The organism is uncultured Parabacteroides sp. (assembly GCF_947855115.1).
Classification (GTDB): Bacteria; Bacteroidota; Bacteroidia; order Bacteroidales; family Tannerellaceae; genus Parabacteroides.
In genome coordinates, this window is record NZ_CANTZW010000012.1 from 1 (window position 1) to 115,343 (window position 115,343).

Here is a 115,343-nt window from a genome sequence, read left to right on the forward strand (position 1 = left end):
ACTACGTAAAGAACATGGTAACTGGTGCTGCTCAGATGGACGGTGCTATCATCGTAGTTGCTGCTACTGATGGTCCTATGCCTCAAACTCGCGAGCACATCCTTTTGGCTCGTCAGGTAAACGTTCCGAAGTTGGTTGTTTTCATGAACAAGTGCGACATGGTAGACGACGAGGAAATGTTGGAGTTGGTTGAGATGGAAATGAGAGAGTTGCTTTCATTCTATGGCTTCGATGGCGACAATACTCCTATCATCCGCGGTTCTGCCCTTGGTGCTTTGAACGGTGACGCTAAATGGGAAGAGAAAGTAATGGAGCTTATGGAAGCTTGCGATACTTGGATTCCTCTGCCTCCGCGTGAAATTGACAAGCCGTTCTTGATGCCTATCGAGGATGTATTCTCTATCACAGGTCGTGGTACTGTTGCTACAGGTCGTATCGAGACTGGTATCGTTAAGGTTGGTGATGAGGTTCAGATCATCGGTCTTGGCGCTGCAGGTAAGAAGTCTGTTGTTACAGGTGTTGAGATGTTCCGTAAGTTATTGGATCAAGGTGAGGCTGGTGACAACGTAGGTTTGTTGCTTCGCGGTATCGATAAGAACGAGATCAAGCGTGGTATGGTAATCTGCCACCCGGGTCAGGTTAAAGAGCACTCTAAGTTCAAGGCTGAGGTTTATATCTTGAAGAAAGAGGAAGGTGGTCGTCACACTCCGTTCCACAACAAATATCGTCCTCAGTTCTACATCCGTACATTGGATGTGACTGGCGAGATCACTTTGCCGGAAGGAACTGAGATGGTAATGCCGGGCGATAACGTAACGATCGACGTAGAGTTGATCTACCCGGTAGCATGCAACGTAGGTCTTCGTTTCGCTATCCGCGAGGGTGGACGTACGGTAGGTGCAGGCCAGATCACGGAATTAGAGAACTAATTCAAACATTAGATAATGTTATAGCCAGTCTTTTCAAGGGCTGGCTATTTCTACGGAAGTAGCTCAGTCGGTAGAGCACTGGTCTCCAAAACCAGGTGTCGGGAGTTCGAGCCTCTCCTTCCGTGCTAAAATCTATAGATTCGATGAAAAAGATAATTACTTATATTAAGGAATCTTATAACGAACTTGTTTATAAAGTTTCTTGGCCTACGAGAGCAGAGCTTTCCAATAGTGCGGTTGTTGTTATGTTTGCTTCCCTTATCATCGCCGCATTGATCTTTGTTGTTGACGGGGCCTTCGAGGCTGTTATGCGTTTCTTCTACAACCAAATTTTCTAATCAGTTTAAGGTATGTCTGATGTCCAAAAGAAGTTTTATGTTCTGCGTGCCATTAGTGGCAAGGAGAACAAGGTAAGGGAATATCTAGAGGCTGAGCTGAAGAATACGGATCTGGGAGAATATGTATCTCAAGTCTTGATTCCGACCGAGAAAACCTTTACGGTACGAAACGGTAAGAAGGTCATGAAAGAAAGGGCTTATTTGCCGGGTTATGTATTGGTCGAGGCTGCTTTGGTCGGTGAGGTTGCTCATCGGTTACGAAACATTCCTAACGTGATTGGTTTCTTGGGCGGTTCTGATACCCCCGTGCCATTGCGTCCTGCGGAAGTGAATCGTATCTTAGGTACGGTAGACGAGTTGCAGGAACAACAAGAGGATCTGGATATCCAGTTCTATGTTGGAGAGAGTGTGAAGATCACTTTTGGACCGTTCAGCGGTTTCACGGGTATAATCGAGGAGGTCAACGCCGAGAAAAAGAAACTTAAGGTGATGGTTAAGGTCTTCGGACGCAAGACACCCCTTGAGTTGAGTTATATGCAAGTTGAGAAAGAATAGTGCTCTGGTTACGAAAAGCGCTACCTTTCTGTTATTGATGTTATATATATCTAAAAAATTTTAGAAACAATGGCTAAAGAAGTTGCTGGACAAATCAAATTGCAGATTAAAGGAGGAGCAGCAAACCCTTCTCCCCCAGTAGGACCTGCTTTAGGTTCTAAGGGTATTAATATTATGGAGTTTTGCAAGCAATTTAATGCCAAGACCCAAGACAAGGCTGGTAAGATATTACCTGTTGTAATTACTTACTATGTCGATAAGTCTTTCGACTTTGTCGTTAAAACTCCTCCTGTGGCAATCCAGTTGTTGGAAGCTACCAAGAAGAAGAGCGGTTCCGCTCAACCTAACCGTGTCAAGATCGCTGAGATCACATGGGATCAGGTGAAGGCTATCGCTGAAGACAAGTTAGTCGATCTAAACTGCTTTACTGTCGAGTCTGCCATGAGAATGGTTGCCGGGACAGCCAGAAGTATGGGTATCACTGTTAAAGGGACATTCCCGGATAATAATTAATAAACTTCAATTGAGATGAGTAAACTTACAAAAAATCAAAAGTTGGCTTTGGGCAAGATTGAAGCTGGGAAAGCATATACATTGAAAGAAGCTTCAGCTTTAGTGAAGGAAATCACTACGACTAAGTTTGACGCTTCCGTGGATGTTGATGTCCGTTTAGGTGTTGACCCCCGTAAGGCCAATCAAATGGTGAGAGGCGTGGTTTCATTGCCTCATGGAACTGGTAAGCAGGTTAGGGTTCTCGCATTATGTACCCCGGACAAGGAAGCTGAAGCTACTGCCGCTGGTGCTGACTATGTTGGATTGGATGAGTATATCGATAAGATTAAAGGTGGGTGGACCGATATTGACGTTATCATCACTATGCCTTCTATCATGGGTAAGATCGGTGCTCTGGGTCGTGTATTAGGTCCGCGTGGCTTGATGCCTAACCCTAAGAGCGGTACGGTTACCAATGAGATCGGCAAAGCGGTGAAAGAGGTTAAGCAAGGTAAGATCGACTTTAAGGTGGATAAGAGCGGTATCGTTCACACATCTGTTGGTAAGGTGTCATTCACACCGGAGCAGATTCGTGACAACGCCAAGGAATTCATCTCAACTTTGATCAAGTTGAAACCTACTGCGGCTAAAGGTGCGTATATAAAGAGTATTTATCTTTCTAGTACTATGAGTGCGGGTATTAAAATTGACCCCAAATCAGTTGAGGAAAACTAAAAAACAATTGAACAATGAGAAAGGAAGATAAAGGAACTGTTATAGCTCAATTAACTGAGACATTAAAGGAATACCCTAACTTCTATTTGACGGATATCGAGGCGTTGAACGCTGAGAAAACCAGCAAATTGAGAAGGGAATGTTTCAAGCGTGAGGTTAAGTTAGTCGTTGTAAAGAATAACTTGCTTAAGAAAGCGTTGGAGAACATTGAAGGCGACTTCTCTGATCTTAACGTGGCATTGAAGGGCAATACGGCTGTGATGTTCTCACAGGTCGCTAATGCTCCCGCTCGACTGATCAAGGATTTTACTAAGGACGCGAAAAAAGATGTAGTCGCTAAACCGGCTTTGAAGGCTGCTTACGTACAGGAAAGCTTCTATGTGGGCGCTGAGAATCTTGAGGCATTGGTAAACATCAAGAGCAAGAACGAGCTTATCGCAGACGTTATCGCTTTGTTGGAGTCTCCGGCGAAGAATGTTATCTCTGCACTTCAGTCATCAGGACAAACTATCCATGGTCTGTTGAAGACTTTGGAAGAAAGATAATTTATTATTAAAACATTTACACAGATAAATAATCATTTAAATCATACAAAAATGGCAGATTTGAAAGCTTTTGCAGAACAATTAGTAAACTTGACCGTTAAAGAAGTTAGCGAATTGGCTACTATCCTTAAAGAAGAGTACGGTATCGAACCTGCTGCTGCAGCTGTTGCTGTTGCTGGTCCTGCTGCTGGTGGTGCTGCTGCCGCTGCAGAAGAGAAGACTTCTTTCGATGTTGTATTGAAAGCAGCTGGTGCTAATAAGTTAGCTATCGTTAAGTTAGTTAAAGAATTAACTGGTCTTGGCTTGAAAGAGGCTAAGGATATGGTAGATAGCGCTCCTAGCGCGATCAAGGAAGGTATCGCTAAAGCTGATGCTGAAGCATTGAAGAAACAGTTGGAAGAGGCTGGAGCTGAAGTTGAGCTTAAATAGTATTTATAACCTGGTTTCCAGGTGATTTGGTTAAGAGTCTCCGGCTGCGAAGACTCTTAACCTTTTTGTGTCTATAATTTCAATAAGTTCAATAAATTCCTTACTAGATGTCTTCAACAGCTGAAAACCAAAGAGTTAATTTTGCTTCGATAAAGAATCAGTTCCCGTATCCGGACTTTCTCGAAGTTCAATTGAAGTCGTTCCAAGACTTTCTTCAACTTGACACTCCTCCTGAAAAGAGAAAGAAGGAGGGATTGTATAAGGTATTTGCCGAGAATTTCCCGATTGCGGATACCCGTAACAATTTTGTGTTGGAGTTCTTAGATTACTATATAGATCCGCCTCGTTATACTATTGATGAGTGTATCGCCCGTGGGTTGACTTATAGCGTGCCTTTAAAAGCGAAGTTAAAACTGTACTGTACGGATCCGGATCATGAGGACTTCGATACGGTGATCCAGGATGTATACTTGGGCCCGATCCCTTACATGACGGAGAGGGGTACATTCGTGATCAATGGTGCCGAGCGTGTTGTCGTGTCTCAGTTGCACCGTTCTCCGGGCGTATTCTTCGGGCAAAGCACACATGCGAACGGGACGAAGTTGTACTCGGCGCGTATTATCCCGTTCAAGGGCTCGTGGATTGAGTTCGCTACGGACATCAACAACGTGATGTACGCTTACATCGACCGTAAAAAGAAATTGCCTGTAACTACTCTTTTGAGAGCTATTGGTTTTGAAAGCGATAGGGATATTCTTGAGATCTTCAACCTTGCGGAAGAGGTGAAGGTAACGAAAGCGAACCTGAAGAAGTTTATCGGACGTAAGCTGGCCGCTCGTGTTTTGAAGACTTGGGTGGAGGATTTCGTGGATGAGGATACCGGTGAGGTGGTTTCTATTGAACGTAACGATGTGATTATCGACCGTGAGTCTGTGTTGGATAGCGATAATATCGAGGCTATCTTGGATTCAGGCACGCAGAATATCTTGTTGCATCGTGAAGACCAGAATCTGTCCGACTATGCTATCATATATAATACGCTCCAAAAAGACCCGAGTAACTCCGAGAAGGAGGCCGTGTTGTATATCTACAGGCAGTTGAGAAATGCGGAACCGGCTGACGAGGCTAGTGCACGCGAGGTTATCACAAACCTGTTCTTCTCTGAGAAACGTTACGATCTGGGTGAGGTAGGACGTTACAGAATCAACAAGAAGTTGGGCCTTACTACAAGCGCTGATGTTAAGGTCTTGACTAAAGAAGATATTATCGAGATCATCAAGTACCTGATCGAGTTGATCAACTCGAAGGCTATCGTGGATGATATCGACCATTTGAGCAACCGTCGCGTACGTACGGTTGGCGAGCAATTGTATAACCAATTCGGTATCGGTCTGGCTCGTATGTCACGTACGGTTCGTGAGCGTATGAACGTTCGCGATAATGAGGTGTTTACTCCGATCGATTTGATCAACGCGAAGACGATTTCTTCCGTGGTCAACTCTTTCTTCGGAACGAATGCCTTGTCTCAGTTCATGGACCAGACGAACCCGTTGGCGGAGATCACGCATAAGCGTCGTTTATCGGCCTTGGGACCGGGTGGTTTGTCTAGAGAGCGTGCCGGATTCGAGGTTCGTGACGTTCACTATACGCACTATGGCCGTCTTTGTCCGATTGAGACCCCGGAAGGTCCGAACATCGGTTTGATCTCTTCTTTGTGTGTATACGCTAAGATTAATGATCTTGGTTTCATATCGACCCCGTATCGTAAGGTGGTGGATGGCAAGGTAGACTTCTCGGATGAAGGCTTGCAATACTATACGGCGGAAGAAGAGGAAGAGCTGACTATCGCTCAGGGTAACGCTCCGTTGGACGAGAACGGTAAGTTTATCCGCGATAAGGTAAAGGCTCGTTTCGAGGCTGATTTCCCGGTTGTTCCTCCTTCTGAGGTAGACTTGATGGACGTGGCTCCGCAGCAGATCGCCTCAATCGCGGCTTCTTTGATCCCGTTCTTGGAACACGATGACGCTAACCGTGCCTTGATGGGATCTAACATGATGCGCCAGGCAGTGCCTTTGTTGCGTACGGACGCCCCGATCGTGGGTACAGGTATCGAGGCGCAGGTTGCCCGGGATTCCCGTACTCAGATTATCGCCGAGCGTGAGGGCGAGGTGGTGTTTGTTGACGCTACTTGTATCAAGATTAAATATGACCGCACGGAAGACGAGGAATTCGTTAGTTTCGAGGATGCGGTTAAGACATATAATATCCCGAAATGGCGTAAGACCAACCAGAGCACGACGGTCGACTTGAAGCCGATTTGTCATCGCGGGCAGCGTGTGAAGGCCGGCGATATCCTTACAGAGGGTTACTCGACCCAGAAAGGCGAGCTTGCCTTGGGACGTAACGTGAAGGTGGCTTACATGCCTTGGAAGGGTTACAACTATGAGGATGCTATCGTGCTGAACGAGCGTATGGTTCGCGAGGACTTCTTTACGTCTGTTCACGTAGATGAGTATATCCTTGAGGTACGCGAGACGAAGCGTGGTATGGAGGAGTTGACTTCCGATATCCCTAACGTCAGCGAAGAGGCTACCAAGGATTTGGATGAGAGAGGTATCGTTCGTGTTGGTGCTCGCATTGAGCCGGGTGATATCTTGATCGGTAAGATCACTCCGAAAGGTGAGTCTGATCCGTCTCCGGAGGAAAAGCTGTTGCGTGCTATCTTCGGTGATAAGGCCGGTGATGTGAAGGATGCTTCCTTGAAGGCTACTCCGTCTTTGCGCGGCGTGGTTATCGAGACCGCTTTGTTCTCGAAGGCTGTCAAGAAACGTAAATCCAGATTGACTGATAAGGCGATTTTGCCGAAGTTGGACGAGGAGTACGAAGAAAAGATGGCTAACTTGAAGACTCTCTTGGTTGATAAGTTGTTAGTGCTTACCAACGGCAAGGTTTCTCAAGGTGTTAAAGATTATATGAATGCGGAGATTATCGCTAAGGGTGCTAAGTTTACCCGTAAATCTCTGGAAGAATTGGATTATAACTCCATTCAAGTAAGTAAGTGGACGGCAGACGCTCAGAAGAATGAGTTGATCAAGCAGGTTATCTTGAATTACTTGAAGAAGTACAAGGAGCTTGACGCTGAGTTGAGACGTAAGAAATTCGACTTGACGATCGGTGATGAGCTGCCGACAGGTATCGTACAGATGGCTAAGGTTTATATCGCCAAGAAACGTAAGATTCAGGTAGGTGATAAGATGGCCGGTCGCCACGGTAACAAGGGTATCGTATCAAAGATTGTTCGCCAGGAGGATATGCCGTTCTTGGAAGACGGTACTCCGGTGGATATTTGCTTGAACCCGCTGGGTGTACCTTCTCGTATGAACTTGGGACAGATCTTCGAGGCCGTGCTGGGATGGGCCGGACGTGAGTTGGATGTTAAGTTCGCTACCCCGATCTTCGATGGCGCGACTTTGGATGATTTGAACGAATGGACAGACAAGGCGGGTATTCCTCGTTACGGTAAGTCTTATTTGTATGACGGTGGTACCGGTGAGCGTTTCGACCAACCTGCTACGGTGGGTGTGACTTACTTCTTGAAGTTGGGTCACATGGTTGACGATAAGATGCACGCCCGTTCAATCGGTCCGTACTCTTTGATCACGCAACAGCCGTTAGGTGGTAAGGCACAGTTCGGTGGTCAGCGTTTCGGAGAGATGGAGGTTTGGGCACTGGAAGCCTTCGGTGCCGCTCATGTTCTTCAGGAAATTCTTACGATTAAGTCTGACGATGTCGTAGGACGTTCCAAGGCTTATGAGGCGATCGTGAAGGGTGATCCGATGCCACAGCCGGGTATCCCTGAATCTCTGAATGTATTATTACACGAGTTGAGAGGACTTGGTTTGAGTTTCACTCTGGATTAATTCAATAACAATAAAGAAGTAGGTGGGCTACGGCCCGTCTACTTTATCTATTGATAACTCTTTATAAATAAATAATATGGCCTTTAGAAAAGAAAACAAGATAAAGAGTAACTTTTCAAAAATAACCATCGGTCTGGCATCCCCTGAGGAGATCCTGGAGAACTCCAGCGGTGAGGTTTTGAAACCGGAAACAATTAACTATCGTACGTATAAGCCTGAGCGCGACGGTTTGTTCTGTGAGCGTATCTTTGGTCCGATCAAGGACTATGAGTGCCATTGCGGTAAATACAAACGTATTCGTTATAAAGGTATTGTCTGCGATCGTTGCGGAGTGGAAGTTACGGAAAAGAAAGTTCGTCGTGAACGTATGGGACATATCCATTTGGTGGTTCCTGTCGCTCATATTTGGTATTTCCGTTCTTTGCCTAATAAAATCGGTTACTTGTTGGGGCTTCCTACCAAGAAACTGGATTCCATCATCTATTACGAGCGCTACGTCGTGATCCAGCCGGGTTGCGTAGACACGGTCGGTGAGTTAGACCTATTATCAGAGGAAGAATATCTGGATATTTTGGATAGCCTTCCAAGAGAAAATCAATTGCTGGAGGATACGGATCCGAATAAGTTCATCGCTAAGATCGGCGCTGAGGCTGTTTATGATCTGTTGGCTCGTCTGGACTTGGATTCTCTTTCTTATGAGTTGCGTCACCGCGCGAGCACGGACAGCTCTCAGCAGAGAAAGAACGAGGCTTTGAAACGCCTTCAGGTAGTTGAGTCTTTCCGTGCGTCCAGAGGTCGTAACAAACCGGAATGGATGATCATGAAGGTGATCCCGGTGATCCCGCCCGAATTGCGTCCGTTGGTTCCGCTGGATGGTGGTCGTTTCGCTACTTCAGACTTGAATGATTTGTATCGTCGTGTTATTATCCGTAATAACCGTTTGAAACGATTGATCGATATTAAGGCTCCGGAAGTGATCTTGCGTAATGAGAAACGTATGCTTCAGGAGGCTGTGGACTCCTTGTTTGATAACTCTCGTAAATCGAGCGCTGTTAAGACAGACGCGAACCGTCCGTTGAAATCCTTGTCCGACAGTTTGAAGGGTAAACAAGGTCGTTTCCGTCAGAACTTGTTGGGTAAGCGTGTAGACTACTCCGCTCGTTCGGTTATTGTCGTAGGTCCGGAGTTGAAGATGCACGAGTGCGGTTTGCCGAAGAATATGGCTGCCGAGCTTTATAAGCCTTTCGTTATCCGTAAATTGATCGAGCGCGGTATCGTGAAGACGGTAAAATCAGCGAAGAAGATCGTTGACCGCAAGGAACCGGTTGTTTGGGATATCCTAGAGTACGTAATGAAAGGTCACCCGGTATTGTTGAACCGTGCCCCGACATTGCACCGTTTGGGTATCCAAGCGTTCCAGCCGAAATTGATCGAGGGTAAAGCTATCCAGTTGCACCCGTTGGCATGTACGGCATTCAACGCCGACTTCGACGGTGACCAGATGGCCGTTCACTTGCCGTTGGGTAATGAGGCTGTTTTGGAAGCTCAAATGTTGATGTTGGCTTCACACAATATCTTGAACCCCGCGAATGGTGCTCCTATTACCGTACCTTCTCAGGATATGGTGCTTGGTTTGTATTATATTACCAAGTTGCGTAAGGGCACGCAGGGCGAAGGCTTGACTTTCTACGGCCCGGAAGAGGCTACGATCGCTTACAATGAGAAGAAGTTGGATATCCATGCTCCGATCCATGTTTACGTGGAGGATTTGGATGAGAACGGCAACTTGGTGAAGACGATGGTTGAGACTTCCGTAGGACGTTTGATGGTAAACGAGTTCGTTCCGAAAGAGATTGGTTATGTAAACGAGGTGTTGGGCAAGAAGTCTCTTCGCGACATCATCGGTCGGGTAATCAAGGCTTGTGGCGTGGCTCGTACCGCTCAGTTCTTGGATGATATCAAGAACTTGGGTTACTATATGGCATTTAAGGGTGGTCTGTCTTTCAACTTGGCCGATGTGCTTATCCCCGCTGAAAAAGACGCGTTGGTTCAGAAGGGATATGAGGAGGTTGAGCAGATCATGGCTAACTATAACATGGGTTTCATTACCAACAACGAGCGTTATAACCAGATCATCGATACTTGGACACACGTTAATAGTAACTTGTCTAATATCTTGATCAAGCAATTGACGGCGGATAACGATGGATTCAACTCAATCTATATGATGATGGATTCCGGTGCCCGTGGTTCTAAGGAGCAGATTCGTCAGTTGTCCGGTATGCGTGGTTTGATGGCGAAACCGCAGAAGAGTGGTGCTGAAGGTGGTCAGATTATCGAGAACCCGATCCTTTCTAACTTTAAGGAAGGTTTGTCTGTGTTGGAGTACTTCATCTCTACTCACGGTGCTCGTAAAGGTTTGGCCGATACCGCTTTGAAGACTGCCGACGCAGGTTACTTGACTCGTCGTTTGGTTGACGTCTCTCACGACGTGATCGTAAACGAGGAAGACTGTGGTACATTGCGTGGTCTGGTTTGTACGGAATTGAAGAATAACGAGGAGGTGATCGCTTCCTTGTATGAGAGAATCTTAGGTCGTGTGTCTGTTCACGATGTGATCCATCCGATTACGGGCGAGGTTATCGTTCGTTCGGGCGAGGAAATCCGTGAGGACGCGGCTAAGGCAATCCAAGACTCTCCGATTGAGAGCGTCGAGATTCGTTCCGTATTGACTTGTGAGTCTAAGAAGGGTGTCTGCGCTAAGTGCTACGGACGTAACTTGGCTACGAACCGCATGGTTCAGAAGGGTGAGGTTGTCGGTGTAATCGCCGCTCAGTCTATCGGTGAGCCGGGTACACAGTTGACGTTGCGTACGTTCCACGTCGGTGGTATCGCTTCCAACATCGCTACGGAGAATAGCATTACATCTAAATATGATGGTATCTTAGAGATCGATGAGCTTCGTGCTGTCGAGGCGGTAGACGAGGTGAGCGGAAAGAAACATTTTGTGGTTGTAAGCCGTTTGGCAGAAATGCGTATTGTTGATCCGAACACGAAGATCGTATTGCTGACTCATAATATACCTTACGGTTCGAAGTTGTTCTTCAACAACGGAGACTCGATTAAGAAAGGTGACGTAATCATCGAGTGGGACCCGTTCAATGCCGTAATCGTATCGGAGGTTTCCGGTAAGATCGAGTTCGAGAGCTTGGTAGAGAACGTGACTTACAAGGTTGAGAGTGATGAGACTACCGGTTTGAAGGAGAAGATCATCATCGAGTCTAAAGATAAGACGAAGGCTCCGGCCGCTCATATCGTAGACGAGAATGGTAATTACCTGAAGAACTACTCTTTGCCGTTGGGCGCTCACGTAGTGAAAGACAATGGTGACGTAGTGAAAGCCGGTGAGGTTTTGGTTAAGATCCCTCGTGCCGTGGGTAAGGCCGGTGATATCACCGGTGGTCTTCCTCGTGTGACCGAGTTGTTCGAGGCTCGTAACCCGTCTAACCCAGCTGTTGTATCCGAGATCGACGGTGAGGTAGGATTCGGTAAGATCAAACGCGGTAACCGCGAGATCACCGTAACGTCTAAGTTGGGTGAGGTTAAGAAATATATGGTTCCTCTGTCCAAGCAATTATTGGTTCAAGAGAACGACTATATCCGTGCGGGTATGCCGCTGTCAGACGGAGCTACCACTCCTTCGGATATCTTGGCGATCAAAGGTCCGACGGCTGTACAGGAATATATCGTGAATGAGGTTCAGGATGTATACCGCCTGCAGGGTGTGAAGATCAACGATAAGCACTTCGAGGTTATCGTTCGTCAGATGATGCGTAAGGTAGAGGTGGTTGATCCGGGAGATACTCGCTTCTTGGAGCAGCAGGTTGTTGATAAGTTGGAGGTAATGGACGAGAATGATCGTATCTGGGGCAAGAAAGTTGTTACCGATCCGGGAGACTCTCAGACATTGCAGGCCGGACAAATCGTGACCGCACGTAAGTTGAGAGACGAGAATAGTATGTTGAAACGCCGCGACCTTAAGCTGGTCGAGGTACGCGACGCTATTCCGGCTACAGCGAACCAGATCCTTCAAGGTATCACGCGTGCCGCTTTGCAGACCAACAGCTTTATGTCTGCCGCATCTTTCCAGGAGACGACAAAAGTATTGAACGAGGCTGCTATCAACGGAAAGGTAGACCGTTTGGAGGGTTTGAAAGAGAACGTTATCTGTGGTCATTTGATCCCGGCCGGTACCGGTCAGCGTGAGTTCGATAAACTGATCGTAGGCGCCAAGGATGAGTTCGACCGTATCTTCGCGAATCGCAAGAACGTGGTTGATTTCAACGCCATGGATAAGGATGATGAAGAATAGGAACGTTTAATAAACTATAAAGAAAGGCCGGCAGAGTAATCTGCCGGCTTTTTTTGTTCTCCCTTATTTGCTTAATAAATGGATAAACTTTATTTTTGTGAGAAATCAAAGACCATAGATAAATACTAGGACATATAAAAACATATAATAATCAATATCATGAAAAGAATTTTGCTTTGCTTAATGGTGGCTTTATTTGCCACTGGTTGCTTATTCGCTAAAAACAACGATGGGGAAATGAATGTAATGTCTTACAATATTCGTTACGATAATTCAGAGGATCAGGATAATCAATGGAAATACAGAAGAGATTTCGCCGCGGATTTAGTGAAATTCCATGAGGTAGATGTATTCGGGGCACAAGAGGTCTTGAATAATCAGCTAAATGATTTGCTAGAGCGTTTGCCGGAATACGCATATGTAGGCGTTGGTCGTGAAGATGGCAAGACAAAAGGGGAATACGCTCCGATTTTCTATCGCAAGGATCGTTTCTCCATAGAGAAGAGCGGTAACTTCTGGTTGGCCGAGGATCTGAATGCCGTAGGAAAGAAGGGGTGGGATGCCGCATGCGAGCGTGTAGCTACATGGGCGATCCTGAAAGATAAGAATACGGGAAAGAAGTTTTTCTTCCTGAATACACATTTGGATCATATGGGAAAAGTGGCTCGTCATGAAGGAGCTTCTTTGGTGCTGGAGCAAGCGAAGAAACTATCCGGGAATTTACCTATAATAGTGACCGGCGATTTCAATGCCATCCCTTCGGATGAGCCGATACAAGTATTGACAAATCCGGGTGATCCTCGTCATCTGACCCATTCCCGTACGATCGCGGGGTTTACTTACGGCCCGGAATGGACTTTCCATGATTTCGGAAAGATCCCTTACGACAAGCGCGAGTGGATTGATTATATCTTTGTGAAAGGGAATATCAAGGTATTGTGCCATGGAGTATTGACAGAGACGCTGAATAACCTGTTCCCGTCCGATCATTGTCCGATAATCAGTACGTTGGTACTCGAATAAAAATGCTTGCATATATGGGGAAGGTAGACGTATTGAAGGAAACGACCCCGCTTTCATCTGAGGATTGCTTCTTGGTCATGCAGCGCCCGAAGTCGGGGTTTAATTTTCCGTTACATGTACACATGGAGTTCGAGTTGAATTATCTGGAGAACGCCTCTGGCGCTATCCGGATAGTAGGTGATTCGATTGAGGAAATTGATGATCTGGATTTGGTATTGATAGCGGGCGGGACGAAACATGCTTACTCTAACCATAAATGTTCGTGTAATGGAATTTTTGAGATAACGATACAATTCCATAAATCATTATTTGATAGCTTGATCAATAGAAAACATTTCAAGACCATGAAAGATATGTTTGATAATGCGTCCAGTGGTCTTGTTTTCAGCCGTGAGATGATTCTCGGCATTCAGGATAAGTTGAAAATGTTATCGAACGATAACAAGCCGGATTCTTTCAAGAATCTGTTGCGTTTGATCGAGATTCTAAAGATTCTGTCCTTGGATAAATCTGCCCGTCGGTTGAATGCGGTGAATACGGTGAAGAATTATAAAAATAACGATGCGGATCGTTTGGATAGTATCATGTTATATTTACATGAAAATTATCAAAAACGTATCACCTTGTCGGAGGTAGCCAAGTTAACGAATATGAGCGATGCCTCATTGATGCGTTTCTTAAAGAAATGGACGGGGAAGACATTCGTCGATAACTTGAACGAGATACGGGTAGCCGAGGCGGTATGTCGCCTGACAGATACAAGCGACAGTATCTCTGAGATATGTTATCGGTGTGGTTTTAATAATCTGTCAAATTTCAACCGGGTATTCAAACGGCGCAGGGGAAGCACCCCTACAGAGTATAGGGAGAAATATTCCCGTTCGAGGTTTATAATTTGATGCATGACTTTGAATATGTTTGTATTGATTTGCGTCAAGTGTTGATGATATAGTATTATTTATTGCACAAATAGTATTTGGTGGTCTTTACTAAAGCCTGTATTTTTGTAAAGTTCAAGTGAAAGAGATTAGCACTTAAACGAAAACAGGCCTTAGCTAAAACGCCAAAACCGATTATATCAAACACAAAAGGTATTTTTACATTGGTCTAAAGAATTGAGAATTAAAAACACAACTGGAAAACGACTGCCTGAGAAGGTAGTCGTTTTTGCATTTATAGTTTCGAACCCCTTTTGTAACCCGGAATAATTATGTATATTTGTCTTCGTAAATATTTAATCACCATAAATTAAAGAAAGATAGTATGGAAAACAACAAACCGGCCAATAACGAGATTCAGATCGAGTTATCTGAAGAGATGGCACAAGGAACTTACGCCAATTTGGCTATTATATCTCATTCAAGCTCTGAATTTATCTTGGATTTTATCCGGGTGGTTCCGGGAGCTCCTAAGGCACAAGTAAAAAGCCGTGTAATCTTGACTCCGGATAACGCTCAACGTTTATTATTTGCGTTGCAAGATAACATCAAGAAATTTGGAGAACAACTTCAAGCAGGGAATAATAATAACAAGACTGCCAACTTCGAGGATTTCGCAGGTCCGAAAGGAGAAGCTTAATAAAATTTGTCTTTAGTTGAAGAAGAGTACTTTTCTACAGGGTAGAGGGGTACTCTTTTTTATTGGAGTGACCCGTTGTATGGAGAAAAAGCTTGATACCTATTCTTATGCTTACGATGGGCATTCTTTGGTGCTGAAAATGCCTATTATAAACACCTAAGAATCCCATTATAAACACCAAAGAATGCCCATCGTAAAAAGTATCCTATCTTGATCCTAAAGATCAGACAGCCCCAGCAATATTTTCTTCAATACGGTTTGCGCGGAGATCTCGCGGTTTGCGGCCTCAGGGATTACGATGCTTTGCGGGCTCTCTATCACATCGTCGGTAACGATCATGTTACGGCGAACCGGTAAGCAATGCATGAAATAAGCGTTATTCGTAAGCGCCATTTTCTCTGCGTCCACGGTCCAGCTACGATCCATATTGATCACTTGTCCGTAGTCCGGGTCTCTGTAAGCAGACCAATTCTTGGCGTAGATGAAATCTGCCCCTTCAAAAGCCTTTTTCTGGTCGTATTCCACTTTGGCGTTGCCAACGAATCTGGGGTCCAGCTCATAACCTTCCGGATGGGTAATGACAAACTCATAATCCGTGGCGTTCATCCACTCGGCAAAACTATTCGGAACAGCTTGCGGCAATGATTTGGGGTGAGGAGCCCACGTCATGACTACTTTCGGACGAGCTGTTTTCTTATATTCCTCAATCGTGATCAAATCGGCGAAACTTTGCAACGGATGGCGTGTTGCCGCTTCCATGCTAAATACCGGACGACCGGAATACTTGATAAACTGGCTCAATATCTTCTCATTATAATCATCCTCCTTATTCTCAAACCGGGCAAAAGAACGGACACCGATCACATCGCAATAACATCCCATCACGGGAACAGCTTCCAGCAAATGCTCCGGCTTATCACCGTCCATGATAACACCTCGCTCGGTCTCCAGTTTCCATGCGCCTTGGTTGACATCGAGAACAATCGTGTTCATTCCTAAGTTCATGGCTGCCTTTTGGGTACTTAAGCGGGTACGCAGGCTTGAGTTGAAAAATATCATCAACAACGTCTTGTTTTTTCCCAGTTCACTAAACTGGAAGCGGTCTTTCTTGATCTCGAAAGCTTCATTAAGCGCTTGTTGCAAGTCACCTAAATCCTGTACGCAAGTGAAATGTCTCATATTTGTTACAATAATATTTTGTTAAAGGCAAAGATAACGACTACTTGCCAATTATCCTTTAGAAGAGGCCTTGTAATTAGATAAGTTTATGTCCTTGTCTGCCCGTTACCATTCACAATGTACTTATAGGTTGTCAGCTCGGGAAGTGCCATCGGCCCGCGGGCATGTAGTTTTTGGGTACTGATACCGATTTCCGCGCCAAATCCGAATTGGGCCCCGTCCGTAAAGGCGGTAGACACATTGGCGTACACGCAAGCGGCATCTACCAATTGCTGGAAACGCCGGATGGATTCCGGGTCTTCGCTGATTATGCACTCGCTGTGTTTCGAGCTGTAGCGGGCGATATGTGCCAAAGCCTCGTCGAAGGAGGATACGGTACGGATACTCATCTTGTAATCGAGGAACTCTATGCCGAAACTACCCTCATCCGCATGTTGCAAAAGCTTCTCCGGATAATGCCCCGATAAGGCGGCATAAGCCGGTTCATCCGCGTAGATGATTACGTTACTATCGGGAAGTTTTCCGCAGATATATGGAAGATCGGACAAATGTTCTTGATGGATGATTAAGCAATCCAAGGCATTACATACACTCACTCTCCGTGTTTTCGCGTTGTTTACGATCTCACGTCCTTTATCTTTGTCTCCGGAGCTATCGAAATAAGTGTGGCAGATACCTGCGCCGGTCTCGATCACCGGAACTTTAGCATGTTCGCGAACGAAGTGAATCAAGGAACCGCTTCCGCGAGGTATGATCAAGTCTACCAAGCCAACCGCTTCCAGCAACTCTGCCGTAGCCTCCCGATCCGGGGGAAGTAAGGTACATACCGCCGGATTAATGCCATGACGCTCCAATGCAGAATGAATGATGTGTACCAAGGCCCGGTTGGAGAAGTCTGCATCCGATCCACCCTTTAGTACGCAAACATTTCCGCTTCGGAAACATAAGGAAAAAACATCGAAGGTAACGTTCGGGCGGGCCTCGTAGATCACGCCGATCGTTCCGAAAGGCACGGTTACTTTTCGGATAACCATCCCGTTCGGACGGGTTGTCTCGCTTAATACTTTATTTAACGGAGATGGTAATGTAGAGACATTCTCCATATCGTCAGCGATGCCTTGCAGCCGCTCCTCGGTCAATTTCAACCGGTCGTATTTCGGGTTGGCCGGGTCCATACGCTCCAGGTCTTGGCGATTGGCGGCGAGAACCTTCTCCGTATGAGTCCGTAGAGCTTGCGCCGTCTCTTTTAATATCTCGGTAATTGCCTGGTCCGGTAACGTTATCAAATGCTTAGCCGCATCCGATGCCTGTCGCAGAATTCCTTTTACATTCATAATTTGTTAATCCAGATATAGATAATCATAATGTATAAGCGGTTTTAGATCTCGTTGCCCCATTAGCTTACGTGCCTCTTCGCTACTATAAGCGGTACAGCCCACACCGATTTGCACGCCTTTCTCATTCATTATCTTTACGATATCGTCTTTTTCGAAATCACCCTCAATACGAGTCACTCCAACCAATAGTACACTGGTCGCTTTCGGGGCGGTCAACGCATCCTCGGCTCCTTTATTGATATGTATTTCCCCTTTGGCGAACCCCTCGGAATGAGCGATCCATTTCTTTACGCTACTGACGGGTTTCGCTGCCGGGATGAAACGGGTACAAACCGTATCGCTATCCTTCGCCAATAACATCGGAAGGATATTCTCCTTTTTCCCGTTGGCGATGATAACCGCTATGCCTTCGTCCGCCACTTTTTGGGCGATGTGGCATTTTGTCAGCATACCTCCTCTGCCGAAGGAAGATTTACTGGTCTGTACATATTCCGACAAGTCCGTTTTCCCGCATTCTATCTCCCGGATCACGGAACTGTCCGGGTCTGACGGATTCCCGTTGTATATACCATCTATATTGCTGAGGATAACCAAGGCATCCATTCCCATCATCGTGGCGATCAAGCCAGACAGCTCATCGTTGTCCGTGAACATCAGCTCGGTTACGGATATCGTATCATTCTCGTTCACGATCGGGATGACCTTATTTTCCAGCATCACCTCCATGCAATGCTTCTGGTTCAAGTAATGTGTACGGCTCCCGAAATTCTCTTTCGTGGTAAGCACCTGTCCGCAAGTCATACCATGCTCCCTGAACAACTCGTAATACCGGTTGATCAGCTTGGCCTGCCCTACCGCCGAATAAAGTTGCCGGGCCGATACGGAATCCAGCTTTTTGCCGGCTTTTATCTCGCTTCGTCCGGAAGCCACGGCTCCGGAGGAGATCAAGACGATTTCCATGCCTTGCCGGTGTAAATCCGCTACCTGGTCTACCAACGCGGACATGCGAGTGATATCTAACGTCCCATCCTTCCGGGTAAGGACATTACTGCCTATTTTTACTGCGATGCGTTTCAATGGTTTATGATTTGTGGATTACGATTTACTGACTATGGCAAACCGTAATCCATAATTCTCTCATTTATTATCTTTATCCCGTATCTCTACCCGCCGTATCTTTCCGCTAATAGTTTTCGGCAATTCATCCACAAACTCAACGACACGAGGATACTTGTAAGGAGCGGTCACACGTTTCACGTGGTTTTGCAATTCCTTGATCAAGGCATCGCCCGCTTTATCCTTATAATCTTTCGCCAGTACGATCGTGGCCTTTACTACCTGCCCGCGTATCTCGTCGGGAACACCCGTGATGGCACATTCCACTACTGCCGGGTGAGTCATCAAGGCGCTTTCCACCTCGAACGGCCCGATACGATAGCCGGAGCTTTTGATCACGTCGTCCGCACGGCCTACGAACCACAAATAGCCATCCTCGTCGCGCCAGGCCACGTCTCCCGTGTAATACAGGCCATCGTGCCAAGCTTCCCGGGTACGTTCCGCGTCTCGGTAATATTCCTTGAATAACCCGATTGGCTTGCCGTTTGTTGTATGGATCACGATTTGTCCTTGTTCGCCATCTTCTGCCCGGGTTCCGTCCGGACGTAATAAATCCACGTCATACTGTGGGTTGGGAACGCCCATAGAGCCCGGTTTCGGTTCCATCCACGGGAATGTGGCTACTGTCAGCGTAGTCTCTGTCTGGCCGAAGCCTTCCATCAACTTGATACCGGTCAGTTTATAGAACGTGTCGAATACGGCAGGGTTTAGGGCTTCTCCGGCGATCGTGCAATATTGTAAGGAAGACAGGTCGTATTTAGTCATATCTTCCCGGATCAGGAAGCGGAAGATCGTAGGAGGAGCGCAAAGCGAGGTGATCCGGTAATCCTGTATCATCTGCAACATATCCGCAGGCGTGAATTTCTCGTGGTCGTATACGAATATGGTCGCTCCGGCGATCCATTGTCCATATAGTTTGCCCCAAACCGCTTTGCCCCAGCCCGTATCGGCGATTGTCAGGTGGAGGCTGTCCTTATGCAAGTTGTGCCAGAAACTGCCGGTCACGATATGTCCCAGCGGGTACGTGAAGTCGTGAGCTACCATTTTCGGGTTTCCGGTCGTACCGGAGGTGAAATACATCAAAGAGATATCGTCGTTGCTATTCGGGTGAGACGGACGGACGAAAGGAGCGGCGTTCTGGATGCCTTGTTGGAAATCTTCGAAACCTTCCGGTATTTCCGGCCCTACGGATACGACGCTTTTCACGGTCGGCGAATCCGGCAAAGCTTCTATGATATGTCTCGTGATCACTTCCTCTCCAGCGCAAACGATCATCTTGATATCGGCGGCGTTCGCCCGGTAAACGATGTCTTTCTTGGTCAGCAGGTGCGTAGCCGGTATCACGACGGCTCCCAATTTATGTAACGCGATGATAGAGAACCAGAACTCATAGCGGCGTTTCAGTATCAGCATCACCATATCGCCATGGCCGATTCCCAAGGATTGGAAATAAGAGGCGGTCTGGTCTGTATACCGTTTTAAGTCGGCAAACGTAAAATCGATATGTTTTCCATGATCGTTTGTCCAACACAACGCTTTCTTGTCCGGTTCTTCCTCTGCCCAAGCGTCTACCACGTCATATCCGAAGTTAAAGTTCTCCGGTACCTTGATCTTGAAGTTTTTTATGAAATCCTCTTGCGACTCGAACGTCGTTTTATCTATAAATCTTTCTAACATGCTGCTGATCGTTTATAAGATGACGGCCAGGAAATTGACCTTTTCCCCGTCTAGCGCTTTCATGCCATGAGGGAGTTCTGAGTTAAAGTAAATACTGTCTCCGGTTTCCAAGATAAGATCCTTACCGTTGATCTGTAATAACAGACGTCCGTTCAGTACCATGTTGTATTCTTGCCCCGGATGGGAGTTGAGGTACATCGGCTCATCTTCCGGTTTGGGATGTACGGTCACCAAGAAGGGGTCTGCTTTGCGTCCGGCGAAACCGGCGGCCAATGATTGGTACTTATAAGCTTTCGTGCGCTCTACGGCTACACCTTTTCCCTTGCGGGTAATAAAGTAAGTACTCATCTTAGGCTCATCGCCAAACATTAACGTGGTTAATTCTACTCCATAGGCTTGCGAGATCTGGTGCAATACGCTGACGGAGATGTCTACCGTGCCGCTTTCCAGCAGCAAGTATTGCTCGGTCGTGAGGTTGCAGACCTTTGCCATTTCTTCCGGCGCGATCTCCAACGCGTCTCGTAGTCCGGCCAGTCGTGCCGCGATTTGTTGTATCTGTTCGTTCATTTTGCTGAAGTTATTGTATTATGTCGCTCCAAAGATAGAAATAAAAAGCAAAAAGAAGGTGAATACCCTTGTTTTCTTTTCTAATTAATAGGTGTGCTTCGAGAGGGGTGGAGGTATTAATGATCTGCGTTACATTTAAATGAGGAGGGGATGGTGGTTTGTCGTGCCTGTACGGTCGATTATCATTTTGTCATTTTGTAAACTAAAGTGCCGGGGAGCAGGGTATTTCGGCCCGATGTACGTCTTGCTTCTGAAAACGAGGATAAATATTGGCAACTTGTTGTTCCTTTGTCTATTAGCGGAAAAGGGGTGTTTGTTCTAGCTGAATTAATTCATTTTAGTTCCTATTTATAGGGTTTAAACCTTGTTTTTATCCGGATCGGAGAGCGTTTACATACGGTTGCGTCGCCCGATGGGACCGGATGTATCGCCTTACGCCTCCTATTGTATTGGTAAATGCGACCGTACGTGTTGCTTCATGTTATTGGTTGCATGATAAAACAGGAGGTTTTAGGAGGAAATCGACTGTAGAATGCGTTTTTTGCCTATTTATTATATCTGGTTAGGTTTCTTTGGAAAAGAGACGTGTTAGCTTTATGACCTTGGTTTAAACAAATGGATAGGATAGTGGGGGGTGGACTTACTTTATGTGCGATTTGTAGGGAGGTGGAGTGGTGCGTTTTCCATTGGATAATTGTATTTGGGAATTACTATTTGGAGGGGATGAGACGGGGCACGCCCCGTCTCTACAAGATGATGTTTACGATTGTAGTTCCAATGGAAATTCCGATTGTAGTTCCAATGGAGATTCCAATCGTATGTTCCGAAGTAAATTCTGGTTGTAGTTTCAATGGAGATTTCAATTGTAAGTTCCGAAGTAAATTCCGTTTGTAGTTCCCAAAGGAGATTCCGATCGTATGTTCCGAAGTAAATTCCGGTTGTAGTTTCCCACGAAGATTCCAATCGTATGTTCCGTAAGTAAATTCCGGTTGTAGTTCCCAAGGAGATTCCAATCGTAAGTTCCGAAGAAAATTCCGGTTGTAGTTCCCAAAGGAAGTTCCAATCGTATGTTCCGAAGAAAATTCCGGTTGTAGTTTCCCACGGAGATTCCAATTGTAAGTTCCGAAGAAAATTCCGGTTGTAGTTTCCCACGGAGATTCCAATCGTATGTTCCGTAAGGAAATTCCGGCTGTAGTTCCCACGGAGATTCCAATCGTAAGTTCCGAAGAAAATTCCGGTTGTAGTTCCCAAAGGAGATTCCAATTGTAAGTTCCAAAGAAAATTCCGATTGTAGTTCCCACGGAGATTCCAATCGTAAGTTCCGAAGAAAATTCCGTTTGTAGTTCCCAAAGGAAGTTCCAACCGTAAGTTCCGAAGAAAATTCCGTTTGTAGTTCCCACGGAGATTCCAATCGTATGTTCCGAAGGAATTTCTGGTTGTAGTTCCCAAGGGAATTCTGATTGTAGGATACAGGGGGAATTTCGATTGGTATTGGTGTTTATTCGGCGTTTTTCTTTAGCCATTCCAATCGGCGTTGATCCGGGAGATGTTTTACTTTGAAATGCTCGAATGTCACGTTGAATCCTTTCCCGTCGGGACAAGCGGCCATAAGCCCGACTTGCACGGGGATATTGTCTTGTAGCCAGGCATTACGCATAAGGGTATATTCTTTATCGTCGAATGAGTAGAAGATCTCCACGGCGTCCAATCTCCTGACCGCTTTTATCCATACATAGGGGATCGCTTTGTCTAAGGTGATAACGCTCCAGTCCGACGTTTTATGCGTAACGACTGCGCTCAGATTGTATTTACCATCCACGAACTCGATACCGGCTTTTATGTAATTCTCATGATTGATGCGGAGCATCAGGCCGGCTTGGTCGAAACGTTGCTTGTAATCGCCGGTGATCTTGACTTTCACCTCGAATTCTCCCCCGTAAGTGGCATAATAAAAAGGAGCGTCGTCTACCGTAAACCCATAGTGGGAAATTCTCCAGTAATCGCTTTGGGGAGTGACCTGCATAGAGAGTGACTTGCCTTTAATCTCCCACTGTTCCGGCTCGTTGAACCATTGCATCTTTTCCAATGATTGCGCCCCGCAAAATTGCAAAGAGGCGACAATAACAAAACTCAGTAATACTAATTTTCTCATTTTACTTTCTATATTTGATTCATTTGATTCATTTGATTCATTTGATTCATTTGATTCATTTGATTCATTCTTTTTCCGTAAAGTATGATGTATTTAACCTTACCTCCGCAAAGGTAAGGTCTTATTATAGATCGCGCAATGATTCTGAGATTTTATCCGGGAGAGAAAAGCGGAGTCTGCCTATTCGTATTTGATAACCTCGACCGGACAGCTTTCGGCAGCCTCTTTGATACCCGCTTCGAAGTCATCGAAATTAATACCTTCATTTACACGTGAACGATCTGTAACCGTGAATACTTCCGGGCAAATACCCTCGCAGGTGCCGCAGGCGATGCAGTCCTCTTCGATCCAAACTCTTTTAATTGCCATAATTTTATTTCTTTAAGATGATTAATTCGGTAAATGTAACAAGTAACCTTCGCGGATTGTTTTCGGTGGAGTCCTTTTAGATCATTGTTTCGACCGTAAAAAGAGCTTGCCTTTGGTTGATATATATTAACGTTTATACGCCTCTGTATTAAAATAATTTCGCTATGTTTACAGCATAAAGTTTCATTGAATAACCATTAAAAAATCTGAAGTATTATGGATAATGCTATTTTTAAATTTCCTAAGCCCATAAATGAGCCGGTAAAGGCATATGCCCCCGGATCAAGTGAAAAAGCATCCTTAAAGGAAGCGTTGGCGCAAATTAGTTCCGAGGAATGGGATATTCCTTTGGTAATTGGCGGAAAAGAGATCCGTACGGGTAATACCGGAAAGGTGGTTATGCCCCATGACCATCATCATGTGTTGGCAATCTATCATAAGGCGGGCGAGAAGGAAGTGCAAATGGCGATCGATGCCGCCATGAAAGCGCATAAAGAATGGTCTGAGCTTCCGTGGGTGGAACGTGCGTCCGTTATGCTTCGTGTAGCCGAGCTGTTGGCTACGAAATACCGTTATATATTGAATGCCTCGGTTATGTTGGGACAGAGCAAGAACCCGTTTCAGGCAGAGATCGACGCTCCTTGCGAATTGATCGATTTCTTGCGTTTCAGCACCTTCTATGCCAGCCAGGTATATGCCGACCAACCCTATTCTGAGACGGGGATATTGAATCGGATGGAATACCGGGCCTTGGAGGGATTCGTGTTCTCGCTCACGCCGTTTAACTTTACCTCGATCGCTTCCAACTTAAATATGGCTCCGGCTATGATGGGTAACGTAGCGGTATGGAAACCATCTACTACGGCGATCCATTCGAACTATTTCTTGATGAAGGTCTTCCAAGAGGCCGGTTTGCCCGATGGCGTAGTGAATTTCATCCCGGGACAAGGCAGCGTGATCGGCAAGGTGATTACAAGCAGCCGCGATTTGGCGGGATTCCATTTTACGGGTTCTACCTCTACGTTCAATACCTTGTGGCGCCAGATCGGTGAGAACTTGGGCCATTATAAATCCTATCCGAAAATCGTAGGCGAGACGGGCGGTAAGAACTTTATTTTCGCCCATCCTTCCGCTCCGGCGTTAGACGTGGCTACCGCTATCGTACGTGGCGCGTTCGAGTATCAAGGGCAGAAGTGTTCGGCCGGCTCCCGAGCCTATATCCCGGCTTCTCTCTGGAAAGAGGTGAAAGATTACGTAGGCGATATGCTGAAAGAGATCAAGATGGGTGACGTGCGGGATTTCACGAACTTTATCAACGCCGTGATCGATGAAGCCTCTTTCGACAATATCATGGGCTATATCAATTACGCGAAACAGTCTCCGGATGCTGAGGTTATCTTTGGCGGTAACGGAGATAAGTCCGTGGGTTATTTCGTGGAACCTACGGTTATCCAGACTACAGATCCTATGTTCAAGAGCATGGTTGAGGAAATTTTCGGGCCGGTGATCACGATCTACGTATATGACGACGCTAAATATGAGGAGACTTTGGAACTCTGCGACCGTACTTCCCCTTATGGGTTGACAGGTTCTATTTTTGCCCGCGATCGTTATGCGATCGATAAGGCATTCAATACCTTGCGCTATTCGGCTGGTAATTTCTATATCAATGATAAACCGACCGGCGCCGTAATCGCCCAGCAACCGTTCGGCGGCTCTCGTGCGTCCGGGACGAATGATAAGGCCGGTGGCCCGTTGAACTTGATCCGTTGGACAAATCCTCGTTGCATCAAGGAGTGCTTGGTTCCTCCGACGAGTTACGGTTATCCGTTCTTGGGAGAGAGATAGTTTTCATACATAATTAAGAAATACCAACTGATTGTAATGGAGGCGGGGCACGTCTCGCCTCCACGATAAGATGTTACCTTAATCTAAATACGATATGTTAGACTTTAATAATACCGAGATCGCTTTCTCGTCAAAATCACGGGGCGAACTACAAAATGCTTATTGGCTTTTTAATACGATAAAATATCCTTGGTTGGTGAAATGCGCTAAGGTCGCAGCGACTGTGGCCTTGAAAATACGTTTTCCATTGGCGTGGGCGGTGAAACCTACCTTGTATAAACAGTTCGTAGGGGGAGAGACCTTGCGAGACTGCTCGGCCGCCATCAACCATTTGATGAAATATAACGTGAGATCGACACTCGATTATTCGGCGGAGAGCGAGCAAACCCCCGAAGGTATACAAGCGACTTTCGAGGAAACCTTGCGTTCGATAGATTTCGCGAAAGGCAACGCGAACCTGGCCTATGCCGTGTTCAAGCCATCTACGATCACGACCGACGAGCTGCTGGCCAAGGCTTCCGAGAGACGGGAGGAGCTTACGATAGACGATGTCCGGCATTTCCGTGAGTTCCGCGAGCGGTTCATGGCGCTTTGCAAGCGGGCTTACGATAACGATGTGCGTATTTTGGTGGATGCGGAGGATTACTGTTTCCAAGATGCCATCGACGCATTGACCGATGAGGCGATGCGTAAGTTCAACAAGAAACGTGCGATCGTATTCGCCACCTTGCAAATGTATCGTCACGACCGGATGTCTTATCTGCGTCGTATCTACGATGATGCCGTGGCGAAAGAGTATGTCGCCGGCGTGAAATTCGTGCGAGGGGCTTATATGGAAGCGGAACGTGCTCGTGCGGCGGCGTTAGGCTATCCCGACCCGATTTGTAAGGACAAGCAGGCAACGGACGAGAATTTTGATGCGGCGGTTCGTTTTACCATGGATCACTTAGATCGTTTCGAGATGTTTATGGGGACTCATAATGAGGAGAGTAATTATAAATTGGCGAAATTGATGGATGAGAAAGGCATCGCCCGCGACGACTCCCGTATCTTCTTCGCCCAGCTATTGGGGATGAGTGATAACATCTCTTTCAATCTTGCCCATGCGGGATATAATGTGACCAAGTACGTTCCTTACGCCTCGGTAAACGATGTGCTGCCGTATTTGATCCGGCGTGCGGAAGAAAATACCTCTGTCGCAGGGCAAACCAGCCGGGAGCTCCGGATGCTGGAGACTGAGATGGCGAGGCGTAAGAACAAATAAACCGGACGCGGACGGATCAAGATACGCAGATGAACGCAGATTTATTTTGTTATCGATGAATATATCTGCGTTACTCTGCGCCTGTCCATGTGATATAAAGCCCGGAGAATGTCGGGGGAGGCGTTATTTGCTGGCCTTCAATCCCCGGATCACGGAGGAAGTGAAACCGGAAAGCTCCATCTCGTTCAATCCCTTGATGGTGATACCCCCCGGAGTCGTTACCTTATCGATTTCCATTTCCGGATTACTCTTATTCTCCAACAATAAGTCTACGGCACCTTTCACGGTATGTACCACGATCTCTTGCGCTTGTTTCGGATAGAACCCCAACTCTACACCGCCTTCTATCGCCGCGCGGATATAGCGCAGGGCAAAGGCGATACCGCTGGAAGCCAGCGCTGTTCCCGCTCCCATCAATCGTTCTTCTACCAGCATGGCGTTGCCTAGCTCATTGAAGACATGGATGATTAGGTCTGTTTGCTCTTGGGAGGCATTGCGGGCAGATACGAAAGTCATGCTGCTCATCACCTCGATAGCCGTATTGGGCATGATACGGAAGATCGTAGGGGTAGCCAGGCAATCGAAGTCCGTATTCTTGGTCAGGTAAGTATTTAGCAAGTCGAAAGTTACGCCAGCCGCGACCGATACGATTATCTGCTTCTCGAAATCCAGCACCGGCTTAATCTCATCTATAATCATTTCTACACGCCAAGGCTTGACGGCGATTATGATGATATCGGCGTTTCGTGCGGCTTCTACGTTGTCGTGGGTCAAGATAAAGTCCGGATTGATCTTTCTCATTTTATCCAAAGTCTCATCCGATTGGGCGGTACAAGTGATATCTGAGGCCTTGAACATGCTCCCTTTCGCTAAGCCGCGGGCGATCGCCCCGCCGATATTACCCGAACCGATAATAGATATTCTCATTTTGCGATAATTAGTTATATGTTATGTTTTCTGAGGGGGCAAACTTAGACAAAATATCTCAAATACGTAAGACTTTATAGAGCAAGCTAAGGATAAAAAACTTACATTTGCGGACAATATGAACTTAATACTAATATAAATATATAAAATTACATGAAAAAGACTGTTTTAGTTTCAAGCATGCTATTGGCTCTGGCTATGTCTGCGACGATCCAGGCGCAAGACACGGAGAAGAAAGAGAGCGAGGAGGGATTCGTATTCACGACCGTGAAGGAGAACCCGATTACGTCGGTTAAGAACCAAAATCGTGCGGGTACATGCTGGTGTTATTCCTCGAACGCTTTCTTGGAGTCGGAATTGCTTCGTATGGGAAAGGGCGAATATGACTTATCCGAGATGTTTACGGTATATAACACCTATATGGATCGTGCCGATGCCGCCGTGCGTACCCACGGAGATGTTTCATTCTCGCAAGGCGGGTCTTTTTATGACGCGATCTATGGAATGGAAAAGTTCGGCTTGGTTCCGGAGGAGGTGATGCGTCCGGGCGTGATGTATTCCGACACGTTGAGTAACCATACCGAGCTTTCGGCCTTGACGGACGCTATGGTAGCCGCTATCGCTAAAGGAAAATTACGCAAATTGCAGTCTGACGAGAATAACGCGATGTTATGGAAGAAGGCTGTTGCGGCCGTACATCAAATCTATTTGGGTAAGTGTCCGGAGAAATTCACTTATAAGGGAAAGGAATATACGCCGAAGTCATTCTTTGAGTCTACAGGTTTGAAGGCCTCAGATTATGTATCGTTGACTTCTTATACGCATCATCCGTTCTATACCCAGTTCTCGCTAGAGATTCAAGATAACTGGCGTCATAGTATGTCGTACAACTTGCCGTTAGATGAGTTTATGGAAGTTTTTGATAATGCGATTAATACGGGTTATACGATCGCTTGGGGATCGGACGTGAGCGAATCTGGTTTTACCCGCGACGGAGTAGCCGTTATGCCCGATGATGAGAAGGTACAAGAGTTGAGTGGCTCCGATATGGCTCATTGGTTGAAATTGAAACCGGAGGAAAAGAAGCTGAACACGAAACCGCAACCTCAAAAATGGTGTACGCAAGAAGAGCGCCAGTTGGCTTACGACAACTATGAGACAACCGATGATCATGGCATGCAAATCTTCGGTATCGCCAAAGACCAGGAAGGCAATGAGTATTATATGGTGAAGAACTCTTGGGGAACCAACAATAAGTACAACGGTATTTGGTATGCTTCCAAGGCATTCGTCCGTTATAAGACCATGAACATCGTGGTTCATAAAGATGCCATCCCTAAAGCTATCAAAGCTAAGTTAGGAATTAAATAATCTGTTCGTAAAGAATGGTTTAAATAAAGATTAAACCCCGATAGCTTCCGGCGATCCGGTAAGACTATCGGGGTGATTTATATATACAAAGATGTGCTGCCTATATTTTATTGAACAAGTTTTAGCGTGTAGTTAAGGTCTGCCGCCGCCTTTTGCAAGGCTTCGTTCATCAAGGTTAGGTTGTCTCCTTCTACTTGGAAGTAAATAACCGGCTCGCCATCATTGGGGATCAGCTCGTAGATTACCGCGCTAGCGTCGTTGGGTGTTCCGCGTTTTACCTTTTGCTTACCGGTTGTAATGGCTTTCTGAGGGGTTTTGGAGGCTGTCCCGGCATTTGAGGCTGCTGTTTCCGGTACGGTATAAAGGGCATCCAGCTCAAACACGCCTTCCTCATCGGCATTGTCTTGTTGATAATACAAGGTCAAGTCATAATCCACGAGAACACTATCCGGAGAAGTTACGGTTCCTTTGTATTTTTTCTGGATAACCGGGCCCTTTTTAGGATCTACTTTCAAGGAGTCTCTCATATTCACGGGCTTTGTCGATTTGGCCGCCTTGACAGAGTGGATCAGTGGCAAAGACGGAGCGTCCGGAGCCGCCGACATTATGGCGAATTCTTCTTCCTCTACTTCTACGGGTACCTCCTTCTGGGCTTGTTTCCCGCTACATGCGGCCAAAAATGCCATAGCCGCTACTGCGATAAAATACTTTTTCATTACCATTATTTATTTTATTAGTGACGTTTGGACTTATAACAAAAAATCCCCCGCGATTTGTTTCGTGGGGGATCGTTTTTAACTATTTACAGATTCAGACCGTTTTATTTTCCTCCGGCCGGAAGATGATCCAGCCAGTATTTAGCCATCGTCTTTCGTAGGTGAAGAGTCGTTCCTTCCCCTTCGTTGATGCTGTGGCTGCGCATCGGGTAACTGATTTGCGTGAACATCTTCCCGTTCTTGATCAACTTGTTTACCAGCATCTCGCAATTCTGGTAATGTACGTTGTCATCTCCCGTACCGTGGATAAGCAACAGGTTGCCTTCCAGCCCTTCGGCATACGTAATCGGGGAACCTTTTCGGTAACCATCCGGATTATTCTGCGGGGTATTCATATAGCGTTCTTGATAGATCGTGTCGTATAGGCGTTGGTCGGCGACAAAAGCGATCGCTATACCGGTATGGAATATCTTCGGGTAACGAAACATGCAGTTCAGGGTTTGGCTGCCTCCGCCGCTCCATCCGGTGATACCGATCCGGCTGGTATCGATGAAAGGATATTGACGGGCCATATCCAATATTCCCCTGCTTTGATCCTCGGCGGCGAAAGTACCCACTTCCCCGTAAATGCATTTACGCCATTCGCGTCCGCGGGGAGCATTCGCTCCCCGGTTCTCGATACTTACCACGATATAACCTTGGTTCGCCATATATTGCTGCCACAAATCTCCGTTACCCCATACGTCTTGTACGGTGGCGTTCGCCGGTTCGCCGTATACCTCTATGATAACCGGGTATTTCTTGGAGGCATCGAAATTGACGGGCTTTATCATCCAGGCGTCTAAGGTAAGATCGCCGGATTTGACTTTGATAAACTCTTTCGGGTTTAATCCTAAGGCGGCGTATTGCTCTTTGGCTTGGGCATTGTCTTCCAGCATGCGTACGGATTGGTGTTTCGGGAAAGAGACCATGTCGATAACGGATGGGGTAGAGGCGTTGCTATACGTGTGTATGGCCCATTTGCCGGTGGGCGACATATTGTAACGGTGCTGTCCGGATTGCTCCATGGGGCTTACACGTTCCACTTTCCCGTCGCCGAATAATTCGGCCCGGTATAAGTAACGTTGGGTGAAATTATCCGGGGAGGCGATGAAATAGACCCAGCCCTTTCGCAGGTCGGTCCCTACTGGCGAGATATAATCGAAGTTTCCTTGGGTGATCGGCTGTATCTCTTTCCCGTCGCGGCTTATCCGGTATAAATGCCTCCAGCCGCTACGCTCGCTTTCCCACGTGAAATAGCGGTTGTCTTTCAGCCATTGTATATGATCGTTCGTGTCTAGCCACGCGGCATCCGTATCGGTGAAGATATTGCTCAGCGAGTTGTCGGATATCTTGGCGATCCATACTTTATTGGTATTTTGCGGACGGTTTAGTTGCTGTATGAACAATTCGTCGCTTCCGGGGATAAATTCCATACGGGGCAGGTAATTATTCCGGGGGTCTCCGGGGATGGCGATCCAAGTGGTGCTTCCTCCGGCAGAGGATACATAGCCGACTTTTACGGCAGAATTGGTGCTCCCTGCCTTGGGATATGGGAAATGGATTACTTTTGCGTAGATGGAGTCTACATTATTAATAATGTCGAATACTCCTGTCCCTTTCGTGTCGCTTTGCCAATAGGCGATATACTTTCCGTCCGGGCTCCAGCGAAAACCGTCCCGACAACTGAATTCCTCCTCGTATACCCAATCGAAGGTTCCGTTGACTATCGTATCGCTTCCGTCTTCTGTTAGCTGGACGATTTTTCCGGAGTCTATATCTTCTACATATATATTATTGTTGGAAACATAGGCTACCCGCGTACCGTCCGGAGAGAATTTCGCGAACATCATGGAAGATTCCGGCATTCCCTTTCCCAGTTGGCGTAAAGCGCCGTCTTTTAGGTTTAATACCCAGTAGTCGCCCCGTGTGTCATAACGCCATACCCGTTGGGTGTTGTTATAAATCAAGACTTTCTCATTATCTGCGCTCCAAGAGATACTGCGTACGGGGATAGGTTTTCCCGTGGATTTGTCTGTCAACATGGATGAAGGGATAATGACTTCGCGGGAATTGTCTTTTGCTTTATAGGCAACGATATCCGTACCTCCGGTTTGTTTGTTATTTTCCAAGCGGCTGTAACGTTCTCCGTCTTTCAGCCAAGTCATGCTTCCGAAGCCTTTCGTCTGTATGACGTTGCCGGCTACGATATCCTCGATATTCAACGCTTTTTGCGCCATGCTTATACCTCCCGACAGAAGGCTGACCGCGGCGATCGCTATTAGTTTGTTTAGTCTCATATTGTATTAGTTGGTTACTATTATGTTTATGCAAAGAACGGAAAGTTAGTTGATATAACAAAATGGATTTGTATATTCGCGCCTCGGAGATCAAGAATAATCATAATGTAATTTATTATAGAATTCGGAATGAAGGCACTTTCAATGTATGTATGGTCATTTCTAATGATCGTAGTGATGGGATTTACTTCTTGTGGAGATGATGACGAGATTCAGTTCTCGGAAGAGCAATTGGCTTATATCACTAAAAACAAAGAATATATCTGGGAAAAGAAAGCGGAGAAAGACGAGAATGGTGAATTAAGATATAAACAAGTGGTTATAGGAAGTGATACCGCCCTATACAGGATCCTTAAAAAGGAGAATGATTGGCAGACAAAACCTTCGCTGACTTCCGTGGTCTATTTGCTTGATCTGGAAGGAAAGTTCATCGATGGGCAGGTCTTTCAAGAGAAAGTGGAAAATTCAAGTTTTTCCATGAATGGTATTATCCCCGGTTTAAGTGGTGTTTTATTGAATATCCGTTTGGATGAGACTGTAGAGGCAATCATTCCGGCTTCGTTAGGTTATGGAAATAGTGATTATAGCGGCATTCCCGGAGGTTCAACTTTAATATTCACCTTTACCTTAGATAAGGTAGAGTGAAGATTTCCATATATCATACTCCCTTAAAATTACCCCTGCCAGAAACTATAATTTCTCGCAGGGAATATCATATCTAGTTGTAGAGACGGGGCGTGCCCCGTCTCCCACCAAATGAAGGTATTTTAAGTTACTATTTTGCTGGGATGAGACGGGGCACGCCCCGTCTCTACAAATTGCACGATAGGTCCACGTTGTGGAAGATTCCCGATATTTACCTTTTAAATAATCGGAATAACTCTCCGATCCATAAAACCAGCGAAGAAGAACCGATGATGATCGCCCAGTCTTTCAAGGACAAAGGTATTACGCTGAACATCTCGCCTCCGAACGTGACGATCAGATATTGACCGATCAAAATCAGTAAAGCGACGAGCAAGAAGCTTTTGCTATCCTTTAAATTAGCGAATGCGGAACGTCCTTCCATAAAAGCTTTCGCGTTAAACATATTCCAGAACTGTAGCATCACGAAGAAACTGAAGAACCATGATAAATCGTGAGGTGTTAAACCCTCTTGCGCATGGAAGTAGAATAACAAGCCCATCAAGATTACGACAAACGCAAATCCGACACCGAAAATATTGTAAGCCATGGCACGGGTGATGATGAAATCTCCATCTTTACCGCTACGGCGAGGTTTGTCCTGCATCACTCGCTCATTGGGTGGGAGAGAGGCCAAGGCTCCGGCAGCGAATGTATCCATGATCAAGTTTACCCATAGCATCTGCGTGATAGTCAAAGGCGATTCCGTACCTAATAAAGATCCCAATAATACGATCAAGCAAGCGGCTACATTGATAGTCAGTTGGAATAACAGAAATTTCTGGATATTCCGGTACAAGGAACGTCCCCACATCACCGCACGGGTGATGCTACTGAACGAGTTGTCGATAATCGTGATGTCGCTGGCTTCCTTGGCGACAGACGTGCCATCACCCATGGAAAGCCCCACTTGCGCCGCTTTCAAGGCGGGGGCATCGTTTGTGCCGTCGCCGGTAACCGCTACAACGGCCCCTTTTTGCTGCAACAATTGTACCAAGCGCTGCTTGTCCGTAGGACGGGCGCGGCACATGATCTTCAAGTCTAATACACGATCCAAGGCTTCTTGGTCGCTAAGCGCCTCGAACGCAGGTCCCGTGATAATATTCCTGTCGGTATCATCTGCCTTCCACGTACCGATTTGCCGTCCGATCTCTTTAGCCGTACCCGGTGTATCTCCGGTGACGATTTTCACGTTGATGCCTGCGTCCAAGCAACTTTGAACGGCGGGTGGCACATCCGCACGCACCGGATCGGAGATCGCTACGATACCCAGATATGTTAAATCCGTATGATGCAAACGACCTTCCATGAAGAACGTCTCGTCCTTTCCATCCTCAATGATTTGATAAGCGAAGCCAAGCGTACGCATCGCTTGATTTTGATAATCCAATAACTGCTTCTCAATACCCGCCTTACATTCCGTTACCGGTTTGTAGGTTCCTTCTATCGCCACCCGGTTACTATTGGCCAGTACGATTTCGGGGGCTCCTTTCACATAAAGCACCTTTTTGCCGAGCAACGGTGATTGTACGATCGTAGCCATATATTTTCGTTCTGTGGAGAAGGTCAATTGATCCAGGATCGTAGCGTTCTCTCTTAATTCCAGATAATTCTGGTGTTGTCCGTTCAGCCAGAGTAAAAGGGCGGCTTCCGTCGGATTTCCAAGGGTTTTTACCTTTTCTTCCGAGAAGTCTAGGTATGCCGTAGAGTTCGCGGAGATACCTTCCTTGATCAGGTTACTTAACTCATCGTCTCCAAGTTTTTGGTCTTTCAGGTTATAGAAATTCGTTTGGTAGACCTGCATTTGGTTCTGCGTCAACGTTCCGGTCTTGTCCGTGCAAATTACGGTAGTAGCTCCCATGGTCTCGCAGGCATGCATTTTCCGGACAAGATTGTTCGTCTTCAACATACGGTTCATGCTGAGGGCCAGACTTAGCGTGACGCTCATCGGCAATCCTTCCGGAACGGATACCACGATCAATGTAACCGCTACCATAAAGTAGTTGAGGATATGGGCGATAATATCCATCATCGGCATCCCGGGGAAACTATCCGATAAAAAGAATTTCGCGGTCAAGGCGATGAACGTCACTCCGGCTATCGTATACCCGGCTTTGCTGATCACGTTTGCCAAACCTTTCAACTGTATCTGTAGAGGGGTCTCTACATCGCTCTCGATTTGTGAGCCTTCGTATACCTTGCCGTATCCGGTAGCGTCACCGACTTTCTCGACTTGCATTACGCCATGTCCGTCTACGACTGTTGTTCCTCGCATGACCACGTTGGAGGGATAAGTTGCTTCCATGTCGAAATCCTCCTCATTCGTTGTCTTGCTGATAATCGGTTCTCCGGTCAAGGTGGATTCGTTGATCTGTAAAGAGATAGCCTCTAGCAAATGTCCGTCGGCCGGAACTTCCTCACCGGTTTCTAAAACAACGATATCGCCTACGACAACCTCTTTCTTCGGTATCTGGCAAATATTTCCGTCGCGGATCACTTTCACTAAAATATCATCATTGACCGTATTTAATATATCAAAAGCTTTATTTGCTTTCACCTCGAAGAAAAAGCCCACGCAACTGGCAAGCATGATGGCAAAAAAGATACCGATCGGTTCTAGGAATGCCGTGAACCCTTTCGCCTCCGGTCCCCAGCAATGTACTCCGGCGATTATCATAGACAAAAGCCATGCCACCAATAATATACGGATGATAGGGTCCTCGAATTTCTCTAAGAACTGGCTCCATAGCGAGGCTTTCTCTGGAGGGGTAAGCACATTCTCGCCATGGAGACGTCTGCTCTCTTCTACTTCTTGTTTGGTTAATCCTTGGTACTGATGTTTTTTCTCCATAAATTTATTAATCTGATTAAGAAAATAGGGAGGCAAATTACGTAAAGTTATACGACATATACAAGGGTTTAACCTTTTTGCATATATTTGTGTTGTATAACGTTTTAATTTTTTAATGGAGATGAAGAATGTACTGTTCATGTTGTTGGTAATGTTCGCCTTGAGCGCTTGCCAATCAAAAGATTCATACGTGAAAGAGTTTTGCGATTTTGTGGATGAGGTGGAGATGAAGGCCGCCGGTTATACCGATAAGGACTGGAAGAAAGCGGATCGGAAATTCTCGGATCTTTCCACGGATCTTTACGCGAAGTTCGAGGAAGAGCTGAGCGCGGAAGAGAAAGCGGAAATCATCAAATTGCAGGCCGCATACGCCGGATTAAAAATGAAAGCGGGCGTAAGAGACGCTGCCAAGAAAGCGGATAAGTTCTTGGATGGCTTGAAAGAAGGGACAAAGTAACCTTTAATACAAAAATAAGATGAACAGAAATTGGGTGTATTCGTTATTTACTTTATGGATCGTCTGCTCATTCGCTTGTACGCGGCCTAGGCCCGTGGCGGATGTGGAAGTGCGAAAAGAGAACTTCGTATTCTCTATAAAAGGGACAGATACATTGTCGTTAGACAAGTATGAGTTATCCTCTATGTCGGACTCCTCTGAAAAGCCTGTGATGATTTTCGCTTTTGGCGGAGGGTTTAAAGGGGGAGATAAGTCCGATAAAGAATATATTCCCTATTTCGAGTTCCTCGCCCGGAATGGATTCGTGGTGGTTTCTACGGATTACCGTACAGCTTTGAAGAATCTGGATACGTCCGAAATATCCTCTCCGGAGGATTTTGTCGCGGCCTTACAGTATGCGATTGATACGGCGGTCGAGGATTTTTATGACGCTACCGGTTTCGTGATCAACCAAAGCCAAGATTGGAACATTGATGTGAAGCGGATCGTAGCGAGCGGATCGAGTGCCGGGGCGATTACGGTATTGCAGGCAGAGTATGATTTATGCAACGGGCATGAGTTGGCGAAAAGGTTACCGGCGGGTTTCAATTATGCCGGCGTGATCTCGTATGCCGGTGCTGTCTCCGATCGAGTTCCTCCGCGTTGGGGAAAGATGCCTTGCCCGATTATGCTATTCCATGGCGATGCGGACAAGACCGTTCCTTTTGAGCAAGCCGCTATGGAGAATCTCGGAGGTTTATGGGGATCGTCTTCCATCGCGAGAAGTCTGGAAAATCTTCAAGCCTCTTATTATTTTTATAAGGTGGAGAACGCGGGGCACGAGATTTCCGGGCTTCCTCTCTCCCGGAATCAATACGATATCATGAGTTTCTTGACCCGCCAGGTCTTAGGGGGAGAGAATTTAGCGATAACGACAAGCGAGCGTGTTCCCGGTGATACGGCTGTACGGAAAGATTTTACCGTACAGGATTATATCTTGGATAATTTGCGTTAATATGATTAATGAAATATAAACAGCCTTAATTTGACCTTTTTAGATTAAACTATTCTTCCGGAAGATTGTCTTTATTATATAGATTGACTAGTAGTGTGTTTAGTTTATTAAGGTTATGAGATTGAAAAGGTTAGTTGTTTTTTCAGGGATTGTCCTGCTTTGTACGGGGCAATCCCTATTTGCTCAAAGCAAACAAGAGCGGAAGGAGAAAAAAGAGAAGGCGGTGAAGGAGGTCGTGGATAGCGGTCGTATTAAGATCGATGTGGATCGTGCCGTACCGATGGCCGGGAGATCTGTCAATCTTACTACCCCTTACTCGTTAGAAATACATGGTGATTCGATACTTTCCCATCTTCCTTACTTTGGACGTGCTTATTCTGCTCCTTATGGTGGTGGAGAAGGCTTGATGTTTAAAGAGGTAGCGGTAGAGAAAGAGCGAACCTCGAAGAAGAAAGGCCGTTCCGAGATCAAGTTCCGTGTGAAGACCAAAGAGGATATATACACGTTTCGGGTGGAAGTCTATCCGAATGGCTCGGCTACAATCAACGTGACGCCTGTAAATAAGCAGTCCATTACCTTTTATGGTGATGTCGCCTTAGATTTGAAATAGTCGTCCTTGCCGTGTATCTCTTTCCTCGATCCGCTTGTTTACCTTAGCGGTAAATTCGAAGTTCTTTAAACCCCAATCCGGCGCGATCAGCAGCTCTTTGGGGGATTGTGATACGAACCTCTCTACTACGATAGAGGGGTTCAGTCGTTCTATAAAGTCGATTACCAACTCGATATATTCGTCGGCCGTATATAAATGGAAATCCGAGGGATCTTCCTTGAACTCTTTCGCCATGCGGGTATTCCGGATGAGTTGCAATTGGTGTAATTTAAGTGTCGTGATCGGGAGGCGCGACAAGACATCCGCATGGCGCAATATCTCATCCCGGCTTTCTCCCGGTAGCCCTAGTATCAGATGCGCCCCGGTGTAAATGCCTTTTGCCGCCGTGCGACAGATAGCGGATTCCGATTCTTCATGGGTATGCCCCCTGTTTATGCGGAGTAAAGTCTTGTCAAGCGTACTTTCCAATCCATATTCAATCATGACGAATTTTCGCTGGGAAAGCTCCGCAAAATAATCCAATAAATCTTCCGGCATACAATCCGGACGAGTGCCGACGATCAATCCTTCCACTCCGGGATAGGCGAGCGCTTCCTCATATTTGCGAATAAGAGCGTCTGATCGGTCGTATGTATTCGTGTAGGCTTGGAAGTAGGCTAGATACCGCATATCCGGATATTTGCGGGAAAAAAAGCGTACGCCTTCCTCTAATTGCTCGGTAACGCTTTTCTCCGTATGGCAGTATTCCGGACTGAATGTTTGGTTATTACAATAGGTACAGCCGCCCCATCCTTTAGATCCGTCACGATTCGGACAGGTGAAGCCTGCGTTGATAGAGATCTTCTGTACCTTATGGCCGAAATGTTCCCGAAGGAACTCGCCGTATTCGTAATATCGTCTTGTTTTTTCCATAGGACAAAGGTAAGAGAAGTCTTTTGAAAAACACGTACGTGTTTTCCGAAAAACATGTACGACTTTTTCCAAAAACACGTACGTGTTTTGAGAAGGGTATAATCCTGTTTTTTTAATATTTTTTTGTTGGTGTTTTGATATTTTCGTATATTTGTCTTGTTGATAAATTTTAATGAGATAGATATACTGTATTTGACTTTATTCCTTGTTCCTTATTCCTTGTTGATCTGTTTTAATTTTGTTGATTTTTTTATTTTACAAAGCTACTAAAAACGCTTTAGGATTATTATCGGGATAATTATATATATGTTGAACCATTTTTTAAGTGAAAGCCTATGAAAATGAAATTTTTCTTTAAGTTAGTTGCTCTAATGACAATCATTTGTGTTGTCGGTTGTAGTGACGATGTTGGTGTAGGTCCTAAGGGGAAACTCTATTTCTCCGATTCTAAATCATGGAAGGATAGTGGTACTCTTATTTATGAGAATTTTGATCCTTCTTATATTGTTCCATATTTGTATCGTGTAAATGCGGACTCTATTAGTTTGGTTCCTGTTCACAGTAGTAATACGAATGATCTGAAAACGTATCCGTTTGAGAAAGATCTTAATAAGCTAATATTGCTTTTAGAAGATACGGATAAACATGCGGTTTACAAGCCACAGTAAAATAATGATGCCATGAAGAAAAGTTTTTTATTTGTCGCTATTGCTTGTGTTCTTTCAGTTTTATCACAAGCACAAGTTTATGATTTTCCTGTAAAACCGGGTACGGAAGCATGGGGTAATTTAGTCACTGAAAAAGATCGTTTTTCTGCTATGCAGATTCCGGAAGATTTGTTAGTAGGTATGAGTACTCCAGATTTGGTTATCACTTGCATGAACTATCCTGCTTGGATTTATTTTACAGCATTCAATAATCCACAGGACGGGATAGATATCAATATTCGTAATTTTAACGGGTTGCAAGAATTGATGAAGCGGGCAGATGCACCAATAGAGTTGTTATCTGTCTACAAGCAAATGGATGCAGCAAGGATGGCTCCTAAAAGCAAAGCGATCAATCAAACTTCTTGGTCTCTCAAGAGGTCTTATTTCGAATTGTTATTAGCTCAAGATGCGATTATCAACAAAATGAGTGAAACTGATCGTATGGACTTGTTGGGGGAGGCCCGTAAGAAATTGTACCAAAAAATGGAAGATCCTGTAGAATATTCTACATCGGATTATCAATCTTCTTTGATTCTTATGAATAAGATCTTGGGGCATCCTACTGTAAAATCAAACCAAGCATTAAATAGTGATCCTATTGACCTGTTGATTGCAGATGGATCGATACAACCTTTTGCTGATAATGCAGTATATAGTAATACTACTATTTATACCCCAAAAGGTACTGCGGTTTCTGCGCTACAATTAACAAGTGGAGAGCTAAGTAGTTCTAAAAAAAATGAATATAAAAATGAATGGTTGAGTTATTATAATAACCGAATCGTATTCAAAGGAGAAGCAACTTGCGCTTACAATTGCCATGCCTATGCTTGGTATTGTTCTGAAGGGCATAGTTATGTTTGGATTAATACCCCAGGGGATGATGCGTTTTGGAATGATGGTAGCTTCGTGCAAACTACTAATACATCAGGTAAATACTGTAAAGTATCTTTTCCTAATGATGATCATTCAGCTGTAACATCTTCTCGAAGCGGATATTTGATATCTAAATGGGGAAAATCACCGCTTTTTGAGCATTCAATAAACGACTGTCCCTATAATTCATCGGGATTAAGATATTATACATATCCGGATCCTACGTATAATACAGTACCACCTAAACCCTCTGTTCAAACATTTACAAAGGATAATGATCAGTCATTTACTGCCGCTGTCTCTTGTGATTCTCGTTACAATGTTGATCAGTACGAGTGGAAGAGTGACTATCCGAGTGATTGGTCTATTGTCGCTCAAAACTCAAATAAATCCAGTGTGAAAATATATCGTTCAAGCACTTCTCGCTCATGTAATCTGTCTGCTCGTGCTCACAATACTTACGGTTGGGGTGAATGGCAAGTAATAGGCTGGCTTTATGTATCAAGTACTTATAACATTTCTGTTTTACAGAATCCGGTAAGTTCTACATTGCAAGTACAGATTGCGCCAAATATAGAAACGCAGACTTTACAAGACGGAGCATTTGCTATGGAGGCTACGGAGCAGCGCCCCATATTAAACATGCCCTCGACGTATAGTATTGGATTGTATAGTAGTACAGGAACTTGTGTGTATCAAAACACGGTGAAAGGCCAAGATGAAAGTGCTGTTCATTTGAATATCGATGTTTCTTCTTTGTTGAATGGTATTTATATTTTGCGTGTAAAGACTGCGGCTGAAGATGCGCAGACATTGAATGTCGTTGTAAAACATTAAGATATAACTATATGATTTATGATAGTTTAAAGCTAGATGGTTCATGATAACCGTTATTTCATTGTTAGAATGGCGATAATAGACCAGTAAGGTCTGTTGTCGCTATTTTTTAAGTGGAGTTATGCTTTGTCTGGTAGAAATCAATGCGTGCATGACTTATGTAACCGGAAAACGCAGTAGTACTTACTTGGCCAAGCAAGTATATCTCCTTTGCCACTTGCAGTATATATTCTATGGGTAAATAAGTACTGTCGCATTTTTCGGGCTATAAAAATGGCTGTCCTACATGTTGTACTGAGGAAATAGAGAATCTCTGTTAGTGGTATCGTTTTTTATGCTAACTTTGCGCTTCAAACAGAAATAATAAGAGTATAAATGAAACGATTAGGTTTTGGTTTATTGCTTTCGTTGGCCGTGTTCGGGAGTGTGGCCGCACAAAACGGAAGCAAGCATGTTGACTTAAAAGAGATAACCGATGGGAAATTTCGTCAAACGACGGCTATCGGAGAGATGCGATCCCTGCCGGATGGAGAACACTACACAGCTATGAACGCCGATAAAAGTATGATCATTAAATATTCCTATCGTACGGGAAATCCTGTGGATACATTGTTTTATGCCCGTAAAGCTCGTGAATGTACCTTTACGGATTTTGATGGGTATACGATCAGCAGTACCGGGCATCATATCTTGGTTTGGAGGGAAACGGAGCCTATTTATCGTCGCTCTACCAAGGCGGTGGTTTACGATTATGATGTGCGTCGTAATTATGTGAAACCTATTTCTGATGCTAAGGGCAAGCAAATGATCCCGACATTTTCGCCGGATGGCCGTATGTGCGCTTATGTACGGGATAATAATATTTGGATACGAAAGTTTGATTATGATACGGAGGTACAGGTTACCAAGGACGGTGAGTTGAATAAGATACTGAATGGTATCACGGACTGGGTATATGAGGAGGAATTCGCCGTGACAAATCTAATGGCGTGGTCTCCCGATAGCGAGTATCTGGCCTTTGTTCGCTTTGATGAGTCTGAGGTTCCCGAATATTCTATGCAAATGTATGGAGAGGGGCTTTATCCGGGGTATTACGAATACAAGTATCCAAAAGCCGGACAGAAGAACTCAACGGTATCCGTGCACTCTTACAGTGTGGTTACTAAAGACACGAAAGTGTTGAAGGTTCCGGTAGAAGGCGATTTTTATATTCCTCGCATTACTTTCACTCGGAATCCGGATCAATTGGCGGTCATGGTATTGAATCGTCAGCAGAATGTGTTCAATATGTATTACGCGAATCCGAAAAGCGGCGTGTTCCGTTTGATCTTGCGTGAGGAAAATAAGTGTTACGTGGATTCGGAATGGTTGTCTTCCATTCAATTCTTGGATAATGGGTTTACGTACGTAAGCGAGCAAGATGGTTATTCCCATATCTATTTATATTCCCCGACGGGTGTTATGCAACGCCAGGTGACCCAAGGGAACTGGGATGTCACGAAGTTTCTGGGCGTGGATGAGAATACGAAGACTTTCTATTACGAGTCTGCCGAGGAAAGCCCGATCCGTCGTTCTATCTATAAGATCGACGCTAAAGGCGTGAAGACTAAACTCTCTACGGAAGAGGGGATGAACAAGGCGGTCTTTAGCGACAATTTCGCTTATTTCGTAAATACTTATTCCAACGCGAACACACCGGCGAAGATTACGGTGAATGAGACGAAGAGCAAAAAGGAACTACGTGTCCTGCAAGACAACGCCGCCTTGAAGAATAAGTTGAAAGAATATGCTTTCGCCAAGAAAGAATTTATGAAAGTGCATACGGCCTCGGACTACGAGTTCAACGCTTGGATTGTAAAACCCGCGGACTTTGACCCGTCGAAGAAATATCCGGTGATGATGACACAATATAGCGGCCCGAACTCCCAACAGGTACTCGATCAATACAGTTTTGATTGGGAGCAATATCTGGCGTCGAACGGTATTATCGTGGTGTGTGTGGACGGTCGTGGAACCGGTGCCCGCGGTGAGGCATTCCGCAAATGTACTTATTTGAGAATGGGTGAATTGGAATCCAAAGACCAGGTTGAGGCCGCACGAGCGTTGGGTGAGCTACCTTATATCGATAAGGATCGTATCGCTATCTGGGGCTGGAGTTTCGGGGGGTATAATACGTTGATGGCCTTGAGTACCGGAAACGGAACGTTTAAGGTGGGTATCGCCGTAGCTCCTCCGACAGACTGGAAATATTACGATTCTGTTTATACGGAACGTTTCATGCGTACCCCGCAAGAGAATTTCGAGGGGTATGCGGTTACCTCTCCGTTACGCCGGGTGAAGGATTTGCAAGGCAAGTTGTTGCTGATCCATGGTACGGCCGATGATAATGTTCATTTTATGCAGACAATGGAATATGCCGAGGCCTTGGTACAAGCCGGTAAGCAGTTCGATATGCATGTTTATAAGGATCGGAATCATAGTATATACGGTGGTAACACCCGTTATCATTTATATACGAAGATGGCCAATTATTTATTCGATAATTTGTAAGACATGGCGCAGCATTTGAGAAAGCCGGATTGGTTGAAGATCCGGCTTGGAGGAAATGAGCAATTCACGAGGACGAAGAGTATCGTTGAATCTCATTGTCTTCATACGATATGCACAAGTGGCAAATGTCCGAATATGGGTGAATGTTGGAGCCGGGGGACAGCTACTTTTATGATCGGTGGTGAGATTTGTACCCGCTCGTGTCGTTTTTGCAATACGCTTACGGGCAAACCTCTTCCGTTAGACCCTAAAGAACCGGCGAATGTCGCGGAGAGTATCCGCTTGATGAATCTCAAGCATGCCGTGGTCACGTCCGTAGACCGTGATGATCTTCCAGACTTAGGGGCTTCTCACTGGGTGAATACGATTCGTGCGATCAAAGAGGTGAATCCTCAAACGACCGTGGAGGTATTGATCCCGGATTTCCAAGGGCGCTTAGAGCTGGTTGACCGGGTGGTGGATGCGGCGCCCGAGATCATTTCCCATAATATGGAAACCGTACGGCGTATAAGCCCGCTAGTGCGTAGCGCCGCTAAGTATGACGTGAGCTTGTCCGTCTTGCGACGGATCGCCGAGCGGGGCGTGGTCGCGAAGACCGGTATCATGGTCGGACTGGGGGAGACCGAGGAAGAGGTACTCGAGTTGATGGACGACGTTTTGCGAACGGGGACTTCCGTTTTAACAATCGGGCAATATTTACAACCCTCTCGTAAGAATATTCCCGTCTCAGAATATGTTACTCCCGAACGCTTTGAATATTATAGACAACGAGCGGTTGACAAAGGTTTTAAGAAAGTAGAGAGCGCTCCTCTGGTACGTTCGTCTTACCATGCGGAAAAGCATGTATGATTCATGAACTTTTGACAATCTTTGTTGTTATTAATATAAAAGTGGACTAAAGGGGGGAAGGAATGAACAGCGTAAAGAAAGGTCTAGATAATCAGGCGATAGGTTTATTGCCGTTGTTGTTGTTCATGTTTTTGGACAACTATTTTTCTTATTTATTATCCTTTATAATAGGGGTTGCTTTTTGTTTTGTTTGTATTTTCTTGTTTCAGGTGTTGAGCAAGGACAAGGTCTACCAGTTTATGCTTTTGCCATCGGCGGGTACCTTGGTCTTATATTCTATATTTCTTTGTCTCAAGCTTGAGCCTGTATTGTTTATATACTCTCCCCTTATCACGGAGGTATTGCTGGTCGTGGCTTTGGCGATCGTGGGATTCACGAGAAGAACGGTCATACAGCGTATACGCGATTCGAAGCGGCCCACATTTAAACGTACCCTGCTTCGTACAACCTTGAACGAGTTCTATTTTCTCTCTCAGTTGCTGCAGAACCTATATACGTTGCATCTTTTCATCATCTTGCTATATAGTATCCTGCCGGAAACAATGCAGAATATGCGTACCGAGCGTTTCTTGTACCGTGAACTGGGCTTGGTGATCGGGGTATTGGTCATTATTTACGAGCAAATACGTTTGTCCTTGATGCAAGGTAGCCTGAAAAAGGAGATGTGGATTCCCGTATTGAGTGACAAAGGCAAAGTGATCGGTTGTATCGCTCGTTCGGTAAGCCGTTCTTTACCGAAGAAATACTATCATCCGATCGTGCGTATCGCGGTTGTTTATAATGGTATGTTATATCTTGTGAAACGGAGCAAGGAGGAGTTTGTCTCTCCGGATACGATCGATTATCCGTTTCATAGTTACGTGCTTTTCAGGCATAGCATAGATAGTACGGTCAAGGAGGCTCTTGGAAGCTTGGCGCAAGATAAATCGGTTGCCCCACGCTTCCTGATCCGTTATACTTTTGAGAATGAGAAAGTGAAACATTTGGTTTCTCTCTATGTTGTCTGCTTGCGTACGGAGGAGCAACTTGAGCAATGTAAGCGCCGTAGCGGAAAACTTTGGACCGCGAAGCAAATCGAGGAGAACTTGAGTTCCGGGGTATTTAGCGAGTATTTCGAGAAGGAGTTCCCTTATTTGCAAAATACGATCCTTTTCGCCGAGAGTTTCTGTTGCGGTAACTGATCATCTTATAATGCCCGGTGACCAAGCTCTATAACCTCTAAATCTTTGATAGCCTTTCCTTCTATGACAAAACGTAATAAGGTACGTACTTGATGAAAGCCACTTTTTCCGGCGGCTCCCGGGTTCATATGCAGACAGTTCAAGCCCCGGTCGAACATGACTTTCAGGATATGCGAATGCCCGGAGATAAATAAATCCGGCCGTGTATCGTATAATTCTTTGCGTATCTCAGGATTGTAACGGCCCGGATAACCTCCGATATGAGTCATCATGACGTTCACGTCTTCTACCTTGAAATGTGCGACTTTAGGATATTGCAAACGGAGGGCTTGTCCGTCTATATTTCCGTATACGGCCCTGAAAGGTTTCAAAGCCTCGAATTTAGCGGCCAGAAGATCGGAACCTATATCGCCCGCATGCCAGATTTCATCGCGGTCATTAAAATATTCGGCGTACTTATCATCCCAGTACGCATGGGTATCTGATAGCAATCCAACTTTAATCATAACAATTTCTTTTATTGCTTGAAAGTATCTATATTTACACGCCTAAGATAAGAATATTATGGAGAATTCATATCAATATTTCAAGCGAGACTTAAGCTGGTTGTCGTTTAACTACCGTGTCTTGTTGGAAGCGGAAGATGATACGTTGCCTATCTATGAGCGTATTAAGTTCCTTTCTATTTATTCCTCGAATCTGGAGGAATTTTATGAGATCCGGGTCGCTGAGCACCGCGGGGTAATCATGAAAAAGAATTACTCGGAAGAGAGCGCGGCAGAGGCGGAAGAAACCTTGGCTGCGATTACGCGGGAGGTTAATCGCCAGCAACGGGATTATTACCGTATCTTCTCGGAGAAAATATTGCCGGAACTGAATCGCCAGAATATTTACTTATATCAAGACGAGAAGCCGGAACCTTTCCATGAGGAGTTTGTCCATAATTTCTTTAACGAGGAGGTTTTCCCATTCCTGTCTCCTGTCATGATTCAAGCTGGTGATATACGTACCTTCATCCGGGATCGTCGGCTTTACCTTGTGATCCGTATGATCAAGCGGAGTAAACGGATGAGCGAGCCGGGCTTCGTTCCCGAGTATTATTATGCGTTGATGAAGATCCCTTACGCGAAAGTTCCCCGTTTTATTGAGTTGCCCCGGCACGACGGGAAATACTATATCATGTTTATCGATGATATTATCCGGGCAAATTTACAGAATGTCTTTCCCGGCTATGTCATAGATGGTTGCTTTAGCATCAAGATTTCCCGGGATGCTGATATTTTCCTGGATGATGAGAGCCGGGCGAATATCGTGGAGAACATCCGCAAGAAGGTGAAAAAACGCAAGATCGGGGCCTTGAGCCGTTTTATGTATGATCAGGCGATGCCGGATGATTTTCTGTCTTTTGTCTGCGATGCCTTTGGTATCACATCGGAAGATTTGGTATTAGGCGGGCGGTATAATAATTTGCAAGATTTGATGAAGTTGCCCAACCCGGCAGGAAAGCATTTGGAACAACATCCGCCGGTGCCGATGCGTGTGCCTTTCCTCGATGAGACAGGATCGGTATTCAAGGCCGTGAAGAAGCGGGATATCTTGTTGCATTTCCCTTATGAGTCGTTCGATTACCTGATCCGTTTCTTGATGGAGGCCGCTTTTGATCCGAAGGTTGATGAGATCAAGATCACCCAGTACCGGGTGGCTGAGAATTCGGCTGTGATTAATACATTGGTCAGCGCGGCCCAGAATGGAAAGAAAGTGACGGTATTCGTAGAATTGAAAGCTCGCTTCGACGAGGAGAATAACATGAGTACGGCAGAGCGTATGGAGCAAGCCGGTATCCGTATCATTTATAGTATACCGGGGCTGAAGGTTCACGCGAAGGTCGCGGTTATTCTTCGAAAGGATACGTCCGAGGGATTTAAACGGCGTGATTTCGCCTATTTGAGTACCGGGAACTTCAATGAGAAGACGGCAAAGGTCTATTCGGATATGGCGTTATTGACTTCGAACGCGGAGATTATTACGGATATCAATAAAGTATTCGCCGTTTTGGAAGGACGTATGAGTGAGCCTACTTTCCGTCATTTGCTAGTGGCGCGCTTCAATATGGTCTCGGAATTGACTCGTATGATCCAGCGGGAGATCGAGCATGCGCGGGAAGGCAGGAAAGGACGGATTATATTAAAGATGAACGGCCTGCACGACCAGCGTATGATTGATGAGCTTTATCGCGCTAGCGAGGCGGGGGTAGAGATTGATTTGATTGTCCGGGGTATTTGTTGCCTGGTTCCGGATCAACCTTATAGCGCCAATATCCGGATTACTCGTATCGTGGATATGTTTTTGGAGCATTCCCAAATGTTGCACTAAACAAAATATAGTTGTAAATCAACAAGTTATCATCAGATGAAAAGAGAATAGGTAATGGTTTAGAAACCATCAAGCTTCACCATTCTGCTTGTTCTCAATAAGTCAATCAACTAATTGCAAAGGTATAATTTTATCGTTGAATTATCTGCATTTACTTGAAAATAATTTGTAGCGGCAATAAAAAATAGACTGAAGAAAGCATAAAATTGATGTAAAATGAGTATTTTTGTACAGTGAAGTTAAATGCGTATATTTGTATGACAAAAATATTTCATCCAAATCGGCTAAGAGTTGTATTGGCTGAAAAGCAAATCAAAAACAGATGGCTTGCAGAACAACTTGGTAAGTCCGAAATGACCATATCCCGTTGGTCAACTAATAAAACTCAACCCTCGCTTGATCAACTTATAGAAATAGCAAAACTATTGGATGTAAAGTTGGATGATTTACTTGAACCATATAATACAAAATAATTATGGAATACACAATAGGTGATATAATTGAAAAAGCAAAAGTTATCAATATAAAAGATTTTGGTGCTTTCGTAGAAATAAGTCCCTCTCAAAATGGACTTATTTACTTTTCACAAATTGTTCCGAAAGTAGAATACGGCGATGTTGCCAGAGTTTTATCTATTGGGGATGAGATACGATGCGCTGTATCTGAAATTAAACCTGACGGAAAGATTAGCTTGACAATGAAAATAAGAAAGCGTATTGAGCGCAAGCATCAAATTAAGCAAGTTAAGAAAGATATAGCCAATCTGTCGGACGAAAATACGAGTTTGCGTTCTATATGGATGGTACTGACAAATATTCAGCACTATATGCTGAAATATATGCAGTTGGCAATTCCGCTTAAGAAAGGCTCTGCCTGTTTGAATCCTAAAGGCAACAAATTGATTGCTCAAATAGATTCACAAATCCACTTTGACAATTTCAAAAGTGAGGTAAGAAGGCTTTTTAGCACAGAAGTCATTCGGCATAATCAGTTACCTGGTTTCTACTATTTTGAAACCGACGTTGATTTATGTTCAAATATGCAAGACTTTGTTGAGTCTTGTAGCAATATGTATATTTCCGTTCATCCTAATCCTACTGTTGAAATACAAATTAAGTATGCAGATGACACTTCAAGAGAAATTATTAAAACACGACTTCAAAACTACTATTCGCAATTGGATTTCTTTGAACTCAGCAACAATTTGATGATTGTTACTGTTCCATATGAAAATCGTACTGCACTGGAAGACTTGAAGGAAGAACTCGGCTATGCATTAAATGGTATTCGCAATGGAGTTCCAGACTCAACAGAAGAAGAACAAATAGCTTATGATCCAGCAAGATTTATTTACGAGATTAATTATCCACAAGATGGAGCAGACCGCTTTCTATTGACTTTCGACAACGAAACATTGTTAGACAAAGAAGGACTCCGCTTCGGTAGTCTTTATGGACAAAGTTTCATCGTCAAGGACGGAGAAGCTGAATACAAACTTGGCAAACTCTGCAAGATTGATTATCCAAATGTTGCGTTCAATCTTTTGCCAGAAGATTGCGGTAAGATAAAGGAAATGGCTGAGAATGATTGCATCACTGCTGTTATTCCCGACATGGACGATATGACTGGTGAAATAGAAAAAGTCAATCGTCTTAGAGATTCGTTCGACAGAATCACTGAGCATCCAGAAGATTTGGTCAATCCTCAACTTGCTTCCTATCTGTTTGACGCTTCAAAGGCCACCAAATTAGAAAATGAAGTTATAAAAAAACGAATTGAACAAATAAGAAAATGCCAACTCAACGAATCCCTTAACGAATCTCAAATTCGAGCGATTGCAAAAGCGGTTGAAGCCAAAGATCTTGCCATTATTCAAGGTCCTCCGGGCACAGGCAAGTCAACAGCCATTGCAGAATTGATTTGGCAATTGGTTCAGCAAAAGCCGGATAGCAGAATATTGCTTACATCGGAAGCTAATCTTGCTGTTGACAATGCTTTAGATAGAGTAAAATTCTCAGTTCATAATATTGTTAAACCAATTCGTGTAGCTGCTGGTGACAAATTTTCTGCCGAAGGTTTTGCGTACTCACAAGTGGAGATGAAGAAGTGGGCAGGAATCGAAATGTCAGATATTGACACAGAGGACAATGCTGTTGCCATAGATACAGACGAATACAAGTCGTTTAATCCGCAGGAACTTGTATTAAACAGATGGATGAAGAACATCTACAAACGTTCACAACTTCACTTGCAACGAGAAGACTTGAAGCACTTGTGGTTTGATTTTCTCACGGATTTACCGTCCGAATGGCGAAAGGAAGTATATCAGGAATACGTCAGCCATTGCAATGTCATAGGAGCTACTTGTAGTTCTATTTCCGATACCAACTACTCTTCCACAGAAGCAAAAGGAAAACACAGAGATTCACGTTTCATCAAACGTTTTCGTGCAATCTTTGGCGAGACAGAGAAAAACGGTTATCCTGTATTCTTGCGTTTCAACACGGTTATTCAAGACGAAGCTAGCAAAGCGACTCCAGCTGAATTGTCTCTTCCTCTTGTATATGGCGAGAAGGCCGTGATTATTGGCGACCATCGTCAGTTGCCACCTAATCTTGACAGGGAAGACATCTTATTCAAACTGCACATGCAAAGGTTGAAAGCCGACAGCAGGGAAGAACATGACCAGATAACACAATTAGAGTCATATGTAAGAAAGAATTTCGACATTATGGAAAAGTCGCATTTTGAAAGACTCTTCCGACAAATTGATTCATCTCTACGTGGTACTTTCGACACACAGTATCGTATGCACAATGACATTAATCGTGTCATTGAGCAGTTCTATATTGATGACGGTGGACTAAAATGTGGTGTAGCCAACGAAAGCCGGGAACACGGCATTGATATTCCTAATCTCATTTCGCCAAACAATCACGTAATTTGGATAAACACATCTTCTCCAGAAGTTCGAGACGGAACATCACGAGCAAATAGAGGCGAGGTAGAAGCCATAGAGTGGGTGTTGTCGCAGTTTTCAAAGTCAGAGAGTTTCCGCAGTTATCAGGAATCTCTGCCTACTAATGAAGACCGAGAAATCGGACTGATTACATTCTATGGCAGTCAGTTGAAACGATTGAAAGAAATAGTGGATAAAGAAATAAAGAAAGGACTCAGTATAAAGATGAGTTCTGTTGACCGATTCCAGGGAATGGAGCGCAACATCATCATCGTTTCGTTGGTAAGAAGCAACTCCATTGCGCAGAAATGGGGACAAAAACCAGACTACAACAAATTCCCAAATGTAGGGTTCCCGGCACAAAAAGAATACGGTTTTGCCAAATCACCAAATCGTCTTAACGTGGCTTTGTCACGAGCAAAGAGACTGCTTATCATCGTTGGCAACGGTGAACATTTTAGCAATTACACTAACTCACAAGGGCAAGCCATTTACAAGAATGTATTCGATGAGGTAAAAAACAATCCTAATGGCAGGATTATAGAATGGAATGTTCGCAAACCGAAGCAAGAACGTATGGCGAAGATTGTCAAAGTACCAATGCCTATACAACGTTCTGTAAACCTGAACACTCGTGACATCAACACAGAAACAGACAAGAATCTGCGTATAAAAGAAACATGGCTTACACCAGACGGGCAACCCATTGAAAATCCGCATTTCGCAGTCCTTGAGTTGTCAACAAAAGCGGTGAAACTGCTTATTGGCAGAGACGAGGAAACAATCAGGACTGCAACACGATTCGATTTCAACAATTTCATTCGTGATGCTGCCAAACCTGAAGCAGGTAAAGGTTTGGACAGCCAAAACATAATGAATATGGAATACTTTAGAGGAAGGGTTCTTCCTGTAATCAAGAGAATGAAACAGAAAATGCATTCTGAAGGGGTAGATGTGGTTTACACTGTTGCCACGGCTGCCTATCGTACTGCAAAGAATCGTGATGAGGTAATAGAATGCATTCGTCGTGAAGCAGGAATAAATGTATGCATATTGTCGAAGAAAGAGGAATCTGTGGCAACAATGTTTGCCTACGGCATATCATCACGTTACAAGTTGGAAATACAAAAGTCAAGACATTCAGTGATGGTTGACCAAGGTGGTGGTTCTACCGAAGTCAGTGTATTCAATCAAGGCGAATTAGAAGGTTCATACAGTATTAACCTCGGCACAACGGCCTTGCGTAATATCCTAACAAAAGATGTTTCACCAACTACGCTTTTAGTCGATGCTTTTAAGAAGAGCGATCAGATGCTGAAAGAAAGAATGGTGACATTCACCAAGAACATGAATACAACTATGCAAACCAGCGAAGATACATTCTGTGTCAGCGTTGGTTCAGCCATAACTCATGCGACAGGAAAGAAAAAAAATGCACAACAACATGATTGCATTCTCAACTACGAACAAATTGCAGATAAAATAGAAAATCTCACAGTAAAATTGCTGGAGATGTTCAACACCGTCGGCGATTTGGTACGTTGGGAACAACAAATGACAGGCGATGCCATTGACGATATGCTCACCCAGCGCATGGGATTACCGATGTATCTTCTGCTTATGGAAAAATTTAATATCAAGCAAATCCACGTTTGTGGAACAGGTCTATGGTATGGTATTTATTTACAGCATCTTTTTAATGTAGCCGATTAATATGGAAAATCAGACATACAACAATTTGATATATCGTTCTATTGAAGAAGACCGTCAATTGTGTTCACTTCTTCTGAAAACGCGTTCTTGCACAGTTGAATACTACACTGTTCACAGGCTGGAGCCATTAGACGTACTTGTCGGTGAATTGCTTTTGGAAAGTGAGAATACACAACTTGAATGCGTCGCTCTTGGACGGACTCTCGGTTTTGATGTAGAAGCGCAACCAGAAAACGGAATGTATTATGATGAGGCAGAAAACAATCTGTTCCATAAGTTCCTGAATTCGGTACAAAATTGGGGAATAATAGACGTTGACAAAGAAAATGGTCTCGTAACCCTGACGGCTTTAGGCAAGGTTTGTTTGCAGAACAAAGAGAAATACAAATTCTTTACAGCACAAACAAACGCATTGGAATTTGACCGTTTGAAAGCAGCTGATGGCGGTATCGTATCGCTTTATCCGTTCCATTCTGAATTAGGTTTGTCTCTTTCGCTTGACAATGCCAAAACACTCAATTACGAAGATTGTTTGTGTGAAGTTATCAACAGCGAAACAGACGATGTGTTGGTAAATAACTTGAAGTTGCAAGTTCCAGAAGGAATCTGTGTTTACAAAGCCGAGTTCATCAATTATTTAGGTGTAAAGCCAATCAAACTGGATATTGAACTTTACGAGACAGAAGGCAAATATTTACTGAATTTCATTTCGGCTGGCAATAGCTGTCCAGTGTTGAATGCTCTGTTTGAACTTGAAGTTAATGTTGATGCAAAAGAACGTAAAGTGGAACAATGCCTGTACTATCGCCTTGTCAACAATCCAGATGTCGTTCTGGACTACAAGGTTTTGCAGCCATTTGAAGATATTATCGAGGTTGACCGACTGATAGAAGATTCTAGATTAGTTTGGACTGACCCACAATTACTTCAGCTTATAATTTCACAATGTGATGCTGATCGTTGGCATTCTTTGTCAAAGTATTGTGATGTGGAAGTTTTGAAAAATATAATCCCTGACCACATTCAAGACTTGGACTGGGGAGCATTGACACTCAGGCTTGACAGCCGATATATTTTCACCCATTCAAAGGATTATCCGTGGGATAAGTACACGCTGTTTGCCCGTACTCCCGTAGAGAAGGAGTTGATACAGAAATTCCTCGTCGAGCATTCATTCCCAGAGGGGAAAGACGATAACCAATGGAATTGGGATGACGTTCTATCTATTATTGATATGGACTTCATTACGCGACATCTTGGCGACATTCCGTTCGACCTTACCGATATCACAAAAAAACTGGATGACACGCAACGTCAATACATAGTAACAAATCCCGATGCCCGTTGGGATTGGCAATTTGTAGTGACTGAATATCCTATTGACTTTATTGTCTCTAATATCGCTGTCTTGTATCCGCATATCAATATGCAGATACTTGTGCAGCGCATTTTTGCTGACAATGAACTTGCCAACCTTTATGCAACATCGCAACCGCTGAAAGACAGTATCAGGGCCTCAGAACTTCCTCTGCGATTCAATGCCAACAGTCTTGGTTTTGTTTGGACTGACGAAATTATTGATTTCTTTGAATCGTGTGGGTTGATTTCTTGGCCATCAACTACATATCAGTCAGGTTTTGAGTGTAACCCGAACTTGGTTTGGGATGCGAACTTCTTCCGGAAATACAGCGACAAAGTAACAACTCCGCAAGGTTACAGTTGGGTTTCTCGCCGTATAACAGATTTAGCAATTGTTGACAACAACCCGAATTTCCAATGGAATAAGATTGCATTGTCACAGAATCCAGCAATTTGCCACAACCTCGCTTTCATCACCTCGCATTGGAATGTAGTGGATGCCGCGACAATTATCATGTGTTGCGATACTGCAATGTTGGAAGAATTGTTCCTTTCGTTGTCAGCAAAAACAAGGGTCGGTCAATTGCTGGCTACATCGTTGGATATTCAGAAACGACTGATTGCAAATCTTTCTACAGAAACCATCCTTAATAGTTATTCAGAAGGATGGAACAAAACTCTATTTACAGAAAGTATTTGTCAATCTGTTGACTTGGCAACATTGGATAAAGTGGCATGGCATGAAATGTTGGATTGGGAATATCTAACAGCAAATCTGCCTGTTGCAGACATTAAATCGAATATAAACAAGTATGCTGACAAGTGGAATCATACTGTTTTTGCCAATCGTATTACTGGCAAAGAATTGTTAGCAGACAAGTTCCTGGAAACCTATGCCGAGGTAATTTCTGAACAGAACTTGACGAAAGAAATCTGGCCTGTAATAACCAGCAAGTTCCCTGCAAAAGAACTCATTTCGCTCGTTGAGGAATACAACGATGAACAATATCGCTGGGATTATGCTCACATGTATGAGATGGCTGATTTCCCTGCAAAAGAATATATTGAGCAACATACAGAGAATGTGCGGTGGGCTGAGTTCTCTGCATCTGCCGCAGCAAACAGGCTTTTCTCAAAGACTGGTGCAAACAAAACACAAAGTTTGTGGCTGCGCATATACGAAGACATGCTAAACAATGATGGTTATCAGTGGGATTTCAACAAACTGACAAAACAGCCAAACATCTTGAAACTACCCAAACTGTTCTTACTGAAAAAAGAATGGGATTGGAAATACATATCTGAACACGCAACATGGATATCCGCTCAGGAAGGCAGAAACTATTACTTCAACTTGTTTGCCGATTTGTTGGACTTTGGCAAGTTGTCATATCGTACAGACATTGAACTAACAGAAAAAGTAATTGAACGATACGACAAGAAAAAGCAATGGGATTGGAATGCTTTGGTGCAGAACGAAAGCATAAACTTTTCGTTTGAATATATCGACAAGCATGAAGACAAACCTTGGAATTGGCATTCCTTTGCACATCGCGAAGGTTTATCGTTTGATGTAGTTCTCAGCCACAAGGAAAAAGATTGGGATTGGTATTACCTGTCAACTCTCGACATCTTTGTGCCGTCTGTTGATTTGCTGACTTATCTTGCCGAGCATGATTATGAAATAGACTGGAATTCAGTTTCTGGAAGCAAGAAACTTACAAGCGATGTCATTGATACATTCAAGGATAAAATTAACTGGAATGTGTTTGTTAATCGTTGTCCTGCGCTTCTTTCTATAGCAACAGTTGATTTCTTGAAGAAATACAAGGATGCTATTTCATGGGACGACTTCAATAAACGTCTTGGTGTGGATGTTGCGACTGAAATGTTGCAGGAGTTTGCCAATCGGCTCAATTGGAGATTTGTTTCTCAGTCACAGAAAATAAAGTTTACAGAGGAACTGGTTCGCAAGTACGAGGACAAATGGTTCTGGCCAGAATTGATGCGGAATATAAAATTTCAAGAAGACATTCCTGATTTTGAAAACATCTTTGCCAACCATCGCAGTATTGTTACATTTACCGACAGAATTAAGGGGTATCGCAGTAATCCGTGCATCTATCACTTCACGCATTTCTACAATGCAATAGATGTTATTCGTAGTCGAAAGATTCTCAGTCGAGACCGTGCCGAGGAATTGGGATTGCTGAAATATGACTCTGCTGGTTCGGTCGTATTCCGCAGCAGCAAGGCACACAAGTTCGCCCGTTTCTATTTCCGTCCTTGTACTCCTACGCAGTATTACAACGAGGCGTTGGGTGCTGATTCACAATTGGGTTATTATAACTGGAGAGGTGAATGGAAAAGTAAATATCCCAAAGCTGTCGGGTTAGGACTGCCTAAATGCCCCGTACCTGTATTCTTCAAGTTCGATATGGATGAGGTCTTGGCAAAGATGCCTGAGCAATGTTATTACAGCGATAGGAATATGCAGTCGGACAATCCGAATGTATACAAAATCATTGATAGACCTGAAGCGTTAGGAATTGAATATCTATATAGCACAATGGAAGACGCTTACAGAGCAGCCAAGCCTAACAGATACAGCAGGTATAATCGTGAGGTTCATTTGAACGAGATGAGTAAAGTAATGAGGTACTCTCAGCAAGAATTCCTTGTTATGTCGGAATTTGACTTTAGCGAAATCAAGTCTCTTCAAATTATCTGCTACGACAATTCTTATGCGAGGCTATTGAAACAAATCTTTGCAGATGATCCAATCTCTGAGAAGATTGTGGAATACGGTGATGAGAGGCTTTTTGAGAGAGAAAACCGCAGACTTAATCTTTCGTCATCAGAAGACAACGTTCGTCTGTCAACAGACTTTGAGGATGAATACTATTTCAACATCACAAGCGAGAAAATGTCTGAAGTGGAGTTCGACTTGTCTGCTTGCGAAGTTATCTATGACACAACAAACGAACTACGCTTAAAGGGAACTATAGCATGGAAGAAGACAGACATTCCGTTCAATATCTTTTTCGTTGACCCGAAAGCAAGAACAAAAGAATGGCTCGTATATCAAAACATTTAACATAAACGACATGAACAACATAACGATAGTAAGAGGAAACATCTTCAATACAAAAGCACAGACCGTTGTCAATACGGTCAATTGCGTGGGCGTGATGGGAAAAGGCATTGCGCTGGTTTACAAACTGCGCTATCCGCAGATGTTTGACATTTACCACGATTATTGCAAGCGGCATCTTATCAGTATTGGTAAACTGTGGCTTTATAAAGGTGATGAAACCGACCCATGGGTGTTGAACTTCCCGACAAAATTCCATTGGAAGTATCCAAGCAAAATAGAGTATATAGAACAAGGACTGAAAAAATTTGTTGACACATACGATAAATGTGGTATTACATCCGTTGCATTCCCAATGTTGGGAACACACAACGGTGGGCTCGATAAAGATGTAGTTCGAGCACTTATGATTAATTATTTGTCACAATGCAATATTCCTATTGAGATTTACGACTACGATCCAATGGCTTCAGATGATTTATTTGAGACATTTAAAGAAAAATGGTTTTCCATTCCATCTAATGAATTAAAGAAAGTGACTCAAATTCGACAGAAAAAACAGATAGACATTATCGATAACGCGCTTCGTTGTGATAATCTTAAGTCTATGATCTCCCTTATATCATATCCAGGTATTGGTATCAAGACTATGGAGCGTTGTTTTAAAGTTGTAATGGGCTTCCAAAAACAGCTTGTTTTATTTGCCGATAGATAAACAAAAGCTCCATACATGAAAAGCCAAGTCGAAATATGCACCATAACAATATGCATCATTTCGACTTGGTTAAAAAATCATTTAATGTACATTTTTCAACTTTTCCTGCATTAGGCTGTCAGAAACCACTTTTAAGTTTCTGTCATAGCCGTCAGATTCTTGTCGTATCCATTCAATGGCTTCCTCGTTACGGTGGATGTCGAACACGTCGTTCAGCCATAGGATATGATTGGCATTGCAGCCTCCCCACGAGCGGATGACCCGGAACTTCAACGCATCATCCGCATACTGACGCTTGGATTTCCATAACTCGATGTTGCCCCAGACGGAGAGGCTGCACACGATACCCATGCCGACCAAAAGAGAAAACACCTTGCTCGATCGAATGTCAAAACTGTGGCGGTGGATATGTTCTTGAGGCCTGTCCTCCCGTTCTTCCGAACTTCGGGCAAACGATTCTTTCAAGTCTCGCAACAAGTGCAGAATCCTATTCGATGCGTGAACTTCTGCCTCCCCAAACTTCGTCAACATAGCCTTCGTCTGTGCCTGATGTTCTTTTGCAGAACTGTCAAACAGTTCTTTTATGGGTTTCAAGTTCACCGCCGGAGGGGGTATGCTTGATTGCTCGTTTGCTACTTTGGAAGTATTCTCCAATTTCCCGTTGATGCCCTTGAGGTTATTCTTGATGTCCTCAAAGAGCGCATAAACTTCATTATTATCCATATTTAGAATCTTATTTTACGTTGTTTCTTTTTCTTGTTCCTGCGTTTTAACTGTTCTTCAAAATAGTTTTCTTCCGATTGACTGTCAGTAGCATTTGACATAAACAAGCCTATTGAGCCGTTGTACAAATCATCGTTACCCCTTGACTCAGGATGAAACGTGGGTTGTTCTTCATTACGCGAAGGCCGTTGCATTTCCTTTCGCTCAGTATGCCTGTTACGTTCCAGTGCCGCATCTATCTTGGAATAGCTGAACCGCCTATCAATCTTGGAGCCGCTGAACGAATAGCCGTTCATGGTGAAAACTACACCCTGTACCTCGTCCGATTTGCTTTTGTATTTGAACCGCATACCCACGCCTTGTTTCTTCAGATTTGTGGCAAGTATGTTCCAGTTTCCGCACCTTGATACCTCCGATTTAAGGATGGAGTAAAGTTCGTACTTAGTCTTGTCCGGCTCTTTCAGGCGGTGGTGTTTCACTTGCTCTTTGCCGTTGGCGAAATAAAGACCATACTTTCTTGTCAGCTCCTTGCAGATGCGTGCGCTGCGTATCCGCTCGTTGCGGTCGCTGATTGTCCTGCCGTTGTTGGCAATGCGATTGAACGCTATATGCACATGCGGATGCTCCTTGTCGAAGTGGCGCACGATGAGAACCTGCGTGTCGGTTATTCCCATTTCCTTCAGGTATTCCAAAGCTATCCCTGCCATTGCACGGTCGGTCAGGCGGTGTTCATCCTCCTTATGGAAAGCCAAAGAGATGTGTCCGACAGGCTTCGTCACCTTTGGATTCACTTTCGATTGCGCTTCAAAGCTCATGGCTATCGTGTCCTTATTCTCGGCAAACAAGCCATCACAGACGAGGATTTTAGCATCCTTTTCCCTGTCAAGAATGTAATTTACCACACCCTTGAAACTGCTTCCTTTGACAATTTTAGCTATCATATCCGGCTGTCATGAGAGGATTAAATTCAACAGCTCTTCAATCCGTGCCACGAGTATTCGGCACTCCATCCTCACCGTGACGAATCCTGCGGCGTTAGCCTTGTGCGCAAGCTGGTTCAGGTTGTTCGCCATGCCGCAGAGCTGGCGGACGTAATCCGTATGCTCCGGCGTAAGCCGCTCCTTCACCTGCCCGTCCTTCATGCAACGACGCAGGAACTCCCCGGCGGATATGCCTGCGTTCCGCGCCTTGCCTTTCAGCGTATAGTAGTCCGATGTCGCCATCTTCACCGTTAGGCGGTATTTTAGTTTGTCTGCCGCTCCCTTCTTGGGGCGGCCTCCCTTGTTCCTGTTGCCAGTTTTTCGTTTCTGTTCCATTGATTCCTAATGATTAAAGTGTGCATACATAATAGACTAACGGGATGTAGCTTCCACGGAGTTCATGAGTGGGAGCAGGCGGTTTCGGTATGCCCGAAACACAAACTTGCTCCCCTCAAAACTCCGTTGGACAGGTTCAGGGTAACTCTGAATTGCGCCCCGTCAATCCACTTCTTAATTCTCAGAGTTTACGCCATGCCTCGATGTCCTCCCCGTAGGTGGCAAGGTGCTGCCGGGCGATGTTCTCCACCAGTCCAGACACGCTCATCCGCCGCTCGCCGAACATGCGTACGATACGGTCGAGGGCATCGCGCGTACTGCGGCTGAGGAACACGGGCTTGCGGTCTTCGATGGTCGGAACGGTGAGAAAGGCTTCCTTGTATTCCTCCAACGATGCCCGGCGTTGCTTGCCGCTGATGCGGCGTACCACCTGCGGAGTTTCATCCGTCTGTTCCGGTACGGCTTCACTTAACTTTTCCTGTACAACCTCGCTTGCCTTTTCCGGCTGTTCCTTTGTGTCGGCAGGCTGGGGCTCGGGCTTCGGTGTTTCCATACTCGGCTTGTTGCCTAAAAAATCCTGCAATGTTGCATCCATACTCTGGCTGCTTACGTTCTTCTTCATACTTGTTTGAATTTAGTGTTTAACAATGTTGGTCGTTGTGCGCACATTTGACCGATTATCAGTTGCAAAGGAAATGGCTGTATTGCAGGCTGTCAAACGAATGGGCGGACTGTGGCAACAATGTTTGGTTTTGCACTTTACGCATTGTCGGAACGGTGCGTGCTGCATCGTTTTGCCATTGTGCGAGAAATGGCATTAGGATTTTTAAGGGCTTAATTGGAATGGTTGGAACAGATTTAAGGACATGGCTTGGCGTGAAACAGATGAAGCTCCTTTCAAGAAGTATAGGAATCCGAAGAACGCCACAGGCTACCACACCGACGCCAAATGCTGCCACGCAGGTGCAAAGCGGTTGGATTATGCCGGACTTCGCTTTTCTTTGCACCACGGACGCTTGGAACAGCCGTTACGTGTTCGGTGGATAACGCCACTCCCGACCACTTGCTGCCACAAGCTGCCACCTCATTGCAAATCCATTGTTTCAAGCGGACAACGGCTTTACTTTGCAGGCAAAAAGAAGAACAATTAGTAAATATAATGAGTATGGAAGTAGTAATCATTTCAAAAAGCAAGTATGAAGAAATGGTCGGCAAGCTCAACCGCCTGTCCGACCGGGTGAATGAAATCCTCCACAAAAGGGAGGGAAAACGGCTCAGCCGTTGGATGGACAACCAAGAAGTCTGCCAACAGTTGCGCATCAGTCCGCGAACTTTGCAGACGCTCCGCGACAACGGTACGCTGGCTTACTCGCAGATAGGGCACAAGATTTTCTACAAGCCGGAGGATGTGCTGCGCATCGTCCGGCTCGTGGAGGACAGACGTAAGGATGCAGCCTATCGTGGCTGTAGCATCTAATCAGACAACACAATGTACAACCACTAAATCCACTGTAAATTATGAACGACTTGATTCTTGCCGACCGTGAACTGGAGGTCGGCTTCATCGGACAACTGGATGCCCTGCTTGAAGGCATCGAAAGAATGGATGCGAGCCATAAGGCTTCGCCAAGTAACGAACAGTTCCTGACGGACAAGGAAGTGTCGGCATGGCTCAAGGTGAGCCGCCGTACCTTGCAGGACTACCGCAACAACGGGATGGTATCCTACTACCAGTTGGGCGGCAAGATTCTGTACAAGGAATCGGACATAGAAAGAATGGTGATGAGCGGGTATCGGAACGCCTACCGCTTGGATACGTGATTAGACACATGCAAAAACAGAGAAAGCCGATGGCGGCAGATAACTGCCCGGCCATCGGTTTTCTCTTTACAGGAAGGTCGTTTCGCTTCATTCTAACACGTGTATCGTGGATGGGTATCGGATAGCGAAAAGAACAAATGGATGGAATCTCCCCTATTGAAAGAACAGAGTTTTCCCATGATGAACCGCCGGAAAGCCATACTCTCCCTACTTCTCAACTTAAAGGAAACGGCAATCACCATTTCAAGGCTGTAAACATCATAATTAATCCCATTGTCCTGCCTGATGTACCGCTTCGTTTCGCTTTCCAGCAATTCCATGTTTTTGTAGATAGTGTGTACAGCCTTACGAATGTGATAGCCGAACACATTGAACGCATCGGACATTTCCTGCTGCGTCATCCAAACGGGAGCGGTCGGCATCGTGACCGCCCCGTTTTCATTGATTGTGATTATTCCTCTTTCCATGTCCGCATCATTTTTCATTGTCTGAATTCCGTTTACATTCCTTTTTCCAGCCGCTGTAATTGCCGCATTTGAACACACGCGATGGCATCCCGTCATCAGGCAGGGAGAACTTGCCTTTGGTGGTCTCGGACAATACAGCCAAGTCACGGCTCACCTTCTGGTTGGTGATTTCCGCATAGATTTGCGTGGTGCGGATGGAGGAATGCCCCATCATCTTGCTGATACTTTCTATCGGCACGCCGTTGTTCAGGCAAATCAGGGTTGCGAAGGAGTGACGGCTTTGATAGTAGGTAAGATGGCAGTCCAAGCCACATTGTTCGGCAATCATTTTCAGGCTGCGGTTGAGGTTTCCGGTGATTGGCACATAAAACAGTTTGCCGTCCTTGCCTTCTCCGCGATACTTCTCAATGATGCGCAAGGGTATGTCCAACAATTTGATATGGCACTCTGCCTTGGTCTTCTGACGGGCGATGTGAATCCACTTGCTACCGTCCTCCTTCGTGATGATGTTGTCCTCCGTCAAATTCGCTAAATCCGCCCTCCCGATGCCCGTGAAAGTCGAAAAGACGAACAAGTCCCTCGTATGACAAAGTCGGTATGTGGGCAGCTTGGCTTTCAACAGCTTCTCAAACTGCTCACCCGTCAGGTAGCGGTGGTTCACCGGAACCTTCTCTATCTTGTGTCCCGCGAAAGGGTCGCGTTTGAGAATATGCTTCTTCAAGGCGAGCCGCGTCATCTTGTGCAGCAGGATGAGATAGTCGTTGTATGCCGACACTTTCAATCTCAGCACGGTGGAAAGGTAAAACGTGAAGTCGGTCATGAAACGCATGGTCAGCGAGCGCAACGGCATGTCCTCCATGTTGTACTTGTACTTCATAAAATTGTGAATGTGCTTGCGTGTGGTCAGATAGCGGACATAGCTGTGCCTTGTCCTGTCAATGCCCACACGCTTGGCATATTCTTCGTTATGTTCGTCCATTAGCGCAAGCAGGGTTTCCTTCACCTGCGACTTGCCCGTCACGGCGTTCTTGATGATTTCAGCCGACACGAAGCCGTATCTGTCCACATTCTCCTTGTAGGCGGCATGGGCTTTGGCTTCCAGTGCGGACAGGGCATCGTTTAGCCTGACCAGTTCCTTTTTCTTCTCGCAGTCAAGGCTTTCCTTGCGCCAGTCGATGGAAGCCCTGCCCGTGTCGGCTTCCCAATACGCAGGCTCGACTTCCAACCCTGTAGAATACTGGCTGACCTTGCCGTCAAGGGTAATACGTCCCATGACAGGGCATTTGCCGTTCTTCTTCAACTTCTGTCGGTTGATGTAAAATAATAGCTTGAACGTGCTGCGCATGGCTTATCCCTCCATCATTTGTTTGACAATAGCCCTTTGTTTCCAACTCGGATTTACCCTGCGCCGGGTGTTGTCCTTGCGTATCGTGGAAGGGGATGCATCAATCCCGAACAGGGAGAACTTGCCGCCGATGGCTTCATTCAGCCTGTCCACGTCACGGTCAATCTTGTCCTGCGTGACTTTCGCATACCGCTGTGTGGTTTTGATATGCTTGTGCCCCATGATTTTGCTTACCGTTTCGATGGGTATTCCTTGCGATAAACAAATTATGCTGCCGAATGTATGACGTGCCTGATGGAATGAAATCGGACGGTTGATGCCGCACATCACCGACATCTTTTTGAGGTGGCGGTTCATGCTTTCTTTCGTAAGCATGGGCAGCAATTTCCCGTCGGCATCCATGCCCTTGTATTTCTCCAATATGGCGAGCGGTATTTCCATCAGCCTTACACATTCGGGCGTTCCGGTCTTCTGCCGTTCGGTATGAATCCACAGGCTTCCGTCCTCGGCTTTTACAAGGTTCTTCTCCGTCAACGCCCTCATGTCGCAGTAACAAATGCCCGTCCAACATGAGAACAGGAACATGTCCCTCGTGAAATTGCGGTTGGGCGTATCATAAGTCATGTTGGCGAACTTGCCCAGTTCCTCTTCCGTAAGGTACATCTGCTTGAACTCCGGCTTTTGTGGTCTGTAGCCTTTGAACGGGCTGAACGGGATAATGCCACGGAACACGGCAAGCATCATCACGCTTTTCAGGCGGTTTACATGTCCGAGTATGGTCTTGGGCATAAACCGCTTGACGGTGCGCATGTACATGTCGAAATCCTCGATGAAATTCTCGTCTAACTGCTTGACTGGCATGTCTGAAAGGTGGTACTTGTCTTTCAGGAAGGTGGCGAGGTGGCGGTAAGTATTCGTGTAATGGTAATAGCTGGTTGCGGAACGGTTTACGCCCACGCGCAAGGCATATTCCTCATTATGCTCCGCAAACAGCTTCATGATGGTGTCCTGCGATTCCGCCAGCCCTTGGTAGGCGTTCTTCACTTCCTCTGCCGAAACAACCTCCTTGATGTCTTTAAGTTCGTTGAAACGCTGGCGCAACAACAATAGCGTGCGTTCAATCTCCCGGTTTGCCATGACCGCCATCCTGCTCTTGCCCGTACACCGTTGAGCCGTGGCGTTCCACAGCCTCACGTCCACCTTGAACTTGCAGGAGAACTGCGCGATAGAGTTGTTCTTACCCCTGACGGCTATCCTGCCCATGAGGGGCGACAGCCCGTCCTTGTCCTGTCCGCTACGCTTGATGTAGAGCAGCACTTTCATTTCTGTCTTCATTGCCATAACTTTTTTGGTTGCAATATTAGTGATACATTGCCGACCGACAGAATTGGAAACGGGGCAGAACGGCGCAAACGGAACGGACGCTGCTAAATCTGCGGATTTGAAGCCCCTTCCGCACGTATAATGCTTGTTTACAAGCATTAGAAACGCTGTTTTTCAGGCTTCAGGCAGGTAGCGGAACAGGTAATGACTTGGTAGCGGAAGCCTTGCATTATCCTGCCTTTCCCTGCTGTTTGGCTGTAATGGCAAACAATAGAAAAACCGCTTATTTACAACGCTTTGCGTTTGTCTTTCTCTAAACCTATCTTCCTTGCTTTGATGCTTCTTTCTTTTTTCACGGGTTTGGTATTTTCTGAATGACGGACAGGAGGAGCTTTTCCTTACCTCGGCGGATTGGATGCGCCGTAATTTGAATCGGCGGATCGAGACGGCTTTCCCGATCCTTGATCCGGACATAAAGAAGGAGATAATCGATATCTTGAATATCCAGCTAAGCGATAACGTGAAAGCTTGTTATCTGGATGGTGAGCTACGTAATAATTTCAAGAGAGACGACAATCCGGTAAAGGTTCGTTCGCAATTGGCGATCTATGATTATCTGAAAAATAAATCCGTACGATAACGAAGATGGGGGAGTTATGGGGATTTGTCGATTGGGGGGCGGGCTGCTTGGCCTTGATCGTGGCGGTGGTATTTAGTTTTTTGTTGGGAGTGCGTACGGGGCGTATTAAGGCGAGAAATGAATATGTCCGCTCTCGTATCCGGCAGAATAAAGCGAATATCTATCGTTATAAACAACAATTGGCCTCCTATCAAGAGCAAGTCGTATGCTTGGAGCGGGAACGGGATTCTCTGGCCATTCGTTCGGAGGCTTATGACCGGATCGAGCTGGAACTGACGGCTTATCGGCAGAAGATGGAACAGTTGGAACAAGATATCCGCATTCTTTCCGGCGATAATAACTCGCTGGATAACATGTCCGGGAAAGCGGGTATAGATGTACCCAAACTAATCTGTGCCCTTAAGAATGACCCCCTTCATATGAACCCAAGCAAAGAGGAATGGTCTGAGATCATCAGTATGACGGATCTTCTGTTTAATAACTTCTTGACCGATTTGAGAAGTAAATATGGCATTACCCGCCATGAGCAGGAAATATGTTGCTTGATTAAATGGAATTTCTCCCGGAAAGAACAGTTAGCCGTGTTTAACAATACTCCGGATGCGTTAACCAAATCGAAAGGCCGTTTAAAAAAGCGTCTGGGGGTGGATGAGAAGACTGATTTGGATGCTTATGTTCGTTTGTTATAACGCTTGAAGCTATTTTATTTGTCGCGATTGTCCGGCAAGATCCTCTATTTACCTCCTTTTTGTGGATTATAAGGCTGATTACTAGTTGTTTGTTGTCCGTATGTTTTGTCCGGTATCATTTCTTCCCTCTTTACGATCCTTCCTGTACTTTTGCGGTGTGTGATTTAATTTTTAAGAACGAATAATCAGGAATGCTATGAGAACACAAACTGTACTACTATGGATCAGCCTTAGCCTAATGGTGGGGCTTTCCGCTTGTGATTGGATTTCGTCCTCTCCGATGGCCTCGCTTCGGCGGGCTACCGGATGGCCTTTCGAGGTGGTTGTCGTAATGGATCGAGACGTTTGGAACGGCGAGGTAGGGGAGTTGCTGCAAGAACAATTGCGAGCACCGGTTCCGGCTTTGCCTCAAGCGGAAGCATCCATGCGTATCACGTATTCGGAACCATCGGGCTTTTCCGGTTTGTTGCGATATGTACGAAATATCTTGATCGTATCCGTAGATCCGAACCGGTATACGAAAGCCGGAACTAAAGAGAGTCTCGACGAATGGGCCGGTGGCCAGAATGTGGTGACCCTGTATGCTCCGACTACCGCTGCCTTGACCGAATTCCTTTTATTAAATGAAGGGCGATTGGTTAATCATTTCAATCGAGTGGAAAGAGAGCGTTGGATAACCGGGCTCTCGAAGAGTCATAGTAGTTGGATCGATGAGAAATTGAAGTCTCGGTTCGGAATCTCGTTGTTCGTACCGGAAGATATGTCGGCGAGTAAAGATACGACCGATTTCTTTTGGGGTTCGAATAATGCGAATCGGGGACGGACTGATATCTTGGTATATAGCTTTCCTTATACGGCTCAAGAGACGTTTACCGAGGATTATCTGGTCGCCATGCGTGATTCTGTGGTAAAGCGGAACGTACCGGGCTCTTTCCCTAATTCTTATATGAAGACCGAGAAGCGCTTTGAGCTCTCTTACGAACCGATCACCTATCGCGGCGAATACCGCGGCGTATTACGTGGTCTCTGGCGTATGGAAGGAGATAAGATGGGTGGCCCGTTCGTCAGCCATGCCCTGCTCGACAAGGAAAGACAACGGGTGATCGTGGTGGAAGGCTTCGTCTATGCACCGGAGTCTCTAAAGGCGAATTTGATCCGTCGGATGGAAGCCGCCTTGTTTACGCTTCGGTTTACTGGATACTGATTATTTTACTAAAAGCATGAAGGCCGGTAAGTGTTATCTTTGCAGCTACGGATATTGGATTTATTGAAACAACCGGATTTCCTCCGGGATATATCCCGTCCGTATACGCCACTCTTGCGGGTACAGGTTATTGGCCCGATTACCAAGGTTCTTTACGAAACCTAACGGAAGCCCTTGGTAGCGTACCAATACATATCCTTTATCTGTACCGGAGGGTAAGACGAGTGCCTCTTTCTTCAAGAATTTAATAGCGTCTTCCCATTCCAGCTCCACGGATGGAAAAGCATTAGGACGTAAGGCGGTGTTTAGAGCTAGTTCTTGAGACGGGATAAAGTCTTTCCCTTTCGCTTCGCCTAGGCAGATACCGGAGGAAAGTACCCGTAAAGGCTTGGTATTGATGAGTGAAAATAGATCCGAATGGGCTTTAGGATACGCTCGAAGGAAACTGCCGTTCCATTCGAGAGAAAATAAAGTTTCATCCGCAAGGAACAGACGGGCCTCCTGCGGGATGGAAGGAGTGGCTTTTACCCGCTCTTTTTTCCCTTTGGCCTTGACACGTATTTCCTCGATCTCGCCTTCCGCTTTCCGGAGGGCAGCGAGGAAGAAGCCTTCGCCCCGTGTCTTATGCGGGAAGAAGCGATAAACCGGATGCTCAAATCGGAGAGCGCCGCTGATTTGCCATTCCTCTTGGATAGGAATAGGCAAGGCCTCGGCCCCCAGCTCCTCTATAATATAATGAATATTCTCTTCGTCTTCCTCCGTATTATAGGTGCAGGTGCTGTAGACCAAGATACCTCCGGGCTTTAAGGCGTTCCATATATCATGGATGATGCGCCGTTGGCGGGAGGCGCATAACCGCACGTTATCTATACTCCATTCGCCTGTGCTATCTGTGTCTTTCCGGAACATGCCTTCTCCGGAACAAGGTACGTCGGTGACGATCACGTCGAACTGATGAGGCAATGCCTCGCCGATCTCCTCCGGGTCATTATTGATAACGATCGTGTCCGGGCGGCCCCATTTAGCGATATTCTCGGCCAACACATAGCTCCGGCTACGGATTACCTCGTTGCAAACTAACGAACTACCTTCTGGCAATAAGCTGGCCAGATGCGTGGACTTGCCACCTGGGGCGGCGCATAAATCCAGACAACGTACCGGCTCTTTCACATACGCCTTGATCGCTTGTTCCAGAAACATGGAAGACGCTTCCTGCACGTAATAGGCTCCGGCATGGAATAAAGGATCGAAGGTGAAAGACAATCGTTCCGGCAAATAATAACCGCTCTCGCACCATGCGACCGGAGCTCCTGCTTTGGGAGCAGGTGTTCTCTTCATCGGGTTGATACGGATACTTACGGGAACATCTGCCTTTAACGCGGCCTCTAAGCGATCAAACTCCTCGCCAAGCAAAGCTCGTGTACGAATAACAAAATCTGTAGGAAGTGCCATGATTATTCTGTTAGTTTGCGGCAAAAATACTACTTTTGCGGAAAACAGATAGTATGCGAGCATCTCTTTTCCTTATACCAGTTACCTTGGGTGATACGGAACATCGCCGTGTTTTGCCAGAGTATAACCGTGAAGTGATCTTATCTATCCGGCATTTTATCGTGGAAAACGTGCGTACGGCACGTCGTTTCTTGAAAAAGGTGGAACCGGGGATCGTGATCGATGACTTGACGTTCTATGAGTTGAATAAACATACATCGCCGGAACAAGTGGCCGATTATCTGGTTCCTTTGGCGAAAGGCGAGAGTGTAGGCGTGATCTCGGAGGCGGGCTGTCCGGCGATCGCCGATCCGGGCGCGGACGTGGTAGCTATCGCCCAACGGAAAGATTATCCGGTGGTGCCGCTGGTAGGGCCTTCCTCTATCTTGATGTCGGTGATGGGATCGGGCTTTAACGGGCAGAGCTTCGCTTTTCACGGTTATTTGCCGATCGATGCTTCCGAGCGTACGAACATGATCAAGAAACTGGAAGGACGGATTTATTCCGAGCATCAGACGCAATTGTTTATCGAGACTCCTTACCGGAATAATAAACTGGTCGAGGAGTTGATCCGTACGTGTCGTCCGTCTACGAAACTGTGTATCGCCTCGAATATAACGTGCGAGGATGAGTATATACGTACCCGCCCGATCAAGGAATGGACGGGGAAAATCCCCGATCTGAGTAAGAAGCCTACCATTTTCCTAATCTATAAATAAGAGAATAGGTATGAGTTATCAAGCGCATGAGACGGCGGTAATCGATACCGGTTGTGAGATCGGGGAAGGAACCCGTATCTGGCATTTCTCTCATATCATGGCGGGATGCGTGATTGGCAGGGCGTGTAATATCGGCCAGAATGTAGTCGTATCGCCGGGTGTGGTCTTAGGGAATAACGTGAAGGTACAGAACAATGTCTCTATTTATACGGGGGTGGTTTGCGAGGATGATGTGTTCTTGGGGCCTAGTTGCGTGTTTACAAATGTAACCAACCCGCGTAGCGCTATCTCTCGGAAAGACCAGTATAAGGAGACGATGATTGGTAAGGGGGCCTCGATCGGGGCTAACGCTACGATTATCTGTGGACATACGATCGGTCGATATGCCATGATCGGTGCCGGGACGGTGGTAACGAAGGATGTTCCGGCTTATGCGCTGGTCGTAGGGAATCCATCGCGTCAGATCGGTTGGGTAAGCGAATATGGCCATCGCCTAGTATTCGACCCTAAAGGATTCGCCACCTGTCCGGAAAGCGGCCAGCAATATAAACTAGAAGAAAATACCAGGGTTGTAGAGACGGGGCGTGCCCCGTCTCATCCCCTCTAAATGGTAACTTAAAAATACTATCAGACGGTGGGAGACGGGGCACGCCCCGTCTCTACAACAAGTGATATCATTAAGTAACACTATTGCTTATTATTCTATACAAACATGAAAACATCTATTTTTAAACAAGGATTCGTAGCGGTCGCGATGGTTTGCTGTATGCAAGTATCGGCTGTGGAGAATCCCGTGGACTACGTGAATACGTTAGTCGGCACTCAATCCAAGTACGAATTGTCCACCGGAAATACCTATCCGGCTACCGCCCTGCCTTGGGGTATGAACTTCTGGACCCCGCAAACTGGAGAGATGGGGAATGGCTGGACCTATCGTTACGATGCGGATAAGATCCGGGGATTCAAGCAAACCCATCAACCAAGCCCGTGGATGAACGATTACGGGCAGTTCTCCATCATGCCTACTACCGAAGGTTTGGTCTTCGACGAGGAGAAACGAGCCAGTTGGTTCTCTCACAAGGGGGAAGTGGCTACGCCTTATTACTATAAGGTCTATCTAGCCGATCACGACGTGACTACCGAGTTGGTTCCGACAGAACGCGCGGCTAAGTTCCGCTTTACATTCCCGGAAACCAAGAAAGCCTATGTCGTAATCGACGCTTTCGATAAAGGCTCTTATGTAAAGGTATTGCCCGCGGAGCGTAAGATCATCGGTTATTCCACGAAGAACACGGGTGGTGTTCCTCGTAACTTCAAGAATTATTTCGTGATCCAATTCGATAAACCATTCACGTTCTCCTCTACGGTCAAGAACGGGGCGATCCAGTTGGATGAGTCGGAAGTGAAGACAAACCATGCCGGCGCTATCATCGGTTTCGAGACAAAGGCCGGCGAGGTAGTGCATGCCAATGTGGCTTCTTCTTTCATCAGCACCGAGCAGGCCGAGTTGAACTTGCGCGAGGTGGGAGATAATAGCTTCGATCAGCTAGTGGCCAAAGGTAAGGAGATCTGGAACCGGGAATTAGGCAAGATCGAGGTAGAAGATACGAACATCGATAACTTGCGTACGTTCTATTCTTGCTTGTATCGTTCCTTGCTTTTCCCGCGCAGCTTCTACGAGATCGATGCCAAGGGCCAAGTCATGCATTATAGCCCTTATAACGGAGAGGTCTTGCCGGGCTATATGTTTACCGATACCGGTTTCTGGGATACGTTCCGCTGTCTTTTCCCCTTCTTGAACCTGATGTATCCGGAGATGAACCAAAAGATGCAGGAAGGCTTGGTGAACGCCTATAAGGAGAGCGGATTCTTGCCGGAATGGGCAAGCCCGGGCCATCGGGATTGCATGGTCGGCAACAACTCCGCTTCCGTGGTAGCCGACGCTTATATCAAAGGCTTGAGAGGATACGATATCGAGACGCTTTGGGAAGCCTTGAAGCATGGCGCGAATAGTCAGTTACCGAGAACGGCTTCCGGCCGTGTCGGTTACGAGGAGTATAATAAGTTGGGTTATGTGCCGAATAATATCGGTATCGGACAAAACGTGGCTCGTACCTTGGAGTATGCCTATAATGACTGGACGATTTATGCATTAGGCAAGAAACTAGGCAAGCCGGCAAGCGAGATCGATATCTTTAAGCAACGGGCCAACAACTATAAGAATGTGTACGATCCGAAATATAAGTTGATGGTAGGACGCTCAGACAAGGGTGAGTTCAATCCTACCTTTAAAGGTACGGACTGGAGCCACGATTTCTGCGAGGGAAATAGCTGGCATTGGAGTTTCTGCGTATTCCACGACCCGCAAGGTCTGATCGACTTGATGGGAGGAAAGAAGGAATTCAATCATATGATGGACTCCGTCTTCAAGATGCCTAGCCGTTTGGGTATGGACAGCCGCGGCATGATCCATGAGATGCGTGAGATGCAAGTGATGAACATGGGACAATACGCCCACGGTAACCAACCGATCCAGCATATGGTGTATCTATATAACTATTCCGGCGAGCCTTGGAAAGCCCAATACTGGGTGCGTGAGATCATGCATAAGCTCTATACCGCTGAGGCGGATGGCTATTGTGGCGATGAGGATAACGGACAGACTTCCGCATGGTATGTATTCTCTGCCTTGGGCTTCTATACCGTATGCCCGGGTACGGACCAGTATGTGCTGGGAACCCCTTTATTCAAATCCGTGAAACTGCATTTGGATAACGGAAAGCAAGTTTTGATCCAAGCGGACAAGGCTGATCGGGAAAACCGTTACATCAAGAGTATGAAAGTAAACGGTAAGACATATACCCGTAATTTCTTGACGCATGAGCAGTTGCTGGGTGGCGCGAAAATCCAATACCAGATGAGCGATACTCCTAACAAACAGCGAGGTACGCAAGATAGCGATCGCCCCTATTCATTCTCATTGGAGTAAGAAAACCAGGATGCCCATTGTAAGGTCTTAACACCGGGCATTATAGATACCTAACAATGCCCGGTGTTAAGACCTTGCAACAGGCATTGTGGTCTAAGTAAACTCCCGCTTGAAATAATCCCAAGCGGGAGCTTTTATTTTTATTGGAATCATTACCTTCGCGGTAGGTTATCAGGTTTATTTCGATTCTTATATTCAAGATTTATGGCTAACTCAAAAGAGATGACGGGAGGAGCGGTATTTCCTCTCATATTCAGTTTCACGATGCCATTATTGCTCGGGAACTTGCTTCAGCAGACTTACTCCTTGATAGATGCCGCTATCGTTGGTAAATTCCTTGGGATAAATTCATTGGCTTCCGTAGGAGCCAGTACCTCGGTGATTTTCTTGATACTGGGGTTTTGCAATGGGTGCTGTGCGGGTTTCGGTATCCCGGTAGCTCAGAAATTCGGGGCGAGGGATTACGCGACGATGCGCCGTTACGTGGCGGTGGGGTTGCAATTGGCTACGGTAATGTCCGTGGTGATCGCCTCCGTTTCCGGATTCTATTGTCAAGATATCTTGAGAGGAATGCAGACACCGGCGAATATCCTCGATGGGGCTTATGATTATTTGTTTGTTACTTTTATCGGTATTCCTTGTACGTTCTTCTATAATTTGCTGGCAAGTATCATGCGGGCTTTGGGAGATAGCAAGACTCCGTTCTGGTTCTTGCTGTTCTCTACGGTCTTGAATGTTTTCTTGGATTTGTTCTGCATCTTGGTGTTAGGATGGGGTGTGATGGGAGCGGCTGTCGCCACGGTTTTCTCGCAAGGGCTTTCCGCCATTCTATGTTATTTATATATGCTTCGGAAATTCCCGATCTTACGGGCTACTTCCTCCGAGGATCGAAAGTTTCATGCCGGACTAGCCCGTACCTTGTTGGCGATGGGAGTTCCGATGGGATTGCAATTCTCTATTACCGCCATTGGCAGTATCATGTTGCAGAGTGCCAACAATGCTCTGGGTACGGCCTGTGTCGCCGCCTTTACTTCCGCTGCCCGTATCAAGATGTTCTTCATTTGCGCTTTCGAGAGCTTGGGTATCGCTATGGCTACGTATTGCGGACAGAATTACGGGGCGGGAAAGCCGGATCGTATTTTGCAGGGAATTAAGGTGAGCGCATTGATGATGCTTACGTATGCCGCCGCTACATGGATAATTTTGATGCTGGGATCTCGTTGGCTGGCCTTGTTGTTCGTCGCTCCATCCGAGGTCGAGATACTGGATTATACGGAGCGGTTCTTACATATTTCTTGTTGTTTTTTCCCGGCGGTAGGGCTACTGTGTATCTTGCGTTATGCGATACAAGGAGTAGGTTTCAGTAACCTTGCGATGTTATCGGGGGTCTCAGAGATGATCGCACGTATCTTGGTGAGTTTGTATGCGGTCCCTGCTTTTGGGTTCTTAGGCGTTTGCTTCGGTGATCCGTTGGCTTGGGTCGCCGCTGATTTATTCTTGATACCGGCGTTTTTGTATGTTTATAAAAAGATAAAGAAAAGATTAGATTATGAGAAAGTATCGGTGCCCGCAGTGTGAAGTCCCTTCTATGTATGTAAAGAATGCGGACGGGGAGCGTCTTTTAGTGTATGTTTACGAGAATGGGACGGTTGTTCCCAAAGACCCTGCGGCAGATCTGTCCGGCTTCGACTTGACAAAAGTATTCTGCCTAGGATGCTCATGGCATGGGGCACCTAGGAAATGCCGGTGATTTTAATGGGTGACAAGTTCTTATAAGTCTTCTTTGAGTAACTCTCTGATCACTCTACATGGGTTACCGACGGCCACGCTATAGGCGGGAATGGATTTTGTCACTACACTGCCTGCCCCGATCACGCTATTCCTCCCGATCGTGATGCCGGGTAAGACGATCGTTCCACCACCAATCCAAACATTGTCTTCAATGGTGATGGGGAGGGCTTTTGTCCTGAAAAATAAATCCCCCGATCGTTCGTCCCAATCATTCACGAAACGTTCGTTCGCATTTACCGGGTGCGTAGCCGTATATAATTGTACGTTGGGTGCGATGAGGACGTTATTTCCTATTTTGATTATATTATCGTCTAAAAACATACAATTCATATTGATAATGACCTTGTCACCAATAAAGATGTGCTTCCCGCATTCGCAATGGAAATTTATATCAATGCTGGAATACTTGCCAATGCTTCCTAGCATTTGGCGTAAGAGGGCATCTCTTGTAGCGCTGTCGGTTATATTAGTTGCGTTCAAACGAGCGAGTAGGTTTTTCGTCTGGACGATCATTTGCAGGACTTCTTGATCCAGATGGTTACAATACTCGCCCGCCAAGAACTTCTGATAATTTGTTTCCATAATGATTACAGGGATTTGATACGGTTATTTACATCTGTTGAAGTTGTATATAGAAGACGATGAAAAAGGCGATAGTCGCAATCAGGGCGATAGAAGAATATAGACGGAAAGGCTTGTCTTGTTTATAGACTCCATAGGCTAGTCCTAGCAAGGCGCACAGTAGTATGCCAGTAGGGATGCCGAAGAAGCCTAAAACAATGACGCTAATAAGCATTACCCATCCCATGGCTATTAATATTTTACTTCTGATAGTTCTCATCTTTAGTATCTGTTTAGTTATTGGATATAATAGACAATTTTAGTGTTGAGAAAATGGAACCTTGGCACGTATCTCTATCCTTTCGGAAGTGATAGGATGCGTGAACGCTACGTATTCAGCGTGCAGATAGAGCCGCTCAGCTTTTCGTCCGTAAAGCTCATCGCCAAGGATGGGGCAATGAAGGCCTAAAGGATGGGCGGCGTGTACCCGTAACTGGTGGGTACGTCCGGTTTGGGGATAAAAGGCGATAAGGGTTTTCCCGGTGGCCCGTTCCAATACCCGGAAGCGTGTAAGGGCAGGTTTCCCGAATTCATCACTTACGATTTGCCGGGGCCTGTCCAAAGGATCGGGGCATAGCGGAAGACGGATCTCACCCTCATCTTGGGGAACTACGCCATCTAATAAGGCGATATACCTTTTCTGGACAGTCCGGTTCTTGAATTGGGCTTGCAGGTTCTGATGCACTTCTTTGGTTTTGGCGGCGAGCAGTAATCCCGATGTCGCCATATCCAAACGATGTACGATAATCGGGCCGGTAGCTTCCGGATAAAGGATACGCAGCCTTTGATAGATAGAGTCCACGTCACCCTTACCGGGAACGGAGAGCATGCCTGCCGGCTTATCAATGACCAACAGATAGTCGTCCTCATAGAGGATATCCAGCTTCGTCTCCCGGTGAGAGTCCGCTAATAACGGATTCTCTTCTACCTGTAATCCCTGTAGCATATGATTGAGGATCGGCTCGCATTTCCCCTTACAAGCCGGATAATAATATCCATGGTGCCGGATCTCCGTCTTAGGAGAATCACCCCACCAGAACTCTGCCATGGCGATCGGTTCCAACTGATGTTGGTAGGCGTATTGCAAGAGTTTAGGGGCGGCGCACTCACCCGCTCCGGCAGGGGGTGCGCCTTGTGAGGTTGGGGCAAATAATTCACATAAGTCCTTAACCTCGCCCCGGGCATTCATGATCCGGAATTGCTCGAACAACTTGTGTTGCAAGGTTGCCGACCGTTGTTTGCGTTCTTGCTTCAGTTGCTCGATCTCCCGCTCGAGCCGATTTACTTTGGCCTGTGCCTTCTCCACAGAAGATCGCATGGTCTTCTCAGTCCGCTTGTAGGCGGCTTTCGTCCGTTGGCTCTCTTTGATAAGAAGTGCGGCCTCCTCTTCCGTGAGAGGAGATTGGCGACGTAGGTCGCGGGCCTCCTTCTGTTCTTTGAGCAAGGTTTTAGCGGATCGCAACGTGAGATCTTTGATTTTGATCGTGTTTTTTAACTCAAACCGTGCCTCTTCAAGGGCGGGAGAGGCCTGCAAGGTTCGGATACGAGTATTGATCTCATTGATCTGTTCCTCCTCTTGCCGGAAGAAACCATCCGGTTGTAATAAGTCGTAGATAGGGGGGACAAAGAAATGATGTACATTTTTCCCCGCTAGATTGCCGGAGAATGCGGCCAGATAACCGACCGCTCCGGCAGGAGTACGAACCACCAATACACCGAACATTTTCCCGGCTTGTAATTCTTCCCTCCATTCGGTTTGTTCTTTCAGGTAGGCCTGCGTCTCCTCGGCCGCTATTACGCATAGAGGATGCGGTGTATAGTGGAAAGGATACGTGAATCGTTCCGGTAAAGGGATCGATTGTATTGACTGGGTGAACGTATGAAACTTAGATTCATTCATCTTTTAATAGACAATAAGCGTAAACAGCCGGTGCTGCGGGGTCTCCCTCTTGATACAACCCCGGACGGGAGATGCGATCCCATTGGATCAACGACCGGGTCTCTTTTGCGGAGAGAGCCTCGCCGACGATCTCGTTCCAAACTTGCCCGTCCTTACTCCAGTAGAACGTGCTGTGCGTACCATCAGTTACTTTCATCCGTAAATACAAGGGAGAGGCGGGAAGAGGCAGGTCGGCTAATTTATGCTCTTTCCCTTCTAGGATACATTTCAATATCAACCGGTCTCCGGCGCATCCACAGGTAACTAGGTTGTTTCCATCTCCGTACATCGTGATTCCTTTCCAACTGTCGTTCCGGTTTACAATGGCTGTTTCCAACGTGTAATTAGGAGAGGTCGGGCGTAGGCAAAGCGTCGCTCCGGTCTTTACGCCGGGTTTCGGTGTACCGGATAGAGATAGCTTACCGTCCTTGATTTCTGCCTTGACATCTGCGAATGGGTAATTCCAGCTCCATTCCGGGCGCAAGGAGGTTCCGGTGAAATCATCCGAGAAGTCGAATACCGGCACTTGTACGGATTCTACGAATGGCATGGGTTGCGTGCGGCTCGCATATTCTCCGGTTACGAAGTGAGGCCAATGATCCTCACCCATTCTTATCTCTTGCAGGTAAGGTTGACGACCTTGGTAGAAACCGCTTCCCGGCTGGTAGGCGTGGCATAAGTAATACATACGCCCGTCCGGTGTTGTCGTAATCGTTCCGTGGCCGATGGAGAGAACATCCTTGCTTCCATGCAGGATCGGGTTCCCTTGGTATTTCTCGTAAGGCCCTTCCAGTTTCTTCGAACGGGCCACGGATACGGCGTAATCGCTTTGCGGGCCGCAGCAGCCTCTTACGGAATAAATGATATAATAATACCCGTCTTGCTTAAACCAGTGCTGGCCTTCCATGCCTTGACGTTCGTCATCACGTAACAGGCTGAAAGGTTCTCCGTCTAAGCGAAGCCCGTCATCTGTCAGCTTACAAGCTAATAACTCGATAGGGCGGTTATCCAATCCATAGGCTTTCCAGGAGATATAAAGCTTCCCCTTGTCTTCCAAAATAAAAGCGTCTATCGCCTCATTTCCGAACTCCACGATCGGGCCGTAATCCTTGAACTTACCGGTAGGCGAATCCGCGACGGCCACACCGATACACGATATGTTGTCTGCTTGCTTACGGGCAGTGTAATACACATAGGTCTTTCCTTTATGCTGGAACCATTCCGGAGCCCAAAACGACGATTTGGTCCATGCTGGCTTTTCATCGAACACATGTCCGGCAGGTTTCCAGTTTACGAGATCCGTAGACTGGAATATAGGATAGTAAGGAGCCCATTCCGATGATGTTCCGGTGATGTAGTAAGTCTGATCTACCCGGATAATGGAGGGGTCAGGTACGTCTCCGTGGATTACGGGATTAGTGAAATAGGATTCTTGTTGCGCTAATCCTGTGCTTAAAGAGGCGGCACAGGCGAAAAGTGTGAAAATCTTTCTCATGGTTTATCGTATTTGTTTTAAGATATTCTTACGTACAGTTCGTAAAGAGATTTGCAGTAAATCCGGTTCTGCCAGGTCGAGCAATACCTTGAACTCCTGTAATAACTCAGGGATAGGACGGCACAATTCATACCCTAGTTTCATACAAAGCGTTTGCACGCCGGGCAACTCCTTCGCTGAAAGCATCCGATCCAAGCAGAAATTAAGGAAATCTACCCGCGGGGGATTCGCTTGAGGCTGTCGTAAAAGTAAATTCAAGAGAAGACGTCGTTTACCGGGATGCTCGCAGAGCAAGAGCTCGTTTATCAATTCGTCTTGTTTATCGTATAACCATTTATTCTCGTCTGCGGAAAAATGGCTACACGCCCATAACGCTTGGTAACCGATGGTCTCGTCCGGGTCGAAGATCAAACCGTATAGTTCCGATTTCCGTTTCCGGCTTCCTTGTACGTATTGCGATATCTCATGGATATCCTCTATATGGATGCGGCTTGATAATCTCTCTTTTAAATTCATTTACAACATTAATTCTTATATCTCTCGATCTTTTATGCCGTAAAGTTATAGTCTTTTTGGCAAACATTCTTTAATTCTCTTATTTTTGTGTCCGATTGATAGAAAGAATGTATAGATATGAGGTATGCGGATTTATTGGGCGATCTGACAATCGATTGTAAGGACAACGGGGTTTGTTTCCAAGTGAAAGACCGGTTAGACAAGATCAAGTCTTTATTAAAAGGTAGTTTGTATGAGCTTATAGAGGAGGGAGATTTGTCCTTGGTCTATGCGAAAGCCGATGTAACCCCCGAAGAATATAAAACCTTGTTGTCAACCCATATCGATTGTGTTTATTCTCGTTGTTTCTCGGAGGAGATCGATGAGCGGTATTGGATCGGAACGTTTGATAATAGCGCGACGAATGCCGCTGTCATAGACCTGATGCTTCAAGGAGTGTTGGATGATTCCGTTTTGATAACCTTTACCGGAGATGAGGAAAAAGATACCAAAGGGGCAGTTGAAGTAATGCGTTATCTCTCCGGGTTATCTTGTGAGATTGATCATGTGGTAGTCTTGGATGTTACGAATGAGGGTTGGGAAGATGAGGCGATGTTTACGATAGAGAATGATCGTGGGTTTGATATCCTTGCGGGCTTCCAAATAGTGAGCCTGCTCCAGGAAAGCGGCTATCCCTGTAATTTCTTGCATAAAGCGGAACCCGATGAGACATGGGAGTATGGCAAAGGCCTTCCGGGTTTATTGCCGCCTATCCCTTGCCTCAGTTTATGCCTGCCTGTCGATGGGGATATGCATGGAGAGGCCGGAGTCCGTTTACGTAAGAACTCGATACCGGCTTATCAAGCTATTTTGATGAGGTTAGCGAATGTGCTTTTTACATAGGCTTTGTTCGTTTCATCGGTGTATACTTCATCCCATGTGTCACCAGTTCCTCACAGATAGGCTTGAATCCGAGTTTTCTGTAGATGGGGATCGCGTAAGAAGAGGAATTAACCATCATTTCTGATACGGGGTTATTCAAGATCGCGGTCTTGAACAATTGTTTACCGATCCCTTTTCCATGATAGGACGGTTTGATAAAGAATAAGGAGATGTGTCTCCCTTCGTTTTTTGTTGCGATTACGCCAATTAAAGACTCTCCATCGAAGGCTCCGTAGAAGGTTAATCCCTTTACTATATCCTTGTTATAGATGAAACTTTTAAATGTCTCTAGTCCTTCCGCATCGAAGTCTTTCTTGCCACATTCGGTAAAAACATCCAAGGATAAGGCTAATGCCGCATCGTATTCATTTGTTTGTAATTCTCTAATCAGCATAGGTACTTTTGTTCTTCTTTATTTCCTCTTAATTTTGTATCTGCCACCAACTCGAAATGATGAGCATCGATGAATTGCCCGTTTTTGTAACAAGCTTTTCTGAGGATACCGGTCTTACGGAATCCTGCTTTTTCTAATACCCGCATAGAGGCTGGATTATATTCATAGACCGTAGCGAATATGCGAATAACCTCCGTATGCGCAAAATAATATTGGATAGCTTCGGTTAACGCATCCGAGACAATTCCTTGATTCCAGTATTTCTCGCTAATCCAGTAGCCTACCTCCGCATTGAAACGCTCTACGTCCGTACCTCTCACAAAGCCGATGTTACCAATTGCCTCGCCACCAACCGTAATACAAAAATCCGACATCTCTGTTTTCTCCTTCGCTTGTTTGATGAAGAAGCGGGCATTCCCTTTAGTATAAGGATAAGGCAATCCGTCCCGGCAGTTATCCCAGATTTTCTTATTGTTCAAATGGAAGGCTAGGGATTCTGTGTCTTGATCTTCCCAGCTTTTGAGCGTATATAAATCTTTTATCGCTATAATCATAAGATGTTGTTTTTACTGGATAAGGAAGGATTCTCAAGATAATAGCACAGGTGGTCATATATTTGCCCATTATACATTAACTCTGCTTGGTGAAGCAACCCTTCGTATAGAAATCCATTTTTCTGTAATACACGTTGTGAACGTTGATTGTGAGGATAGCAGTTGGCCGTGATCAAACGCAGCCCCATTTGAGTGAAGCCATAATTCAATACGGTTTTCACGGCCTCGGTCATGAAGCCTTGTCCCCACTGTTTTTCTTCCAGCCAATACCCCAGCATGCGGGCGTATGGATTCTCTCGTTTCGGGTCGGGGATGATGCCAATGGAGCCGATGACCTGTCTCGTCTCTTTTAATACGATAGCCCAGATACCTTCTTTCCCGATAAATATGGTATTCAGTATATCAAGGGTCTCTTCGATCGTGTCATGAGGTTTCCATCCGGCGTTATTGCCTAGGTTAGGATTCTTGCAACTCTCGAATACGTCGGAGGCATCGCTCTCTGTGAAAGGGCGTAGCAAGAGACGATCTGTTTCTATGATGGAGACTTTATCCGGTTGTTTCATGACATTTTTATTTATGTGAATTAGTTGAGTGGGATCTTTAGTCAAGATAGATCATCTTTTTTGTCATCCCACCGTCAATCGTGATGTTTTCTCCATTAATGAAATCGTTCTCTTCTTGGCAGAGGAACAGGCACATGCGGGCGATATCCTCCGGTTTGCCCACTCGTCCGGATGGATGTTGGGCATGATCCTCTGGACGAAGTTGGTCGTAGCCGTTATTCTGTATCCAGCCGGGGGAGATGGAGTTTACCGTGATATGCCATTCCGAGAGCGATAAGGCCAGCGCGTGTGTCAAGGAATAAATACCTCCTTTCGAGGCGGCATATCCCTCACTTCCGGGTTCGCTCATCAAGTAACGGGTGGAACAGATATTGATGATCCTCCCGTATGGGTTCGGCGTATCAAGAGATTGCCGATGGAGCGCTAATTGCCGGGAGGTGATAAACACCGGGCGTAAGTTTATGGATACTATCTTGTCGAAATCCTCTACGCTTGTTTCCGTGATGGGAGAGAACCGGCTGATACCCGCGTTATTGATAATGATGTCAATATCTCCCCACTCCTTGATGATCTTTTGCAGGCAATCCTCCAACGCCGTTTTATCGCTTACGTCGATGAGGTGGAATTGCGTTCCGGTCTGTAAAGCCGTCTCTTTTCCTAAAGCCTCGTTCGTGTCGCAGAAGGCGACGCGATGTCCGGCTCCCCTGAAGGTCTTTACGATAGCCTTGCCTATTCCCCCGGCTCCCCCGGTGATGAAAACTCTCCTTGTTTTATGAAGTGTTTTCATGCTGTGTGCTGTTCTTTGACCGGAAAGTTTCCGGGCTTGGTATTCTGCGAACTTATTTTCTAGATAATTGTCTGCCATAATGCTATCGTTATTAAATCGAGACAAATATAGTGCTTTTAAATCGAACAGGTGTCTTTTCATCGGTATCCTATCCGGGTTAAGGGTATATAAGTGCTGAAAGTTGTTAGAGATATTAAAATAAAGCCAAGATACGCTACCATATGGCGAGTGAATTTGTTGTATAATAAAGAGATCTATCTTGTTCTCTTTTGGGAAGGAGAGCGCATGGAGGTATCTCTTTGGAGCGGAACTTGCCCCGGTAGGATAGGCTATTTATCTATTAATAAAGAAGTTTATGAATATGACAGATCATCAAACTGTATCTACGCTAGACGTTGAGAGATACATGGGGCGATGGTATGAAATCGCCCGTTACGAGAATCGTTTTGAGAAGGGAATGACGGATGTGACGGCAACCTATACGTTGCTTCCTGACGGAAGGATACGTGTGGAAAACGAAGGATATAGAGAGGGTGAGCGCAAGAAAGCCATAGGTCGAGCGAAACAGCCTGATCCGAGCAATAATCCGGGTAAACTGAAAGTCGCTTTCTTTTTATGGTTTTACACGGATTATTATATCCTCGAGCTTGATGAAAATTATCAATATGCGGTGGTAGGGAGTAGTACGGATAAATATCTTTGGATTTTAAGCCGTGAGAAGGAACAGCCGAAATCTCTTTGGGAAGATTTACTGCGTAAGATAGCAAGACGCGGGTATGATACCTCTAAATTGATTTTCACACGATTTACGTTTTAAGTCGAGTCCTTGGTATATTTTTATAGCAAGACACTGTAGGATCTTACAGAGGAAACTACAGTGTCTATAAGAAGTAACTCTAGAAACGGTAAAAAGATAGACTTGTTTATTTCAGTTGTTTACCGTCGGAGAAGGCATTTCCAACCTTCTCGCCTACTTTCAGATAGTCGTTGTTGAACGGATCGAAGATGATAGGAGCCACTTTGGCTGCGCTTACTTTCCCATTTTCATCAAGGACACGTTCATCGACACTGACATTCACGATCTCACCCCGGAGTATGCAAGTCTCCGGATTATAATCCTTCAATTTACATTCGATAGCCACGGCGAGCTCGTCGATCAAGGGAGCGTCTACGAAGTCTGATTTTGTTGCGTGGAATCCAGCTTTGGCAAACTTGTCGGTCACTTTATTACCCGACACGATACCTACGTAATCACAAGCTACGACATGATCGGCGTCTGCCATGCTCACCGTGAAAGCTCCACGTTTCAAGATATTCTTAACGGTTTTATGCTCGGCGCTAAGACATATGCTGATCTCGTTCATCTCGCTGATACCACCCCAAGCGGCGTTCATTGCGTCGGGAGTACCATCTTCGCCATATGTGGCGATAATAAATACAGGTTGCGGATAACTCAAAGGTTTCGCTCCAAAATTCTTTCTCATAATCATTTATTTTTTAGTCCATTTCTTGATATCTTCTTCTGTCGCTCCGTTCAGTAACTTTCCTTTTTGCCATTTTACGTCCGGATAAGCTTTACGCAATTCATTCTCAGCGTTCGATATACTGCTGCTACCCGAAGTGGCGAAAGGGATCACGGTTTTACCCGATAGGTTATACTTCTCTATAAAGGTGTTAATGAGCCTTGGGGCTTGGTCCCACCAGATAGGAAATCCTAGGTAAACGGTGTCATAATCCGCTAGATTCTTCAAATCATCGATAATGGCAGGTCGTGATTTGGGATCGTTCATTTCCACGCTGCATCGGGAGGATTTATCTCTCCAGTTCAGGTCGGCGGAGGTATAGCTTTTCTCGGGCTGTATCTTGTGAAGATCGCCGCCGACAATAGATGCGACTTGTTTAGCCGCTTTTTCAGTATTTCCCGTCGCCGAGAAGTAAGTCACTAAAACTTTTGTCCCTTCGGTTGCTTTTCGAGCGTAGGTGGCAATACACACCATTGAAACCATGACCATGAATAATACGATTCGTCTCATACTTCTTGAATTTTTGTTGTTTTTATTTGCGTTATTGAGTATGCTATGTGTTTATGGCGGTAAAGATAGAAGAGAAAAATGAGATATTTTGTACCCAAATTACAGATATATCAGATATTTTTGGCGATACGATCCTTATCTTTGTAAGGTGATTAACTAAAGAACGAAAATATCATGCTTGCGTATACTTATATTGAACAAGGGAAATTTGAATTGCGGGAGAAACCGTTACCGGAAATAAAGGATTCACGAGACGCTATCGTACGTGTGACTTTGGGCAGCATCTGTACTAGCGATCTTCATATCAAGCACGGTAGTGTACCGCGTGCGGTACCCGGAATAACAGTCGGGCACGAGATGGTAGGCGTGGTGGAAAAGGTCGGTACCGATGTTACTTCGGTCAAGCCGGGCGACAGGGTGACCGTGAATGTGGAGACCTTTTGTGGAGAGTGCTTTTTCTGCGAGCGCGGATATGTCAATAACTGTACAGACCCTAATGGCGGTTGGGCGCTAGGCTGTCGTATCGATGGCGGTCAGGCAGAGTATGTCCGGGTTCCTTATGCGGATCGAGGCTTGAATCATATCCCGGACACTGTCAGCGATGAGCAGGCTTTGTTTGTCGGTGATGTGCTGGCGACAGGTTTTTGGGCTGCCCGTATCTCGGAGATCTCCGAGGAGGACACGGTTCTCATTATTGGTGCCGGCCCTACGGGTATCTGTACTTTATTGTGCGTGATGTTGAAGAGGCCGCGACGTATCATTGTTTGCGAAAAGTCTCCGGAAAGAGCCCGGTTTGTTCGGCAGCATTATCCGGAGGTCTTGGTGACAGATCCCGAAAACTGTAAGGAATTTGTCCTTCGCGACAGCGATCATGGCGGAGCGGATGTCGTATTGGAGGTAGCGGGGAGCGAGGACACATTTCGTTTGGCATGGGACTGTGCCCGTCCGAATGCCATTGTCACCATCGTAGCCCTCTATGATAAACCTCAGCTTCTTCCCTTGCCGGATATGTACGGTAAAAACTTAACTTTCAAAACAGGAGGTGTGGATGGCTGTGATTGTGCCGAGATTCTCAGCCTTATAGAAGAAGGCAAGATCGATACGACTCCTCTTATTACCCATAAGTTTCCGTTGAGCGAGATAGAGGAGGCTTACCGTATTTTCGAAAATAGGTTGGATGGGGTTATAAAGGTGGCGATTGAGGGTAACCTTATCAAACCTGTCTTTCTTTCGCCGCATACACCTTGATTCTTTCCTCGCAGCATTGTCGTGCGATATCCCGAAGCAGTTCTACTTTGGGAATAAGTGCCTCAATATCTTCTTTGGTGATATGGAAGTGTAAACTATAACGAGCTTGAATGTATGCGTCCTGTATCAAATCGAAAGGTCGTTTTTCCTCTTCTGTATTTCGTGGAAAGGCTTTGGATAACTCTAGTGAATGCGTTATCTCCCGGTAGTTCCGTTTACGACAGCGAGCCAGTTTATAACGGCCGCTGTTGTAAAGCATGATACCCTCTTGCTTGATATCGGTATAGAAGTACCGGTTTTTATCGATAGCTTTATTCAAATTGTCGATGCTTTCGTCTATAAACTGTACGGTAGTGGATTCGTATCTGTTTTTTCCTTTGTAGTAATTATCAGTGGCTTTACTTAGGATAGGGCTGATCGTGTGTCTTTGGAAACGGGTATTGGTAACTACCAAGATATCATAATCGCTCATAAAACAGGTGCGAATACCATATTCAATACGTTGGTCGTAGTCAACGTAGATATTCCTTGCATAACTTCCGTATAGAATAATCATCTCGCAATCGGGAAGTACTCCAGTACGCACTTTACAATTCTTCTGAAGCCATCCCGTTTCTGTTCGGGAAGGTAGTTGATGGATGTTTTTATTCTTCGTTTATCTATGCTAATTGTTCGTAATCACTTTTTACTTGTCATATGATACATGCTCATTGGCTATTGCTTATCCATTTTGTTGAATTAAAAATAGCCAGTCCCTTTACCGTCAGCAGATACTTTTGTTGAGGATGTTTGGGGCTATTCGGGTAGAGAGGGGTAACAAGGCCACTTTGAATAGCTGGTGTCAAATAGTTGGCAATAAAAGTGGGACGATGTCTTAACTCTATTTTCTCCATTATCACTTTCAATGAACATCGTTCTGTCCCGATAGCCTTTACGATAGCTAAAAGCGGTGTGCCGAGCTGTTCGGCTAGCTTGTTCGGTACTTGTTCGGTCGACTTGTTCGGTTGACTGTTGTGGGGCATTGATGATCATTGTTCTATTTTTCAATTCATTGTTTTCTCCCATCATTAAGTTTCTGAAGAATGCAACCTGAAAGCTCATATCCGGTTCAACGTCTTTTCGCACATTTCTATAATTCGCACGAACCAGCGCATTACGGAAGTACCAAGAGTTGTCGGCAAACAGATCATTGTTCACGTCAAAACCGATGCTACGCAAATACTTTATCGCAAATACCGCCGTAGTACGGGCGTTACCCTCACCGAATGGATGAATCTGCCAGATGCCTGATATGAACTTAGCAATATGCGTCACTACATCATTCATAGACAAGCCCTTGTATGAAAAGTTTTTTTCCTGTTCCAAGTCATATTCCAATGCCTTGTGTAAATCTTCGGAATTGACATAAAGTACTGTATCACCGTGAAGTATCCATTCATTCTTCGTTATATCATAGTTACGTATCTTCCCGGCAAACTTAAAGATCCCTTCAAATAATCTACGGTGAATGGGGGTAAATCCTGTCACAGAAAAAGCAAATGACCGTTCATTTAAAATTTTTGTGATGTTGGCTGACACCTTATCAGCTTCTTCTGTTTTTTCATCATTCAAAGTACGTACAGTCTTTGATTGGTAATATCCATTGATGAGTTTCTTTACTTCATCAATACTGATATCCCCCTCGATATGCTTTATAGCTGTATCTCTTAGATAATCGGATGTTCGCAAGCCATCTACAGCTTGTAAGCCGATGGCTGTTCTCCAAGCTGAAGCCTTCTCTTTTTTGTTGGGCTCACTATCACGGATGTATGATTCGAAATCTATGTTCATATGTATCCAATCATGATTATAAACAGGCAATAAAGATATAAAATATCCTGCTATGTGATCGTGAAAAGATGAAGAAGTTGTATTGCTCCGATCTTTTCAATACCCTAGATTTTCTAGAACATAGACTTTGTGAAAATATCTGCAATATCTACCACTTATTATTGATTTTCATGCATTTTTCTTTACGAATGAAGAGAATAAGTGTTATATTTAAAGAATACTGAAAATCTAAAAGATATGATAGAAAAACTCGATTACGCTATGGTGCCGACAGGCTTCGTACATTGTTTTAATGGAAATTGTAAGAACGCCAACCGCTGCTTGCGGCATCAAATCATCCGTTTTATCCCAGATACACTTTGGGCGGTGAGCATCGTGAACCCCGCATGTACCAACCCTGCCGGAAAGTGTGCAGCCTTTATGGCTGATACTCCCGTGCAATATGCCGTCGGCATGGACCACCTATTAGACCAGATACCTTATCTGGAGGCGAAACGCATCAAGCAACGTCTGTTGATGACATACGGTAAGAATAAGTTTTACCAGTTTAAGCGCAAGGAAAGAACTTTCTCGCCCGAAGACCAACAGTATATCCGTCAGGTCTTTCGGGCGTACGGAGTAGAGGATGAACCAGTCTTTGATGCTTGGCAGAGTGGCTACCGATGGACGAAAGGATAGGATCTAATAGGAGTTTCCCCTAGGAGAACAAATAGTTTCTCTTAGGGAAAACAAAAGTTTCTCCTAGAGGAAACGAAAGTTTCTTTAGGAAGAAACAAGAGTTTTGTTAAGGGAAAACTTTTGTTTTTCTATGGTAAAAACTATAAATATAAGACATTCAACTTCTTAAATGATAGATTAGACATGAAAATAACCAAGCAAACAGCCTACCGACATACCATTGCGCAACGGGCGATGCGTATGGAGGAGATCGTGGCATGGGTAAAGGATGAGCGGATGAGGGATAAGCTTGCGCTCTTTTGAGAGAAATTAAGGCGGGCTTATCCCTACAAGCGGTATCCGTTTACCCGGAAATTACCTCAGTTGCTCTTTGCCGGAACTTTTCGAAAAGAGGAATTGAAAGAATGTAATGGCTGGATTTTGCTGGAGGTCAATCGATTGAAGAGTATGGACGAGGCTGTATCCTTGAAACAGAAAATAGTGGAATATCCGCAGACGCTGTTCGCTATGATTGGCTCTAGCGGACGGAGCGTGAAGTTCGTGGTGGCTTATACCTATCCTGACGGGTCGCTTCCCCGTTCGCGTACGGATGCCGAGGTTTTTCATGCGCACGCTTACCGACATGCGCTCAAGACGTATGAGCCTCGCCTTTCTTATTCCATCGAGCTGAAACGTCCGGTGCTGGAGATGGACTGCCGCCTCAGCTATGATGCCGATGTGTATTACAATCCGGACGTCCTTACCATTCATCTGGAGCAGCCTGTGGCTATGCCCGACGAAAGCACCTATCAGGAACGGTTCGAAAAACGGGTGCCGGTACCGGTGGAGAGTGTCGGGTAAACGCTTTATGACCGATACCGTTACGTCGCTATCCAATATGAATTCGCTTTGCAGCGGGCTTTGGAGGAACATGGAAGTTTGAGCATAAAGATGGATTTCAAACCTTTGTTGGTCACTCTTGGAAGACTTTGTTTCGCGGCTGGGGTAGAAGAGGAGGATTGTGTGAAGTGGACGATGCTCTATCTGGGAAATCTGATCTCGGAAGTGGAGATCCGGGAGACCTTGAGGCAGTCTTACCGTTTAGCCTCCGATTCGGACTTTGGCTGTACATCTCTTTACAAGCCGGAGCAGATACAGAGCTTGAAAATGGAGGAGTTTATGAACCTCCATTACGATTTCCGGTACAATCTGATGTCCGGTGGACCGGAATATAGGGAGAAAAACACGTTCTGTTTCAATCTATTGCCTCCGGACTTGAATAAGTATTACACGGACAGCATTGATTTCAGCAAGAAGCGGGATACCGAACTCTATCTTAGCCGTTTCGGATTGATCAATATGGATGAGTTCGACCAAGTGAGCGCAAGGCATCAAGGTTTCTTGAAACATCTGTTGCAGAAGCCGGTCGTAAATGTGTACAAGCCTTATGCCACGCAAGTGGAATCGGTGAAGCGTTACGCCTCATTTATCGCGGCGAGCAACCATGCGGATTTGCTGGGCGATCCTTCCGGCAGCCACCGTTTCATTTGTATCGAGGTGAAAGGATTGATAGACAATGACCAGCCTATTGATTATCTTCAGCTCTATGCACAAGCGGTCGCCGCCTTGAATAATAACGAGCGTTATTGGCTGACGCATGAGGAAGAGGTCTTGCGGATGCAAGCGAACGAAGCGTTTCAACAACGTCCATTGTTCGAGGATCTGTTTTTCCAATATTATCGTCCCGCTTCGCATAAGGAGGAAGGTTTGAAGATCTCTGCCAGAGAGATCTACCTCTCGCTACAAAAAAAGAGCGGCGTAAAACTTCCGATGAGCAATGTCTCCGTCTTCAGCCGCTTCTTGAAAAAGATAGGGCTAATGACGCAGTTGGCGAGTAGGGGACGATTGTATTTAGTGGTGGAAAAGTAGTAAATGGTGGTAGATATAAGCTGGGGGGCAAAACTCAATTTTTGAAAATGTGAACTTACAATTTGAAATTTGAACACCCTAAAAGACTAAAGAAAGGGTCGTATCACTACTCAATACAGAGCTTGATACGACCCTTTTAAATGTTATAGTTATAATCTGTAACTTTAGGGAACGATCATGTTAGTTTTGACACATCCTCTTAGATAAATGATTTATAGCTAGGTGTTTTTAGGGGGAATGGTAGATGATTTCGTATTATTTGAATTGATACACATTTTATGGGATACATCCCCGGCTTTCAGTTATAAACTACGATAACAATTTATCCCACTTCTGGATCTTCCCAAACACCTGTTTTGTTCATGCGATAGCTTCTCTCTATCTTTGGGGAAGAGTCTGCCTCCAGCGCATAGAGTATTTCACGGCAGAATTCGAGAGCGGCAAATCCATTGGCGGTAATAATGTTTCCGGCTCTGACAGCCGGTTCATTTATATAAAGGCTTTCTCCTGTATAATTTGGTCCAGCAAATTGTTTGAGGTACTCCAATCCGTTGCTGGTATGATTTACATGGTTCAAGAAACCGTGCATACCAAGAAAAACGGAGGCGTTACAAATACCGGCCACCAGCCTCTTCTTCTCGATAGCCTCTTTTACCAGAGGAACAATGGCTTCGGCTTCCGGAGTGAACCAGCTCATGCCACCTATTAATACGATTCCTGCGTAATCAGCCGGAATGTCATTGATTCCATAGTCGGGCAGCACCTTGAATCCTCCGATCGATACAACCGGATCTTTAGTGAACGATATGGTTTTAACTATATATTTGCTTTCACTTCCGGGTTCAACACCTGCATTGAGGTTGGGAGCGATATAAGCCCCTTCCCAGTCGGCAAAGTCTTTTAACAAGACGAATAGAATTTCTTTTTTCATTATTTATGGATGTTACAGAATGCTTGTTGATTACAAAGGTAGTGCTTTTATTGAAATTGCTTTATTTATTATGGTAATATACCTTATCATATAATCAACGTGAAAAAGTAACAGACTATACTTTTTCTGATATAATTGCCAATATTTATCGTAATTTTGTATCCGAAATGGTATACGAAGTGCATCTATCAGCCACGGTCAAAATGTTGCTGTTAAGAGAACGGATTGGCTGGTTTTCATCGAAATAACAAATATAGAATACTGATTATGGATACATTAAGTCTCACGAAAACGATATCATTGTTCATCCTGACTTTAATACAAAGAGACGATGGACAAAAGAACAAAATTTTGGAGACGCCAACAAATGGCACGTGTGTTTAAGGCTCGTATGATTCTTTATGCCGCTTATAGGCATTGTATTATTCGTGAAGATGGTAGTTGTTATGAGCATCCTCATTGGTTTGAATTGGCAAAGGATAAATGGGCGCAGGTTTATAAAACTACGGGAACTCCATGTAGTTGTTGGATGTGTAGAAGGGAGGAGTACGATCGCAAAGGATATAAGCAAGAGACTTTGCGTATTATCAAAGAATCAGAAGATTAGATGTTTAATGAAAAGAAAGAAAAGATGTTGAAAGGTAAAACAATTCTTGATGGTTTGTAAGTGTTTAATAGAGCCGTACATTGTTATAGGCTCAAAAATCTTACGAACAATGAGTAGAAGTAGAAAGAAAACTCCTGCCAGTACCATTGCGTGCTGTAAATCACAAAAGAAAGACAAACAAATGTGCAATCGTCTTTTCCGTAGTAAGTCCAAGCAATATATTCGTGTAGGTAAGGAACCCCCTTGCAGGCTTCGTGAAGTGATGAATGTTTGGAGCTTTGCCGGTGACGGTAAAGTTTACTGGGGATATGATTGGCAAGGAGTTGAGAAATTGATGAGAAAGTAATTAAACATCTTCCCCTTTGCGCTTTCGTACAGAGGGGAAGATTTGCTTAGAAAAGATAATATCTGGTTTACGGAAAAGAATACAGATGGATCGAGTGTGCTTTATCCTCTGACAAATTTCAAAGGATTGAATAGAATTAGTTCTCTCCCCAAAGCATACAAGTTCGGTAAATTTGGTGCGGTTCCTAACCTATAATCAGTAACCTTATGAGAAAAGTTAGAAAGAATACAACAACTAGACAGGTCATTCATGTTGCCGATGAAGGATTGACTGAATTATTCTATTTCAACCATTTGAAAAAGTTGCTTGGTTATAGGTACTCTATTTCTCCACGTCTGTTTGACAATATATAGTATTATGAAGCTATCAAAAAGTTAGCGAATAGTTAATTGATTCTCAAGAAAATTCAGTATTTTTACACTCACAATTGAATAAAAGCATTAAAAATTTTACAATGCTGCAGAATAGAATGAACATATTAGTAAACACATTATGTCGAAGCACAGTATGCTTTGAGCGCATGTCGTATGTTCATACTTTAGGCATTGAGTCATTCGGTAAATTCAAAAACACTTTCCAGCGAACGTTTTATAGACAGATAGGAGTACATTAGATGCAGGTATTCCTATTAAAAAGATAAATTAAAGCCGTTGAAAAGTCCTTACTAAATTTTTCAACGGCTTTGTTTTTGCCCATTGGTGACGTTCGCATTATACGCTCTACTCCGTCATTTCCGTCCATGGGTATTGAAAACTTTAGTTTTATTAACCTGCGCAGTGATGTGCATAAAAAAGAAGATTATGGATTACAAATTCAACGGAAGCGGGGTGTTCTTTACATCCGATACCCACTTCAATCATGCCAATATTATCAGGTTCTGTAGCAGACCATTCAAGGATGTAGAACACATGAATGAAACACTTATTGCCAACTGGAATCGTGTGGTCGGTCCGGATAATATCGTATTTTATCTTGGTGACTTCTGTCTTGGTGGCTCTGCTGAATGGACAAAGATACTCAATAGGTTGAATGGGAAAATCTATCTCATAGCCGGTAATCATGACATGAAGAACTTGAAGCAGAATTATACAAAATATTTCGAACTGATCACGATGCAGATGTACATCGAGGTGGATAAACAAAAGATTTATCTGAATCATTGCCCGTTCCTTTGCTATAGCGGCTCATACGATGATACTTGGCAGCTTTTCGGCCATGTGCATACAAGCAGGAATAACACCGGAAAAGATAAGCCTCGCCTTCAAATGCTTTTCTCTATACAATATGATGTGGGAGTTGACAATAATGACTTCACTCCGGTTTCATTCGCACGGGTAAAGGCAATCATAGAGAAACAGGTTGAACTATCAAAGAAATGAGAATACAATACATGAGTGATCTCATGAATATTCTAACTATTTTGAAATTTACTAAGAATGAAGATATGAACGAAAATAAGATAATAGATAGAAAGTTCTTTGCCGATTTGGCTGAAGAATATGCCTTGAATACCTCTCATTTTGAATGGTTGGGCGGGGTGCGTCATCCGGAGATTGTTGTTAAGGGTGGTATGTTGGACAGGCTGATTGAACTCCAGTCCCAGTTTAAAAGATTGGGAATGATCGGTGATGACATCGTGGGTTTTATATTGAACTGCCACGCCCCACGCCAGAAGCGTGGGGAGATTCCGATGAACTGATTGCTTCGGGAGAGTTAAAAATAAAGAAGATTTTTTTCAGGATTGGCATTCATTCAATCCGATGGAAACACACTGGTTTCATGTCGCTTCTTCCATATACATGAAACGAAGGGCAATTCGGTTTACAGACCGGAAATATACCCGCTTCGTTGTTTCAAATTATTCTTCGTATGTTTCGGATAATAATGAATACTATAACGATGAATGGTGCAGGGAAACTATGGCAATACGACAATATTGTAAATATTTCCGTATAGCGCACGAAGTGTATGAGTCGTTCTATAGAAATTTGCCTGTCAGTAAATACAACTAGACTGAACAGACTTATGGCCCTAATGAATTGCATGACGTAGCTTATTATAATCGGATGAAGTTTGCAAAAATTGATGAGCAGTACGATATTGATGGTCCGGATGATTTCATCTGGTTTGCCAAGGATCATTATGGAGAACTGGGGCTTTCCCGCCTGAATATCTTTGCATCAGGTACAGAACGGTCAGGATGGGTGATTGCCGTTTCCAACAGTTATTTTGCGAATGTCGGTTTCGCCATTGAAGTTGCCACAGCTCTGTATAAGTCCGGTGTTCCATTAATAATCCACGATGCCGACAAGCATCTGAAGATTCTAGAGGAAGAAGATTATGTCCGGTTGGTTCCTTATTCATGCCATAACTATATGGGCTATCAGGAGGAAGGCTCCGTTTATGAGCTATCGTGGGAATACGAATGTAGTGAAGATGGCGGATCATCTCTGGCTGCTGAGCAATACAAATAGATTGTCTCGCTTGCTAAATGGCAGGAAGAGGAGAGGGTGAAGGTCGACTAATGTCATATTCCATATGTTAACGCACATCTGGCAATCCGTTTGATTAGTCTGTAACATGCAAATTATCGGCACTGATCCGAAATAGTGCCGATAATTTGCATAATTCTGATATTTCAAATATGACTTAATCAAATTCAAACTAACAGACATTGTTCGATGCAATAGAATTCCCTACGATAGATGAAAGAATAAGAAATCTTTCTAATATGACGGATTGGATGAGATATCTTCCATCAGTTTCATTAGATGGAGATCAAGAATAGTATTCAATAACGAAATAATAAGTTATAGAGTAATGGTGTAAGATTCTATTAGCATATCGAGGATAATTTCAATAAACTTGGAGTTCGTTGATAACAACTTTTAGAGTTACTGAAATAATTAACGACGCAGCATATTTACACCACTGATTATCAGTGACTATTCATTTTAATCGGTACAACCTCTGTTTTTACAAGTACACAGAATGTAGGGACAAATACAATACGTTGTATTTCATTGTTTTGCATATACGTGTTGTACCGCCTTCTTTCAGCTATTTTGTGGAATGTCCGTTATCAGATACAACGTGTTGTATGATAGGGTATTTCCGCATGGATGTTACAGAACGCTTACTGAATACAAAAGTAGTGATTTTCTTGGAATTTCTGTGATTTACGGTGGAATTTTTGCGCTCCGAGTATTGGGAATGTTTGATTCGTTGAAAAAAGTGTAACGAAACTAAATTATTCGCTTGAAAAAGTGTGGAATGGTGCCTGTGTACTTTAATTTGTGGTTTTGAATCTTGCTATATTATACCTTATCTAATATAATGGTGTTGACGATAAAATAAATTATACCCATTGTGGTATAATGTGAAATATTTGTATTAATTTTGCACCCGAAAAGGTATAAAGTTGAATGCTTATGAACAATCTTTCTATTACGGTCAAGATGCTGCGAAGGCAGTATAATCTGACGCAAGAAGAACTTTCGTTGAAGTCGGGGGTAGGACTGCGTTTTGTGCGAGACCTTGAACAGGGGAAGGAAACGCTGCGCCTTGATAAGGTGAACCAGCTTCTTGACTTCTTCAATTATGAAATGGTTGCCACTCCTAAAACTGATAATCAATGAGACAAGCTCGTATATTTTACAAAGACCAATTGGCAGGGATTCTAACAGAAAACGATGCCGGATATGAGTTCCACTATTTGCCGGAATATCTCTCTTCGGAAACGGCAAAGGCAGTTAGTCTGACATTGCCATTGCAGGAAGAAGTATATACAAGTTCTGTACTATTCCCTTTTTTCGATGGTTTGATTCCTGAAGGATGGTTGTTAGATGTTGCATTGCGGAATACAGACATCAGCATTCTTGACCGGATGTCGTTGTTGTTGACATGCTGTAAGGATTGTATCGGAGCAGTAAGCGTTATTCCAATGGTAGAAAAGGAGGAGAGTCATGTGTAATTGCCTGTATTGTTATCGTCCGCTCTTAAAGGGGGAAAAGGATATGCACACGGCTTGCATAAAGAAGTTCTTCGGGACAACAACATTGCCTGTTCTTGATTATACGACAGAGCAACTTGACCAGCTTGCTCTGCAAATCATTCAAGACCAAACCTCTTTGACTGGTGTTCAGCCGAAGTTGTCCTTGCACCTAAATGAGCATGAGGGTAGTAAACGATTGACTATTGTCGGGCTATGGGGCGGTTATATTTGTAAACCACAGACTTTGCAATATGAAATGATGCCGGAGGTCGAGGATTTGACCATGCACCTTGCAGAGGTGGCGCGTATTGATGTGGTTCCTCATACACTGATGCGGATGGCAGATGATACTCTATGCTATCTTACTCGTCGAATTGACAGAACTTCTACCGGAGAGAAAATTGCGATGGAAGATATGTGCCAACTGACGGAAAGGCAAACGGAGCATAAATACAAGAGCAGTTATGAACGCATCGGCAAGGCTGTTTTGAAATATTCGTCTTTGCCCAAAATGGATGTTACCAATTTCTTCGAGTTGGTGCTTTTTTCTTGGCTGACAGGAAATAACGATATGCACTTGAAAAACTTCTCTTTGTATGAAGTAGTGGATAAAATACGTTTGACACCTGCATATGACTTACTGAATGCGGTTATTATCAATCCGAAGGATGATGAGGAACTGGCATTGACCTTGAATGGTCGGAAGAAAAAGCTTCAAAGGGAAGATTTTTTCAAATCAGCAGCCACTTTGGGCATAGAGAGTGTTATTGTAGAACGACTGGTAAATAAGTATACCAAGCTGTTGCCCAAGTTTGAGACTGTCATTCAAAACTCTTTTCTAAGTGCTGAACTAAAAGAAAAGTATGACGAATTGTTGAAGGAACGGCTTGCGAGGCTTTCACGGGGGCTATAAAACTGTCTGATGTTTACTTGGTTATATGGAAATTTAGATGTATTTTTATTCATAATTTAACGAGTATAAATTGAATGAACATGTCGAATAATCAACAAATAGTGATGAATAGGATTAAAGTGGTACTTGCAGAAAAGCAAAGAACCAATAGATGGTTGGTGGAACAGATGGGCAAATCTGAGAACACAATTTCAAGATGGTGTTCGAATAAGTCGCAGCCTTCTATTGTGCAATTACAAGAGGTTGCCAACTTGTTAGATGTTGATGTTCGTGTATTATTAAAATCACAGAAAGAGTAATTTGTAATGTTAAAACGTATTGATTATATAATAGATGATATCAAGGAACAGTATCTTGAAAATGATAATAATATACCTTGGATTATCGGATTTAGCGGAGGTAAGGATAGTACGGTTGTCCTAACTTTGGTATGGAGAGCGTTGCTTGCTATACGAAAGGAGCTGGGAAACATTGCCCTTGTTCGACAAGTGTATGTTGTAAACAATGATACACTAGTTGAGAATCCGATCATCACTGATTATATTGTCGAGGTGATGGATAGAATTCAATCAGCCGCTATCGAACAGAAATTGCCAATCAATGTTCAAACAACAGTTCCGAAATTAGAGGATAGTTTTTGGATTAGTTTCTTGGGTAAGGGATACCCTGTACCTAATAACACTTTCAGATGGTGTACTGATAGATTAAAGATTAAGCCTACTACCCAATTTATATTGGATAAGGTGGATGCAATGGGAGAAGCAATTGTACTTATTGGTACACGTCTTACAGAGAGTGCTACTCGTGCCAAATCTATACGCCGCCATGAAATCAAGGGTAAACGTCTGACAAAACATCCTCTAAATCCCAATACTTATACATACCCTCCAATTAAGGATTTATATTTAGAGGAGGTTTGGTATATTCTTAATAACGAGCCTTCGCCTTGGGGATATGATAATAAGAAGTTGTTTCAAATTTATGCTGATGCAACAGCTGATGATTATGAGTGTCCAACTGTGATAACTGATAAAACTCAACCTTCTTGTGGTCAGAGTCGATTTGGTTGTTGGGTATGTACTGTTGTGAAGGAAGATAAATCAATGAAGGCTCTTATTAACAATGGCAACCAGTGGATGGCTCCTCTATTAAAGTATAGAGATGAAATGGTGGCAGGTCGTAACATATCGGAGAATCGATATGCAACACGCCGAAATGGACAAGCCGCACAAGATGCAGATGGACACAATCAAGGTAATTATACTTTTGAATATCGTTGTGAAATGCTTCGTAAATTATTGGAATTACAACGAGATATGCAGCAGGTTAAGCCACATATGGAGTTGATTTCAAACCAAGAATTAGTCGCAATTCAAATTAATTGGTATCGAGATGGTTTCTTTTCACCTAAAATAACAGACATTTATAATGAGGTATACAATCGAAATATGCCTCTTGAGAATATGCAATACCAAGAGCGCTTGATTCTTGAAAAGGTTTGTATAGAACATCCTGAAGATTATCATTTGATTAATGACCTAGTGTCGCTTCAAAAAAGTAAGACTATTTTAATGAATAACAATGGCCTTCAAGGAGATATAGAGAAACGATTAGATAACTACCTCAATCAACAATAAAATATGTTTATCGAGTCTATAATATTACATAATTACAGAGCGTATAGAGGACATAACAAAACCTCTTTTAAGCCAGATACAAAGAATATATTTCTTGTAGCTGGCAATAATGGTTTTGGTAAGACGACATTCCTTACGTCACTTGTGTGGTGTCTATACGGTAAACTAATGGTAGATGTTGATGAGAAGTTTAGGAAAGACATCAACGATGCTCAAGGATATAAGAATTATGCTCGTCAGAGTCTACATAAAGAGCTAGCAAATGCTGTTAACGCATATGAAGTTAGTTTAGAAGAGCGAAAACAAATTGTAAAGCACGGTTATTCTTCAGATAGCGAATACATAAAAGAAGATTCTCAGTACTATGTAGAAATCAGTCTAACGGATGTATTTATTCCATCTATACCTTGTCGAACTATAACCATTCGTAGAACCTATGATTATTTTCTTGACATAGAGTCTATTGAGGTTTTGATTGACGGTCAGGTTAATGAACTGGCCAAAGAGGTTGGTTATGATATTTTTATTAACGACTTTATTCTGTCAAAAGATATTGCAAAGTTCTTCTTCTTTGATGCCGAAAAGATTGTTAATCTTGCTGAAGTAAAGTCTATTGATGAGAAGCGTCGTTTGAGTACTGCATACAGTGAGGTTTTGGGTATTAAAAAGTATGAGGATATTAAACGAAATCTTGAAAATCTTCGACTTAAATTTAGACGAAGTGCCGGTTCAACCGCAAGTAAGGCTAAGTTAGATAAACTTACTAACAGTGTCGCTGATATAGAGGTTAAAATTAAAACCAAAGAAGCGGAGCGCGAAAATGTAGATAGTCAAATCCAACAATATAGAACCGAGTCTGCTCAATTGCAAGAACGATTGATTCGAGAAGGTAATGCAATAAGTGTCGAAGAACTGAAAAAACAAAAAGAATTGCTTGTTGCACTAAAAGACAAAGATACGAAACTAAAAAACCAATTACGTGACATGCTGGATATAGCACCTTTTGCTATATCAGGAAAATTATTTGCCAATTTGATGAGGCAAGTTGCAGTAGAAAAAGATATCAAAACGTCTGCGGCAAGTTGTACTGCAATCAATTCAGCGTTGCAATCTACCCACACTCAAATTACAGAAGCTGTAGCCACTTTAAAATTTTCTGCTTCACAAAAGCAAGCAATTGAGCATATAATAGCTGATGTGTTTGCTAAAAATATTTTTGACATAAGCGATGCTACTATTGATAATGTTAAAATGTTAGTTGATTATACTGATGATGAAGCTAATGAGTTCCAAGCGTTATTTGACAATATTAGATACTCTTTCAGTACCATATTCAAGCAATTAGTAAAGGACATTAAAAATAACGCATTGTTCCTAGCCAAGACACAGCGTAAGATTGTGGAGGCTGAATATGATGATGGTAATGCAAATGTCAAAGAGATAAGAATGCGTAAGGCTGAGGTTGATGAATTGTTAGCACAGCTAGATATTCAAACACGCCAATTGTCTGAACAAATCGGAACACTCAATAAAGATATCAAAGTACTAAAGAAACAATTATCAGAGGTTACGAAAAATGTTAGAGTTGATAAATCTGATAAAGAGAAAGATATTATTGCAGAGCGACTTATTGGTGAATTGACTACTTTTTTATTTGAATTGCGAGCAAAACGTAAGTTCTCGTTAGAGAAGAAGATACTGGCTGGTATTGATTTGTTGATGCACAAAGCTGATTTTATACACAATGTGCGGATTGATTTGCAGGATGATATTATTGAAATTGAATTATTAGATAAAACAGGAGAAATTATTAGCAAAGAAAAGCTATCAAAGGGAGAGCAGCAATTGTACGCAACTGCAATTCTTAATGCACTTGTTGAAGAATCAGGTATAGAGTTCCCTGTATTTATCGATAGCCCCTTGCAGAAGTTTGACAGCATTCACTCTCGCAATATTATAACAAAATTCTATCCTAGTATATCGAAGCAAGTAGTCATTTTTCCGTTGCTCGGCAAAGAGCTTTCGGTAGAGGAATATAATGCATTGTTACCCAATGTTAATAGAGTTTACGTTATAGAGAATGAGGATGGTTGTTCTTCGTTTAAGAATATAGTTCCTAATAAATTATTTGAAACATTGTTATAGCTATGTTTACATCAATAAAAACATCTAGGACTAACAAAGATATTGTTACAGACCTAAGTCGAAAGTTTAATCTGGGAGCTGAGAATATAATTGCTAGAATAGCATTAACATATTCTCTCTCTAAAGATCGTTTGTTGTCTTTGACTGATATTGCAGATTCTCAGGGTAAGGAGTATAGTAAGAATGTTTTATTTGGAAATAACTTGCCATATTATATTGGACTTATTTGTGTAAAATATGGACTTTATAAAACGGATAAGGATATTCCTAAATACATTAAACTGCATATTGATGACGGACTGCAACTAATGAATAAAGAATTACAAGATAATCCTAATTTAAATGGTTACGATTATCTTATAGATAAAATTACTAATGGCTTGGAAGATATAATATGTTAAGAGATGTGCATTTCAAACATAGTTATTCTTCAGGATATGATGAACCTAAGGATTTTTTCACTGAAGCACTAATTGAAAGTTCTACTTTCGATTTGGGCTTGGGATTTTTTTCATCAAGTGGAATAAGAAGTTTAGCATATGGTTTTGCCTTATTCATTGCGAATGGAGGTAAAATGCGTGTTGTTATGAACCATTTTCTTAGTAAAGAAGATAAAGAGGCAATAGAAAATGGTCAAAAGCATTTGGTTGAGGATTTTGAAAATCGTATTCTGTCAGATATTAAAAAATTAGCAAAAACATTTTCTAAGGAGGATGAACACTTTTTCCATTGTTTGTCATATCTAATTTCAATCAATAGAATTGAGTTTATTGCAACTATTTCAACTAAAGGCGGGCTTGGTCACGATAAATATGGAATCTTTACTGATGATGAAGGGAATAAAGTTGCGTTTATAGGTTCTGCAAACTTTTCTCATTCTGCATTGGAACTTAATGGTGAAACTATCACTGTATTTACATCGCCAAATGACGATAAAAGAATATCAGAATACCAAACCTTGTTTGATAAATCTTGGGAAAATGATACGCCACATTTGATCCATATACCCATAGATGAGGTCAAAACTTATATTAGTGAGAATTTTCACAAAGAATCATTAAAACAGTTGCTTGGTACTAGCATAGATTTAAGAGAGGATAAATCTATCAATGATTTTTGTAAGCCTTTGTCTCAAAGGGTTCTTGACAAAATAGAATTAAAAGAGCAAGAGCCTCGTTTCCCATTTCCTGAAGAGAGAATCATTCAAATAGATGCGTATAATGCGTGGATAAAAAATGGGAAAAATGGAGTATTTGCTATGGCTACCGGTTCTGGCAAAACTGTAACAGCCTTAAATTGTTTAAGGAAACAATTTAAAGAGAATGGATTCTATAAAGCAATTATTGTAGTCCCGACTCAGGCTTTAGCTATACAATGGAAACATGAAGCTGAGTCATTCAATTTCCAGAATATAATATCAACCCATACAGATAAGGATTGGAAAAATAGATTAAGCCGTTATACAACAAGAAGTTTGTTGGATCAAACCAAAAATATAATTTTAATTACTACATATGCAACATTTAATCGTAGAGATATTCAGACCTTTATTGATAGAACAAAAGGAATAGAAACTTTCATTTATATTGCAGATGAAGCACATAATATAGGTTCGAAAAGTTCACTAAAACATTTGCCTGAAGCAATAAAATGGCGAATAGGGTTATCTGCAACACCTGAGAGAGTTTATGATGATTTTGGATCTGAAAAGTTGTATGAGTTCTTTAAATCGAGACCTCCAGAGTATACGTTTCGTTATACAATGAAACAGGCTATTAATTCTGGAATTTTATGTCATTATGATTATTATCCTATTTTTGTAGAGTTGACAAGTTCTGAGATGGATGAGTATGAAAGGATATCTTCTCAGCTTAGAAAATTTATAGATTCTGATACAGGCAAGTATAGACCTGAAGCTGAAAAATTATTATTGAAGCGCAAAAGAATTATTCATAAGGCAGAAAATAAAAAAGTTGCAATATCTGGGTTATTAGAAGATTTGAAACGGAAACGAAAACTTGATTATACTTTTGTTTTTGTGCCAGAAGGATATGAACCGGATTATTCTGAGAGTGATTCTTATCAGATTGAACAGGATGATATTCATATAATTGATGAATATGCTCAAATGTTTAAAGAGCATGGATATAGTTATCACAAATATATTAGTGGTTTAGATGATGCACCTGATATACTAAAAAGTTTTGCAGATGGAGATATTCAAGTTTTGCTTTCTATGAAATGTTTAGATGAAGGAGTTGATATACCAAGAGCAGAACATGCAATTTTCTGTTCAAGTACAGGGAATCCTCGTCAATTTGTTCAGCGTCGAGGGCGTGTTTTAAGAAAAAGCAAAGAGAAGGAGAAAGCAAAAATTTGGGATTTAATAGTTACTCCACCTAATGTCGTTAAAGATGCAGAATGTATAGAGCGAAATATGTTTATTAGTGAAGTTAAAAGAATTATAAATTTTGCCGCACTTGCTGATAATCAAATAGACATATTATATGGAGAGTTAAAAGAGTATTGCGAAATATTAAGGATTGATTTATTTGCAATGCTTGAAGAAGAAAATAATAACTATAAATAATAATGCTATGGCTATACAAGACGAAATGTATAAGGCAATTGAGAAGGAAATTGATCAGACAGTCGAATCTGGTACTGAGAAAGTTTCTGTGAACTTTGAAAAAGCAAAAGAGGTTGCCAAAATGCTGACTGATCTATCAACTAGTGCTGGAGATGCAGAGGCATTAACCAATCAGTATATTGCCAATATTAAAAATATATGTAACTCATAATACGTAAAATTATGATTATCAAAAATATTACTATCGAAAATTTCCAATCTTACCATGAAAGTCAGACTATGGATTTTTCTAATGGTTTGAATCTTATTATAGGTAATGGTGGAAAAGGAAAATCCAAATTATTTAATGCCTTTTATTGGGTGTTATTCGGTAAGATATATATCACTGGGATTGGTTGGTGTACAACTGACAGTCTGCCACAATCTGCAAAATTTGCAATGCAGCGTTATGAGTTTATCAATAAAAGAGCTTTATTTAAAGCACAAGTAAATGATGAAATTACTGCATCTGTACAGATAGAGATTGAAGATGATAGAGGTGTAAATTATATAATAGAACGTTCTGTCAGTGCATTTAGGCTTGACGAAAATGAGTGGGATTCTGATAATGCATGGCAAGTAAGACCTAATATGTTGAAAGTATCTTTTGATTCCAACACAGGGACAAAGGTACTTAACGATATGATGGCTGAGGATAAAATTAACGAATTATTCCCTGATGGTATAAGAAACTACATTTGGTTTCAGGGTGAATCACTTGATAGCCTTATTAATTTTAGAAATAAAGAGACATTAAAAGCAGCCGTAAAACATATTTCTTATTTTCCTTACTATGAGAAACTTTCAGAAATAATCAGCAGGTCCAAATTGAAGATTACTGGAATTGAAAGTCGCAAATTGAAAGAAGTAAACAAGCATAATTCAAGTGTTAAAGGTTTATTGTCTGCTATTGATACTTTGAACTACAAGATTGCTAAAGAAGAAGAAAATAAAAAGCAACTTGAGACTAATATTGAAATTATCAAAATAGCTTTAGCTGATGGTGAGACAAAAATCTCAGGATTAGCGAGCTATTCAATGTTGGTAAAGAAATATAAGGATTGCGAAAATGAAATAAACAAATTCTTGACAGAAACGACTCGTGTAGATGAGTTTCAGAGAGAAAAACTTCCATCTTTGTGGATTCTTCGTGGAATAGAACCGATGATTCAACAATGTAAAGACATTATTGAGAAGCATAAAGAGGAAGAATACACTGTACCCGAAAAGAAATATTTAGATAATCCTAGTCGCTCTAAGTTAGAAGAAATACTTAAGGATAAAAAATGCTTTGTGTGTGGTACTGAATTTACGGAAGAAGATGCTCCATATCATTATATAACAGAAAGATTAAGATTACAAGAAGAGTATTTAAAGGAGATGGAAGAATATACTAGCAATATGCAACTGTCTAAGCAGTTTAATATGTTTGTTGGTAAGATTCAGGATTATCCGGATTCCTTACTAATATCTTTATCAAAAATAGACAAACAGTGGAAAGACAGTGAAGATGAACTGGAAAAATTTATGGCTCAGCGAAGAAGAAAGCAGGAAGAGAAACGTAAGTTAGATGAGCAAATAGAAGAGATAAAAAAGAAGCATGGAGTAGATCCTGTAACCCAAGCAGAAACAGCAGGAATTATCAATTCTACGATACGAGCAAGTAGAAGTAACTTGGAGACTCAACAGAGGAAATTGGAAGCTTCCAAGCAGACTCTTAATAATTATCGAAGTGAACTGCGTGCTGCAGAACGAGAGCTAGAAAAATTAGGTATAAAAGATGCGACTGTTGCAAAAGTTCCAGAGACTGAATGGAAGCATATTTCAACATTCCTTGAAGATATATGTAAGAGGGTTCAGGAAAGTGCTAGAAAAGATTTGCTTCATAAAATTGAAGAAAGGGCAAACATCTTTTATGCTAAATTTACAGAACATGATAATGGTTATAAAGGTAATGTAAGGATTGGTGAGGATTACTCTATTGAGTTTGATGCTGGTCTTAATACTAGCCATGAAGATAGAAAAAAGATGAGCATAATAAATGCATTATTGTCTTTGAATCAAGAGGCAATGGGTATCTATTATCCATTTATAAGTGATGCTCCAACATCAAGTTTTGACTTAGAAACTACTCATAAATACTTACTTGGTATCAAGGATATATTTGGACAGTCTATAATACTGACTAAAGATGTAGATTTAGAAAGTGATAAATATCTTGATTTGCAAAGTCAAAATAATGTGTCAAGAATTTACAATTTAGAGAGTAAAATATATAGCGGAGGTTCTGATCGAGGTCAACATGAGGTTTCAACGCAAATAACAATCTTAAAATAAGGCTTATATGGAAAATATATTTGAAATTAAATTTTCATTTGAGCAAAATGTCAAGGATAATGTAATCCTTAAATTCTCTAATAAACAAGGTGGTGCTTACAATGTATTTTCATATCATTGGCAATGTTTTGTTTGGGCGGCTGTTGTTGGCTTTATACACAATGAACGTAGGCCTCTGCAATCACCTATTGCAGATAGACCATTTAGTTTGAATACAATGTGTAATGGCGGTGGCGAAAAAGATGCTGAAGCTTTATTGTGTATGTGTATCGCTAAGGTTGGTTCTCTTGACATTATGAAAGAGCCAACAAAAGCAATAGACTTGATAAATGAGTATGCTAATGGAGGTTTTTATTACATAATGAAAATGATGCAAGACCAACCAATAACAAATGATTTGGAGTGGGTTAAACAAGAAATTTTTATGAGGTAATTCATATGAAGAATAAATATACTATAATTGAGGCTGCAAAAAAAGTTCTATCTGTAACTAATAGCTTTATGTCTGTTACTGAAATTTATACACAAATTTTAGAGCACTCATTGTATGTTTTTCATGCACAGGATCCTATATCGGTTTTGAGAGGGGAACTAAGAAGTCATTCTATCGGTATAGATTTTCCTACAGCTTCTTCTAAAAAATATTTTCTTTATGATGAATCTCAGAGACGCTTTCGTTTGTTAGGAGATGAAAAGCAGACTGTTAAAAAGAATGGAAAAGAGCAAATATCATTGCGAACTGTACGAGAAATGCACCGTGAATATGTTGAAGTTTTTCGGTTGAAAATATTGAATCAACTAAAAGGTTTAAATCCATATGAATTTGAAAAATTTTGTATGAATCTTTTAGATGCATATGGTTTTATTGATTTATCTGTCACTCAGAAAAGTAGGGATGGGGGTATTGACGGGTTCGGAAAATTAAAGATAGGTTTAGCGTATATGAAAGTAGCATTTCAATGTAAAAGATGGAATACTGGAGTTGTTGCAAGAAAAGAAATAGATGCTTTTAGAGGAGCAATTCAAGGGGAATATGAACAAGGTATCTTTTTCACGACATCCTCTTTTACGAAAGAAGCAATGAACTATTCTATCAAGCAAGGTGCAGTTCCCGTGATTCTTATAGATGGAAATATGATTGTTGATTTTATGATTGAAAAGCAATTTGGAATCGAACATGAAAATTTACCTATTTACATAAACGCATTAGATCAAATTTTATCGTAAAATTAATTGATAATAAATATGAGTTCTAATATTAATGTTATAGAAGGAAATCCTACAAAAAAATTTTTCATAGAAATGATTACAAGAGACATTTCTATTGAAGATGCTATTATTGATTTATTGGATAATTCCATAGACGGGGCTACTCAGTTCCATCAAAAAGATTTGAGTGGTTTTTCTATTGATATTGAAATAAATGAGAATAAACTATCAATAGTTGATAATTGTGGTGGTTTCTCTCTTGAAAGAGCTCAAAAATATGCCTTTAGATTTGGAAGACCTGAGGATTCACCAACAATTAAAAATTCCGTAGGTAGATTTGGCATAGGCATGAAAAGAGCTCTATTTAAAATGGGAAAGAGTTTTTCTGTAGAATCACAAAAAAATGAAGAACATTTTTGTGTAAATGTCAATGTGGATGAATGGTGTAAAAAGACAAAACGAGTATCAACATTAGATGGTGATGATATTGAGATTGACGACTGGACATTTGAATCTGAAATTATAAATGGTTTAAATGATGAAGATGGAACAACTATTATAATTACAGATTTGAAAGAAGATGTTAAAGCCTTATTTGGGAATGATGATTTTTTAAATACCCTTGATACTAGTATCGCTAAAATGTTATGTTTTAGTCTTATAAAAGGCTTGAAAATAACACTGAATAATAAGCGGCTGTGTGCTAACAATCCTGAATTGTTTATATCAGAACATAATCGTCCATATTTTATTGAAGGAGACATAGATGATGTACATTATAAAATAGTTGCCGGTTTAGGAAAAGTCGGTGACCCTAAGCTTTCTGGATGGTATGTATTCTGTAATAATAGATTGGTTTTAGAAAGTGATCAAACAAGTCTTACTGGATGGGGAGTTAATTCTATCTCTAAATGGCATATTGATTATGCAATGTTTCGTGGTTTTATTTTTCTTAGTAGCCAAGAAACAGATAAATTACCCTTAACAACAACCAAAAAAGGTCTGGATGCATCTTCTAATATATATCGCAAGATACTCCCGCATATGCGAAACTGTATGATTAAAATAACATCTTTTTTAAGGTCTATTACAGGTTTGAAGGAAGAAGCGAATGATTTTAGAAAGTTGATAGGTGACACTTCTGATGTGATGAATATTGAGAATATTCGTGATTATGAATCTAGTGATATGGGAGAAAAGTCTTTTATTGCCCCAGAATTGGATTTGCAAAAAATTGCGCAGAAAAAAGATACTGTTAGAGTTGCATATGATGTAAATAAAAAAGCTGCTGATGATGCAAAAAGTAATGCAGATGTTTCGAGTTATAAAGAATTAGGGAAAACGACGTTTAACTATTATGTTAAAATGGAGGGGCTTGGTTATGAGTAAGAGTGCTATTACAATTAATTATGAGACTCGTCCATACAAATTTGTTGAGCGAAGAATGCTTCTTGCATCGCTTTTGCGTATTCTCGGTGGCATTAAAACTGTTGAAAATTACCAATATATTGGTTTCGGAGGATGTTCTTTTACGGATTTTAAATTATTTCATCGTGAACTGCAGATAAATCGAATGATAAGTATAGAGAATGGTGATTATTCCGATGAAAAACTAGAACTTAATAAACCTTTTCAGTGTATAAAAATATTAAAAGGGAATTCGAATATTGTTTTGCCAAAGATAGATCTTACTATTCCATCATTAATTTGGCTAGATTATGATGGGGTATTACAAAATTATATGTTTGAAGACTTAGAGACTATTTTTCATACAGTACCTGTAGGAAGTATTTTTATATTATCTTGTAATCGTGAACTTAAAAAATGTAATTATCAAGAATTAGAGTATATAGTTCAAAGCAAGGAAGATAGAAATAGCCCAATGTCACCAAACGAATTAAAAAGCGTCTTTGGCGATTTAGTTCCGTTTGACATCGAACAAGATGCTTGTGTTCCTGAAAAGTCTAACTATACAATAAAAAGAATGCTCGATAAAAAAATCAAAAACACATTGTTTAATAGGAAATTAAGCAAGGATGAGGATGTTAAATTTCAATTGCTATATAATGTGATATATCAAGAGAATAGAGGTGCAAAGATGTATACCTATGGAGGTATAGTTAATGATGGGAGTATTGATCTTGATCTCATAAGCTTTGATAATTTTGATTTTATGGTTAAAAATGAAGATGATCCAGCTTATAAAATAAACGTTCCAATATTAACTCACAGAGAAGTTTTAGCATTAAACCAAATTATGTTTGACGAAAACAAAGAAAGGGATTTTATTAATGCTCAAATAATATCAAAAAATGATTTAGGTGAATATAAAAAAATCTATAAATATTGTCCTTTTTTTTATGATGTGAGATTTTAATTGAATTATGTTATGCCACAAATAATACAATTCATATTATACAACCTCCCTGATGAAAATGGGAAGGTACAGGTAATTATTAAAGATGAAACCCTTTGGTGTACCCAAAAGGCGATGGCTCAGCTTTTCGGTGTGGATAGGGCAGTCATTTCCAAACATCTCAAAAATATTTTCGAGTCATCTGAGTTGCAGCAAGATTCAGTATGTGCAAAATTTGCACATACTGCTGAAGATGGCAAAATATATAACACGCAATTTTACGACCTTGATGCTGTCATCTCGGTTGGTTATCGGGTAAATTCTTTACAAGCCACCCGTTTTCGTCAATGGGCTACCAAGATTCTTAATGAGTATATCAAGAAAGGATTTGTACTTAACGATGATCGCTTAAAGCAAGGAACTGCAGTATTCGGGAAAGACTATTTCCGTGAATTGCTTGAAAGGGTACGCTCTATCCGTGCCAGTGAACGGCGTATATGGCAGCAGATTACCGACATATATGCAGAATGCAGTATTGACTATGACAAGAACTCGCCTACGACACACGATTTCTATGCTATGACAGAACCGTTTTCATTATGCCATTACAGGGCAAACGGCTGCTGAAATCATCTATACTAAGGCAGACCATGCCCAAGAACACATGGGGCTGACCACATGGAAGAATGCACCTGACGGGCGTATCTTGAAATCGGATGTGTCAATAGCCAAAAACTATTTGCAGGAAAATGAAATTCGTCGGCTGGAACGTGCCGTAACAGGATATTTCGATTATATTGAGGATCTTATTGAGCGTGAGAATACGTTTAATATGGAGCAGTTTGCAGCCAGTGTCAATGAGTTCTTGACCTTCCGCAAATATCAAATATTGCCGGATAAAGGACGCATTTCTGCGGCACAAGCCAAGGCAAAGGCTGAAAGTGAATATGATATTTTCAACAAAAATCAGCGGATTGATTCTGATTTTGATAAACAAATAAGAAAAATGTTAGAATAAGGAGAGGAAAAATCCCTCTCCTTACCCCTTAGATCAAGTATCAGACATTCAAATCTTTCATTGCCAATCCATAGTTCTCTTGTCCGAACAGGTCTTTATGGATGAGTTTCAACCCAAGCGTCTGATAATGCTTGTAGTCATCACCTTCGGCACAGAGGTATCTGTAACCGTAGCGTGGCATGTACTCCTTGAAGAAGCGAGCCAAGTCTTTCAGGCTTTCGGCTTGGTTCTTTTTGAAGTTACTGCGCACAATGATGATAGACCAGTCTGGAAAGTTGCCTCTTCCACAACTATACTCCCAGAAGCGGATGTAGCAGTCCAAATCACGTTCACTGATGTTCACACAAAAGCCATTGGCATTTTGCATCACGCTACAACTGTTTCTGTAGCCAAACTTCTCACACAAGTAGAGATTGAAATCAAGAATTAAATCGTTTTGTTCCATAAATAATTGAATTTAAAATGTTTAATAAGGCACTATAAAATATTTTGTGTAAATGGAAAATACGGGATTCAGTATGGGTTCCGTATTTTTTATTTAATAGCTTTGCAAAATGAAGAAAATTATGAAAGAGAAGAATCATGTAGTGCCTGATGAGGTATTAAGTAAGGAGTTCCTTAGCCAGTTCAAGACAGAAGCTGACGTAAGTAAGTTTCTGAAGCAGTTACACGCACAGGTATTGGAGAAAATGCTTGAGGGTGAGATGGATGCGCATCTGGGTTATGGGAAGAATTCGGTTTCCGGTCATAACAGCGGTAATTCCCGTAACGGCAGCTACCCCAAGAAAATCCAAACCGAACACGGCGAGGCTGTCATACCTATTCCCCGTGACCGTAACGGTCAATTCGAGCCCATAGTTGTTCCCAAACATGAGAGTCGTGGGCTTTCTATAGAAAAACTTGTTATCTCCCTATATGCCAAAGGAATGAGCGTGTCCGACATTGAAGAGGAGATGCGTGAGATCTATGAGATAGAACTGTCCACATCAGCCATTTCCATCATTACGAACAAAGTCAACCAGGCTGCTCAGAATGGCAGAACCGCCCTTTGGATCCGGTCTATCTCATAGTTTGGATGGACGGTATCGTATTCAAGGTCCGTGACAACGGAAAAATCATCAACAAGACAGTTTATCTTTGTGTCGGCCTGAGACAGAACGGCTTGAAAGAAGTCCTTGGCATGTGGGTGGGAAAGTCGGAAAGTTCTTCATTCTGGATGGGTGTCCTGACAGATTTGAAGGCCCGCGGAGTGCAGGACATACTGATTACCTGCACTGACAACCTGAACGGGTTTACCGACACCATACGTGCCGTATTTCCTCAGTCTTCCACGCAAATATGTGTCGTACATCAGATCAGGAACTCCTGTAAATATGTCGTTTACAAGGACAAGAAAGAGTTTACGGCCGATATGAGGAACATCTATAACGCGCCCAACAAGGAGGCCGCTGCCGTAGAACTGGATAATTTGGAAAAGAAATGGGGAGGGAAGTACCCTTATGCCGTCCTCTCATGGAGGAATAACTGGGATGACCTGACTGTTTTCTTCCAGTTCCCATTGGAAATCAGGAAAATAATCTACACGACAAACCTCATTGAAAATCTGAATGGAAAAATCAGAAAGTACACTAAATCAAAACTTTCATTCCCCTCGGATGATGCTGTGAAGAAAATAGTATACCTGTCTTTGATGGAGATTGAGAAGAAGTGGACGATGCCGATTACTAACTGGGGATTGATTATGAACCAATTTATGCTTATTTTTGAAAACAGAATCCAGATGTAAGAGAACTTATAACTGAATCCCGTATTTTCCATTTACACAAAATTATGGACACTGCCGTTAATAAAAAAATGGATTATAAATGAAAGCCTCGCTTGCGCTTAGCCTTTTTCTTTTTCATCAGGCGATTGAACTCAGCTTCTTCTGCGGCAGTGGCATCGTATGATGAACTACCGTTCAACAGACCAAGACTGATACTTGAACCATTGTCGGAATGGGAAACGCTTTGCTGCACCTTTTCATCATTGTGCGTGAACCCTTGTTTTGGGTACTCAAATGAGGATGCGCAAGCATTCTGCTCCAATCGGTTGTCGATGTTCAAGTAGCTGAACTTCCGGCTGACTTTTGAGCCGGAGAAAGAAAAGCCGTTGTACTCAAACTTGACACCCTGTATTTCTCTTGTAGTCCGGCTGACTTTGAATTTCATATCAATGTCACGGTCGGCAAGAGCATCTTTCAGTTCATCCCAATTTTGAGCTTGGGGCAGCTCCTCTTTCAACGCTTTGTATATCTCGTGTTTTGCCCGGTCGTATGGGCGCAAGCGTTCCTCCTTGATATGGTCTTTGCCGTTGGCAAAATGTAATCGGTATTTTGCCGTCAACATCTTACACGCCTTTTCATTTCTACGGAAGTCGTTCTTGTCGCTAATCGTTTTACCATCATTGTTCACCCGATTGAAAACGATGTGACAATGTGGATGTTCACGGTTGATATGCCGGGCAATGATGTATTGTGTGCCTTCGATGCCCATCAGTTTCATATAGTCGTGGGCGATTTGCAACATCAACGCATCATCAGACTTCAGGCGTTCGCCATCTTCAGCCGAGAAGTTGAGTGAAGTGTGTCCGACAATATTCTTTACCTTGTCATTGAGCAACGCTTGTAATTCAAATTGATCCACCATCTGTTCGGGTGAGCCATCTACTCCGACGGCTTCCAATAGTTTGGATTTTTCTTCTTTCAGAACATAGCGGACACAGCCGCCAAACGATGTTCCTTTGGTCTGCTTACCTATCATCTTTCAGTTGCTTTATAAGTTGGTTAATATGCAGAGCCATCTTCTCGCATCTTTCGGCAACGGCAAAGAATCCGTAGGTGTTTGCCTGCTTCGCCAACTGGTTGAGGTTGGTACTTTCACCTATCAACTGACGGATGGTGTGGATATGTTCTTTCGTGATTCGCTCACGTACCGAACCGTTCTCAATGAGCGAACGGATGACAGCGCTTTGGGTCTGTTTGCTCCGTCTGCAAAGCGCACCGAGCCATGCGAATTGGTCGTATGACAAACGGAGTGTTATCGTATATTTCTTTTCCATTTTGAATTGCTTTTAGTGAATAATTTGTGGCCATCGGGAGCCTCCTCCTCAGACTTTTTGAGGAGCAAGTGGTCGGGAAATGTAATACACCGACATTAACTTGCTACAGTAAAAAAGTCTCGATTTCTCTCCCTTTGCTCAAAGTCTGAATCCTCGTTTCTTTGGCGGTGAAACTTTTGGTTGAGGGATGCCTTGTTGTACGCTGACGAGTTTCAAATCGAATGTTTCTATCAGTGCTTTCAAGTTCGGATTCTTCTTAATCATCTGCTGGAGTATGGCTTCATTGGGGCGTACCTTCAGCATATAATCAGCTATGTCGTATCCCTCTTTTCGTTCGTTTTCGGTTGCTTTGGCTTCCAGATAATCGAACAGTTGCACATCAATTCCATAGCTTTTCATCAACCCTATTTTGCTTTGCCAATAATCGGTCGCTCCTAAATCGGGGAATAACACAACGCTTCTTCGAACGGACAGACTGTTGGCATTGAAACAACCGTTCTTTCCACCCGATGCAATCCATAGGAATTGGGGTAGATAGTAGGATGCAATGATTGCCGTTTTCTCGCTTTCGACCAATGCGACAGGACGGCTTTTGTCATCAGGAAGCAGATGCTCTCCGAAGAAACATTGCTTCAAATTATAGCCATCCTTGTGAAGCAGGGAGTGTACCCACGTGACATGATTGTACGGCTCTTTTATCCGCTTGCCAGTTTCAGGATTGTAAAGCATTATCTTACCTGTACGAACTCTGTTCTGATAATCCATTTACCAAAATACGGTTGCACCGTTCCAATGCTTGGAAGTGCCTACTTTGTATTTCTTTATCAGTTTCAATGTCTCCGCTTCTCCGAATTGAGCCGATAAGAATTGAAACAGTTTGTTGTCAGAATAGCGTTGTAACGACTGATTGACTATATCCAAATCAATGTAGGAAGTGGCTTTCGGCTCGACTTCTTTAATAGATGTATAGCTCTGAAAGTTATCCTCGGACAACTTTTCCGTCTCGAATAGATTCTGTTCAAAGTAATCACGGGGTGTGAAGTGATACCCACATTTCTGCTCGTGGTCGCAACGCCCCACGTAATTAGGGAACTGAATTCATTTATCCGTATCAATGTACTTGGAAAAACATCTTTTGCGGTGGTAGTTCGGGCAAGTATGCCGGGTGCTGACACCTTTGTAGGGTTCTAATATGAATCTATGTGTACTCATTGTTTTCTTGTTTTGTGTGTCACTTTTGTCGTTATTGTCGTTTTCGCTTGGAAAGTGTCAAAACCGACAAAAATGTCACGGGTTAATCTTTGAATATTCTCCATGCTTCTCTTTGCGGAACAATGTCCCGATGTTGTCATTGAGAAAGCGTTGAAATGTCCGCTCCTTCATTCCGTTTCGCTCTGCTAACTGTATAGCTTGAGCTGTCGTAAAGGACGGAGGCAGCAGATTGACTATCGCCTGTTGCTGGCTGTTGAGGGCATTTTCACTCAGAATATTTTGTACGCTCAATGCGGACTCCTTGAAATACTCCGTCAGTTTAATGGCGCTCTCCACAGTCAATAGGTCAATACAAACCTTGTCGCACTCTCCGCAAGTCCATCGTGCCAGTTGGATAATCAGGCAGAAGCGGATGATGTATATCTCCAATTTGCAATAGATACTCACAATGGTGTCGTTCGTTTCCCGGTCGCACAGCTCTGAGAAATGGTGCTGCCACTCGTAAAGCCGTTTCTTGGCATCCTCTGAAAAGAAAAGGATTTGCGGTTCAATCTCCCCATGTTTATTGAGGTGGCACTCTGATTGTATCAGTCTGTCAATAATGGCATTCCATTCTTGCTCTATATCTTCTGGCAGTTCTTTGTCATTCCACCGTGCTTTCTGTTGCAGATTGGGCATCACAAACAGGATGCGGTCGATAAACCCGTTACTGGAACGTTCACCTTTAGCCAGCTCGTTCAAGATTTTCTTTTGGATAGTACCAATGACCGATATGTACGGACGCTTGATGAAGATGGAACTCTTGGTGCTCTTGCGGTCGGACATGGTGGTCTTGGCACTGAACACTGAGAGCCAGAACTGTTCTTCCGAACCGTTGTTATAGCGGTTGAAGTTCTTGAACCACGCGGATAACTCGTCAGCCCACAAGCATAGTCCACGTTTATTTTGCGCATGAATGAGGCTTAACCCTTCGGGCGTTACGTCCGACACCAAGAAGCGTTTGCGGATAGGTTCTTGTGGAAATTGCTCTTCACCGCTTTCCGCACGTTCCTTGCGGCTCATGCTCATCAGCTCATCGTACTTGGCAAGAGCCTTTTCAAATTCCTGATTCTGTTGGTAGTCATAATCAAGGAATGGCTTCATGGCAAAACTGAGCGGATGGCTTTTGTTCACTCCCGGTCTTCCGATCAATGCCAGATATAGGATGGGGCTTTCCATCCAACCTTGCTTGATTTGGGCAAGGTGTGTGTTGCCTATGCCGACTGCTATTGCCGTGAGTATGGCAGCGGCAATGTAGTCGGTAGGGTAGTTATGGCACTCATGTACCTCACGGATGATGCGTTGGATTTTTGCTGGGAATATACAGACGGGAAATGCCGTGCCAGACAATCTTGTGCTTAAAT

Annotated in this window: 98 protein-coding genes, 1 tRNA gene and 12 pseudogenes (1 of these 111 running past the window's edge); 69 read left to right on the forward strand and 42 right to left on the reverse strand. The window is 43.6% G+C overall.

Annotated features, from left to right (window positions below):
• The 13 genes from tuf to Q0110_RS09075 all read left to right on the forward strand — a co-directional run.
• A partial coding sequence (tuf, locus tag Q0110_RS09015) for an elongation factor Tu (RefSeq protein ID WP_297905836.1) occupies window positions 1–929 on the forward strand: 929 nt, incomplete at its 5' end.
• A gap of 52 nt (window positions 930–981) precedes the next feature.
• A tRNA-Trp gene (locus Q0110_RS09020) sits at window positions 982–1,054 on the forward strand.
• 18 nt (window positions 1,055–1,072) lie between these two features.
• The gene (gene secE / locus Q0110_RS09025) at window positions 1,073–1,267 is read left to right on the forward strand and encodes a preprotein translocase subunit SecE (protein ID WP_005854211.1); all 195 of its coding nucleotides are present in this window, start codon (window positions 1,073–1,075) and stop codon (window positions 1,265–1,267) included.
• Between the two features lie 12 nt (window positions 1,268–1,279).
• The gene (gene nusG, locus Q0110_RS09030) at window positions 1,280–1,822 is read left to right on the forward strand and encodes a transcription termination/antitermination protein NusG (protein WP_297905837.1); all 543 of its coding nucleotides are present in this window, start codon (window positions 1,280–1,282) and stop codon (window positions 1,820–1,822) included.
• A 69-nt stretch (window positions 1,823–1,891) separates the two neighbouring features.
• Window positions 1,892–2,335, forward strand: coding sequence for a 50S ribosomal protein L11 (gene rplK / locus Q0110_RS09035; protein WP_297905838.1), 444 nt, complete (start codon window positions 1,892–1,894; stop codon window positions 2,333–2,335).
• Window positions 2,336–2,350: 15 nt separating this feature from the next.
• On the forward strand, window positions 2,351–3,049 hold the full coding sequence (rplA, locus tag Q0110_RS09040) for a 50S ribosomal protein L1 (RefSeq protein WP_297905839.1): 699 nt from the start codon (window positions 2,351–2,353) through the stop codon (window positions 3,047–3,049).
• A 14-nt stretch (window positions 3,050–3,063) separates the two neighbouring features.
• Window positions 3,064–3,594, forward strand: coding sequence for a 50S ribosomal protein L10 (gene rplJ / locus Q0110_RS09045; RefSeq protein WP_297905840.1), 531 nt, complete (start codon window positions 3,064–3,066; stop codon window positions 3,592–3,594).
• A 51-nt stretch (window positions 3,595–3,645) separates the two neighbouring features.
• Window positions 3,646–4,023 carry a 50S ribosomal protein L7/L12 gene (rplL, locus tag Q0110_RS09050; RefSeq protein ID WP_005854220.1) on the forward strand — a complete coding sequence of 126 codons (378 nt, stop codon included), beginning with the start codon at window positions 3,646–3,648 and terminating at the stop codon, window positions 4,021–4,023.
• Between the two features lie 107 nt (window positions 4,024–4,130).
• The gene (rpoB, locus tag Q0110_RS09055) at window positions 4,131–7,943 is read left to right on the forward strand and encodes a DNA-directed RNA polymerase subunit beta (protein WP_297905841.1); all 3,813 of its coding nucleotides are present in this window, start codon (window positions 4,131–4,133) and stop codon (window positions 7,941–7,943) included.
• A 76-nt stretch (window positions 7,944–8,019) separates the two neighbouring features.
• A complete protein-coding gene (gene rpoC, locus Q0110_RS09060) occupies window positions 8,020–12,315 on the forward strand; it encodes a DNA-directed RNA polymerase subunit beta' (protein WP_297905842.1) in 4,296 nt (1,431 codons plus the stop codon).
• A 159-nt stretch (window positions 12,316–12,474) separates the two neighbouring features.
• A complete protein-coding gene (locus tag Q0110_RS09065) occupies window positions 12,475–13,338 on the forward strand; it encodes an endonuclease/exonuclease/phosphatase family protein (protein WP_297905843.1) in 864 nt (287 codons plus the stop codon).
• Window positions 13,339–13,352: 14 nt separating this feature from the next.
• Window positions 13,353–14,237: an AraC family transcriptional regulator gene (locus tag Q0110_RS09070; RefSeq protein ID WP_297905844.1), complete on the forward strand. Its 885-nt coding sequence runs from the start codon at window positions 13,353–13,355 to the stop codon at window positions 14,235–14,237.
• A gap of 364 nt (window positions 14,238–14,601) precedes the next feature.
• A complete protein-coding gene (locus Q0110_RS09075; RefSeq protein WP_297905845.1) occupies window positions 14,602–14,916 on the forward strand; it encodes a DUF3467 domain-containing protein in 315 nt (104 codons plus the stop codon).
• A gap of 216 nt (window positions 14,917–15,132) precedes the next feature.
• Here Q0110_RS09075 and Q0110_RS09080 read toward each other — a convergent pair whose 3' ends face one another.
• The 8 genes from Q0110_RS09080 to Q0110_RS09115 form a co-directional block, all read right to left on the reverse strand.
• On the reverse strand, window positions 15,133–16,095 hold the full coding sequence (locus Q0110_RS09080) for an N-acetylornithine carbamoyltransferase (protein ID WP_297905846.1): 963 nt from the start codon (window positions 16,093–16,095) through the stop codon (window positions 15,133–15,135).
• An 86-nt stretch (window positions 16,096–16,181) separates the two neighbouring features.
• A complete protein-coding gene (locus tag Q0110_RS09085) occupies window positions 16,182–17,429 on the reverse strand; it encodes a glutamate-5-semialdehyde dehydrogenase (protein ID WP_297905847.1) in 1,248 nt (415 codons plus the stop codon).
• Window positions 17,430–17,435: 6 nt separating this feature from the next.
• Complete coding sequence (gene proB / locus Q0110_RS09090; protein ID WP_297905848.1) at window positions 17,436–18,509, reverse strand: glutamate 5-kinase; 1,074 nt, start codon at window positions 18,507–18,509, stop codon at window positions 17,436–17,438.
• Between the two features lie 60 nt (window positions 18,510–18,569).
• Entirely contained in the window at window positions 18,570–20,225 is a 1,656-nt protein-coding gene (locus tag Q0110_RS09095; RefSeq protein ID WP_297905849.1) for an AMP-binding protein, read from the reverse strand.
• A gap of 12 nt (window positions 20,226–20,237) precedes the next feature.
• The gene (locus Q0110_RS09100; protein ID WP_297905850.1) at window positions 20,238–20,792 is read right to left on the reverse strand and encodes a cupin domain-containing protein; all 555 of its coding nucleotides are present in this window, start codon (window positions 20,790–20,792) and stop codon (window positions 20,238–20,240) included.
• A gap of 746 nt (window positions 20,793–21,538) precedes the next feature.
• The gene (locus Q0110_RS09105; RefSeq protein WP_297905851.1) at window positions 21,539–22,315 is read right to left on the reverse strand and encodes a hypothetical protein; all 777 of its coding nucleotides are present in this window, start codon (window positions 22,313–22,315) and stop codon (window positions 21,539–21,541) included.
• Window positions 22,291–22,944: a DUF1349 domain-containing protein gene (locus Q0110_RS09110; RefSeq protein WP_297905852.1), complete on the reverse strand. Its 654-nt coding sequence runs from the start codon at window positions 22,942–22,944 to the stop codon at window positions 22,291–22,293. Before Q0110_RS09110 ends, Q0110_RS09105 begins: the two co-directional genes overlap by 25 nt.
• A 180-nt stretch (window positions 22,945–23,124) precedes the next feature.
• Entirely contained in the window at window positions 23,125–23,313 is a 189-nt protein-coding gene (locus Q0110_RS09115; protein ID WP_297905853.1) for a ferredoxin, read from the reverse strand.
• 216 nt (window positions 23,314–23,529) lie between these two features.
• Here Q0110_RS09115 and pruA point away from each other — a divergent pair, with 216 nt between their 5' ends.
• Both pruA and Q0110_RS09125 read left to right on the forward strand, forming a co-directional pair.
• Window positions 23,530–25,161 (forward strand): L-glutamate gamma-semialdehyde dehydrogenase, encoded by a 1,632-nt coding sequence (gene pruA / locus Q0110_RS09120; RefSeq protein WP_297905854.1) that lies wholly within the window; start codon window positions 23,530–23,532, stop codon window positions 25,159–25,161.
• 94 nt (window positions 25,162–25,255) lie between these two features.
• Window positions 25,256–26,425 carry a proline dehydrogenase family protein gene (locus Q0110_RS09125; RefSeq protein WP_297905855.1) on the forward strand — a complete coding sequence of 390 codons (1,170 nt, stop codon included), beginning with the start codon at window positions 25,256–25,258 and terminating at the stop codon, window positions 26,423–26,425.
• A gap of 123 nt (window positions 26,426–26,548) precedes the next feature.
• Here the strand turns inward: Q0110_RS09125 and proC are convergent, their stop codons facing one another.
• A complete protein-coding gene (gene proC, locus Q0110_RS09130) occupies window positions 26,549–27,352 on the reverse strand; it encodes a pyrroline-5-carboxylate reductase (protein WP_297905856.1) in 804 nt (267 codons plus the stop codon).
• 153 nt (window positions 27,353–27,505) lie between these two features.
• On the opposite strand from proC, the gene Q0110_RS09135 reads away from it, so the two are divergent.
• On the forward strand, window positions 27,506–28,723 hold the full coding sequence (locus Q0110_RS09135; RefSeq protein WP_297905857.1) for a C1 family peptidase: 1,218 nt from the start codon (window positions 27,506–27,508) through the stop codon (window positions 28,721–28,723).
• Between the two features lie 107 nt (window positions 28,724–28,830).
• Here Q0110_RS09135 and Q0110_RS09140 read toward each other — a convergent pair whose 3' ends face one another.
• On the reverse strand, window positions 28,831–29,439 hold the full coding sequence (locus Q0110_RS09140; RefSeq protein ID WP_297905858.1) for a copper resistance protein NlpE: 609 nt from the start codon (window positions 29,437–29,439) through the stop codon (window positions 28,831–28,833).
• A 104-nt stretch (window positions 29,440–29,543) separates the two neighbouring features.
• Entirely contained in the window at window positions 29,544–31,778 is a 2,235-nt protein-coding gene (locus Q0110_RS09145) for a S9 family peptidase (protein ID WP_297905859.1), read from the reverse strand.
• Window positions 31,779–31,907: 129 nt separating this feature from the next.
• Here Q0110_RS09145 and Q0110_RS09150 point away from each other — a divergent pair, with 129 nt between their 5' ends.
• Complete coding sequence (locus Q0110_RS09150) at window positions 31,908–32,423, forward strand: FKBP-type peptidyl-prolyl cis-trans isomerase (protein ID WP_297905860.1); 516 nt, start codon at window positions 31,908–31,910, stop codon at window positions 32,421–32,423.
• Window positions 32,424–32,634: 211 nt separating this feature from the next.
• Here Q0110_RS09150 and Q0110_RS09155 read toward each other — a convergent pair whose 3' ends face one another.
• Window positions 32,635–35,313: a calcium-translocating P-type ATPase, PMCA-type gene (locus tag Q0110_RS09155; RefSeq protein WP_297905861.1), complete on the reverse strand. Its 2,679-nt coding sequence runs from the start codon at window positions 35,311–35,313 to the stop codon at window positions 32,635–32,637.
• Between the two features lie 121 nt (window positions 35,314–35,434).
• Between Q0110_RS09155 and Q0110_RS09160 the strand changes: the two genes are divergently transcribed.
• The 3 genes from Q0110_RS09160 (at window position 35,435) to Q0110_RS09170 (ending at window position 37,374) form a co-directional block, all read left to right on the forward strand.
• Complete coding sequence (locus Q0110_RS09160) at window positions 35,435–35,770, forward strand: DUF6565 domain-containing protein (protein WP_297905862.1); 336 nt, start codon at window positions 35,435–35,437, stop codon at window positions 35,768–35,770.
• Between the two features lie 19 nt (window positions 35,771–35,789).
• Window positions 35,790–36,764 (forward strand): carboxylesterase family protein, encoded by a 975-nt coding sequence (locus Q0110_RS09165; RefSeq protein WP_297905863.1) that lies wholly within the window; start codon window positions 35,790–35,792, stop codon window positions 36,762–36,764.
• Between the two features lie 115 nt (window positions 36,765–36,879).
• Window positions 36,880–37,374: a DUF4251 domain-containing protein gene (locus tag Q0110_RS09170; RefSeq protein ID WP_297905864.1), complete on the forward strand. Its 495-nt coding sequence runs from the start codon at window positions 36,880–36,882 to the stop codon at window positions 37,372–37,374.
• On the opposite strand, the gene Q0110_RS09175 is transcribed toward Q0110_RS09170, so the two are convergent.
• Window positions 37,360–38,286, reverse strand: a complete 927-nt coding sequence (locus tag Q0110_RS09175; RefSeq protein ID WP_297905865.1) for a TIGR01212 family radical SAM protein — start codon at window positions 38,284–38,286, stop codon at window positions 37,360–37,362. The genes Q0110_RS09170 and Q0110_RS09175 overlap by 15 nt on opposite strands.
• A 335-nt stretch (window positions 38,287–38,621) precedes the next feature.
• Here Q0110_RS09175 and Q0110_RS09180 point away from each other — a divergent pair, with 335 nt between their 5' ends.
• From Q0110_RS09180 to Q0110_RS09200, 5 genes are all read left to right on the forward strand, one after another.
• Window positions 38,622–38,954, forward strand: coding sequence for a hypothetical protein (locus Q0110_RS09180; protein ID WP_297905866.1), 333 nt, complete (start codon window positions 38,622–38,624; stop codon window positions 38,952–38,954).
• A 12-nt stretch (window positions 38,955–38,966) separates the two neighbouring features.
• Window positions 38,967–40,709 carry a hypothetical protein gene (locus Q0110_RS09185; RefSeq protein ID WP_297905867.1) on the forward strand — a complete coding sequence of 581 codons (1,743 nt, stop codon included), beginning with the start codon at window positions 38,967–38,969 and terminating at the stop codon, window positions 40,707–40,709.
• A 375-nt stretch (window positions 40,710–41,084) separates the two neighbouring features.
• Window positions 41,085–43,259: a S9 family peptidase gene (locus Q0110_RS09190; protein ID WP_297905868.1), complete on the forward strand. Its 2,175-nt coding sequence runs from the start codon at window positions 41,085–41,087 to the stop codon at window positions 43,257–43,259.
• 3 nt (window positions 43,260–43,262) lie between these two features.
• On the forward strand, window positions 43,263–44,108 hold the full coding sequence (gene lipA / locus Q0110_RS09195; protein ID WP_297905869.1) for a lipoyl synthase: 846 nt from the start codon (window positions 43,263–43,265) through the stop codon (window positions 44,106–44,108).
• Window positions 44,109–44,170: 62 nt separating this feature from the next.
• Window positions 44,171–45,289 carry a hypothetical protein gene (locus Q0110_RS09200; protein WP_297905870.1) on the forward strand — a complete coding sequence of 373 codons (1,119 nt, stop codon included), beginning with the start codon at window positions 44,171–44,173 and terminating at the stop codon, window positions 45,287–45,289.
• A gap of 5 nt (window positions 45,290–45,294) precedes the next feature.
• Here the strand turns inward: Q0110_RS09200 and Q0110_RS09205 are convergent, their stop codons facing one another.
• A complete protein-coding gene (locus Q0110_RS09205) occupies window positions 45,295–45,795 on the reverse strand; it encodes a metallophosphoesterase family protein (RefSeq protein WP_297905871.1) in 501 nt (166 codons plus the stop codon).
• Between the two features lie 58 nt (window positions 45,796–45,853).
• Between Q0110_RS09205 and ppk1 the strand changes: the two are divergent.
• From ppk1 to Q0110_RS09230, 5 genes and pseudogenes are all read left to right on the forward strand, one after another.
• Window positions 45,854–47,653: pseudogene (gene ppk1, locus Q0110_RS09210) on the forward strand (polyphosphate kinase 1); the annotation flags it as partial.
• A 266-nt stretch (window positions 47,654–47,919) separates the two neighbouring features.
• Window positions 47,920–48,135, forward strand: coding sequence for a helix-turn-helix transcriptional regulator (locus tag Q0110_RS09215; protein WP_087424345.1), 216 nt, complete (start codon window positions 47,920–47,922; stop codon window positions 48,133–48,135).
• Between the two features lie 2 nt (window positions 48,136–48,137).
• Window positions 48,138–52,334, forward strand: coding sequence for an AAA domain-containing protein (locus Q0110_RS09220; protein ID WP_117475434.1), 4,197 nt, complete (start codon window positions 48,138–48,140; stop codon window positions 52,332–52,334).
• A 1-nt stretch (window position 52,335) separates the two neighbouring features.
• Complete coding sequence (locus Q0110_RS09225; protein ID WP_117475435.1) at window positions 52,336–56,790, forward strand: DarT ssDNA thymidine ADP-ribosyltransferase family protein; 4,455 nt, start codon at window positions 52,336–52,338, stop codon at window positions 56,788–56,790.
• A 10-nt stretch (window positions 56,791–56,800) separates the two neighbouring features.
• On the forward strand, window positions 56,801–57,502 hold the full coding sequence (locus tag Q0110_RS09230) for a macro domain-containing protein (RefSeq protein ID WP_117475478.1): 702 nt from the start codon (window positions 56,801–56,803) through the stop codon (window positions 57,500–57,502).
• Between the two features lie 81 nt (window positions 57,503–57,583).
• Here the strand turns inward: Q0110_RS09230 and Q0110_RS09235 are convergent, their stop codons facing one another.
• The 4 genes from Q0110_RS09235 to Q0110_RS09250 form a co-directional block, all read right to left on the reverse strand.
• Window positions 57,584–58,225: a hypothetical protein gene (locus tag Q0110_RS09235; protein ID WP_117475436.1), complete on the reverse strand. Its 642-nt coding sequence runs from the start codon at window positions 58,223–58,225 to the stop codon at window positions 57,584–57,586.
• 2 nt (window positions 58,226–58,227) lie between these two features.
• The gene (locus Q0110_RS09240) at window positions 58,228–59,166 is read right to left on the reverse strand and encodes a relaxase/mobilization nuclease domain-containing protein (protein ID WP_117475437.1); all 939 of its coding nucleotides are present in this window, start codon (window positions 59,164–59,166) and stop codon (window positions 58,228–58,230) included.
• Window positions 59,167–59,175: 9 nt separating this feature from the next.
• Window positions 59,176–59,541, reverse strand: coding sequence for a MobC family plasmid mobilization relaxosome protein (locus Q0110_RS09245; protein WP_117475438.1), 366 nt, complete (start codon window positions 59,539–59,541; stop codon window positions 59,176–59,178).
• 181 nt (window positions 59,542–59,722) lie between these two features.
• Window positions 59,723–60,163, reverse strand: coding sequence for a DUF3408 domain-containing protein (locus Q0110_RS09250; protein WP_087340050.1), 441 nt, complete (start codon window positions 60,161–60,163; stop codon window positions 59,723–59,725).
• A 221-nt stretch (window positions 60,164–60,384) separates the two neighbouring features.
• On the opposite strand from Q0110_RS09250, the gene Q0110_RS09255 reads away from it, so the two are divergent.
• The 3 genes from Q0110_RS09255 (at window position 60,385) to Q0110_RS09265 (ending at window position 61,362) form a co-directional block, all read left to right on the forward strand.
• Complete coding sequence (locus tag Q0110_RS09255) at window positions 60,385–60,588, forward strand: hypothetical protein (protein ID WP_297905872.1); 204 nt, start codon at window positions 60,385–60,387, stop codon at window positions 60,586–60,588.
• A 118-nt stretch (window positions 60,589–60,706) separates the two neighbouring features.
• Window positions 60,707–61,018, forward strand: coding sequence for a helix-turn-helix domain-containing protein (locus tag Q0110_RS09260; RefSeq protein ID WP_117475479.1), 312 nt, complete (start codon window positions 60,707–60,709; stop codon window positions 61,016–61,018).
• A gap of 41 nt (window positions 61,019–61,059) precedes the next feature.
• Window positions 61,060–61,362, forward strand: coding sequence for a helix-turn-helix domain-containing protein (locus Q0110_RS09265; RefSeq protein WP_087424337.1), 303 nt, complete (start codon window positions 61,060–61,062; stop codon window positions 61,360–61,362).
• A gap of 92 nt (window positions 61,363–61,454) precedes the next feature.
• On the opposite strand, the gene Q0110_RS09270 is transcribed toward Q0110_RS09265, so the two are convergent.
• From Q0110_RS09270 to Q0110_RS09280, 3 genes are read right to left on the reverse strand one after another with little or no spacing between them, the layout of a single operon-like run.
• A complete protein-coding gene (locus Q0110_RS09270; protein ID WP_087424347.1) occupies window positions 61,455–61,829 on the reverse strand; it encodes a transporter in 375 nt (124 codons plus the stop codon).
• Between the two features lie 7 nt (window positions 61,830–61,836).
• A complete protein-coding gene (locus tag Q0110_RS09275) occupies window positions 61,837–63,174 on the reverse strand; it encodes a site-specific integrase (protein WP_297905873.1) in 1,338 nt (445 codons plus the stop codon).
• Between the two features lie 3 nt (window positions 63,175–63,177).
• Window positions 63,178–64,509: a site-specific integrase gene (locus Q0110_RS09280; RefSeq protein WP_117475480.1), complete on the reverse strand. Its 1,332-nt coding sequence runs from the start codon at window positions 64,507–64,509 to the stop codon at window positions 63,178–63,180.
• 340 nt (window positions 64,510–64,849) lie between these two features.
• Here Q0110_RS09280 and Q0110_RS09285 point away from each other — a divergent pair.
• From Q0110_RS09285 to Q0110_RS09295, 3 genes and pseudogenes are all read left to right on the forward strand, one after another.
• A pseudogene (locus Q0110_RS09285) lies at window positions 64,850–65,137 on the forward strand (RNA degradosome polyphosphate kinase); the annotation flags it as partial.
• A 5-nt stretch (window positions 65,138–65,142) separates the two neighbouring features.
• Window positions 65,143–65,826: a hypothetical protein gene (locus Q0110_RS09290; protein ID WP_297905874.1), complete on the forward strand. Its 684-nt coding sequence runs from the start codon at window positions 65,143–65,145 to the stop codon at window positions 65,824–65,826.
• A 196-nt stretch (window positions 65,827–66,022) separates the two neighbouring features.
• Window positions 66,023–67,030 carry a DUF4837 family protein gene (locus Q0110_RS09295; RefSeq protein WP_297905875.1) on the forward strand — a complete coding sequence of 336 codons (1,008 nt, stop codon included), beginning with the start codon at window positions 66,023–66,025 and terminating at the stop codon, window positions 67,028–67,030.
• Between the two features lie 60 nt (window positions 67,031–67,090).
• On the opposite strand, the gene Q0110_RS09300 is transcribed toward Q0110_RS09295, so the two are convergent.
• Window positions 67,091–68,482: an rRNA cytosine-C5-methyltransferase gene (locus tag Q0110_RS09300; RefSeq protein ID WP_297905876.1), complete on the reverse strand. Its 1,392-nt coding sequence runs from the start codon at window positions 68,480–68,482 to the stop codon at window positions 67,091–67,093.
• A 53-nt stretch (window positions 68,483–68,535) separates the two neighbouring features.
• On the opposite strand from Q0110_RS09300, the gene Q0110_RS09305 reads away from it, so the two are divergent.
• The 5 genes from Q0110_RS09305 (at window position 68,536) to Q0110_RS09325 (ending at window position 73,979) form a co-directional block, all read left to right on the forward strand.
• A complete protein-coding gene (locus tag Q0110_RS09305; protein ID WP_297905877.1) occupies window positions 68,536–69,240 on the forward strand; it encodes an SAM-dependent methyltransferase in 705 nt (234 codons plus the stop codon).
• A gap of 10 nt (window positions 69,241–69,250) precedes the next feature.
• Window positions 69,251–69,847 carry an acyltransferase gene (locus Q0110_RS09310; RefSeq protein WP_297905878.1) on the forward strand — a complete coding sequence of 199 codons (597 nt, stop codon included), beginning with the start codon at window positions 69,251–69,253 and terminating at the stop codon, window positions 69,845–69,847.
• Between the two features lie 105 nt (window positions 69,848–69,952).
• On the forward strand, window positions 69,953–72,229 hold the full coding sequence (locus Q0110_RS09315) for a GH92 family glycosyl hydrolase (RefSeq protein ID WP_297905879.1): 2,277 nt from the start codon (window positions 69,953–69,955) through the stop codon (window positions 72,227–72,229).
• A 204-nt stretch (window positions 72,230–72,433) separates the two neighbouring features.
• Window positions 72,434–73,807, forward strand: a complete 1,374-nt coding sequence (locus Q0110_RS09320; protein ID WP_297905880.1) for an MATE family efflux transporter — start codon at window positions 72,434–72,436, stop codon at window positions 73,805–73,807.
• Entirely contained in the window at window positions 73,776–73,979 is a 204-nt protein-coding gene (locus Q0110_RS09325) for a hypothetical protein (protein WP_297905920.1), read from the forward strand. The genes Q0110_RS09320 and Q0110_RS09325 overlap by 32 nt, the downstream gene beginning before the upstream one ends.
• A gap of 20 nt (window positions 73,980–73,999) precedes the next feature.
• Here Q0110_RS09325 and Q0110_RS09330 read toward each other — a convergent pair whose 3' ends face one another.
• Genes Q0110_RS09330 through Q0110_RS09350 form a run of 5 tightly spaced genes read right to left on the reverse strand, consistent with a single transcriptional unit; the run spans window position 74,000 to window position 78,591 of the window.
• Window positions 74,000–74,602, reverse strand: a complete 603-nt coding sequence (locus tag Q0110_RS09330; RefSeq protein ID WP_297905881.1) for a sugar O-acetyltransferase — start codon at window positions 74,600–74,602, stop codon at window positions 74,000–74,002.
• 28 nt (window positions 74,603–74,630) lie between these two features.
• A complete protein-coding gene (locus Q0110_RS09335; RefSeq protein WP_297905882.1) occupies window positions 74,631–74,861 on the reverse strand; it encodes a hypothetical protein in 231 nt (76 codons plus the stop codon).
• A gap of 39 nt (window positions 74,862–74,900) precedes the next feature.
• The gene (locus tag Q0110_RS09340; protein WP_297905883.1) at window positions 74,901–76,541 is read right to left on the reverse strand and encodes a pseudouridine synthase; all 1,641 of its coding nucleotides are present in this window, start codon (window positions 76,539–76,541) and stop codon (window positions 74,901–74,903) included.
• Complete coding sequence (locus Q0110_RS09345; protein ID WP_297905884.1) at window positions 76,534–78,075, reverse strand: family 43 glycosylhydrolase; 1,542 nt, start codon at window positions 78,073–78,075, stop codon at window positions 76,534–76,536. The genes Q0110_RS09340 and Q0110_RS09345 overlap by 8 nt, the downstream gene beginning before the upstream one ends.
• A 3-nt stretch (window positions 78,076–78,078) precedes the next feature.
• Complete coding sequence (locus tag Q0110_RS09350; RefSeq protein WP_297905885.1) at window positions 78,079–78,591, reverse strand: hypothetical protein; 513 nt, start codon at window positions 78,589–78,591, stop codon at window positions 78,079–78,081.
• Window positions 78,592–78,708: 117 nt separating this feature from the next.
• Here Q0110_RS09350 and Q0110_RS09355 point away from each other — a divergent pair, with 117 nt between their 5' ends.
• Window positions 78,709–79,473, forward strand: a complete 765-nt coding sequence (locus Q0110_RS09355; RefSeq protein ID WP_297905886.1) for a hypothetical protein — start codon at window positions 78,709–78,711, stop codon at window positions 79,471–79,473.
• Here Q0110_RS09355 and Q0110_RS09360 read toward each other — a convergent pair.
• The 4 genes and pseudogenes from Q0110_RS09360 to Q0110_RS09375 form a co-directional block, all read right to left on the reverse strand.
• Window positions 79,466–79,906, reverse strand: a complete 441-nt coding sequence (locus Q0110_RS09360; protein WP_297905887.1) for a GNAT family N-acetyltransferase — start codon at window positions 79,904–79,906, stop codon at window positions 79,466–79,468. The genes Q0110_RS09355 and Q0110_RS09360 overlap by 8 nt on opposite strands.
• The gene (locus Q0110_RS09365) at window positions 79,900–80,460 is read right to left on the reverse strand and encodes a GNAT family protein (protein ID WP_297905888.1); all 561 of its coding nucleotides are present in this window, start codon (window positions 80,458–80,460) and stop codon (window positions 79,900–79,902) included. The genes Q0110_RS09360 and Q0110_RS09365 overlap by 7 nt, the downstream gene beginning before the upstream one ends.
• Window positions 80,461–80,495: 35 nt before the next feature.
• Window positions 80,496–81,023: pseudogene (locus tag Q0110_RS09370) on the reverse strand (GNAT family protein); the annotation flags it as partial.
• Between the two features lie 37 nt (window positions 81,024–81,060).
• Window positions 81,061–81,888 carry an SDR family oxidoreductase gene (locus tag Q0110_RS09375; protein ID WP_297905890.1) on the reverse strand — a complete coding sequence of 276 codons (828 nt, stop codon included), beginning with the start codon at window positions 81,886–81,888 and terminating at the stop codon, window positions 81,061–81,063.
• Between the two features lie 265 nt (window positions 81,889–82,153).
• Here Q0110_RS09375 and Q0110_RS09380 point away from each other — a divergent pair.
• Window positions 82,154–82,627 (forward strand): annotated as a pseudogene (locus Q0110_RS09380) (lipocalin family protein); the annotation flags it as partial.
• 106 nt (window positions 82,628–82,733) lie between these two features.
• Here the strand turns inward: Q0110_RS09380 and Q0110_RS09385 are convergent.
• Both Q0110_RS09385 and Q0110_RS09390 read right to left on the reverse strand, forming a co-directional pair.
• Window positions 82,734–83,294, reverse strand: coding sequence for a flavin reductase family protein (locus Q0110_RS09385; protein ID WP_297905891.1), 561 nt, complete (start codon window positions 83,292–83,294; stop codon window positions 82,734–82,736).
• A 6-nt stretch (window positions 83,295–83,300) separates the two neighbouring features.
• The gene (locus Q0110_RS09390) at window positions 83,301–83,843 is read right to left on the reverse strand and encodes a flavodoxin (RefSeq protein WP_297905892.1); all 543 of its coding nucleotides are present in this window, start codon (window positions 83,841–83,843) and stop codon (window positions 83,301–83,303) included.
• 174 nt (window positions 83,844–84,017) lie between these two features.
• Between Q0110_RS09390 and Q0110_RS09395 the strand changes: the two genes are divergently transcribed.
• A complete protein-coding gene (locus tag Q0110_RS09395; protein WP_297905893.1) occupies window positions 84,018–85,091 on the forward strand; it encodes an alcohol dehydrogenase in 1,074 nt (357 codons plus the stop codon).
• Here Q0110_RS09395 and Q0110_RS09400 read toward each other — a convergent pair.
• The 3 genes and pseudogenes from Q0110_RS09400 to Q0110_RS18315 all read right to left on the reverse strand — a co-directional run.
• A pseudogene (locus Q0110_RS09400) lies at window positions 85,057–85,739 on the reverse strand (nucleotidyltransferase domain-containing protein). The gene Q0110_RS09395 and the pseudogene Q0110_RS09400 sit on opposite strands and share 35 nt — an antisense overlap.
• 59 nt (window positions 85,740–85,798) lie before the next feature.
• A complete protein-coding gene (locus tag Q0110_RS18310; protein ID WP_366139658.1) occupies window positions 85,799–86,113 on the reverse strand; it encodes a Fic family protein in 315 nt (104 codons plus the stop codon).
• Between the two features lie 253 nt (window positions 86,114–86,366).
• Window positions 86,367–86,921: pseudogene (locus tag Q0110_RS18315) on the reverse strand (cell filamentation protein Fic); the annotation flags it as partial.
• A 237-nt stretch (window positions 86,922–87,158) separates the two neighbouring features.
• On the opposite strand from Q0110_RS18315, the gene Q0110_RS09410 reads away from it, so the two are divergent.
• From Q0110_RS09410 to Q0110_RS09420, 3 genes and pseudogenes are all read left to right on the forward strand, one after another.
• Window positions 87,159–87,599, forward strand: a complete 441-nt coding sequence (locus Q0110_RS09410) for a DUF6078 family protein (RefSeq protein ID WP_297905895.1) — start codon at window positions 87,159–87,161, stop codon at window positions 87,597–87,599.
• 357 nt (window positions 87,600–87,956) lie between these two features.
• A pseudogene (locus Q0110_RS09415) lies at window positions 87,957–88,439 on the forward strand (BT4734/BF3469 family protein); the annotation flags it as partial.
• A gap of 90 nt (window positions 88,440–88,529) precedes the next feature.
• Window positions 88,530–89,507: a VapE domain-containing protein gene (locus Q0110_RS09420; RefSeq protein ID WP_297905896.1), complete on the forward strand. Its 978-nt coding sequence runs from the start codon at window positions 88,530–88,532 to the stop codon at window positions 89,505–89,507.
• Between the two features lie 322 nt (window positions 89,508–89,829).
• Here the strand turns inward: Q0110_RS09420 and Q0110_RS09425 are convergent, their stop codons facing one another.
• A complete protein-coding gene (locus Q0110_RS09425; protein ID WP_297905897.1) occupies window positions 89,830–90,438 on the reverse strand; it encodes a type 1 glutamine amidotransferase family protein in 609 nt (202 codons plus the stop codon).
• 331 nt (window positions 90,439–90,769) lie between these two features.
• On the opposite strand from Q0110_RS09425, the gene Q0110_RS09430 reads away from it, so the two are divergent.
• The 21 genes and pseudogenes from Q0110_RS09430 to Q0110_RS09530 all read left to right on the forward strand — a co-directional run bounded on the left by Q0110_RS09430 (window position 90,770) and on the right by Q0110_RS09530 (window position 109,629).
• Window positions 90,770–91,045: a hypothetical protein gene (locus tag Q0110_RS09430; protein ID WP_297905898.1), complete on the forward strand. Its 276-nt coding sequence runs from the start codon at window positions 90,770–90,772 to the stop codon at window positions 91,043–91,045.
• 109 nt (window positions 91,046–91,154) lie between these two features.
• Complete coding sequence (locus tag Q0110_RS09435; protein WP_297905899.1) at window positions 91,155–91,391, forward strand: hypothetical protein; 237 nt, start codon at window positions 91,155–91,157, stop codon at window positions 91,389–91,391.
• A 36-nt stretch (window positions 91,392–91,427) separates the two neighbouring features.
• A pseudogene (locus Q0110_RS09440) lies at window positions 91,428–91,586 on the forward strand (ATP-binding protein); the annotation flags it as partial.
• A gap of 605 nt (window positions 91,587–92,191) precedes the next feature.
• On the forward strand, window positions 92,192–92,770 hold the full coding sequence (locus Q0110_RS09445) for a metallophosphoesterase (RefSeq protein WP_297905900.1): 579 nt from the start codon (window positions 92,192–92,194) through the stop codon (window positions 92,768–92,770).
• Window positions 92,771–92,793: 23 nt separating this feature from the next.
• Window positions 92,794–93,090 (forward strand): hypothetical protein, encoded by a 297-nt coding sequence (locus Q0110_RS09450; RefSeq protein WP_297905901.1) that lies wholly within the window; start codon window positions 92,794–92,796, stop codon window positions 93,088–93,090.
• A 367-nt stretch (window positions 93,091–93,457) separates the two neighbouring features.
• Window positions 93,458–93,865, forward strand: coding sequence for a hypothetical protein (locus Q0110_RS09455; protein ID WP_297905902.1), 408 nt, complete (start codon window positions 93,458–93,460; stop codon window positions 93,863–93,865).
• Window positions 93,866–94,822: 957 nt separating this feature from the next.
• Window positions 94,823–95,029 carry a helix-turn-helix transcriptional regulator gene (locus Q0110_RS09460; RefSeq protein WP_297905903.1) on the forward strand — a complete coding sequence of 69 codons (207 nt, stop codon included), beginning with the start codon at window positions 94,823–94,825 and terminating at the stop codon, window positions 95,027–95,029.
• Window positions 95,026–95,364: a HipA N-terminal domain-containing protein gene (locus Q0110_RS09465; RefSeq protein WP_297905904.1), complete on the forward strand. Its 339-nt coding sequence runs from the start codon at window positions 95,026–95,028 to the stop codon at window positions 95,362–95,364. The genes Q0110_RS09460 and Q0110_RS09465 overlap by 4 nt, the downstream gene beginning before the upstream one ends.
• Window positions 95,357–96,298, forward strand: coding sequence for a HipA domain-containing protein (locus Q0110_RS09470; RefSeq protein ID WP_297905905.1), 942 nt, complete (start codon window positions 95,357–95,359; stop codon window positions 96,296–96,298). The genes Q0110_RS09465 and Q0110_RS09470 overlap by 8 nt, the downstream gene beginning before the upstream one ends.
• An 80-nt stretch (window positions 96,299–96,378) precedes the next feature.
• A complete protein-coding gene (locus Q0110_RS09475) occupies window positions 96,379–96,597 on the forward strand; it encodes a helix-turn-helix transcriptional regulator (RefSeq protein ID WP_297905906.1) in 219 nt (72 codons plus the stop codon).
• A 6-nt stretch (window positions 96,598–96,603) separates the two neighbouring features.
• A complete protein-coding gene (gene dndC, locus Q0110_RS09480; RefSeq protein WP_297905907.1) occupies window positions 96,604–97,935 on the forward strand; it encodes a DNA phosphorothioation system sulfurtransferase DndC in 1,332 nt (443 codons plus the stop codon).
• Window positions 97,936–97,938: 3 nt separating this feature from the next.
• On the forward strand, window positions 97,939–100,080 hold the full coding sequence (locus Q0110_RS09485; RefSeq protein ID WP_366139659.1) for an AAA family ATPase: 2,142 nt from the start codon (window positions 97,939–97,941) through the stop codon (window positions 100,078–100,080).
• Between the two features lie 2 nt (window positions 100,081–100,082).
• On the forward strand, window positions 100,083–100,481 hold the full coding sequence (locus tag Q0110_RS09490; RefSeq protein ID WP_297905909.1) for a DndE family protein: 399 nt from the start codon (window positions 100,083–100,085) through the stop codon (window positions 100,479–100,481).
• Entirely contained in the window at window positions 100,475–102,670 is a 2,196-nt protein-coding gene (locus tag Q0110_RS09495) for a DEAD/DEAH box helicase family protein (protein WP_297905910.1), read from the forward strand. Before Q0110_RS09490 ends, Q0110_RS09495 begins: the two co-directional genes overlap by 7 nt.
• A 7-nt stretch (window positions 102,671–102,677) precedes the next feature.
• Window positions 102,678–102,881 (forward strand): hypothetical protein, encoded by a 204-nt coding sequence (locus Q0110_RS09500; protein WP_297905911.1) that lies wholly within the window; start codon window positions 102,678–102,680, stop codon window positions 102,879–102,881.
• An 11-nt stretch (window positions 102,882–102,892) separates the two neighbouring features.
• Entirely contained in the window at window positions 102,893–105,046 is a 2,154-nt protein-coding gene (locus tag Q0110_RS09505; protein WP_297905912.1) for a DNA sulfur modification protein DndD, read from the forward strand.
• 7 nt (window positions 105,047–105,053) lie between these two features.
• On the forward strand, window positions 105,054–105,479 hold the full coding sequence (locus Q0110_RS09510; protein WP_297905913.1) for a hypothetical protein: 426 nt from the start codon (window positions 105,054–105,056) through the stop codon (window positions 105,477–105,479).
• A 5-nt stretch (window positions 105,480–105,484) separates the two neighbouring features.
• Window positions 105,485–106,273, forward strand: a complete 789-nt coding sequence (locus tag Q0110_RS09515; protein ID WP_297905914.1) for a restriction endonuclease — start codon at window positions 105,485–105,487, stop codon at window positions 106,271–106,273.
• An 18-nt stretch (window positions 106,274–106,291) separates the two neighbouring features.
• The gene (locus Q0110_RS09520) at window positions 106,292–107,644 is read left to right on the forward strand and encodes an ATP-binding protein (RefSeq protein ID WP_297905915.1); all 1,353 of its coding nucleotides are present in this window, start codon (window positions 106,292–106,294) and stop codon (window positions 107,642–107,644) included.
• Entirely contained in the window at window positions 107,637–108,632 is a 996-nt protein-coding gene (locus tag Q0110_RS09525; RefSeq protein ID WP_297905916.1) for an O-methyltransferase, read from the forward strand. Before Q0110_RS09520 ends, Q0110_RS09525 begins: the two co-directional genes overlap by 8 nt.
• A gap of 12 nt (window positions 108,633–108,644) precedes the next feature.
• Window positions 108,645–109,629, forward strand: a pseudogene (locus tag Q0110_RS09530) (virulence RhuM family protein).
• A 40-nt stretch (window positions 109,630–109,669) separates the two neighbouring features.
• On the opposite strand, the gene Q0110_RS09535 reads toward Q0110_RS09530, so the two are convergent.
• Entirely contained in the window at window positions 109,670–110,074 is a 405-nt protein-coding gene (locus Q0110_RS09535; RefSeq protein WP_297905917.1) for a hypothetical protein, read from the reverse strand.
• Window positions 110,075–110,183: 109 nt separating this feature from the next.
• On the opposite strand from Q0110_RS09535, the pseudogene Q0110_RS09540 reads away from it, so the two are divergent.
• A pseudogene (locus tag Q0110_RS09540) lies at window positions 110,184–111,415 on the forward strand (IS256 family transposase).
• A gap of 73 nt (window positions 111,416–111,488) precedes the next feature.
• Here Q0110_RS09540 and Q0110_RS09545 read toward each other — a convergent pair.
• The 4 genes and pseudogenes from Q0110_RS09545 to Q0110_RS09560 form a co-directional block, all read right to left on the reverse strand.
• A complete protein-coding gene (locus Q0110_RS09545; protein WP_297905918.1) occupies window positions 111,489–112,430 on the reverse strand; it encodes a relaxase/mobilization nuclease domain-containing protein in 942 nt (313 codons plus the stop codon).
• The gene (locus Q0110_RS09550) at window positions 112,420–112,728 is read right to left on the reverse strand and encodes a MobC family plasmid mobilization relaxosome protein (protein WP_297905919.1); all 309 of its coding nucleotides are present in this window, start codon (window positions 112,726–112,728) and stop codon (window positions 112,420–112,422) included. Before Q0110_RS09550 ends, Q0110_RS09545 begins: the two co-directional genes overlap by 11 nt.
• 138 nt (window positions 112,729–112,866) lie before the next feature.
• Window positions 112,867–113,940 (reverse strand): annotated as a pseudogene (locus Q0110_RS09555) (DUF6371 domain-containing protein).
• Between the two features lie 75 nt (window positions 113,941–114,015).
• Window positions 114,016–115,343, reverse strand: a pseudogene (locus Q0110_RS09560) (DUF3987 domain-containing protein) (it continues 48 nt past the right edge of the window).

Coding starts and splice junctions, on each gene's coding strand:
- secE (WP_005854211.1), top strand. CDS start 1,073: ATGAAAAAGATAATTACTTATATTAAGGAATCTTATAACGAACTTGTT.
- nusG (WP_297905837.1), top strand. CDS start 1,280: ATGTCTGATGTCCAAAAGAAGTTTTATGTTCTGCGTGCCATTAGTGGC.
- rplK (WP_297905838.1), top strand. CDS start 1,892: ATGGCTAAAGAAGTTGCTGGACAAATCAAATTGCAGATTAAAGGAGGA.
- rplA (WP_297905839.1), top strand. CDS start 2,351: ATGAGTAAACTTACAAAAAATCAAAAGTTGGCTTTGGGCAAGATTGAA.
- rplJ (WP_297905840.1), top strand. CDS start 3,064: ATGAGAAAGGAAGATAAAGGAACTGTTATAGCTCAATTAACTGAGACA.
- rplL (WP_005854220.1), top strand. CDS start 3,646: ATGGCAGATTTGAAAGCTTTTGCAGAACAATTAGTAAACTTGACCGTT.
- rpoB (WP_297905841.1), top strand. CDS start 4,131: ATGTCTTCAACAGCTGAAAACCAAAGAGTTAATTTTGCTTCGATAAAG.
- rpoC (WP_297905842.1), top strand. CDS start 8,020: ATGGCCTTTAGAAAAGAAAACAAGATAAAGAGTAACTTTTCAAAAATA.
- Q0110_RS09065 (WP_297905843.1), top strand. CDS start 12,475: ATGAAAAGAATTTTGCTTTGCTTAATGGTGGCTTTATTTGCCACTGGT.
- Q0110_RS09070 (WP_297905844.1), top strand. CDS start 13,353: ATGGGGAAGGTAGACGTATTGAAGGAAACGACCCCGCTTTCATCTGAG.
- Q0110_RS09075 (WP_297905845.1), top strand. CDS start 14,602: ATGGAAAACAACAAACCGGCCAATAACGAGATTCAGATCGAGTTATCT.
- Q0110_RS09080 (WP_297905846.1), bottom strand. CDS start 16,095: ATGAGACATTTCACTTGCGTACAGGATTTAGGTGACTTGCAACAAGCG.
- Q0110_RS09085 (WP_297905847.1), bottom strand. CDS start 17,429: ATGAATGTAAAAGGAATTCTGCGACAGGCATCGGATGCGGCTAAGCAT.
- Q0110_RS09095 (WP_297905849.1), bottom strand. CDS start 20,225: ATGTTAGAAAGATTTATAGATAAAACGACGTTCGAGTCGCAAGAGGAT.
- Q0110_RS09100 (WP_297905850.1), bottom strand. CDS start 20,792: ATGAACGAACAGATACAACAAATCGCGGCACGACTGGCCGGACTACGA.
- Q0110_RS09105 (WP_297905851.1), bottom strand. CDS start 22,315: ATGGCTAAAGAAAAACGCCGAATAAACACCAATACCAATCGAAATTCC.
- Q0110_RS09110 (WP_297905852.1), bottom strand. CDS start 22,944: ATGAGAAAATTAGTATTACTGAGTTTTGTTATTGTCGCCTCTTTGCAA.
- Q0110_RS09115 (WP_297905853.1), bottom strand. CDS start 23,313: ATGGCAATTAAAAGAGTTTGGATCGAAGAGGACTGCATCGCCTGCGGC.
- pruA (WP_297905854.1), top strand. CDS start 23,530: ATGGATAATGCTATTTTTAAATTTCCTAAGCCCATAAATGAGCCGGTA.
- Q0110_RS09125 (WP_297905855.1), top strand. CDS start 25,256: ATGTTAGACTTTAATAATACCGAGATCGCTTTCTCGTCAAAATCACGG.
- proC (WP_297905856.1), bottom strand. CDS start 27,352: ATGAGAATATCTATTATCGGTTCGGGTAATATCGGCGGGGCGATCGCC.
- Q0110_RS09135 (WP_297905857.1), top strand. CDS start 27,506: ATGAAAAAGACTGTTTTAGTTTCAAGCATGCTATTGGCTCTGGCTATG.
- Q0110_RS09140 (WP_297905858.1), bottom strand. CDS start 29,439: ATGAAAAAGTATTTTATCGCAGTAGCGGCTATGGCATTTTTGGCCGCA.
- Q0110_RS09145 (WP_297905859.1), bottom strand. CDS start 31,778: ATGAGACTAAACAAACTAATAGCGATCGCCGCGGTCAGCCTTCTGTCG.
- Q0110_RS09150 (WP_297905860.1), top strand. CDS start 31,908: ATGAAGGCACTTTCAATGTATGTATGGTCATTTCTAATGATCGTAGTG.
- Q0110_RS09155 (WP_297905861.1), bottom strand. CDS start 35,313: ATGGAGAAAAAACATCAGTACCAAGGATTAACCAAACAAGAAGTAGAA.
- Q0110_RS09160 (WP_297905862.1), top strand. CDS start 35,435: ATGAAGAATGTACTGTTCATGTTGTTGGTAATGTTCGCCTTGAGCGCT.
- Q0110_RS09165 (WP_297905863.1), top strand. CDS start 35,790: ATGAACAGAAATTGGGTGTATTCGTTATTTACTTTATGGATCGTCTGC.
- Q0110_RS09170 (WP_297905864.1), top strand. CDS start 36,880: ATGAGATTGAAAAGGTTAGTTGTTTTTTCAGGGATTGTCCTGCTTTGT.
- Q0110_RS09175 (WP_297905865.1), bottom strand. CDS start 38,286: ATGGAAAAAACAAGACGATATTACGAATACGGCGAGTTCCTTCGGGAA.
- Q0110_RS09180 (WP_297905866.1), top strand. CDS start 38,622: ATGAAAATGAAATTTTTCTTTAAGTTAGTTGCTCTAATGACAATCATT.
- Q0110_RS09185 (WP_297905867.1), top strand. CDS start 38,967: ATGAAGAAAAGTTTTTTATTTGTCGCTATTGCTTGTGTTCTTTCAGTT.
- Q0110_RS09190 (WP_297905868.1), top strand. CDS start 41,085: ATGAAACGATTAGGTTTTGGTTTATTGCTTTCGTTGGCCGTGTTCGGG.
- lipA (WP_297905869.1), top strand. CDS start 43,263: ATGGCGCAGCATTTGAGAAAGCCGGATTGGTTGAAGATCCGGCTTGGA.
- Q0110_RS09200 (WP_297905870.1), top strand. CDS start 44,171: ATGAACAGCGTAAAGAAAGGTCTAGATAATCAGGCGATAGGTTTATTG.
- Q0110_RS09205 (WP_297905871.1), bottom strand. CDS start 45,795: ATGATTAAAGTTGGATTGCTATCAGATACCCATGCGTACTGGGATGAT.
- Q0110_RS09215 (WP_087424345.1), top strand. CDS start 47,920: ATGACAAAAATATTTCATCCAAATCGGCTAAGAGTTGTATTGGCTGAA.
- Q0110_RS09220 (WP_117475434.1), top strand. CDS start 48,138: ATGGAATACACAATAGGTGATATAATTGAAAAAGCAAAAGTTATCAAT.
- Q0110_RS09225 (WP_117475435.1), top strand. CDS start 52,336: ATGGAAAATCAGACATACAACAATTTGATATATCGTTCTATTGAAGAA.
- Q0110_RS09230 (WP_117475478.1), top strand. CDS start 56,801: ATGAACAACATAACGATAGTAAGAGGAAACATCTTCAATACAAAAGCA.
- Q0110_RS09235 (WP_117475436.1), bottom strand. CDS start 58,225: ATGGATAATAATGAAGTTTATGCGCTCTTTGAGGACATCAAGAATAAC.
- Q0110_RS09240 (WP_117475437.1), bottom strand. CDS start 59,166: ATGATAGCTAAAATTGTCAAAGGAAGCAGTTTCAAGGGTGTGGTAAAT.
- Q0110_RS09245 (WP_117475438.1), bottom strand. CDS start 59,541: ATGGAACAGAAACGAAAAACTGGCAACAGGAACAAGGGAGGCCGCCCC.
- Q0110_RS09250 (WP_087340050.1), bottom strand. CDS start 60,163: ATGAAGAAGAACGTAAGCAGCCAGAGTATGGATGCAACATTGCAGGAT.
- Q0110_RS09255 (WP_297905872.1), top strand. CDS start 60,385: ATGGTTGGAACAGATTTAAGGACATGGCTTGGCGTGAAACAGATGAAG.
- Q0110_RS09260 (WP_117475479.1), top strand. CDS start 60,707: ATGGAAGTAGTAATCATTTCAAAAAGCAAGTATGAAGAAATGGTCGGC.
- Q0110_RS09265 (WP_087424337.1), top strand. CDS start 61,060: ATGAACGACTTGATTCTTGCCGACCGTGAACTGGAGGTCGGCTTCATC.
- Q0110_RS09270 (WP_087424347.1), bottom strand. CDS start 61,829: ATGGAAAGAGGAATAATCACAATCAATGAAAACGGGGCGGTCACGATG.
- Q0110_RS09275 (WP_297905873.1), bottom strand. CDS start 63,174: ATGCGCAGCACGTTCAAGCTATTATTTTACATCAACCGACAGAAGTTG.
- Q0110_RS09280 (WP_117475480.1), bottom strand. CDS start 64,509: ATGAAGACAGAAATGAAAGTGCTGCTCTACATCAAGCGTAGCGGACAG.
- Q0110_RS09290 (WP_297905874.1), top strand. CDS start 65,143: ATGGGGGAGTTATGGGGATTTGTCGATTGGGGGGCGGGCTGCTTGGCC.
- Q0110_RS09295 (WP_297905875.1), top strand. CDS start 66,023: ATGAGAACACAAACTGTACTACTATGGATCAGCCTTAGCCTAATGGTG.
- Q0110_RS09300 (WP_297905876.1), bottom strand. CDS start 68,482: ATGGCACTTCCTACAGATTTTGTTATTCGTACACGAGCTTTGCTTGGC.
- Q0110_RS09305 (WP_297905877.1), top strand. CDS start 68,536: ATGCGAGCATCTCTTTTCCTTATACCAGTTACCTTGGGTGATACGGAA.
- Q0110_RS09310 (WP_297905878.1), top strand. CDS start 69,251: ATGAGTTATCAAGCGCATGAGACGGCGGTAATCGATACCGGTTGTGAG.
- Q0110_RS09315 (WP_297905879.1), top strand. CDS start 69,953: ATGAAAACATCTATTTTTAAACAAGGATTCGTAGCGGTCGCGATGGTT.
- Q0110_RS09320 (WP_297905880.1), top strand. CDS start 72,434: ATGGCTAACTCAAAAGAGATGACGGGAGGAGCGGTATTTCCTCTCATA.
- Q0110_RS09330 (WP_297905881.1), bottom strand. CDS start 74,602: ATGGAAACAAATTATCAGAAGTTCTTGGCGGGCGAGTATTGTAACCAT.
- Q0110_RS09335 (WP_297905882.1), bottom strand. CDS start 74,861: ATGAGAACTATCAGAAGTAAAATATTAATAGCCATGGGATGGGTAATG.
- Q0110_RS09340 (WP_297905883.1), bottom strand. CDS start 76,541: ATGAATGAATCTAAGTTTCATACGTTCACCCAGTCAATACAATCGATC.
- Q0110_RS09345 (WP_297905884.1), bottom strand. CDS start 78,075: ATGAGAAAGATTTTCACACTTTTCGCCTGTGCCGCCTCTTTAAGCACA.
- Q0110_RS09350 (WP_297905885.1), bottom strand. CDS start 78,591: ATGAATTTAAAAGAGAGATTATCAAGCCGCATCCATATAGAGGATATC.
- Q0110_RS09355 (WP_297905886.1), top strand. CDS start 78,709: ATGAGGTATGCGGATTTATTGGGCGATCTGACAATCGATTGTAAGGAC.
- Q0110_RS09360 (WP_297905887.1), bottom strand. CDS start 79,906: ATGCTGATTAGAGAATTACAAACAAATGAATACGATGCGGCATTAGCC.
- Q0110_RS09365 (WP_297905888.1), bottom strand. CDS start 80,460: ATGATTATAGCGATAAAAGATTTATATACGCTCAAAAGCTGGGAAGAT.
- Q0110_RS09375 (WP_297905890.1), bottom strand. CDS start 81,888: ATGGCAGACAATTATCTAGAAAATAAGTTCGCAGAATACCAAGCCCGG.
- Q0110_RS09385 (WP_297905891.1), bottom strand. CDS start 83,294: ATGAGAAAGAATTTTGGAGCGAAACCTTTGAGTTATCCGCAACCTGTA.
- Q0110_RS09390 (WP_297905892.1), bottom strand. CDS start 83,843: ATGAGACGAATCGTATTATTCATGGTCATGGTTTCAATGGTGTGTATT.
- Q0110_RS09395 (WP_297905893.1), top strand. CDS start 84,018: ATGCTTGCGTATACTTATATTGAACAAGGGAAATTTGAATTGCGGGAG.
- Q0110_RS18310 (WP_366139658.1), bottom strand. CDS start 86,113: ATGCCCCACAACAGTCAACCGAACAAGTCGACCGAACAAGTACCGAAC.
- Q0110_RS09410 (WP_297905895.1), top strand. CDS start 87,159: ATGATAGAAAAACTCGATTACGCTATGGTGCCGACAGGCTTCGTACAT.
- Q0110_RS09420 (WP_297905896.1), top strand. CDS start 88,530: ATGGATTTCAAACCTTTGTTGGTCACTCTTGGAAGACTTTGTTTCGCG.
- Q0110_RS09425 (WP_297905897.1), bottom strand. CDS start 90,438: ATGAAAAAAGAAATTCTATTCGTCTTGTTAAAAGACTTTGCCGACTGG.
- Q0110_RS09430 (WP_297905898.1), top strand. CDS start 90,770: ATGGACAAAAGAACAAAATTTTGGAGACGCCAACAAATGGCACGTGTG.
- Q0110_RS09435 (WP_297905899.1), top strand. CDS start 91,155: ATGAGTAGAAGTAGAAAGAAAACTCCTGCCAGTACCATTGCGTGCTGT.
- Q0110_RS09445 (WP_297905900.1), top strand. CDS start 92,192: ATGGATTACAAATTCAACGGAAGCGGGGTGTTCTTTACATCCGATACC.
- Q0110_RS09450 (WP_297905901.1), top strand. CDS start 92,794: ATGAATATTCTAACTATTTTGAAATTTACTAAGAATGAAGATATGAAC.
- Q0110_RS09455 (WP_297905902.1), top strand. CDS start 93,458: ATGAAGTTTGCAAAAATTGATGAGCAGTACGATATTGATGGTCCGGAT.
- Q0110_RS09460 (WP_297905903.1), top strand. CDS start 94,823: ATGAACAATCTTTCTATTACGGTCAAGATGCTGCGAAGGCAGTATAAT.
- Q0110_RS09465 (WP_297905904.1), top strand. CDS start 95,026: ATGAGACAAGCTCGTATATTTTACAAAGACCAATTGGCAGGGATTCTA.
- Q0110_RS09470 (WP_297905905.1), top strand. CDS start 95,357: ATGTGTAATTGCCTGTATTGTTATCGTCCGCTCTTAAAGGGGGAAAAG.
- Q0110_RS09475 (WP_297905906.1), top strand. CDS start 96,379: ATGTCGAATAATCAACAAATAGTGATGAATAGGATTAAAGTGGTACTT.
- dndC (WP_297905907.1), top strand. CDS start 96,604: ATGTTAAAACGTATTGATTATATAATAGATGATATCAAGGAACAGTAT.
- Q0110_RS09485 (WP_366139659.1), top strand. CDS start 97,939: ATGTTTATCGAGTCTATAATATTACATAATTACAGAGCGTATAGAGGA.
- Q0110_RS09490 (WP_297905909.1), top strand. CDS start 100,083: ATGTTTACATCAATAAAAACATCTAGGACTAACAAAGATATTGTTACA.
- Q0110_RS09495 (WP_297905910.1), top strand. CDS start 100,475: ATGTTAAGAGATGTGCATTTCAAACATAGTTATTCTTCAGGATATGAT.
- Q0110_RS09500 (WP_297905911.1), top strand. CDS start 102,678: ATGGCTATACAAGACGAAATGTATAAGGCAATTGAGAAGGAAATTGAT.
- Q0110_RS09505 (WP_297905912.1), top strand. CDS start 102,893: ATGATTATCAAAAATATTACTATCGAAAATTTCCAATCTTACCATGAA.
- Q0110_RS09510 (WP_297905913.1), top strand. CDS start 105,054: ATGGAAAATATATTTGAAATTAAATTTTCATTTGAGCAAAATGTCAAG.
- Q0110_RS09515 (WP_297905914.1), top strand. CDS start 105,485: ATGAAGAATAAATATACTATAATTGAGGCTGCAAAAAAAGTTCTATCT.
- Q0110_RS09520 (WP_297905915.1), top strand. CDS start 106,292: ATGAGTTCTAATATTAATGTTATAGAAGGAAATCCTACAAAAAAATTT.
- Q0110_RS09525 (WP_297905916.1), top strand. CDS start 107,637: ATGAGTAAGAGTGCTATTACAATTAATTATGAGACTCGTCCATACAAA.
- Q0110_RS09535 (WP_297905917.1), bottom strand. CDS start 110,074: ATGGAACAAAACGATTTAATTCTTGATTTCAATCTCTACTTGTGTGAG.
- Q0110_RS09545 (WP_297905918.1), bottom strand. CDS start 112,430: ATGATAGGTAAGCAGACCAAAGGAACATCGTTTGGCGGCTGTGTCCGC.
- Q0110_RS09550 (WP_297905919.1), bottom strand. CDS start 112,728: ATGGAAAAGAAATATACGATAACACTCCGTTTGTCATACGACCAATTC.